The following is a 110,127-nucleotide window of genomic DNA, read 5'->3' as shown; positions in this document are numbered from 1 at the left end:
CTCGGCAGACCACCAGCTCAATCCCTGCCGGCGAATTGACGGTCGAGGTTTGACGCCGCGTCGGCGCTTCTGAGCCGTTTCATCAGCTCATCCCGCTCCTTGCCGTCGGGCAACGCCTCGGCCTTTTCACGGATGGTCCTGGTGAACTCCGCAAGCCGTTCTTGCAGAGTGGTGGTTTGCTGAACGCGACGCCGCCTGAGCACGATCGGGTCTCCATCTCATGGCACCATGCGGTGCCTTTCCGGATTGCCGATGATAAGTGCGAGCGCAGCCATGTCTGTATCAAATGATATAGTTCACGCCATTTGGTGCCGACACCCTTTGTTCACATGTGAACAGTGGGAGCCACCTTCACCTGCCGCTCCGGAACGAAAATGGCGGCTGTTACATTGACGCGGCGAGACAGCACGGACGCGCCATGGGCAAGATATTGATCAGCACCGCCGTCGTAAGCCTGGCGCTCATCATTGCCTTCGCGGTCTATGTCATCACTCTCTGAATTGCCAAGTAGAAGCGAATGATGGTGCGGCTCGGACATCAACCGCGCGCGCAGCAATCGACCAACAGGTCCCAGATCCGCTGCGCCTCGCGCGATGCGCTGCTTTCCGGCCCCTTCTCCGGGTTGGACTGCGAATAGTCCGCCACCGGACGTTCCTCGCGAGGCACGATCCATCGCTGGGAGATCGGGTCGTACCATTTTCCGATCATCATTTCAGTCACGCCGATCGACTCACCGATTTGATCCTGGGCGAGCTACGGCTCACGGGCTTCGTCAATCCCATTCACCGCGCCTCGCCCATTTTACAAATCGGCTTCTGACACAATCGTTCCTGCCGCGGCTCAGCCAGGCCGTGCCGGATGAAGCGTACGGGGATGCCGCTCGTGCAGCAGCCGCGCGAGCTCTTCCCGCTCCGCAGGACGCCCCTTCATGGCGGTCTCGAACAGCGCTTCCTGGATGTCGCGGGGCATGTCACCCCACACGTCCATCGCCGCTCGTCCGAGCAGGCCCGCAAGATGATCCGCACCATCGCTCATTCGGCTCTCCTGATCTGATCACGGGAATGGAACAGCTAGGGCTGTGCAGCGTTCCAGTTCCATCATTGTCAAAGGAGACGTCGTTTATGGGATTCTTCACCAAGGACATCAAATCGATGGAAGACCTGCTGCTGCACGGCCTGCAGGATATCTATTACGCGGAACAGCAGATCCTCAAGGCTCTGCCGAAGATGATCGAGAAGGCGACAAACAGGGACCTTGCCGCCGGCTTGAAAGCCCATCTGGAGGAGACCAACAAGCAGGTCGACAGGCTCGGCAAGGCATTCGCGAAGCTCGGCAAGGAGCCCAGCGGGACACACTGTCCCGCCATCGACGGCCTCATCAAGGAGGCCGATGAGACCGCGGGCGAAATCGAGGACAAGGCCGTGCTCGATGCCGCGATCGTGGCCAACGCATAGGCCGTCGAGCATTATGAGATGTGCCGCTACGGCACGCTGATCGCATGGGCGGAGGAACTCGGGCACGACGACATCGTGCGCTTCCTCACGACGAACCTGAACGAAGAGAAGGCCGCCAACACCAAGCTGAACACCGTGGCGCTTCGCAAGGGCGTCAATGCCAAGGCGTCCAGCGCGGCTTGATCGAGACGTACTGAACGTGGCGGCCCCACCCGCGGGGCTGCCACGTTCTCGTTGCAGGTTCGGTCAGATGAACGGCTTGCCGCCGGTGACCGCCAGGGTCGCTCCCGACGTGTAGCTCGAGAGTGTATCGGCGAGCATGACATAGGCGGTCGCAAGTTCGGCCGGTTGGCCGGCCCGTTGCATCGGCACTTGCTTGCCGAAGTTCTTGACTTTGTCCTCCGGCATCGTCGACGGGATCAGCGGCGTCCAGATCGGACCCGGAGCGACCGCATTGACCCGAATGCCCTTTGCCGCCAGCATCTGCGCAAGGCCGCCGGTAAAGTTCTGAATGGCGCCCTTGGTCGTGGCATAGGCCAGCAGGGTTGGATTCGGCATGTCGGAGTTCACCGACGCGGTGTTGATGATCGCCGCTCCCGGGCACATGTGGGGGACCGCAGCCTTGGTGAGATAGAACATGGCGTGAATGTTGGTCTCGAACGTCCGCTGCCATTCCTCGTCGCTGATCTCAGCGATCTCCTTGAACGTGTCCTGATGCGCCGCGTTGTTGACGAGGATGTCTATTGCGCCGAACGCCTCGACGGTGCGCTGGATGATCGCGCGACAATGATCGGGATTGCGGATGTCGCCGGGGATCAGGACGACCTTGCGTCCCTCGCGCTCCACCAGCGTCTTGACCTCAGCGGCATCCTCGTCCTCGTTCAAATAGGCGATGACGATGTCGGCACCTTCCCGGGCATAGGCGATCGCGACCGCGCGGCCGATGCCACTGTCGCCACCGGTGATGATTGCCTTCTTTCCGGACAGTCGCCCGGAGCCCTTGTAACTCTCTTCGCCGTGATCCGGTCGTGGATTCATCGCGCGGGTCGAACCGGGCATCGATTGCTGCTGGGACGGATAAGGCGGCTTTGGATATTCGGTCATGGAGTGGCTCCAGGGATTTACTCCGCTAACGGAAAGCTTTCGGAAGCGTTCCTCGCGGTTCCATCACGCCTCGTGGCCAAGCCGCACGATGATGTCGCTCGGCAACAGCGCTGGCGCGTCGGCGGCGCCCAATCGCCATAGGCTCTCGCCCGCGACCAGCGCCGGCATGGGCAGTTCGTGGTCGGCGAAATTGGCAACAATCTGCAAGATGTCTCCCTTCTGCGTCCGCCAACGGGCATCCAGGCCGCCCTTACGCTGGTTCTCCCCCAGCAACCTGCAATGAGCCGAAACGAAACCCCGTTTGATCAGCGGAACGATCTTCTCGCGCCGTATCTTCAGCAATCGGGCTGTGAGGCCGCGAAACCTGGCGCTGGCGGGAGAGCGGTCGATGCCGGCCCAGTCGAGCTTCGATGCCCCGAAGGTTTTTTCATCGCACGGATCCGGAATCCTGGCGCGCATGCCGGGCGTCGAGAACGCCTTGAAGTGCGCGAACTCCTTGCGCCGCCCTTCCCGCGTCAGCTCGGCAGCTTCGCCGGACCAGTCTGCGAAAAACAGGAATGGCGTCTCGGCCGCGGCTTCCTCACCCATGAACAACAGGGGAATATGCGGGTTCAAGAGAACCAGTGCCATGGCCTGGTCCAGCTTCTCCGGACCGACCAGCGCGGAAAGCCGCTCCCCGAGCGCGCGGTTGCCGATCTGGTCGTGGTTCTGGGCGAAGAAGATGGTGGCATCAGGCGGCAGATGCGCGCTCGGCTCGCCGCGCGGTTCGTCATGCAGCGGAAAGATTTCGCCCTGGTAGGCAAAGCCCTCGGTGAGCGCTCGCGCGAGATGTTCAAGCGGCCTGTCTGCGAACGCGCGATAATAGCCTTCGTCCTCGCCCGTCAACAGGACGTGGAGCGCGTTGTGAAAATCATCGCCCCATTGCGCGTCATAGAGCCGGGTTCGCCCCTGAGCACGGTCGAGCAGGCGGGCCTGATTGGCCTCGTTCTCCAGCATCAGATGCACGCGCCGGTCCGGCAGCTGACTGCGAACCGTCTCGGCAAGCTCGATCAGGAAATGGCGGTCGGAATCGTCCTTCAGGGCGTGAACGGCGTCGAGCCGCAAGCCGTCGAACCCGTAGTCGCGCAGCCACATCAACGCGTTCTCGATCAGGAACTCGCGCACGAACGCGCCGTCGTGTCCCTCGAGGTTGACGGCAGGGCCCCAGCCGGTGCTGTGGCGCGCGGTAAAGAAACTTTCCGCATAGAGGTGCAGATAGTTCAGCTGCGGTCCGAAATGGTTATAGACAACATCGAGATAGACCATGATGTCGAGGGCATGCGCCGCGCGTAACAGCCGCTTGAGGTCTTCCGGCCTGCCGTAGCGCGCATTCGGCGCATTCAGCAGCACGCCGTCATAGCCCCAATTGTGCCGGCCGGGGACATCATTGAGCGGCATCAGCTCGATTGCGGTAATGCCGAGATCGCGCAGATAGGGCAACTTCTTCTCGACGCCGGCATAGGTGCCCTCCTCACTGAAGGTGCCGACGTGCAACTCGTAGATCACGGCCTCCGCCCAAGGGCGGCCGGGATAGAGCACCGAGTCTCGGAACGCCGCAGTGTCCACCACCTCGCTCGGGGCCCCGACGTCGTCCGGCTGGAAGAACGAGGCGGGATCGGGAACGACCAGGTCTTCGTTGATCCTGAACTGATAGCGCGTGCCGACATGCGCGGTGGGACTCAACGCCTGGTACCAGCCATCGTGGTCGCGCATCATCCGGAGTGGCGGCCGGCCGGCTTCGAGCAATTCGACCGATTGCGCCGTCGGCGCCCACAGATTGAAGCAGACCCCGTGGTCGAGGCATCGAGGGCCGTAGTGTCGCGCTGGCCCAGCCATTCCCAAACTGTGACTCAAACCTGGCCGCCTTTGCGTGCATGGCTGGAAGTTACGGCACGCTTCGCGAGGCTCGATTTTACGATCGCTTGAGCATGCTCAACGGGAGAAGCCGAGATGTGGGCATTCGTTCCTCAGGCCGGCGCCACACCGATGCGCCATGTGCGTTGTGTGCACTTTTGGGCCGAGGTGCGGCGACGATGGGTTGGGGAAGATCACTGTTGCAAACAGGGAACGGAATCGCCGGGGCGACGGTTGCAACTCCACACGGGAGTTTTCGTCATGCGCCGCTCGAAGCCACAGCCGATCCGCAACAAGCTCGACCTCGCCGACCGTACTCAGGTGCGCCTCGTCAGAAAGCGTCTCGGACTATCCGACGCAGAGCTGACCAGCATCGTCGAGCGGATTGGCAACTCGATTGCGGCTATCAGCAAGGAGGCGGCGCTGCAAAGGGCAACCACGCTGCCGAAGCCGGACGATGTGCCTCCTGTCGCGGTGATTACTTCTGCGACCGTCGGCGAGCAGGCGACGCGGAAGTGACGGCAACCTCACCAAATTCTTCAGGGGCTATTCGGGGGCAGCGATGGATCAAACGGTACATTCAGACGACACCCTGACGCGGGCGGCCTCGAGCCTGCGCCGCTCCCGCATCAGCGAGGGCAAGCCGTTTCCGCTCGGCGCCACCTGGGACGGGCTCGGCGTCAATTTCGCGCTGTTTTCAGCCCATGCCACCAAGGTCGAACTCTGCCTGTTCGACGACAGCGGCGAAGCCGAACTGGAGCGGATCGAACTCCCCGAATATACCGACGAAGTCTGGCACGGCTATTTGCCCTCGGCCCGCCCCGGCACCGTCTACGGCTACCGCGTCCATGGCCCCTACGAACCCGACGCTGGACACCGCTTCAATCCCAACAAGCTCGTGCTCGATCCCTACGCCAAGCAGCTGGTCGGCCGGTTGCGCTGGGGACCGGAGCTGTTCGGCTACCAGCTCGACCATGCCGACAAGGATCTCTCCTACGACGAACGCGACAGCGCGCCCTTGATGCAGAAATGCCGTGTCATCGACCCGGCCTTCACCTGGGGCGCCGCGCGCAAGCCGGAAGTGCCGTGGGAGCGGACGATCGTCTACGAGATGCACGTCAAGGGGTTTACCCAGTTGCATCCGCTGGTGCCCGACGCAGACCGCGGCACGTTCTCCGGTCTCGCGCACTCGGAAGTTCCGGCCTACCTGCGCTCGCTTGGCATTACCAGTGCAGAATTGTTGCCGATCCATGCCTTCGTTGACGACAGCTATCTGGTCGAGAAAGGCTTGCGCAATTACTGGGGCTACAACTCCCTTGCCTTCTTCGCGCCGGAGCCGCGTTACCTCAGAACGCCGTTCGCGAACGAATTCAAGGCCATGGTCAACCAGTTCCACGCCCATGGCGTCGAGGTCATCCTCGACGTCGTCTACAATCACACCGCTGAAGGAAACGAGCTCGGCCCAACCCTCTCGTTCAAGGGCATCGACAACGCCAGCTATTACCGCCTGCTGCCGGACCAGCAGCGCTACTACATCAACGACACCGGTACCGGGAACACGGTGAACCTGTCGCATCCACGCGTGCTGCAACTGGTCGCGGATTCCCTGCGCTACTGGGCGACCGAGATGCGGGTCGACGGTTTCCGCTTCGATCTCGCCACCATCCTGGCGCGCGAACCTTACGGGTTCGATGAAGGCGGCGGCTTCCTCGATGCCTGCCGGCAGGACCCCGTGCTTTCCAGCGTCAAGCTGATCGCCGAGCCCTGGGACATCGGTCCGGGCGGCTATCAGGTCGGTCAGTTTCCGCCGGGATGGGCGGAGTGGAACGACAAGTTCAGGGACACCGTGCGCGCCTTCTGGAAGGGCGATGAGGGATCGATCGCGGACTTCGCCAAGCGCGTGTCCGGATCCGGCGATCTCTTCAACAAGCGCGGCCGCCGGCCATGGGCCAGCGTCAACTTCGTCACAGCCCATGACGGCTTCAATCTCAATGACCTCGTCTCGTACAACGACAAGCACAACGAAGCCAATGGTGAGGATAATCGCGACGGCCACAGCAACAATCATTCCTGGAATTGCGGCGCCGAGGGACCGACGGACGATCCGGACATCACGGCGCTGCGCGAGCGCCAAGAGCGCAATCTGCTGGCGACCATGCTGTTGTCGCACGGCACGCCTATGCTGCTTGCAGGCGACGAATTCGGACACACCCAACACGGCAACAACAACGCGTACGCCCAAGACAACGAGATCACATGGCTCGACTGGCTCCGCATCACCGCAAATGGCCGCAGCCTTCGCGAATTCACGCGCAAGCTGATCGCCACGCGTAAGGCATTTCCGATTCTTTACCGCAGCCGCTTCCTGGTCGGCTCCCACAATGAAGAGCTGGACGTGAAGGACGTGACGTGGCTCGCGCCGTCCGGGGAGGAAATGACGACGGACCAGTGGCAGGACGGTAACGCCAAATGTTTCGGCCTGCTGCTCGACGGCCGCGCCCAGGAGACCGGGATCAAGCGCCGCGGCTCGGACGCAACCATGCTGCTGATCTACAACGCCCATTACGACGTCGTGAATTTCACCTTGCCCGCAGTCGCCGAGGGACGCAGCTGGATCGGGTTGATCGACACCAATCAACCGGAGGGGCAAATGCCCGCATTCGAGTTCGGGCACGTTTATGCGATGACGGGGCGATCCCTCGTGGTGTTCGGTCTCGCCACCGAAACCATCGCCACGCGCCGCCTGCGCCAGGGCCTCGGCGCGCTGCTGGACGTCGTGGAGGCGCCGCTGCCGGGGTAATTGGTCGTGACACGGTGAGCCGACGCTTTCGAGTTGATGACGACAGGGAACGCACGCAGGTTATCGGCGTTCGAGTAGATGGGGCATCAGTCGGAGAACACCGAGATGAAGTTCACAGGTGCCGTTATCCTCGCCGCTCTCGCGCTGCCTGGAGCAGCCTGGGCGCAGGCCAGCAAGCCTGACGTTTCGTCCGCGCCGAGCGCGCAGAATTCGGGTGCCGGCATTGCCGGGCAGCCCGGCAACAAGAACGGGCCGGCCGCAAAGCCTGGTGAGACCGTTGGATCGAGTTCGACGAGCTCCACTGGCAACACCGCCGTGCAGTCGCAGGACCCGTCGAATATTCAGGGCGCGCCAGGCAACAAGAATGGGCCGCCCGCCAAGCGTCCGGACCAGCGCTAAGCGAATACGCCCACGATCCTGCCGATCGACTTCGAACGACCTGCGCCCGATATCATCGGCGCAGGTCGTTTCGCGAGGAACGAACGCTAAAGCCGCCCGTTCGGAAGACATCCTCTTTCCTGTCCTCCCAATACGAGAGTCCCCACCATGTATCACCACGTCAAGAAGCTGATGTTCACCGTTCGCGTCGACGAGCCGGATCCCCGCTTCGGCAACATGCTGCTGGAGCAGTTCGGCGGCGCCAATGGCGAGCTCGCCGCCGCGATGCAGTACTCGATCCAGGGGTTGAACTGCGAGGATCCCGATCGCAAGGACCTGCTGATGGACATCGGCACCGAAGAGCTCAGCCATCTGGAAGTGGTCGGCACGCTGGCGCGGATGCATCTCAAGCCGTCGAAGTTCGACCGCCAGGCGGCCGAAGCCGATCCCCTCATCGCCATCGCCGGCGGCGGCGGCGTCAATCTCTTCAACTCCCAGGGCAATGCCTGGACCGCCGACTATCTGAAGATCACCGGCGAGCTTGACGTCGATCTGCGCAGCAACATCGCCGCGGAGGCGCGGGCCAAGATCGTCTACGAGCGGCTGATCAATTTCTGCGACGACGCCGGCAGCAAGGACGCGCTGCAGTTCCTGATGACCCGCGAGATCACGCACATGAAGGCGTTCGCGCTCGCGCTCGAGAGCATGGGCAAGCCAGCGTTCAGCATCGGCCGCATCGCGCCGACGCCCGGCCTCGTGGACCAGTTCTTCAACGATTCCACCGGCGCCGGCGACCATGGCGAGATCGACACGCGCGGCCCGTGGAACGAGGGCGGCGACTGGGTGTTCACGGAGTCGCCGGCGATCCAGGCGGGCGAACCGGGTCCGGCCTCGGCCATCGTCACCGAGAGCTCGCCGCCCGCGGACGAAGCGGGTCTCGGCGATCTGCTCATCAACGAGCTGCGCGATATCCTGCATGCCGAGAAGCAATTGACCAAGGCGCTTCCCAAGATGGCGGAGGCCGCCCGCTTCGATCAGTTGCGCGAGCTGTTCGAGCAGCACCTCGCCGAGACCGAAGCGCAGGTCGAGCGCATCAACGAATGCTTCGAAATGCTCGGCAAATCCGCCCGCGCCAAGCCCTGCAAGGGCATGATGGGCCTCGTCGAGGAAGGCCAGGAGATCATGGCCGAGGGCGAGGACAAGGAGGACGCGGCGGCCGACCTCGCCCTGATCGGCGCAGCGCAGCGCGTCGAGCATTACGAGATCGCGGGCTACACCACGGCGCGCAACCTCGCCCAGCAGCTTCGCCACAGTGCCATTGTCGCCCTGCTGTCGAAATCGCTCGCCGAGGAGGAGAACGCCGATCAGCTTCTCAACCAGGTGGCTCGCTCGCTGATGTCGGTGGCGAAAATGCCGGCGGCAGTCGAGCAGACCGAATGATCCCTAGCCGTCCAGCAGGTCGAGAAACTCCTCGACCCGGCTGAACGGATCCTGGTCGCGGCGGCCGGCGTGAACAACGCGGTCGCCGTCGCGCTGCAGCGCCCCCGTCTGCGACTTCGCCCTCGATTTCCGTAGTCGCCCCGGCAGGAACGTCGCGGCGACGGCCTCGGGCCCGACATCGAGCCTGACGATACCGCGCCGCTTGCAATCGATCCGCAGCCTGGCGGAGGCGAAGAAGTCGCGGGCCTCCGGCGGCAGCCTGCCGAAACGACGCGAGATCTCCTCTTCCAGATCTTCCAGATCGTCGTCGCTCCGGCACCTGGCAGCGCGCCCATAGATCTCGAGCCGGACCGCCTCGGATTGCACGTAGCCTTCAGGCAGCATGTCGGCGAGCGGCATATTGAGATCGGGCACCCACAGATCGGCCCCGGTATCGCTGCCTCGCTCGGACGCGCGCTTCAGCAGATGACTGTAGAGCACCGGTCCGAACACCTGGACATGCCCGGACTGCTGTTCCGAGAACAGATCGCCGGCGCCCCTGAGGTCGAGGTCGCGCTCGCTGATCGCAAAGCCGGCCCCGGGCTTGCTGAACTCCTCCAGTACCGCCAGGCGCTTCTCGGACTGCTCCGAGGTCGATTCCGTCAGCAGATGAGCAAAAGCGCGCGTGCCGCCGCGTCCCACCCGTCCCCTGAGCTGATGCAGCTGCGCAAGCCCAAACTTTTCGGGCCAGCACACCACGATGGTGTTCGCGCGCGGAATATCGAGACCGCTTTCCACGATATTGGTCGCCAGCAGCACATCCGCCTCGCCATCGACGAAACTCATCATGCGATCGTCGATCTCGTCCACGGGCAGTCTGCCGTGAAGACAGACGATGCGCAGCTCCGGCGCCACCGATTGCACCCGCGCCAGCATCGGCTCCAGATCCTGGATGCGTGGGCAGATCAGGAAGCTCTGACCGTGCCGCCTGCGCTCACGGAGCAGCGCTGCGGCAATGGCAGCATCGGACAGCGGCGCGATCCTGGTCACGATGGGAAGGCGATGAACCGGCGGCGAGGCGATCACGCTGAGGTCCCTGAAGCCGGCAAGACCCGCCGCGAGCGTGCGCGGGATCGGCGTGGCGCTCATCCACAGCGAATGGGCCCCCTTGGCGAGGCCTGAAAGCTTCGCCTTCTCGGCCGCCCCGAAATGCTGCTCTTCGTCGATGATGACGAGGCCGAGTTCGGCGAACTTCACGTCCTTTGCCGCAAGCGCCTGCGTGCCGACCACGACTTTCAGCGTGCCGCGCCGCAACCCCTCCTTGGTCTCTCGCGTCTCCGGGCCTGAACTGGCCCGCGACAGGCTTCCCACCTCGATGCCGAGAGGGCCGAATCGCTTGCGGAAGGTTTCGACATGCTGCCGCGCCAGCACGGTCGTCGGCGCCGCGATCGCCACCTGCTTGCCGGACAGCGCCACTGCGGCCGCCGCCCGCAGCGCGACCTCGGTCTTGCCGAAGCCGACGTCACCGCAGATCACCCTGTCCATGGGATGGCCCGCCGCAAGATCGTCGAGGACGTCTTGAATCGCCTGGGCCTGGTCCACTGTCGTGAAATAGGGGAACCGCGCGACGAATTTTTCGTAAGCCGGCCCCGGCGGCACCAGTTTCGGTGCACGACGGCGGAGGCGCTGGCTGATGTGTTTGGCGAGCGCCTTGGCGGCGACCTGGATTTCCGCTTCCGCCTCGGTGCGCCGCGCCCACCAGCTGCTACCGTCCGCCTTGTCCAGCGTCAGCTTGCCGGGCTCGCCGGCATAAGGCCAGATCACGGCAAGATCGGAGGGCGGTACGAGCACGGCATTGTCGCCCGCGAATTTGAGCCTGATCATCTCGCGTCGCGATCCCTTGCCCATATCCAGGGTCTGCAAGCCATCGAGCACGGCGAGCCCGCGTTGCAGATGGACGATAGCGGCGCCCTTTTCCGGCACGTCGGGATGATCGAAAGCCGGATTCCAGGCGCGCGCCATCGGCTGCGGATGATGGGCTCGGCTGCCGAGCACGTCGGACGCGGTCACGACGACGAGCGGCTTGCGGCCGGCGCCAATGAACCCCGCGTCGAAATCGGCCAGCAGCGCGCCTTCGCGGCTCCGTGCCTTCGTCACCTCGCTCCAATCGGCCAGGCGCTCCGCCTTGATGCCGCTCATGCGCTCCATCGCGCGAAGGTCGTCCTCGACGGCCGCGACGAACAGCAGCCGCGATCCGCCGCGCTGCATGTCGGCGACGAAGGCGCGAAGCGCCTTGCGAGGCGAGGCCAGCTTCGAGAACTCCGGCGTCGAGATGAAGGCCGTCTTGCGCGGCAGCACGCTGATGCGCTTCTTCAGCTGCTTCCAGTCCGCCTGCCCCAGATATTCGCGTTCCGCATCCCTGCGGCCGGCAGCGTCCTCGATCGTGCCCAGCCAGCTCTCGGCGTGAGCCGATACCCCGGCATCCGCGATCCATCGCGCGCGGCTGCAATAATCAGGCAGTGTCGCCCGCTGTCCGCGCGTAGCTCCCAGAGCGATCCGCTCGGACATGGGATCTATGATCAATTCCGGGGTCTCGTAGACGACCTCGTGCTCGATAGGATCAACCGCGACGATCTTGCGGATCGTGTCGCCGGAATGCTCGATCCGGAAGGGAGCGAGTGCGCCGGCGGGAAACACTTCGAACGTCTTGCCATGGAACAGGACACCGCCCGGATACTCCGCCTCTTCGTCGAGATCGTAGCCGAGAGCTTCCAGCCGCGTCTCCAGCTCGGTCTCGGAATAGGGCGCGCCCACCTTCAGCGTGAGGCTCGATCGCGACCAGCTCGCCGGCAGCGGCAGCCGTTCCATGATGGCTTCCGCGGTGGACACCAGGAAGACGGGCTTCTTTGTCTTGGCGAGACGCCGCAGCACCGAGCTGCGCCGGCCCGCGATCTCGCGGGAGGGCTCGAGGCCGTCGAAGGGCAGCGTGTTCAGGCGCGGAAACACCAGCACGTCGACCGAGGGATCGAGGGCGTGGATCACGCCGCCCAGCCGCTCCGCCCTACTCTCGTCGTCGCAGAGGAAGACGAGGCCGTCGCGGCCGGACTTCTCCCACTGCTCGAGCAGATGCAGCGCCAGCATGCCGAGCGGCGATGAGGAGGCGACCGCGGAACGCGAGGCGCTCTTGTCCGGGCGCTTGCTTGTCGAGCTGGTACTTTTCGACCTCTTGCTTTTCGAACTCGTGCTCTTCGCGCTCTTGCTTATCGAGCCTACGCTTGTCGAGCTCTTGCTTTTTGTCTTTATCGCGCCGGTCGTGGCCCGGGCTTTGCTGGTGGGCGCCAATGTGTATCCAACTTTGTTTCGCAAATAGAGGCGAGCGACGACGAGCCCTCCCGTCGAGCTCCGTCGATAACGCGCCTCGGGCTTGAGCGCCCACTGACGTCATTACAATTTTGCAATTGCGTTGAAAAGCAGAGACAGGGGGCAAAGGCAAGCGGCCTGAACGGGCAAAAGGCTAACGGGCAGGCGGCTATTGCAGAACCTTCGGCAGCACGACGACCACGTCCACGCTCTGCGCGAGGATGTGCGTGGCGACCACAGCGAGCTGGTGCGAGAACTCGTCCTCGATCTCGGCCGCGCAGTCTTCGTCGCTGGCAATGGCAAACAGCAGATTGCCGTCGATTTCGTCGAACCGGATGCCGGCGAAGAGGCGATCGAAAATCTCGGCGCCCGCGATGTACGCGATTCGCGCTTGGATGGCCTGGTCCTCGACGAGCGACAACTTCCTCATGGACGCAACATATGGCCGCACCACCCGAATGCAAGAGCAGGAGAGCGCTGGCGCGGCGTGCCTTGCGAACTATATTGGTGGCATCGTCCCGCCTGATCGCCGTTTGCCCTTGAGGAAATCCTTGATTCTGTTCCTGCTGCTGATCTTCCTGCCGATCGGCGTGTCGGCCGGCCGCTATTATTTGCGCGGCGACGGCCGCGGCAATTGGCAGACGGCGGATCGCTCCAGCGCCGGCCTGCTGCCGCCCGCATCGGCCAATCCGGATGCGCTGATCCGAGTGTTCGCCGCGCGCACCGTGCGCTGGCGCAGTATTTTTGCCGTCCACACCTGGATCGTCGTCAAGGAGAAGGGCGCCACAACCTATAGCCGATACGACTACACGGCCTGGGGCGACCCTGTTCGCAGCAACGGCTTTCCGCCCGACGGCCGCTGGTTCGGAGCCCTCCCGGAAACGGTGGTCGCCGTCGATGGCGCGCGGGCCGAAGCGCTGATTCCGAAGATCCGTGCCGTCATCGAGAATTACAAGTTCCGCGCCTATGGCGACTACAGCGCCTGGCCGGGACCGAATTCCAACACCTTCGTGCAGGCGGCGCTGGATGCTGTTCCCGAGCTGCGTGCCGTGCTGCCGCCGACCGCTATCGGCAAGGACTTTCCCTACAGCGGACGCTGGGCCGGCATCACGGCGTCCGGCACCGGGCTCTACGCCTCGCTGTCGGGCTATCTCGGCATGACCATCGGCTGGGTCGAAGGGGTCGAGATCAATTTCCTCGGCGCGGTGCTCGGCCTCGACATCCGCCGCCCCGCGCTGAAGCTTCCAGGCATAGGCCGCCTCGGTGTCGCGGCCGGCGCATAGGCCAATGACGGGGCCGTCCCATCAAAGTCGGTGCCCTCCCAGGCTTCCCGACACATCGTCCTTCCAATGTGTGCTTCAGGTCACAGCAGAATCGAGCGCCGTCGCGTAGATTGATCCTGCATGGCCGCAAACAAGGTAACGGCGGTACGCATGAGGCTGGAGAGGCGACCAACAGCTACGAACTTTTGAAGCCGCCAGGGTGAAGAGCTCGGCGGCTTTTTCTCTGTCCAGGAACGCGCGGCCGAGCTTGTTCGCTGCCGATGTGGCTACCGGCAGCGCCAGCTACTATCGTTTGTCTGAGGAGTCCGAAAGCTTCCGCTGATCGCGCTCTTCTTCGATCTGCCGTTCCGCTTCGACCCAGAACTCCACATCGCGATCGGCCGGGCGACCGGCCTGCTCCCAGAGCTCGTACGCGCGCGCTCGTACCTTGCCGCGCCGCATCATGCGAAGGAGCTTTTGCTTCAGCTCCTCGGCGAAACTCCTGAATCGCTGGACGGTGGTTTCGTCTTTAACGAGCGCAGCCGCTCGCGTTGCGAGTTCGATCTGGTGCTCTATCTTTTGCTGCTCATCCACCGCAAACCCCGCCGTAGCCACCGGCCTGCGTCGCAGCCCGTGCTGCTCACAACCTCAATTCCTGCTGGAAGGCTTCTGTTCCGCCTTCAATGCCAGGTCGTGTCAGCTTCGACGATCACCACTCTTGTTTCGGGATCTTCCGTCGTGTTGCAGGTGCAGGGCATGCCCTCACCACAGCGGCAGCCGCCCAATTCCTCGCTCCAGGCGCGGAGCGGATGGTTTACGCAGACCCATCCCAGACCGTGGCAGAATGGGCAGCCCTTGTTGGTCACAGCGTATCCGGCGTCCGCATCGGGTTCGACTTGTCCTCGTTGCGCAACTCCTGCTCGGCCGCGTGCCAGAACTCGTCCTCGCGGCCTTCCGGCTTGCCCGCCTGTTCCCACAAGCGGTGCGCGCGTTCTCTGATGTCGTGATCGGTCGGCTCCGGCATTGCATCTCCTGCGAAGAGACACGGCCCCACCCTGGGGGGTATGGGGGCTTGGAGGCGGGGCCGTGCAGGCCAGCAAATCGGCGGCGACGCTGGCCCGCTGAGTCAAGCCTCGATGGTGCGCAAGAGTTCCTAGCCCGGAGCGGCGAACACGCGAGCTCGAACGAAGCCCGCTCTCGCCGCCTTTACAGGCCTCGGGATGGAGCGGTGCACTCCTGACGCGGAGCGTTCCTCAGGTATCGGGATGCCACGTCAGCCAGCAATCCAGACGAATCTGACGTCGGGCAGCAGGCGGCGCAAGCTCGAGCAAGTCACCGCGGCGAGCGAGAACGTTGTCATCAGCCGAAATCTGCGATACGGGCCTCGAGCGCAAACATGCTTTGATAAACTTCCGGCTCGCTCGCCCCGGCCATGACGTCGGGGGCAATTTCCGCGGCTTTCCGCAAGGCGCCCTGCAACGACGCGACGTCGAGCGCCTCGATCAGCAAAAGCCCGGCAAAAAAGCCCTCGTTCTTCCGCATGCCCTTCTCGGTCGTCCGCACCGATGTCCGCGCCTCGTCGGTCGCGCCGATCTGCACCGCGGCAACCCCGTCGCACGCAACGAGCGCCTGAGCCAGACCCTGGGGATCCTTCGGCAACGTCTCGATCCGCAGCGGCACGATCGATGCGCCCTCGCCCCGCCCTCCCCGCGCAATCATGACGCCGCCGCCCCGCATGAAATTGCCAAGCTTCGGCATGATGCGCCGGGACCACGGCGTCGGTGCGTTGAGGCGCGCCAGATAAGCCTCGCCGTCGAGGACCTCCGGCGTCCCCAGCTCGTACAGAATGAAGAAGCGGTTGATGTCGTCCCTTGCCGCGCGGAAGACACGCGATGCCAGGAAGCCCTTCGTCGTCACGCGCTCGGTCGTGTGCTCACGCGTCAGCCAGTGCCGGTAGTCGGTCAGGTCGTGAGCCTCGACGTCGCTCCAGATGGCGAGAAATCCCGTGCCGCGCATCCCGCCCTCCATGCCTACGCCTTGCCGCCGGCCGCAAGCCGGTGCAGAGCTGGCGCGATGGTCGCAGGCAATTGCCCTAGCCGTTGGACCGCCGCGAGCATCGCGGCGAGATAACCATAGGGACCCAGGCCGCAAATGACTGCCGTGGAGGCGCTCGACGTGATCGAGTGGCGGTGCAGCTCGTCCCGCGCGTGGATGTTCGAGATATGCACCTCGATCTTTACACCCTCGAAAATCTTCAGCGCATCGATCAGCGCGATCGAGGTGAATGAATAGGCCGCGGGGTTCATGATGATGGCGTCCGCGTTGCCATGGGCGGACTGGATCAGGCTGACGAGTTCGCCCTCCATGTTCGATTGATGGAACGACATCGAAACCCCGAGCTGGTCGGCCAGCGCCTTGCAGCTCGCCTCGATCTCCCCGAGCGTCGTCGAGCCGTAGATGTGGGGCTCGCGGATGCCGAGGAAATTGAGATTGGGTCCGTTGAGGATCATGATCCTTGCGGCCATTTTGGCTTGTCCTTCTTTTGTTGCCGACGCGTCTAGCCGCTGAACCACTTGGCCGGGATCGTCACCAGCCCCGGGAATAGCACCATCGCGAACAGGACGATCAGTTGCGCAATCAAGAAGGGCCAGACGCCCTTGATGATGTCCTCCATGCTGATCCTGGAGACGCCGCAAACCACGTTCAGCACGATACCGACCGGTGGCGTGATGAGGCCGATCGCATTATTGATGATGAAGAGGACACCAAAGTAGACGGGATCGATGCCCGCCGCCTTGACGATCGGCATCAGGATCGGCGTGAGGATGAGGATGGTCGGCGTCATGTCGAGAGCCGTCCCCACGATCACCACCACGACCATGATCGCCAGCATCAGGAGCGTGTTGTTGCCCATGAAAGGCTTGAGCAGGGTGACGATCTGTGCCGAAATCTCGGACACGGTGATGAGCCAGGACGACACCAGCGCGGCTGCCACGAGAAACATGACGATGCTCGTCGTCAAGGCCGAGGAGACGAACACCTCGTAAAGCTGCGACAGCTTCAATTCCCGATAGATGCAGGTCGCAACGAACAGCGAATAGACGGCGACGACCACTGCGGCTTCCGTCGGCGTGAAGATGCCGAAACGCAGGCCGACCACGATGATGACCGGCAGCATCAACGCCCAGAAGCCGTCGACCACCGCTTTCACCATTTCCGAGAGCGATGCTCTTGGCGGGGGCGTCAGGTTCTCCTGGCGGACCACCCACCACCAGGCCAGGCAGAGCCCCGCCCCGAGCAACAGCCCGGGGACGATCCCGGCCAGAAACAGTTTCGAGATCGACACGCCCGCGGCGACACCGAAAATGACGAATCCGATGCTGGGCGGAATCACGGGCGCGATGATGCCGCCGGCCGCGACCAGACCCGCCGCATAGGATTTCTTGTGGCCCGCCGCCACCATCATCGGCACCAGCAGGGCAGCCAGTGCCGCGGCATCGGCTGCCGCGGAGCCCGAGAGCGACGCAAGGATGCAGGACGCGAGGATCGTGACGTAACCAAGGCCGCCGCGAAAATGGCCGACCGCGACGAGCGCAACGTTGACGATTCGCTTGGCCAAACCACCCTTGTTCATGACCTCGCCGGCGAGCATGAAGAAGGGAATGGCCATGAGCGGAAAGCTGTCCGCGCCGTTGATGACGTTCTGCGCCACGATCTGCGCGTCGAACATGTCGATCGTGCTCATCAGGGCCACGCCGCAGACGATCAGCGCAAAGGCGATCGGCATGCCCAGCGCCATGGCGCCGAGCAGCGAGAGGGTGAAGACGGCAATCGTCATGGCATGATCCCGGTGATTTTCAGGATGTGAGCGCCGGGCGGCACGATACGAGGAGACAGCATCAGTGCTCCTCCGATTCCCTGACGGCTACCATGTCGGCTTCGCTGGCCTGTCCGGAAATGACGCGGAACAGGTCGTAGAGAAGGATCACTCCGGCCGAAACGCCGAAGATCACGCCGACGCCATAGAAGATGCCGAGCGAGAGGCCGGTCGCCGGCGCGCGGTCGTCGATATTGATGATCGTCTGCCGCCAACTTCCCGAGAGCAGAAGCCAGTCGGCGAACAGCATCAGGACGTAGCTGACGATGAAGCAGATGCGTTTGCCGTAAGCCGGCAGCATCCGCACAAGGCTATCGACGCCGAGATGGGCGTGCTCACGCATTGCCACGACCGCACCGAGGAAAGTCAGCCAGACCAGGAGCCAGCGCGACAGCTCCTCGGAAATCGCAATACCGGAGTTGAAGCCGTAGCGCAGGACAACGTTGCCGAAAACCAGCACCACCATCACCGCAAGAAATGCGGCGATGATGCCCTTCAGCAGGGTGCAATAGAGGTCGAGAATTCGCGCCATGCGTGCCGTCCGGGCAAAGTCGGGTTCAGAGCCGGCCCACTGGCCGGCTCTGCCTCTTGCATGCTGACGAGGTCGACTATTTCACGTCCTTGCGGATGCGATCGAGCTCGTCGTTGAACAGCTTGACCGCCTCCGGCTTGAGATTGGCGGCAATCTTGTCGACGACCGGCTGCGCCGTCTTGCGCATCCGATCGAGCTCTTCCGGCGCGACGGTGTTGTACTGCATGCCCTTCGCCTGCAATTCAGAGAGGGCTTTTTCAGTCTGAAGGCGGGTCTGCTCCTTTTGATAGCCTCGGCTTTCCTCGTACGCCTCGCGCATCAGGCGCTGCTCGGTCGGCGAGAGCTTGTCCCAAAACGCCTTGCTCACGAGGATGATGTTCAGGGTGAAGGTGTGATTGGTGGCGGAAACGTATTTTTGCACTTCGTAGAACTTGTTGGAGAGAATGACCGTGAAGGGGTTCTCCTCGCCGTCGACTGTGCGGGTCTCCAGCGCCGAATAGAGTTCGCCGAAGGCCATCGGAACGGGATTGGCCTTGAAGGATCCGAAGGTCTCGAGATAGACCGGGTTCGGAATGACGCGGAGCTTGAGGCCGTTGAAATCCTCGACCTTGGTGATCGGCCGCGTGCTGTTGGTGACGTTGCGGAAGCCGAGGCCCCAATAGCCCAGACCGATCAATCCCTTCGACGGCAACGTATCGAGCATCGACGTGCCGAATTTTCCGGTGCCGAGAGCATCCGCCTGCTCGATGGTCTTCACGATGAATGGAAAGTCGATGAGGCCGAACTCCGGCACGACGGTTGCGAGCGACGTCGTCGAGGCCGACAGCATTTCCTGCGTGCCGCCGCGTAGCGCGGATTGCTGCTGCAGCTCGTTGCCGAGCTGCGAGGCCGCGAACTCACGAATCTTCATCTTGCCCCCGCTCTTCGCCAGCAGGATCTCCGCAAATTTCTGCACCCCCGCGCTGACGGGGTGATCGGTGTTGTTCAGGTGTCCCCACCTGATCGTGCGCTCCTGAATGTCCTCAGCGGATGCACCGACCGTCAGCGCCACGCAGATCGCCGTCGCAGACAGCGCCCGTACCAACAAGCTCATTTTGACCTCCCTGTTCGATCGGGGCACGACGGCGGCTTCAGCCATTCTTTTCTGCACCCTCAGGTCAATCAAAAAACATAACTACATTTTTTGGTCAAATGATAAATCGCAATTCATCTGATATTTTTGATTACGTCTGTTGGTAGGCGTCTGCTATATTGCTGGTAACAGTGATGGTTCGGCCGCCCACCACGGGCGTTGCGCGCATATTGCGGGATCGGAGAGCATGACGTCACTCGAGGGGCGCCCTTTGTCGGCGGGCGACAGCGGTTATCAGCGGATTCGATCCGACATCATTTTCGGCGTGCTGACGCCGTCCGGACGTCTCAAGCTCGACGCCATGAAGGAGGACTACGGCGTCAGCATCTCCACGCTGCGCGAGATCCTCAATCGGCTGACCTCGGAGGGATTCGTGGTCGCGGAGGGCCAGCGCGGCTTCGAGGTGGCGCCGATATCCATCCAGAACCTGCGTGAACTCGCCGGCCTGCGCATCCTGCTGGAGCAGCATGCAATGGCCGAGTCGTTTCGTGCCGGCGACGTCGAGTGGGAGGGCCGCGTGGTGTCCGCGCATCACAAGCTGGCGGCCACCGAACGCACCGTCCTCAAGGAGGGGGACGATCCCGAGCTGCGCAAACGCTACGACGGCGAATTCCACCAGGCTCTCATCTCGAGTTGCGGCTCGCGCGAGCTGATGCAGACCCACGCGATCGTGTTCGACAAATATTTCCGCTATGCGCTGCGCTACCGCGGCGCGGAGACGATCAACCAGCACAAGGCGCTGCTCGAATGCGCCCTCAAGCGCGACATCAAAGGCGCCAAAACCGTGCTTACCGACCACATCAACGGGTGCGTCGCGCACGCCCTCGCCTCCTGGAACGAGGATTGATCGTCCGCGGCCTGACGTCGTTCGGAGAGAGCGCTCGTCGCTGCAATCGGATTTCGGGATGACTCCTGACATGATTCCCGCGCATCGGGTCGAGACCGCGGTCGCCACAGGCGACATCCTCGGCGAAACGCCATTGTGGTGCGACAGCTCCCGCAAGCTGTGGTGGGTCGACATCGACCGGCGGCTGCATCAATCCTTCGATCCGGCGACAGGCGCGCATCAGGTTATTCCGTACGCATGCAACTTCCTCGGCAGTCAGGCCTTGACGGCGGATGGCTCCCACCTGCTCGCGCAGGATCTGAGGCTTTATCGCCGCGCGTTCGATGACGATCCTCCAGGTCAGCTCTGCGAGGTCGAAAGCGGCCTCGACAATCGCCTGAACGACGGGCGCGTCGACGCGCGGGGCCGGCTGTGGATCGGCACCATGGACAACCAGCTGCATCGGCCGAACGGAGCGCTGTATCGGGTGGACGCGGACGGCCGGACAACGCGCATGTTCGGCGATGTCATCGTGACGAACGGCATCGCGTTCTCGCCCGACAATCGCACGCTCTACTTCACGGACACGAGGCGTTACCGCACCTGGCAGTTCGACTTCGATCTCGATGACGGCGCGATTAGCAACAGACGGCTGTTCGCGGATTACAGCGCCTCCGGCGAGAGGCCCGACGGCGCGTGCATCGACGCTGCGGGCGGACTGTGGACCGCATTCTTCTCCGGCGGCCGGGTGGTGCGCTATCGGCCGGACGGCCGGATCGATACCGTCATTCCGGTGCCGGCGACCAATCCGACCTGCGTATGCTTCGGCGGAGCCGATCTGAAGACCCTGTTCGTGACGACGGCGAGAAAGTTTCTTGATCGCGAGCAACTGGGCCGCGAACCCCAGGCGGGTCATGTTCTGGCCATTGATGGCATTGCACAGGGACTTCCAGAGCATCGCTTCGGCAATTCATCCTGAGCGCCTGCCACCGAGACGTCGCGGCACATGACGCGACCAGGCATTCAAACAGCGGACATGATTTCTCGTTCTCGCGGCGCGTTTCGCCCGAGCTTTGCTTCGTCACTCCGCCCTCATATCCAAGAGGGCGCAGGGAAGGCCGGGTGCCGGCTGGCACCCGCGGTCCGCTGCGCGAAAAGCACACGCAGGAAAACCGCACAGCAGCATACAGGTGTAGCCAATCACTCGGCCTTCCCTGCGCGACGGTTGGACGGCTTATGCCGTGCTCTCCCGGGAGCCGAGTTCTCTTTGGCCTCCCTCGCCTCGCGAATTTGGATGATGCTGTCTGCCCGGTTGGGCTCGCACACACCTCCGCGAAAGCTTGACGTAGCAACGACGGCCAGGACCACACGGTTTTGCCGTACGCACGGCCCGCCATTTCGCCGCAGTTTTTCCAGCCCTGTCGACGAAGCCGAAAACTTACAGGCGAGACGAAGCCTAGCAGCGCCGCTCGTCCGCACGCGGTTGCGGGCTCACAGGGTCTACCCGCCCTGCCCGCACCATCTCGTACCGACGCTGCCGCGTCCATCGCAAGCCCGGCTCGCAATCAAGACGACAACGAGATCGCCCCTCAAGGATGAGCGACACATACGCCGTTTCCGAATTTCGGTAAAGTGGAATATTTTTGCGGAGAGGGATTGACGGGAGAAGGGTGTGTTGCCCGACGGGCTGGGTTGCCGCTTCCCTAGAGCAAGGGATTGGCCGTTTTCCACAGAGGTCTAATCACCGCGGAGTGCCAGGGATTGCGTCACCGATACACGTTCTTATTTTGTTCGTTGGGTTAAGACTGCCCGCCATCTATTCCGGGCGCTTGACCGGGATCTAGCATCAATTTGCGGTGGACACCTGCGGGCGGTGTCGGAACTGTGTCGCGCCGTTCGTCTTGAGTCCAAGTCCCCTTATGGAGTTTTGCGTACCATGGCCCCCCGCGCGAACTGGAAAGGCTTTTTGCGTCTCTCGTTGGTCACCTGTCCCGTGGCGCTCTACCCAGCTACGTCGGAGAGCGAGAAGATCTCCTTCAACCAGCTCAACCGTCAGACCGGTCATCGGATCAAGTACCTGAAAGTCGACGCCGACACCGGCGACGAGGTGCCCAACGAGGACATCGTTAAGGGCTACCAGCTCGAGAAGGACCAGTTCATCGAGGTGACCAAGGAGGAGCTTGAGGAGATCGCGCTGGAATCCACGCGGACCATCGAGATCGATGAGTTCGTAGACAAGGCCGAGATCGATCCGCGCTACCTAATTCGCCCCTACTACATCCGTCCGGACGGAAAAGTCGGCCACGACGCCTTCGCGGTCATCCGCGAGACCATCCGCGAGATGAACAAGGTTGCGATCGGGCGCGTGGCGCTCACCAACCGAGAGCACATCATTGCGCTCGAGCCGATGGACAAGGGTCTGGTCGGCACCTTGCTGCGGTATCCCTACGAGGTTCGTAGCGAGCAGGAATACTTCGACGAGATCCAGGACGTCAAAGTGACGAAGGACATGCTCGATCTGGCCAGGCACATCGTGAACCAGAAGGCGGGATCATTCGAGCCGGAGAAGTTCGAGGACCATTATGAAAGCGCGCTGATCGAGCTCATCAACCAGAAGCGCACCGGCAAGCCGATCGTGCCGAAGGATCGGCCGAAAGGCGAGAACGTCGTCGATCTGATGGACGCGCTACGCAAGAGCGTCGGCGGGGCAGCAGCAAAGACCGAGGCTCCGAAAAAGCCTGCCAAGAAGACGAAGAAGGCTGCCGCGGCTCAGAAGGAGATGCTGATGCCGATCGCCGGTAAGAAGCTGGCTAAGGAAGCGGCGGCGAAGAAGCCGACAGCAGGGACGCGGCGGAAGTCGGCGTGAGATTGTGAAACATCCGGTGATACCCGATGGCAGTTTCGGACTGACATGGAAGAGGCCGCGCATGTCAAGGCTGAGCTGCGGCTCGGCACAGCGGGATGGAATGTTCCGCGAGTCTGCAAGGAAAGAGTTGGCGGGGTAGGTAGCCAGCTTGAACGCTACGCGCGGGTGTTGAACGCCACCGAGATCAACTCATCATTTCATAAGCCGCACCGGCGTTCGACCTATGAGAAATGGGCGAACGCGACGCCAGATGATTTCCGCTTTTCGGTAAAGGTGCCGAAGTCTGTTACTCACTCGTCACAGCTTGCGCAGGGTGAACTCGATCGGTTCATCGAAGAGAGCGCCGGACTTGGTGCGAAGCTCGGGGTTTTGCTCGTTCAGTTTGCGCCTCGCAAAATGTTCGTTGAGTCCGATGCGGAGTTCCTGTTCCGCGCGCTGCAGGAAAAGACCTCAGCCGCTCTCGCGTGCGAGCCGCGTCACGTCAGCTGGTTTACGCCCGAGGTCGGCGCCTGGCTCGGGGAACGTCGGATTGCCCGTGTCGCCGCGGATCCGGCGCGGGGGACCGATGCCGACCTGCCGGGCGGGTGGCCTAGTCTGCGCTATTTTCGATTGCATGGAGCGCCGCGCATTTACTACTCCGCGTACGACGGGGCGTTCCTGCGATCGCTGAAGCTGCGGCTCGGTGCTGCGTCGTCATCTAGTGAGACCTGGTGCATCTTCGACAACACCGCAGCCGGCGCAGCGATCGAGAACGCACTAGACTTGCTCGCTTGAAGGGCCTTTTGGCAATAGTCCGCTGATATCCGTTACGTCGTCCAAGTTTGCCAAAGGCGTTTGAGGCTCGCACGCCATTCGAGCGGCGCGACAGCGCAGGGGACCTAATCGGGACGTGGCGGGCACTCCGGGCACGTATCGCCGATCGAATGCAAAACCTCGCGCACTTGCCCGACGGCCTGATCCGCAGATAAGCCCTCGGGTGGCTCCTGCCTGGCTATATCCAATGCGTGCTCGCGTGCATGCGGGTCGGCCCGGTCCTTCGCCCAGCCATGCTCCTCGCATTCGTAGATGGCGCCCGCCTCCTGCAGCACGCTGAGCGCCCATCCGCGCAGCGTTCGGGTCGCCGGCCGTCTTTCCTTCGTCATCAGCATCGAGCTTGCTCCTGCCCGGACGAATCGTTGGCCCGTCTTCTCGTTCCGAGGCTAGCACGCAGCAGGGATTCGCAATCGGCAGAGCTGAGGTTTGTCCCCGTGTTCCGCGGCTCTGGCACAATCGCGTCGGCTGCAGCACGGCTCAGCCGTAGGGTTCTGCCCGCTGAGAAGCGGCCACGCTTCGACTCCGGGCGCTAAACCGCTAAATGTACCCCGCCGTCTTCCCCTCCGCAGCGCGTAGCTTCATGCTCGCCAGCTTGCGAATTGGTGGGACTAATGTGGTACCAAGAGAGTCCGAGGATCGCAGGTTAGCAGGAAGTGCCTGATTTTTTGGTAGCGGGAGAGGGACTCGAACCCCCGACCCCAGGATTATGATTCCCGTGCTCTAACCAGCTGAGCTACCCCGCCACAGGGTCGCGAGGGCCGAAACAAGCCGATCTCGCGAACGCGCGGCATATAAGGAAGGGGGCGGCGGGCTGTCAATCCGAGTTTGCTTCCGCTTTGGCTAAAGCTTCCGCCTTCGCCAAGGCGACGGCGCGACAAGTCCGCGGACAGGAATGGATGGGTGTGTTTTGGGGCCGAATCTCGGGCCAGATTCGTCATGGCCGGGCTTGTCCCGGCCGTCCACGACCTTTTCCCGGCCATCCACGACCTTTGCGGGCGGCCACAAAAACGTGGATGCCCGGGACGAGCCCGGGCATGACGACGAGATTGGGATGCGGAACAGGCTCCGCCTACGCCAAGGCTTCGGCGCGACGAGCTATTTCGGCCGCACCGTCGGGTCGCCGCCGGGGCTGCCGGGGGGCGGGATGACGGGCATGGCGCCGTTCGTGCTGGGCGCCGGGGCGTGCATCTCGGGATCTACGCCGGAGGGCGGGCAGAGCACGCCGTCCGATTTTGCCAATTTGTCGCCGAGCGGTTCCCGGGACTGGCCGGTGGTGGTGCCGTCGGCCGAGCGGTTCGGGCGATCCTGCGGCGTGCAATTGGTCGCGTGCTGCGGGGATGGCGGCGCGGTCGCTTGCGGCGGCGTCGCCGGGGCGGGCGGAGCCTGCGCGATCGCGCTGCCGGAGGCGGCGATCAGGAGGCTGGCCAGAATGATGTTTGATGTCGTGCGCATGGGAGGGAAACGCGCGGGTCAGCCCGCGTGTTCCGCACCCCCGATCACGATTTGAGGTAGCGGATCAGCGAAAAGTGGCCCATCGGCGGCATCGGGCGGCGCTCGGCAAGCGTAACGCCGCCGTGTTTTGCGGCCCAGTCGACCAAGCGCTGCCACGGAAATTCCGGGCGCCAGCCAAGGCGGCGAGCAAGCGGCGCAAACGCCAGCTCGGAGAGTTTGCGCAAACCCTTTTCGGCGCCGATGTGGTTGACGAGGATCAGCTCGCCGCCGGGTTTCAAGACGCGCACGAACTCGTCGAGCGTGCCTTCGGGATCGGGCACCGCGGTGATGACGTATTGCGCCACCACCGCGTCGAAGAAGTTTTCGGGGAAGGCGAGGTTCTTCGCATCCATCACCGAGAGCACCTCGACATTGCTCAAGCGCATCGCGCGCACGCGCGATTGCGCCTTGCGCAGCATCGGCTCGGAGATGTCGACCCCGCAAATCTTCGTGGTGCGCGCATAGTCGGAGAGCGACAGCCCGGTGCCGACGCCGACGTCGAGGATGCGGCCGCCGATGCGATCGGCCTCGGCGATGGTCGACTGCCGGCCGGCGTCGAACACCTTGCCGAACACGAGATCATAGACCGGCGCCCAGCGGCCATAGGCCTTCTCGACCCCGGCCCGCGAGATGTCTGCTGCCATGCCCCCTGCCCTGCCTAGATTCTTATTTTGCGCATGATCTGTTCGGAAAACCGCTGCACACTTTTCCGGATCATGCGCTTAGCCGCGGACCGCTTCTGCGAGCGGCCTCGTCGTGCTGCTTGCGGCCTTCGCGGCGGCGCTTTGAATGAAGCCGCCGCCGAGCACGCGGGCCTGGCCGCCAGGTGCGTCGTAGAACACGCAGGCCTGTCCCGGCGAAACGCCCTCTTCGCCGGCGACGAGCTCGACCTCGTAATGGCCGTTCGCGCCGCGCAGCCACGCCGGCTGGGGCGCGCGGGTCGAGCGCACGCGCACGAACATTTCGAGGCCATTGCCGATGGCGCGGTCGATGTCGCCATCGCCGATCCAGTTGACGTCGCGCAACACGATGCGGTGCATCTTCAGCGCCTCGCGCGGGCCGACGACGACGCGGCGGTTGGCGGCCTCCAGCCGCACCACGAACAGCGGCGCGGCGGCTGCGATGCCGAGGCCGCGGCGCTGGCCGATGGTGAAATTGGCGATGCCGTTGTGCCGGCCGAGCACGCGGCCGTCGAGATCGACGATGTCGCCGGGGTCCATCGCGTTCGGCCGCAGGCGGGTGATGATGTCGGTGTAGCGCCCGGTCGGCACGAAGCAGATGTCCTGGCTGTCGTGCTTGTCGGCGACGGCAAGACCGAAGCGCCGCGCCAGCTCGCGCGTCTCGGGCTTGGTCATGTCGCCGAGCGGAAAGCGCAGATAATCGAGCTGCTCCTGCGTGGTCGCGAACAGGAAGTAGCTCTGGTCGCGATCGGCGTCGGCGGCACACACCAGCGCGCGCGAGCCGTCGTCGCGGCGGCGCGAGGCAACGTAATGGCCGGTGGCAAGCGCGGTGGCGCCGAGCTCGCGCGCGGTCTTCAAGAGGTCGCGGAACTTGACCGAGCGGTTGCACTCGATGCACGGCACCGGCGTCTCGCCGAGCGCGTAGCTGTCGGCGAAATTGTCGATGACGGATTCGCGAAAGCGATCCTCGTAGTCGAGCACGTAATGGGGAATGCCGAGCTTGGCGGCGACGTCGCGGGCGTCATGGATGTCCTGGCCGGCGCAGCAGGCGCCCTTGCGATGGGTCGCCGCACCATGGTCATAGAGCTGCAGCGTGATGCCGACAACGTCGTAGCCTTCCGCCTTCAAAAGCGCAGCCGTCGTCGATGAATCGACGCCGCCTGACATGGCAACGACGACCCTGGTATCCTCAGGACGGCCTTCGAGATCCAGACTGTTGAGCATGGGCCTTAAAGCGTTGTGGACGGCGGCGCTGGGCGATCCGCTGGGTGCTTCCGGCGGGACAAAGGCAATCCCCGGGAACCGAGAGTTCCCGAAGGGCGCGGCCTGCCCGGTCGAAAGCGGTTGAGAGCTCTCTCTTTAATATAGGCGGCCTTCCGGTGAAGCAATCACGGACCCCGCAAGGTTTACGGCAATTCTTGCCGGGGAGGCAGAAATGGCGGGGCTTTGGGAGGCTCCGCGGCGGGGCGCGAATTCGTCAACGCATTGATTTGATTGGGTAAAATTCCTACCCACAAGGGTGGCCCGCTCCTTGCTACCTCTCATGGCGAAGATGTTTCCAAGGGGTTGCCTGTGGTCGGTCGAACGTCAGATGTCGTGGCAAGCGTGCAAGTCCCAAGCGCGCAGCAAAAGCCTGCCCGGTCGCAAGCGCCGAAAGACAGGTCCAACGACTCCTTTGGCTCGCTGGTGGACAGCAACACCCAGGCGATCAGCGACAGCGCGGCGTCCTCCGTGCAGGACTCCCCGCGCCGCACCGATTCCTCGTCCTCCGCCTCCGACAAGAGCCCGCGCGATCGCTCAGCGAGCGACCAGTCCTCGCAGAGCAAGGCCAGCGACGACGCCAACAATTCCGCGCCCGCCAAAAACGACATCAAGAACGACGCCAAGAGCGACGCCAAGAACGACTCGACGGCTGATGCGGCCAAGGCTGATAGCAAGACCAAGGACAAGCCGGAGGCGTCCGACGCCAAATCGGCCGACAAATCTGCGGACAAATCCGACGAGACCAATGCGGACAAGGCCGGCGGCATCGATGGCCTCGCCGCCGCCGTCGATACCGCCGCCGCCGCGCAAGTCGACGCGACGCAGGCCGCCGTACCCGATCCGAATGCACTCGTGGTCGCCGTGCCGGTCGATTCCAACGCGGCTGCAAACCAAGTGGCCGGCGCCGCCGCCTCGCCGCTGACGATTGCCGCCGCCGGCATCGCCGCCAGCGCATCTATCGCAGCGCAGATCGCCGGCACCAAGACCGATACCGCGACGCCGGGCGACAAGACCGCCAAGACCGCAAGCGCCAAGGTCGATGCCGACACCTCGGCAGTGCTGGCCGATGCCGCGACCGGGACCACCGATTCGACCGCGGCCGATGCCAAGACCAATGGCGGCCTGATCGCCGCCGTCGACCAGGGCACGCCAAAAACCTCGTTCAAGGCCGCAGTCACTGCGCAAGGCGCGAGCGACGTTTCCAATATCGGCCAGGACACCGGCAAGGCCAACGCCGCGCAGACCTCGGCGACGGCAGCGTCCGCCACCGCGGCGCATCCGCACGCCGACAAGCCGCCGATCGACGCGAACGCGGGCGACACCAAAGCTGGGACTTCCGACCGCACCGCCGATGCGGCACCGGCGACTGCGACACCGCATCCCCATGCGGGCACGCAGGCCGCTGTCCCCACCACCGACACCGGCGCGCAGGCGGCCTCGGCCGTGCAGGCGTCACTGACCAATACGACTTCGGCCGCGACCGCATCGACCGCGACGCTCACGGCGACCGCAGCCACCAATACGGCCATTCCGATCACCGGCGTGCCGATCGAAATTGCCGCCGCCGCACGCGCGGGCAAGACCCGGTTCGACATCAGCCTCGATCCGCTCGACCTCGGCCGCATCGACGTCCGCATCAATGTCGACCGCAACGGACAGGTCACCTCGCATCTCACCGTCGAGAAGCCGGAGACGCTGCAGATGCTGCGGCAAGACGCTCCCCAATTGCAGCGCGCGCTCGACGATGCCGGCCTGAAGACCGGCAGCAACGGGCTGTCCTTCAGTCTGCGCGACCAGAATTCATCGGGCCAGAACTCCGGCCAGAACAACGACAATGGCGGCAATGCCCGCCGGCTGATCGTCAGCGACGAGGACGCAGTTCCCGCGGCCCCGGTCGGGCGCAGCTACGGCCGCATGCTCGGATCGAGCAGCGGCGTCGACATCAGAGTGTGAGGAGTATTCGATCATGACCACCACGAATGCCGCCACCGCCCCGTCCGTCGTCTCGGGCACGACCGACCTGCCGAAATCCTCGTCGAACCCAAGCCTGGGCTCGACCACCGGCGCGACGCTCGCCGGCAACTTCCAGACCTTCCTGACGCTGCTGACGACGCAGCTACAGAACCAGAACCCGCTCGATCCGCTCGACACCAACCAGTTCACCCAGCAGCTGGTGCAGTTCGCCGGGGTCGAGCAGCAGCTCAAGACCAACGACTCGCTGTCCCAGCTCGTCACCCTGCAGCAGACCACGCAGGCGACCCAGGCGCTGGGCTTCGTCGGCAAGACCGCCCTGGTCGACGGCACCACCGGGACCATGACGAATTCGTCGGCGACCTGGCATCTCAACGTGCCGAGCGACGCCACCGTCGACATCACCATCGCCAATGCCAGCGGCCAGACCGTGTTCACCGGCAAATACACCGCCGGCGCCGGCACCGACGTTCCGTTCACCTGGAACGGCCAGGGCAATGACGGCACGCAATGGCCCGACGGCAAGTACACGATCTCGGCCACGGGCAAGGATGTCGCCAACAACAATGTCGGCATCGCTGCGCAGGTGCAGGGCACGGTGTCATCCGTCGACCTGACCCAGTCGCCGCCGCTGCTGACCATCGACGGCGCCAGCTACACGCTGAGCCAGGTCAAGAGCATCATCGCGACGACGAGTAATTAAAGGCGGAATGCCGCTGGATATTCGGTGTCGTCCTGGCGAAACCACCGAAGTCGTTTGGTTCGACGAAGTAACCCCGAGTCGTTGTAGCGACTCCTCCCTGGGGTAATGGGTCCTGGCGTTCGCCAGGACGACAATTGAGGCTCTGCGACACCCCGCGCAGGCCTCGTTTGTTAGTAAAGTATTTACGAACACCCCCTCGGCCCGCCTGGACGTACCGTCCCGCCGGCCGAGTCGGCTGCGTTCCAGCCATTTTCAACGAGAATTGTATTGAAGCCTTAGGCTTAGCGGATTTTTAAGCCGGCGCGCGTAGGGTTCCTGAGTGAGTTCAGTGGTTGAGAGTTTGTGAGTACGCCATGACAGAACCCCATCGCCCGAGGGTAAAATACGTCATCGGGCCGGACGGTAGTCCGTTGACGATTGCGGATCTGCCTGCACCCGGCACCAAACGCTGGGTCATCCGCCGCAAGGCCGAGGTCGTCGCCGCAGTCCGTGGTGGTCTTCTCTCCCTCGAGGAGGCCTGCAGCCGTTATACGCTGACGGTTGACGAATTCCTCTCCTGGCAGTTTTCGATCGACCAGCATGGTCTGGCGGGACTTCGCACCACCCGTATCCAACAATATCGCCAGTAGGCAATCCGGAAATCTGCGGCTTTTGACTAAAATCGGCCTCGCCTTGCGAGGCCGATTTTTTTCATGCTCCGTTTTGGCGCGACTTTTGTCGCAGCTCTTAACCTTCGTTAACCATATCGAAACCATCACCTAGGCAATAATTGCCCAGTCGGCCTTTCCTGTGAAAGCAGCCGAATCTGTCGGGGCGGTTGCTTGCAAGGTCTTGCGGACTTTCTGAAGGGTATCGGAGCCGCCCGGTTCGGGGCGATGATCGCGGTCACCGCCGCGCTCGTCGGCTTTTTCGCGTTCGTCATCATGCGCGTCACCACGCCGCAGATGACGACGCTGTTCACCGACCTGAGCGTCGAGGACTCCTCGGGCATCATCAAGGACCTGGAGCGCCAGGGCATCCAGTTCGAGCTGCGCAACGAGGGCACCATCATCATGGTGCCCAAGGACAAGGTCACCCGGCTGCGGATGAAGCTCGCCGAGGGCGGCCTGCCCAAGGGCGGCGGCGTCGGCTACGAGGTGTTCGACAAGTCGGATGCGCTCGGCACCACCTCTTTCGTCCAGAACATCAACCATCTCCGCGCGCTGGAAGGCGAGCTCGCCCGCACCATCCGCGCCATCGACCGCATCCAGGCCGCCCGCGTCCATTTGGTGCTGCCCGAGCGCCCGCTGTTCTCGCGCGAGGCGCCGGAGCCGTCGGCCTCGATCGTGGTGCGGGTCCGCGGCGCGCTGGAAGCCCAGCAGATCCGCGCCATCCGCCACCTCGTCGCCTCGGCCGTGAACGGGCTGAAGCCGCAGCGGGTCTCGATCGTCGACGAGACCGGGCAGCTGCTCGCCGACGGCGCCCAGACCGATCCGGACCAGCAGATCGGCGACGAGCGCCGCACCGCCTTCGAGAAGCGGATGCGCAAGCAGGTCGAGGACATCGTCTCCTCCGTGGTGGGCACGGGACGCGCCCGGGTCCAGCTCTCCGCCGATTTCGACTTCAACAAGGTCACCCAGACCTCGGACAAGTACGATCCCGAAGGCCGCGTGCTGCGCTCGAGCCAGACCCGCGAAGAGCAGAGCATGACCGCCGACAACAACGGCCAGGTCACCGTCAACAACGAGTTGCCGGGCAACCAGCAGAACGGCGGCGTCGCGGCCAAGGACCAGAGCAAGAAGAGCGAAGAGACCAACAATTACGAGATCTCCCGCACCACCAAGACCGAAGTGACCGAGGCCGGCCGGGTTAACCGCATCTCGGTCGCGGTGCTGGTCGACGGCATCTACTCCAAGAACGAGAAGGGCGATCTGGCCTACCAGGACCGCACCAAGGAGCAGCTCGACCGCATCGCCACGCTGGTGCGCTCGGCGATCGGCTTCGACCAGAAGCGCGGCGACCAGGTCGAGGTGGTCAATCTGCGCTTTGCCGATGCCCCCTCCACCCCCCCGATCGCCGAGCCGAGCGGCTTACTCGGCATGCTCCAGTTCACCAAGGACGACGTCATGTACTTCGTCGAGCTCGGCGTGATGATGCTGCTCGGCCTGGTCGTGCTGTTCCTGGTGGTCCGGCCGCTGGTCAAGCGCATCCTGGCATCCGACGAAGTCGCAGCCGCCATCTCCGGCGCCCTCACCGGTCCGGCGAGCGACGAGGCCGCGCCTGCCAGCCAGGCGCTCTTGCCGAGCGGCGCCGCGAGCGCGATCGACGTCGCCACGGTCCAGGGCCAGGTCCATGCCCAATCCGTCCATCGCGTCGGCGAACTCGCCGAGCGCAATCCCAACGAGACCGTCGCCATCATCCGCCAATGGCTGACCGAACCCACGAAATAATCGAGAAGTGATCTGATATGGCCGCCGCCCTGCAAAACGCCAATTCCAACGACATCACCAGCGTGATCTCCACGCTCGGTCAGCGTGCGGGCAGCCGCGGAGGCGCGAAGACCGAAGCGGTGGCGGGGCCGAAGCGCGCCGCGATCCTGATGCTGGCGCTCGGCGAGCAATATGGCGGCAAGATCTGGTCGCTGCTCGACGACGACGAGGTGCGCCAGCTCTCCCTGGAAATGTCGACGCTCGGCACTGTCGAGGTCGACACCGTGGAGGACATGCTGCTCGAATTCGTCTCGCGGATGTCGGCCTCCGGCGCGCTGATGGGCAATTTCGACGCCACCGAACGGCTGCTCCAGCAATACCTGGCACCCGAGCGCGTCAACGGCATCATGGACGAAATCCGCGGCCCCGCCGGCCGCAACATGTGGGAGAAGCTCTCCAACGTGCAGGAAGAGGTGCTCGCCAACTATCTCAAGAACGAATATCCGCAGACTATCGCGGTGGTGCTGTCGAAGCTGAAGCCGGAACACGCCGCGCGCGTGCTCGGCATCTTCCCGGAGGACCTGGCGCTCGACGTCGTCAACCGCATGCTGAAGATGGAGGCGGTGCAGAAGGAGGTGATCGAGAGCGTGGAGAAGACGCTGCGCACCGAATTCATGTCCAATTTGTCACAGACCCGCCGACGCGACGCCCACGAGGTGATGGCGGAAATCTTCAACAATTTCGACCGCCAGACCGAAACCCGCTTCATCACCTCGCTGGAAGAGGACAATCGCGAATCGGCCGAGCGCATCAAGGCGCTGATGTTCACCTTCGACGACCTCGTGAAGCTCGACTCCGGCTCCGCCCAGACCCTGATGCGCAATGTCGACAAGGACAAGCTCGGCGTCGCGCTCAAGAGCGCCAACGAGGACGTCCGCAACTTCTTCTTCGGCAACATGTCCTCGCGTGCGGCAAAAATGCTCCAGGACGACATGGCGGCGATGGGCCCGGTCCGCCTGCGCGACGTCGACGAGGCTCAGGCGCTGCTGGTCAACCTCGCCAAGGATCTCGCCGCCAAGGGCGAGATCATGCTGACCAAGAACCGCGCCGACGACGAGCTGGTGTATTGATGGCCGCTCCGGCAAAATTCCTGTTCGACAACGACTTCGCCGCGCCCGACCGGACGCGCGAGAAGGCCGCAACCGCGGCCGAGATCGCCCAGAAGGTCGCGGAAGCCGAGGCGCGCGCCTATCAGGACGGCTTCGCCGCCGGCCAGCGCGAGGCCAAGGCCGAGAGCGACCGCCGTGTCGCGCTCGCCATGGAAGAGATCAACATCGCCATCCGCGGCATCGCTTCGGGCATCGGCAACATCGAATCCAAGATGGAAACCGAGGCGGTCGACGTCGCGGTCGCGGTGGCGCGCAAGCTGTGCGCCGATCTGGTCGCCGCCGAGCCGCTCGGCGAGATCGTCGCGCTGGTCAAGGACTGCTTCTCGCATCTGGTCGCGACGCCGCATCTCGTCGTCCGCATCAACGACGCGCTCTACGATTCCGCGCGCGAGAACATCGAGCGCCTGGCCAGGCAGAACGGCTTCGAAGGCCGGCTGGTGATTCTGGCCGAACCCGAGATTGCCACCGGCGACTGCCGGATCGAATGGGCCGATGGCGGCGTCGTGCTGGAGCGCGCCGCCATCACGGCCAAGATCGACGAAATGGTGGGACGCTATGTTGCGTCCCGCAGGGGGAGTTAAGCCATGAGCGACACTGACGGACAGGTCCCGCTGCCCGATCTCAACGGCCCGATGCCGCCTACCGGCACCGACGTCGGCTACAACGAGGACGAATACGCGACGCGCGCCGCCGCCGACCTCGAGGCCGTGTTCGACGTTCCGGTGCAGGTCTCGGCCGTGCTCGGCCGCTCCAAGATGGACGTCAGCGAGCTGTTGAAGCTCGGACCCGGGACCGTGCTCGAGCTCGACCGGCGCGTCGGCGAGGCCATCGACATCTATGTCAACAACAAGCTGGTCGCCCGCGGCGAAGTGGTCCTGGTCGAGGACAAGCTCGGCGTGACCATGACCGAAATCATCAAGACTGAACGCGCCTAAAGCGGCGACGCGCGGCAGCGCGACCAGACGGACAGGAGACTGATATGCGGCTTCTCATCGTTGGCACATTGAAGGGCCAGCTCACCACCGCCACCAAGATCGCGATGGCGAACGGCGCCACCGTGACCCACGCCGAGGATAACGAACAGGCAATGCGCGTGCTGCGCGGCGGCAAGGGTGCCGACCTGCTGCTGGTCGACGTCGCCCTCGACATCCGCGATCTCGTGATGCGGCTCGAGGCCGAGCACATCCACGCGCCGATCGTCGCCTGCGGCATCACCAACGACGCCCGCGCCGCGGTCGCCGCGATCCACGCCGGCGCCAAGGAATACATCCCGCTGCCGCCGGACCCGGAACTGATCGCGGCGGTGCTGGCTGCCGTCGCCAACGATTCCCGCGAGCTGGTCTATCGCGACGAGGCGATGGCCAAGGTGATCAAGCTCGCCCAGCAGATCGCAGGCTCGGACGCTTCGGTGATGATCACCGGCGAATCCGGGACAGGCAAGGAAGTGCTGGCTCGCTACGTCCACACCCGCTCGGCCCGTGCCAAGCGCCCGTTTATCTCGATCAACTGCGCCGCGATCCCCGAGCATCTGCTGGAGTCCGAGCTGTTCGGCCACGAGAAGGGCGCCTTCACCGGCGCAATCGCCCGCCGCATCGGCAAGTTCGAGGAGGCAACCGGCGGCACGCTGCTGCTCGACGAAATCTCGGAGATGGACGTCCGCCTGCAATCCAAACTGCTCCGCGCCATCCAGGAGCGCGTGATCGACCGTGTCGGCGGCACCAAGCCCGTCCCGGTGGACATCCGCATCATCGCGACCTCGAACCGCAACCTGGTCGACGCGGTGCGCGAAGGCACGTTCCGCGAGGACCTCTTGTTCCGGCTCAACGTCGTGAACCTGAAGATTCCGCCCCTGCGCGAGCGTCCCGCCGACATTCTCGAGCTCGCCCAGCACTTCGTGAAGAAATACGCCGAAGCCAACGGCGTGCCGATGCGCCCGATCTCGGCGGAAGCGCGCCGGGTGCTCTCCACCAACCGCTGGCAGGGCAACGTCCGCGAACTCGAAAACACCATGCACCGGTCGGTCCTGATGGCGCAGGGCGACGAGATCGGCGCCGATGCGATCCTCACGCCCGACGGCGACCGCCTCGACCTCGCCAAAACCGTGCCGGCCGTGGCCCATGCCACCATGGCCGCCGAGCAGGTGACGCGGGCCCTGGTTGGCCGCACCGTCGCCGACGTCGAGCGTGACCTGATCCTGGAGACGCTGAAGCACTGCCTCGGCAACCGGACCCATGCCGCCAATATCCTGGGCATCTCGATCCGTACGCTGCGCAACAAGCTCAACGAATATTCCGACGGCGGCATTCCGATCACGCCAGCGGGAACGCCGGGTGAATATCCACGCATGCCGATGGTGGGGGCGTAGGCGCTCTTCGCTGACTGAGAGAAACGAATGCCCGGGCTGGTCCCGGGCATTTTTCTTTGAGAAGAACGCAAAGCAGTCACCACAATCCGTGGCTTCCGGCGAAAGTCAGGATCCATTACTCAGTGCGAACGGTAAGCCACGCCGACCCATTCGGAGCTACTCTTCCGCCGCGTGAAGCAGTTCACAATCAAACCACAACAAGATGGTTAAAGTCCTCGAGCCGCGCGACGTGATGTCGGGCAGAGCCGCATTGGTCTCGCGAAACGTCCTTTACATCGAAAGGGCATCCCATGAAGAACTCGTCGTGGACCATCTTCCGCCTCTCATTGATTGTAACGCTGCTCGCAGCGTCGGCGCCGCTTGCGCGCGCCGACGTGATCATGGATTGGAATGCAAAGGCCGACGCGATCGCCACTGAAAAGCAAATCCTTCCAGCGCCCCACAGCCGTGCCTTGTCTATGATGCACGTCGCGACGTTCGAGGCGGTCAACGCGATCGATCGCCGGTACGCGCCTTACAAGCTTGCCCTATCCGCGGATCGTTCGACGTCGCGGGAAGCTGCGGCCGCAGTTGCGGCTCACGACGTGCTGCTGTCGCTCTATCCGGACCTCAAGCCGGAGCTGGATGCGGCGCTGACGAGTTCTCTGGTGCCGATCGCCGACGGCGAGTCCAAGATCGCGGGCATCGGCCTCGGCAAGGAGGCCGCGATGCAGATCATCGCGCTTCGTGAGAACGATGGCAGCGCCGCCCTTGAAACTTACCGGCCCCTGACAACGGCGGGTGCCTACGTTCCGACGACCGTCCCGCTGTTCTCGATCGCGGGCGCGACGACGCCCTGGGTCATGACGTCCGGATCTCAGTATCGCCCCGGCCCGCCGCCGGCGCTCGGTTCAGAGCTGTGGACCCGGGACGTCAACGAAATCCGCGAGGTCGGCAGCCGAACAAGTGTGATCCGGACGCCCGAGCAAACCACGGTCGGTCGATTTTGGTTCTTTGTCGGTGCCCGCACCTACAATCCGATCGTGAGGCAGGCGGCAACGGCCAAGGGCATGGATCTCGTCGACTGCGCCCGGCTGTACGCGCTGACGTCAATTGCCGGCAACGACGCCTTCGTTGCCGTTTTCGACGCGAAGTACCACTACAATTTCTGGCGGCCGATCACGGCCATACGCAACGCCGACCTGACATCGAACGCAGCGACGCCTCGCGACGCATCCTGGCTGCCGCTGGGGGACACGCCGATGCATCCGGAATATCCCTGTGCTCACTGCATTACGTCGGCAGCGATTTCGACCGTGCTCCAGACCATCGTTGGAGATTTCGGCGAGTTCTCGGTGACCAGCCCCACGGCACCAGGCGTCACCCGCAAATGGACGCGGCTCCAGGACTATAGCGACGAAGTCTCCAACGCCCGTATCTGGGCCGGCTTTCACTATCGGTTCTCGACCGAGATCGGCAAGGAGATGGGCCGGAAGATCGGCGCGCTGACCGTCGCCACGCAGCTTCGCGGCGTGGAAGCGATGGCGGAGCCGAGGCGTTAGCCGGTTGCCACACGCTCAACTTCGTTCTGGCGAAAGCCGGGACGACGTGGAAGGCACGGTGCGTCCAATTCCGTGGACCGGCGACATGGCCGCACCGCGTTCTCCGACTAGGTCACACCGGCGCCAGGCCCTATAAGCCCGCGTGAGAACCACGCGAGGGTCAACATGTCTCAAGCTCAAATCACGGACTGGCTGGCGACGCAGCGGCAGGCGATGATCGACCTGCTGCGCGATGTCGTGAACATCGATTCCGGGTCGTATGACAAGGAAGGCGTCGATGCGGTCGGGGCGCGGTTCGAGCGGCATTTCGCCGAGCATGGCATTCCGTTCCGGCGCGAAAGCCATGCCACATTCGGCGATGCCATCCATGCCGAAGTCGCAAAGCCCGGCAGCAACGAGAAGCCGGTGCTGTTGATGGGACATCGCGACACCGTGTTCGGCAAGGGCGAGGCCGCGCGGCGTCCGTTCACGATTCAAGACAAGCGCGCCTATGGTCCTGGTGTTGCCGACATGAAGTCCGGCGTCGTCATGAACATATTCGTCGCAACCGCGTTCCACAAATTCGGCGGCAACCCGCACCCGATCAAGCTGCTGATCACCTCGGACGAGGAGATCGGCTCGCCCTCCTCGCGGCCGGTGATCGAGCGCGAAGGGCGCGCCGCGCGCGCCGTGTTCAATTCCGAGCCGGGCCGCCCGACCGGCAATATCGTCACGGGGCGCAAGGGCGGCATCTTCATGCATGTCGCGATCACCGGCAAAGCCGCGCATTCCGGCGCCAATTTCGCCGCCGGCGTCAGCGCGATCGGCGAGCTCGCGCACAAGATCGTCCATATCCACGCGCTGACTGATCTCGACAAGGGCATCACGCTCAATGTCGGCCTCGTCTCGGGCGGGCAGTCCGTCAACACGACGGCGCCTTACGCCGAAGGACAGATCGACCTGCGCTACGTCGATCCGGCGGACCGCGCGAGGGTGATGGCCGCGATCGAGACCATCATCGCGACGTCCTACGTTCCTGGCACCAGCGCGACGCTGACGGTCAAAGGCGAGTTCGTGCCGGTGGTACAGAGCGCCGATTCAAGGGCGCTGTTCGAGAACTATCAGGCCGCCGCAAGGCAGGCCGGCCTCACCACGCTCCAGGGCGAGTTCTCCGGCGGCTGCGCCGATTCCGGCTTCACCGCCGCGGTCGGGACACCGACCATCTGCGGGCTCGGCCCGGTCGGCGGGCTCGCGCACTCGCCGGAGGAATATCTCGAGCTCGACAGCATCGTGCCGCGCGCACAGGCGCTGGCGCTGGCGATCTTGCGGGGGTAAAAACAGGTGCCGCGCCCGCCCGCGAAAACCTCACGAATAGCTCGGCGCATCCGGCCTGCGGAAGATCTGGATGGGGTCGCCCGGCACGATCGGATGGCCGCTGAACATCGCATAGGCATAGAGCGCGAGATAGGCGATCGCGAGCGCGCCGACCGCATAGAAGGCCCAGGTCGCGACGCGTTTCATCATTGCGCTCCATTGCTGTCCCGGCGGGAGGCTCAGGCAGCGCTTCTAGAGCGATGAGGAGGAAAACGCCAGCCTGCACGGCCTGTCGCCGGCGGCGATCAAATGCCGCGCCGGACCTGGGTGGGAACGCTGACGTCCGCAAGCCGGAGTGCGTCTTCGTCCTGATCCACCGCCACGTACTGGCCGTGCCAATAGGCCAGCGCAGCGTTGCGGGTCGAATTCCTGACGTCTCTGACACGCCCGATGATGATCCCGTGCGAATGGCGCTCGAAGATCTCCTCGACCTCGCAATCGACGGCGGACAATGCGCCAACCAGCAGCGGAACACCCGAGACCGCCGTCACCCATCTGGCGCCCGCGAAACGATCGGCACCCTTGAGCCCGCCCTTGCCGGCAAAGCGCTCGGCGATGTCGAGCTGATCGGCCGCGAGGATGTTCACGCCGAAGGCGCCGTGGCGCCGGATCAGCGGGAAGGAGGAGGCGTCGCGGTTGATGCTGACGATCAGCGTCGGCGGATCGACCGAGAACGAGCTGACCGAGGTGACGGTCATGCCGGTGATGTCCTTGCCCCGTCCGGCGGTGATGACGCTGACGCCGCCGGTAAGGTGGCGCATGGCGCCGCGGAAATCGGCGGAGGAGACGGCATTTTCGGTCATGAGATCGCGGGGCACTACATTCATGGCTTCGTCCCCAAGCGGGGTCCCTGTCTATCTAGGTACGATCGTCCGCCGACAAAAGGTGGCTCAGGATCGAGCCTTCGAGACCCGCGAGCTCGGCCGAGCCGCGTTCGCGCGGTCGGGCCGTGTTAACCACAACGTCGTGGGCGATCCGCCCTTCCTCGATCACCAGCACCCGGTCGGCCAGCGCGACCGCCTCGGCGACATCGTGGGTCACCAGGATCGCGGTAAAGCCCTGGTCGCGCCAGACGCGCTCCAACAACCGCTGCATCGAGATGCGGGTCAACGCGTCCAGCGCGCCAAGCGGCTCGTCGAAGGCGAGCACACGGGGACGCGAGACCAACGCGCGGGCAAGAGCTACGCGCTGCTTCTGGCCGCCCGACAGTACCGAGGGCCACTGGTCGCGCTTGTCGGTCAGTCCGACTTCGGTCAACGCCTTATCGGCGCGTGTATGCGCATCACTGGATGAACGATCGCGACCGAGGCCGACCTCGACATTGGAGAGAACGCGGGCCCAAGGCAACAGCCGCGGCTCCTGGAACATCACGCGAATATCCTCGGGCTTCACGGCGTCGCCGAGCGAGATACTGCCGGCGTCGAACTTCTCCAGGCCCGCGATGAGGCGCAGCAGCGTGCTCTTGCCGCAGCCGCTTTTTCCGACGATGGCGACGAACTGGCCGGCGGGGATGTGCAGGTCGATGCCGCGCAGCACCTCGTTGTCGCCGTAGGATTTGCGCAGGCCACGGATGCTGAGCGGCAGGCCGCTCGTTTGCACTGGGCGCTCCTCGCGCACGACGCGGGCGTGAGGCGCGAAATGGGAACGGCTGGCGAGTTCGGTGTCCGGAAGGGAGGTACGAAGGGCTGTCTGCATGTGATTCCCAGTATGTCTGCTCAGCGTTTCCAATAAGCGGGGTGCCAGGAGAGCGTCAGGCGCTCCAGCACGCGGGAGGCGCTGTCGGCGAGCTTGCCGAGCAGCGCGTAGATCAGGATCGAGAGCACCACGACGTCGATCAGCATGAACTCGCGCGCCTGCATCGCCATGTAGCCGAGGCCCGAGGACGCCGCGATGGTCTCGGCGACGATCAGGGTCAGCCACATGATGCCGAGCGCGAAGCGGATGCCGACGAAGATCGAGGGCAGCGCGCCCGGGAAGATCACCCGGCGAAACAGCTCGCCGTCGCTCATGCCGTAGATGCGGCCCATCTCGATCAGCTGGGGATCGACGGTGCGGATGCCGTGCAGCGTATTGAGGTAGATCGGGAAGAACACGCCGAGCGCGACCAAAAACAGCTTCGCGCTCTCGTCGATGCCGAACCACAGGATGACCAGCGGGATCAGCGCCAGATGCGGCACGTTGCGCACCATCTGCAGCGTGGTGTCGGTGAGCTTTGACGACAGCTGCGACAGGCCATTGGCGAGGCCGAAGGCAAAGCCGATGCTGCCGCCGATCAGGAAGCCGATCGAGGCGCGCCAGAACGAGACCCAGATGTTGCGAACGAGCTCGCCGGAGAGCAGCAGCTTCCAGCCCGCAAGCAACACGTCGCTCGGCGCCGGCAGCACCCGCGTCGGCACGAAGCCGGTGACGCCGGCGACCTGCCAGATCGCGATGATGGCGAGCGGCACGATCCACTGGATCAGGCCGTCCACGCGCGGCAGCCGCAAACCGCGCGGGAGCGAAACGTTGTCGATCAGGCTCATGATTGCGATACCTGCTGCTGCGGACGATAATCGCTGCCGACCGTTTCACCAAAAGGACCACCGTTGAAGTGAAGCCTGGTCACGTTGCTGGGCTGCTCCAGCGAGAGCAGCGGGAACACCAGCTCGGCGAAACGATAGGCTTCCTCCAGATGCGGGTAGCCCGACATGATGAAGGTATCGATGCCAATGTCCTGATACTCCTTGATACGGGCCGCGACCGTCTGGGCGTCGCCGACCAGCGCCGTGCCGGCGCCACCGCGCACGAGGCCGACACCGGCCCATAGGTTCGGAGCGATCTCGAGCTTGTCGCGCTTGCCGCCGTGAAGCTGCGCCATGCGCTGCTGGCCAACCGAATCCATCCGCTCAAAGTTCTTCTGCGCGGTCGCGATGGTCTCGTCGCTGACATGTTTGATCAGCTCATTGGCCGCTCGCCAAGCCGCGTCATTGGTCTCGCGGACAATCACGTGGAGCCGGATGCCGAAGGATAGTTTTCGACCGCGAGCTGCTGCGACCTCCCTCACCCTCGCGATCTTCTCGGCTACCAAGGCCGGCGGTTCGCCCCAGGTCAGATATTTGTCGACGGTGTCGACGGCGACGTCGATGCCGGCATCCGACGAGCCGCCGAAATAGAGCGGCGGACGCGGCGACTGCACCGGAGGAAACAGCAGCTTTCCGCCTTCGACATGGATGTGCTTGCCCTCGACATTGACGGTCCTGCCGGCGAGCAGCTCGCTATAGACGCTGAGGAACTCGCGGGTAACCTCGTAGCGCTCGTCATGGGCGAGGAAGATGCCGTCGCCCTTGTTCTCGACGGGATCGCCGCCGGTGACGACGTTGACCAGAAGCCGGCCGTTGGTGATGCGGTCGAGCGTCGCGGTCATGCGCGCGGCCACGCTCGGCGATTGCAGGCCGGGCCTGACCGCCACGAGATAGCGCAGCCGCTCGGTGAACGGCGCGACCGAGGACGCCACGATCCAGGAATCCTCGCAAGACCGCCCGGTCGGCAGCAGCACGCCGAAATAGCCGAGCTGGTCGGCGGCCTGCGCGATCTGGCGTAGATAGTTGAAATTGACCTCGCGGCCGCCGATGCCGGTGCCGAGATAGCGGCCGTCGCCGTGGGTCGGCAGGAACCAGAGGATGTTGGCGTTCGTTTGCTTGCTCATTTGCTTGCTCATGATCCTGGCTTCCGCGCCACGTCGGAAATCTTGATGGATTTGGGGATCAGGTTGAGCGCGAAGAACGCGTCCGCGACCTGCTGCTGATCGGCGATGACGGCATCGGTCAGCGGCTTGATGCCGTAGGATTGCCGCTTCAGCGCGACCTCGACCACCGGGACTGACAGGCCGATCGAGGGCGCCAGCTGCTCGGCAACCGCGTGGATATCGCCCTTGGCCCAATCGTCGACCGCGCTCAGCTCGGCCAGCACGGCGTCGACAATCCTCGGATTGGCTTCGAGGAATTTCTTCGAGGAAAAATAGAACTGGTAGTTGGCGACGATGCCGGTGCCGTCGGTAAGCGTGCGGGCGCTGGTGGCGGCTTCCGCGGCGGCCTGGAACGGATCCCAGATCACCCATGCATCGACTGCGCCGCGCTCGAAGGCGGCGCGCGCATCGGCCGGCGCCAGAAACACAGGCTCGATCTCGGAATATTTGACGCCGGCTTTCTCCAGCGCCTTGACCAGGAGGTAGTGGACATTGGAGCCCTTGTTGAGCGCGACCTTCTTGCCCTTGAGATCGGCGATGGATTTCAGCGGGCTGTCTTTTGGCACCAGGATCGCCTCGCCCTTCGGCGCCGGCGGCTCGTAGGCGACATACTGGATCGGCGCGCCGGCGGCTTGCGCGAAGATCGGCGGGGCTTCGCCGGTGTTGCCGAAATCGATCGCGCCGATATTGAGCGCCTCGAGAAGCGGCGGGCCGGAGGGGAATTCGGTCCACACCACCTTGTAGCCGTCGGCAGCTAACTTCGGCTCCAGCGTGCCCTTGCTCTTGAGCAGCACCAGCTTGCCGTATTTCTGGTAGCCGATGCGGACGACCTTGTCCTGTCCGTAGGAGGTGCCGACCGCGGCGGCGACGATGCCGATCGACAGCACGATGGCCGCGATCAGACGCTGGATGATACGCCTCATGTTCAAACCCTTTGAGATGGGGAGATTGGTTGGCACGATCAGGCTGCCGGGTTGCGCCAGACGATGTCGCGGATCACGATCGGCTTCGGGATCAGGCCGAGCTTGTGGAAGCGGTCGGCGACGCCCTGCTGGGTCGTGACGATGTCGTCGGTGACCGGGCCGACCACGAAATTCGCGCGATTGGCGGCGAGGGTCTGGATGTCCAGCGGGACGCCGGTGATCGCGGCGAGCGATTTGGCGACCTCGTCGCGGTGCTGTTCGGCCCATTGACCAGCCGCGGTCGTCACATCGATGATCTGCTGCAGGATGGCGCCGTGATTCCTGGCGAAATCGCGGTTGGCGATGAAGAAGGAATTGGTCTTGGTGACTTCGCGCGCATTGATCAGGATGCGGCCGCCCTGCTTGGTCTCGCCGATCGCGAAATACGGATCCCAGATCGCCCACGCCTCGATGCTGCCATTGGCAAAGGCAGGCCCGGCATCCGGCGGCGTCAGATAGACCGGCGTGATATCGGCATAGGTCAGGCCGGCTTTCTCGAGCGTCTGCACCACGATGTTGTGGGCGCTGGAGCCCTTGGTGAAGCCGACGCGCTTGCCTTTCAAGTCGGCGATGCCGCGGATCGGCGAATCCTTCGGCACCAGGATGCCCTGCCCGTTGGTGATGGGCTGGCCGGCGGCATAGACGATCGCCGCGCCCGCGGCCTGGGCGAACACCGGCGGGGAGTCGCCGACCGCGCCGAAATCGATGCTACCGACATTCATTGCCTCCATCATCGGAGGCCCCGACGAGAACTCGACCCATTTCACGTCGATGCCCAGGGGCGCGAAATGCTTTTCCAGGGCGGCCTGCTGACGCGTGATAACCAGCACGCCGGTCTTCTGGTAGCCGACACGAATGTCCTTCACCGCGCCTTGTGCTTTGGCGCTTGAACCCAATGCCGCCGCTGCCGCAGTTCCAACGGATAGTTTGAGAAAGTCCCGACGTTGCATCCGACACTCCCGGCCGCGTGCGGCCGTCCTTCATTCGTGCTCGGGAATGATGGGGCGGCTTATCGGAGGTGTCGAGACGCGCGGAAAAATAGCGATGCATGCACTGCGCACGTGGCGGAGCGCATGATTAATCTTTCGATCCACGGAGCGAACGCAGGGGATATTTTTCCGCACGCGAATGTGAAAAACGCACGCAACCGAGCCGAGAAATTAAAAATCGCGAAAACAACCCCATGCACAGTAGCCGGGGCGCGCGAAAACAATGACTTACGCTTATCCGAAATTGACCTTGACTCGTCGGGCAAAACAGGAGCAGGATGGCATCGTGGCGGCGTTGCGGATGGACCGGTCCCTGCCGGCCTAATGCAGCCATCTCACCGGTAGATTCTGCAGCCCGCGAAAGGCCCATCCGCCGATCCGTACCGGCTCGTCGTCGGCGATCTCGAGCCGGCCGGCACGGGCGAACAAGGTCGGCAGTGCGACGTCGGCAATCATGGCGCGGGAGGCCCAGGCGCCGGCACAGAAATGCGGACCGGCGCCGAACGCGACGCTCTTGGCCGTATCACGCCGCACGTCGAACTGGTCGGCGCGTTCAAAGTGCTTCTCGTCGCGGTTGGCGGAGCCGAACATGAGGAATACGCGTTCATCGGTTTCGAAGGCGACGTCGCGGATCGACCACGGCTTTGCGATGCGCCGCGGCGACATGCCGATCGGCGAGATCCAGCGGGCATATTCCTCGAAGGCCTGGAGCCACGTCACCTCGCCCTTGCGCACGAGATCGAGCTGGTCGGGATGGCTCAGCAGCGCCCACACCGTGCCGGCGATCGCCTTGCGCGGCTCGTTCTGGCCGCCGGAGATCGCGAGCTTGACGTTGGCGCGCACGCTCTCCATCGCCATGCCGGACGCGAGGAGCACGCCGAGGATACTCTGGTCGGGATGCTTGCGCATCACCGGCAGGATGTCGTCGATCGCGGCATCGATGCCCGACGTCGCCGCATGGCAACGCGCCTCGACGGCCGCGTCGCCGCTGTAATTGGCGATGCCCTCGATCATGCCCTGTGACCAGGCGTCCATGTCGGCAAAGCCGATATTGGTGAGGCCGGTGATCGACTTCAGGCATTCGCCTGAGAACGGCAACGCGAAGTCGCGCATGAAATCGATCCGCCCGGGCGCGATCGCGTCGATGATGCGATCGGCATGGACCTGGAACAGCGCGGTCCAGTGCGCCTTGACCGTCTTCGGCGACACCGTTGGAAACATCGCGCGGCGCTCGACCTGGTGCGCCTCGCCGTCCTTGCGCATCATGTTGTGGCCCATCAGCCGGTTCATCAGGCCCGCGGGCTGGTGCGAGGAGAACACGTCGATCTGCTTCTCGGAGATCGAGATGTCGTCGCGGCTGGTCAGCAGCGTCGAGCCCAGCTGCGGCACGAAGGCGATCGGCGCCTCCTTGCGCATCTTGGCGAGCATCGGATAGGGATCGGCCCAGAATGCGGCCGGGTCGATGTCGATGCGCGGCGCGGTGCTCAAGCTTCGCTCCATTGCTGGTTAGCCGCCAAGGCTAGCGGCTTCACGAGGCGCCGTCTGTCCCCAGCGATTGGGACAGCTTCAGTTCAGGCTGCGCGGGCCGGCGAGCAGGCGCAGCACGATCGCAAACAGCTCGCTTTGTGACGAGATGCCGAGCCGCTCATAGGCGCGCTTGCGATAGGTTAGCGTCGAATGCAGGCTGATGCCGAGCGTCTGCGAGATCGCCTCGGAGCTGAAGCCGGAGAGGATGCGCCGGCAAACGTCCTGCTCGCGCGGGGTGAGGCTGGCGAGCGGCGCGCGCGTCGCGAAGAGCGCGGCGAGAGACTGCTCGGTCGTCGCAGCCGAGCCGTGCTGGAAATGGCGTGCCACGCTCGCACTGATGGCCGGTGCGATGGCCTGAAGCCGCGCACGCTGGGGGGCGCTGAAGCGGCCCTGGACAGCGATGCGATAGAAATTGACGTAGAAGCAGGTGTCGTCGACCCAGATCGCGGTCGCGCATTTGTCGACGATGCCGGAATCCACAAAGAACATTTTTCGGTAGCGGGCGCCGTACATGCGCGGCGCGAAGGCGGGCAGCACGAGCGTGGCGCGGCCCTCGCCTTCGAACAGCGCATCGCGGTTGGGATCGGATTGGTGGAACTGGCCGGCATAGGCAGCGCCGAGATCGCCGCCGATCGGGATGTTGCCGGCATCGAGCAGGCAGTGTGCGGCGCCCGCGCGGCTCAGCGCGAACACCATGCAATGCCCGACCCCGGCCTGCCGACGCAACGTCTCGATCAGGACATCAGGGAAATCCGGGCGACCGATGGCAAGCACCGCGGGCGTGACATCCCCAGCTGCCGGATTTGCGGGCGTCCCGCGAGGGCGCATCGTTTTCTCCCCATCGCCTTTTGACGAAATTTATCAGCAATGGCCGCGCAGCGGAAGGCGGGTGTCGCCCGATATCTCCTGCGACGTCGCCGGGGGCTCAGGAAGCACTTTTGCGCAGAATCTTGTCCATTGCTTTTCCCTTCGCCAGCTCATCGATCAGCTTGTCCAGGTAGCGGATCTCTCGCAACGTGGGTTCTTTGACGTCCTCGACCCGGACGCCGCAAACCACGCCTGTGATCAGGGTTCGCGAAGGATTGATCTTGGGGGCCTTCGCAAAGAAGGTTTCAAAGTCCGTCCCCTGCTCCAGTTGAGCTTCCAGCTCGTTCTGACCATAGCCTGTCAACCAGGAGATGACCTGATCAACCTCCGTTTTGGTGCGCCCTTTCTTCTCCGCCTTCGCAACGTAAAGCGGGTAAACGCTTGCGAAGCTGGTGGTATAGATCCTGTGTTTCGCCATGACCACTCCATGGATCACTCGCTACGGCCGAAGGCCGATACGATATCATCGATGGAGTTGCCTGTAGAGGTTCTGACTGAGATGCCCCGCGAAGCAATATACGGCGGCAAATGCGCTCCCAAACGCCGATCAAAGCGCCCGTGATATCGGTCACTGAGCGTTCAAGGCAGTTGCGGCACTCTGCATCGTGCCAGCGCAACCACCTTCCGGGCGGCCGCTGAGGTGACTGTCTCGACAGTGTTTTGCCGGCACCCCCTGCTAGGTTAGCAGAATTCGCACCCAGCAGGGTATGCTCGGATGTGAAGCTTACTCCAAGGCAAAGGCGCAGCTATGTTCAAGGTCGAACCCACGCTTGAAAATCTCGCATCGCATATCCAGCGGCAGGACCGGTCGCTGAAGGCTATGAGTTGGAGCGTTTTGGGGGCTACGATCCTGGCGGCTGCGGCGATCATTTCATCGCAATGGCATGCGACCGCTAATGCCGATACAGTCAAGGCCAAGACCCTGTCTGTGGAAACAATTGCCTTGCGAAATGGCACCGGCAAAATCGTCGCCTTGATCTCATCCACTTCCGACGGAACGCCGCACATCTCGCTCTTGGATAGCCGCGAGAAGGTGCGTCTCAGCATCGGGCTTCGCCAGGATGGCGTACCTTCGGTGTCGCTCCTCGATACGGAGCAGGGTCAGCGGGCAGTGCTGTCCCTGAACGATCATCAGGATGCGTCCTTGACGATGTACAATGCTGCAAAACTTCCCCGTGCGACGCTCGCTGTGGACTCCGTCAGCTCGGGTCACATGGTTCTCTTCGGGACCGGCGGTGGTCTAAACTTCTCCGCTTTGGATGGCCGCGTGCAGTGGACTCCGGTGGGCGGAGCCGTTCAGAACATCCAGACGAAAACCGAATCCAAATAAACTCAGCCGGCCGCAGCGGCGAAAGACCCTACCCCGCCGCCGCCTTCGCCGGCGGAACGTTGATCGCGAGCTTGCCATAGCGGTCGGTGAACGCCTGCGTGTCGATCTCCTCGAGCTTGATCTCGCCGCTCATGACGCCCTGCTTCCAGGCCGCCTGCGCGGGATCGTTCTGGAATTCCGGCATCACCTCGCGGCCGAACAGCTCCAGCGATTCGCAGATGTGCTCGTGGCTGTTCTTGCCCGCCTGGTTCAGCAGGATGACCTGGTCGATATGCGAGCCCTGGAAGCGCTTCAGCTTCCTGCGGATCGTCTCGGGCGAGCCGATCAGTCCGCCGCGCAGCGCAGCCTCCTGCGCCTCGGGATTGTCGCGTTTCCACTTGTTGTACTCGTCCCACATGTTGACGGTATAGGGCGCCGGACGCTGGCGATTCTGCGACGCGCCGTAGAAGCGTAGCGCGAACTGGAAGAAGGTGGCGCCGTCGGCGCGCGCACGCGCCTCCTCGTCCGTCTTTGCGCACATGAAGAACGACACCAGCGCCATGTTCGGGTTGATCTCGTAGTCGGCGAGCTTGGCGAGACGCTTGGTCATGGCGTTGTAATAGGCGTGAACCCAGGCGTGCGCGGCGTCTGCGCTGACGAACTGGAAGCCGAGCGCACCAAAGCCATGGCGGCCGGCGCGCTCGATGGTCGGCAGCTGCGAGCAGGCCATCCACAATGGCGGATGCGGCTTCTGCACCGGTTTTGGCACGACGTTGCGCAACGGGATGTCGAAATATTTGCCGTGGTGCTCGCTTCCTGCGTCCTTGAACATCGGGAAGATCGCGGCGACGGCCTCCTCGAACACCTCTTTCTTGGTCTCCATGTCACGGCCGAACGGCGTGAGCTCGGTGATGGAGGCGCTCTCGCCCATGCCGAATTCGCAGCGGCCGTTGGAGAGCAGATCGAGCACCGCGACGCGCTCGGCGACACGTGCGGGGTGGTTGGTCGTGAGCTGGAGGATGCCGTGGCCGAGCCGGATGTTCCTGGTGCGCTGGCTCGCGGCTGCGAGAAACGATTCCGGCGAGGGCGAATGCGAGTATTCTTCGAGGAAGTGATGCTCGACAACCCAGGCGTGGTCGTAGCCGAGGCTGTCTGCGAGTTCCATCTGCGAGAGCGCGTTCTGATAGAGGCTGAGCTCGTCGCCGGCCACCCACGGCCGCGGCAGTTGCAGCTCATAGAAGATGCCGAACTTCATGACGCCGTCTCTCCCAGGTTTTTTTGCAGGTTTTCTTGCAAGTTTTCTTGCCGTTTATGTTTTTGTTGCGGGCATCTTAATGGGCGGGGCGGCGCTGTCTACGCAGTCGCAATTCCGCCTTGCGGGAGAAGGTGCTTTTCGGCACGGCGGCCATTCAGGACCACGCCGATGAAGGTGAAGCGCACCAGCAGATGATAGCTCGCCAGCATCGGAGGAAGCGCGACGACGAGAAGAACACCGAACTTGATCAGACCGGGCCAGTCGAGCTGCGACAGCGCGACCTGCAGCGCCATCACGATCGGCAGATGGATCAGATAGAGCCAGTAGGATGCATCGGCGAGATAGCGCCAGGTCGGGCTGAAGCCGGACATGAAGCGGAGCGCGAGGCCGATGACCGCAAAGGTCGAAATCCATATCGCCGGCGCATACAGGATCACGGAGACAAGCCGGAGCGTGGCGAAGCCGAAAGGCAGTTTCGGTGCACCCGGCGCGGACGTCATCGCCCCAACCAGCACGAAACTGATCAGGATCAGAGTGATTGCGAGCAGAAGATGCGGGAGCCAGCGCCGCTCAATCAGTCGCAGCAGATCGATCTGCCGATGCAGCAGCCAGCCGATCGCGAAGGCGGTGCCGAAGCCAATCCAGGCCTGCGCGTTGGTGACGAGCGATTGATCCGGCGTCCTCACGCCCGTCACGTTGATCCAGCGTTGGTCGAGGCAGAAGGCGGCGCCGATCGGGATTGCCAGAACAAGGGGGCCAGCGGACTTTTCATGATCCCGGCGAAGACGCGGTCAATCACCGCTCGCCACCTGCCTGACGCATTTAGCCAGACAAATGCGCCGCGCAGCAGCAGCACGACGACATAAAGCTCCAGCAGCACATAGATGAACCAGAGATGGGTCAGGGGGAAATTCGGCAGCACCGGTGGCCAGCTGCGGGACCAGCCGCCGTTCGGGAAATGAGACGCCCAGATCGCGATGAAGTACATGGGCGTGAACAGGATCGGCCAACCCGTGCGCAACTATCCGGAGCAGCCGCCGGTGATCCCGCACACGATCGACGGCTATCAGATCGACCTCAACGGCAACAAGTGCCTGTCCTGCCATGCGCGGGCGCGCATCGCGGAATCGCAGGCGCCGATGGTCTCGATCACCCACTTCATGGACCGCGACGGCCAGTTTCTGGCTTCGATCTCGCCGCGCCGCTTCTTCTGCACGGAATGCCACGTGCCGCAGAACACCGCCAATCCGCCCGTCAGCAACGACTTCACCGACATCGACACGCTGCTGTCGCGCGCAAGCCCCGGTGGCCGCCGATGACGACGACCGCTGATGAACCCGGCGAGGGACTGAAGGCCAGACGCGGCTTCGTCGCGCGAAGCTGGGACTTCGCGCGCGAGCTCTGGCAGGTGCTGATCCGTCCGAGCTCGGTGTTCGGGCTCGGCGTGCTGGTGCTGGCGGGCTTCATGGCCGGCGTGATCTTCTGGGGCGGCTTCAACACCGCGCTGGAATTGACCAACACCGAAAAATTTTGCACCGGCTGTCACGAGATGAAGGACAACGTCTACGCCGAGCTGAAGTCGACCATCCATTTCGCCAACCGCTCCGGCGTGCGCGCGACCTGTCCGGATTGCCACGTGCCGCACAACTGGACCGACAAGATCGCCCGCAAGATGCAGGCCTCCAAGGAGGTCTTGGGCAAGATCTTCGGCACGATCGACACCCGCGAGAAATTCCAGGATCACCGGCTCGAACTGGCGGCGCATGAATGGGCGCGCTTCAAGTCCAACGATTCGCTGGAATGCCGGAACTGCCACAGCGCCGATTCCATGGACATCACCAAGCAGTCGCCGCGCGCCTCGGTCGCGCACCAGCGCTTCCTGTTCACCAAGGAAAAGACCTGCATCGACTGCCACAAGGGCATCGCCCACCATCTGCCCGACATGCGCGGCGTTCCCGGCTGGCAATAGGGCGCCCCGCCCGGCTTGAACCAGCGGTGCGAATGGTTAGTTTTGGGGCTGGCGAATCGCTCCGTTTTCGCCCCCTCCTCAAGACAGACATGGCCACATTCACCCCGCATCAGGATGCCGCGCTCAAGGCCGTTGGCGACTGGCTCAAGGCCAAACCCGGCCGCAACGGCACGCCGCCGGTGTTCCGCCTGTTCGGCTATGCCGGCACCGGCAAGACCACGCTGGCGCGGCACATCGCCGACGGCGTCGACGGCGAGGTGAAGTTCGCCGCCTTCACCGGCAAGGCGGCGCTGGTCATGCGCAACAAGGGGTGCGACGAAGCCTCCACCATCCATTCGCTGATCTACCGCACCCGCGAATCCGGTGAGGAGCAGCCCAGCTTCGAGCTGTGGGACGACGCCCCGGCCTCCAAGGCCAAGCTGATCGTGATCGACGAATGCTCGATGGTCGATGCCGAACTGGGCCGCGACCTGATGTCGTTCGACTGCCCGCTGCTGGTGCTGGGCGATCCCGCGCAGCTGCCGCCGATCCAGGGCGGCGGCTTCTTCACCAATACCGAGCCCGACGCGATGCTGACCGAGGTGCACCGCCAGGCCCAGGACGATCCGATCGTGCGGATGTCGATGGACGTCCGCGAGGGCCGCGAGCTCGACATCGGCCGCTACGGCGAGAGCGAGGTGGTGTCGCGCAAGGAGCTCGACCCTGATCGCGTCATGGCCGCGGACCAGGTGCTGGTCGGCCGCAACAACACGCGACGCGCGTACAACATGCGGGTGCGCCAGCGCCAGAACATCGAGGACGTCTTCCCCGTCGCCGGCGACAAGCTGGTCTGCCTGCGCAACAACCGCAAGAAGGGCCTGTTCAACGGCGGGCTGTGGCGCGTGAAGTCGCGCAACACCTCGCGCTCGAAATCCCGCATTCTCAGCATGCGACTGTCGCCGGACGAGGATCTCGGCCACAAGGTGACCAAGGTCTCGGTGCGCGCCGATTGCTTCGAGGGCGGCGTCGAGGCGATCGCCTGGGAGCAGCGCAAGCCCTATGACGAGTTCGACTACGGCTACGTGCTGACCGTGCACAAGTCGCAGGGCTCGCAATGGGACGACGTCGTGCTGTTCGACGAGAGTTTTGCGTTTCAGGAGAGCCGCGCGCGGTGGCTGTACACGGGAATCACGCGGGCGGCGAAGCGGCTGAGCATTGTGGTGTAAAGCCGCGCTGCTGTAGGGTGGGCAAAGGCGCAAAGCGCCGTGCCGACCATCTCTCCACAGACGCAATAAAAACGGTGGGCACGCTTCGCTTTGCCCACCCTCCGGCACCGGCATCGCGGTTCACTTCCCCGCGACGAAATAAAAATCCTCGCGCCCCGGCGGCGAGCCGTAGGAAAACGGCTGCTGCTCGTGCTTGGTCACAAGCCAGACATCGTCGCGAACGATGTCGAACAGTTTTCGGATCTCGACGCGCGGCATCTTGATCTCGCGAGCGAGCGCGGTGGCGAACGGGCTGTCGGCGCCGCCGTCGCCATCCATCGCGGTCTCGCCGTGCTTGGCGGCGTAGACCACCATGAAGCCGGCGCCCGGCTCGATGTTGGAAAAACCCTTGTCCACGAGCTTGAGCGACAGCGTGCGCTGCATGGTCGGCGCGAACGGATTGTCGCGACAGGCATCCAGCATCACCAGACGCACTTTTCGCGCAGCGCCCACCGCCGCGATCACCTGCTCCAGCGCGACCGCCTGGGTCTCGGCGTCCCTGTCGGCGGCGAGCTTGGCGTCGACGGGAACGAGATAATTCACGCCGCCGATCTCGAAACCATGGCCGGCATAATAGACCACCGCCCAATCCGCCTTCTCCGCCTCGGCGGCAAACGTCTGCAACGCTTCGAAGAACTTGTCGCGGGTGAGGTCGCTGACGGATATCACGGTCTGGAAGCCGACATCGCGCAGCGCGGCTGCGATCATTTTCGAGTCGCGTGGCGGATTGGGCAAGGCGTGGACGTTCTTGTAGGCACCGTTGCCGATCACCAGCGCCACACGGCGCCCGGTGGATCCGGCCGACGGCTGCGGGGTCAGCGCGGCCAATCGCTCCTGCGCGATCGCGCGGGCGCGCGCGACGTCAAGTTCGTCGAACTTCGTCAGCGAATAGGCCGCCGCACGATAGTCGGCACGGGCCTGGGCGAGATCCTTCTTGCGCTCGTAGATCTGGCCGCGACCTGAATGTGCCCGGACGTTGTTCGGGTTGATCTGGATGGCCGTGTTGTAGTCCTTCAGCGCGGCGTCGAAATCGCCCTTCAACATGTTGACGTCGGCGCGATTGTTGATCGCGTACGTGTTCTTCGGCTGCTTCTCGATTAGGCCGTTGCAGTCGGCGAAGGCCTGGTCGAACTTGCCCATCATGCCGTAGGTGATGCAGCGGTTGCCGGTGATCTGCTGCGCGGCCGGTTCGATCTTCTCGGCCTCCGCGAAATCGGCAATCGCGCCGTCAAAATCCTGCATCAGCGTGCGCACGCGGGCGCGGTTGGTGTAGCCGAGCAGGAACCTGGGCGCGTATTTGATCGACAGGTTGAAATCGTCGAGCGCGCTTTGCAGCGCACCCCGGCGCAACTGGATGACGCCGCGGTTGTTGTAGGGGACACCGTAGGTCGGGCGCTTCTGGAGCGCGAGGTTGTAGTCCGTCATCGCATGGTCGTCCTGGCCCGTCCGCTCATAGGCGAGGCCGCGCAAATTGAGCGTGACGACGTTGTCGGGATCGAGGTCGACGGCCATGGACAAGGTCTCGATGGCGTGGACGTAGTCGCGCTTGTTGATCAGCGTATTGCCGCGCACGGAGAGCGCGATGGCCTTGTCCTTGCCGGTGAGCCGGTCGGCGTTGAGCAGCTTGTCGCAGGCCTGCGCCCTCGCCTGTGCATCCGCCTGGCGGTCGCGGCAAATGGCGAGGTCGTCGCCGGGTTGCGGTTCGGCCGCCGCGAGCGAGCTCCAGCCGGCCAGGATGGCGAGCACGACGACGAGGGTCAGGGATGCCACGCGCAGCATGTTGTCAGGTCAGCTCCAGCCACGATTCTCTTAAGTCGATCACCGATCGCGCCGGTTCATCTAGCGCGGAGTTCCGGTCGTCGCCAAGCCGGGCCGCTGGAGGCGGCGCGTTTCACGGACTCGTGTCCCTCCGGCCGTAACAATCGCCCGGTCCGCCCGTATCTCGAATGTCCGAAAATGCCGGGCAGGCTGTTCGCCCGGCCCCAACCGCCCTAGACTGTCAGACCTTCCGAAAGAGGATCGCCATGCGCCGACCTGCCGTCCTGTCCCTGCTCGCCGCAACCACCGCCCTGACGCTGGCCTTTGCCGCGCCGACCCGGGCCGCAGAGGATGCGGTCGTGATCCCCGCTCCTGCCGTTGATGTGGCCCCCGCAAGCGGGATCCAGACCGCCGTGATCGCCGGCGGCTGCTTCTGGGGCGTGCAGGGCGTGTTCCAGCACACCGCGGGCGTCGTCAACGCGGTCTCCGGCTACGCCGGCGGCACCAAGGCGACGGCCGACTACCAGACCGTCTCGAGCGGCCGGACCGGCCACGCGGAATCCGTCGAGATCAAATACGACCCCAAGAAGATCTCCTACGGCAAGATCCTGCAGATCTACTTCTCGGTGGCGCACGACCCGACCCAGCTCAACCGGCAGGGCCCCGACACCGGTCCGCAATATCGCTCGGCGATCTTCATCACGTCCGACGAACAGAAGAAGGTGGCCGAGGCCTATATCGCCCAGCTCAACGGCGCCAAGGTCTTCAGCAAGCCGATCGCGACCAAGGTCGGCGCGCTGGAGGCATTCTATCCGGCGGAGGCCTATCACCAGGATTATCTGACCCTGCACCCGAACCAGCCCTATATCGCCTACAACGACCTTCCGAAGGTCGAGAACCTGAAAAAGCTGTTCGCGGATAACTATATCGAGAAGCCGACGCTGGTGAGCGCCAGCAAGGCCACCAACTGAAAAAACGGGAGACCCATGCCCGACACCAAGACGAAAACCACGGACGACAAGGTCATCAAGAGCGAAGAGCAATGGCGCAGCGAGTTGTCGCCGATGCAATTCGCGGTGCTGCGCGAGAAGGCGACCGAGCGTCCCTTCTCCGGCGAATATGAGCACGACCACCGCGCCGGCACCTACACCTGCGCCGGGTGCGGCAACGTGCTGTTCGAGTCCGACGCGAAGTTCGATTCCGGCTGCGGCTGGCCGAGCTTCACCCAACCCGCCGTCGAGGGCCATATCGAAGAGGAGCGGGACGTCAGCCACGGCATGATCCGTACCGAGGTGCTGTGCGCCAAGTGCAGCGGTCATCTCGGCCATGTCTTCCCCGACGGCCCGGGACCGACGGGCTTGCGTTACTGCATCAATTCCGCCGCGCTGAAGCTCGAACCCAAATAAACCTTGCGCGGCGCCGAGTTCCGTCATGGAACCCGGCGCCGCGATGTGCTTTTCTTCCCTGGTGGTGCGGCTGGCCATGGCGTGGCGGCGGCCGCCAGGGAGGATGCCATGACGCTTGGGACCATCCTGATCATCCTGGTGATCATTTATCTCGTCGGCGGCCTGTCGGGCCGCTTCGGCGGCTACGGCTACGGAATGGGTCATTCCGGCATGGGGATCGGCGGCCTCGTCCTGGTGGTGCTGCTCGTGCTGCTGCTCCTTGGCAAGCTGTAGACCATTCAAGTCGCTGATATTCCTGCAATTTCCCGGGCTGCGGAGCTGCCATGCGCAGATTCATCATCTCGCATCGCGGGGGTCGCAATTTTGTCAAAACGGGCTATATTAGAGGACGAAAATGACATGTGCGGCGCCCACTCAATCGTGGCCTCTGCCCGTCCCAACCCCACGCGCTTAAAGCCCCAGAGAGATCACGAGGTCTTTGACCATGCGTCCACTGCGTCCGTTCAACTTCAACACTTCCGCCGAACTCTTCCCCGCTGCGATCCGCAAGAAGAAGCGTGCAGGCTTCACCTATCGCCGGTTCGGCACCGCGGCCGAAGCCGTCCAGTTCGCGATGGAGCAGTTGCCGACGGATTCGCTGAACGGCGCCTATCTCCAGGTCGAGGAAGCGCGCTTCGACCAGAACGGAATCCGGTCGCTCTATGAGAGCGAAGCCTTCCCGCTGCCCCGCCACCGCAAGCCGGTCGAAGCCAGCACCGACGCTGCCGACGCGGCGTAAGTTTTCGTCACGCGCTCCGATGTGCGCTGAAAGCGCGATGGCCCGAAAGGCCGTCGCGCTTTTTGCGTTTTGGGGCGTGTCAGATGCGAGGCTGCTTGTCGAGCCAGCGGCGGAGCAGGCGCACGTTGCGCATGTTGGCACGGAACATGACGTCGAATGCGTCGCCCGCGAACGGGACGATGCCGACGACGCCGTCGAGGGCGACATTTCCGAGCATGCGCGCGGTGATGTACCAGGGCGCCCCGAGCGCCCTCGCCTCTTGCACCAGCCAGAGCGAGATCGCGGTGGTGATGATGTCGCCGACGACGGGGATCAACCCGATCAACCCATCGATGCCATAGCGGATGTTGGTTCCGGGCAGCACGAAGGCGACGTCGAGCAGCTTTGCGATCGCCTCGATCCGCGCGATCCGCTGCTCGCGCGTTAGATTGCCAAACGAGTTGCCGGCGAAGGGACTGTCCTTCCCGAACTCGAAGCGAAATTCGCGAAAGCCCTGCCCCAGCGTTTCGGGCCGGATCTCGTGACCGTCCTGATCGATGATCGGCCCACGCCCGTCGGTGCCCGAAGAGGCCGCACCCGAGCGGCTTCCCGAACGGGATCGACGCGGAGCAAGAATATCGTCATCGGACATGGTCATGGCCTGTAGGGAACGCGCCAGCGCGGCGGAGGTTGCTGCGGCGTGATCGAAGGTCGCGCCCTCAAGTCTGTGCCGCCGCCGGCTGCGGCTCCGCGACATATTTATGCACGAGCCAGGATGAAATCACCGCCGGCACGAACCCGACGAGGCCGTACAGGATGAACTGCACCGCGCCCGAGTCCGGCCCGCGCGAGCTGTAGGTCAGCGAGGCCAGGATGAAGGCGAACACGCCGACCAGCAGCATCCGCAGCACCGGGCCGATCCGGCGGACGTGGACCAGGATATCGTCGACCGCACCGATCATCAGCGAGGGCAGGAAGCCGAACAGATAACTGTATTGCAAGGATTTGAAGAACACCGCGAACAGCTTGCCGACCTCAGCGAGACTGGTCTGGGTCCAATAGCCGGACTGATAGGTCGTCGTCAGCAGCAGCAGGAACCCGCCCACGAACGGGCCGACCAGCGCAAACACGAGATAGCGTTTCATCAGGCACCCTCATCCTTCACCTTACTATAGCAGCGCCGCAGGAACCTTGAATAGCGGGGCGTGCGGGCTCTGCGCTGGGAACAAGCGGCATAGCGACGGACTTGAAATTCACCTGTCAGATTTGGAGCCGCCGATGTCCCGCAAACTGTTCTTCCTGGCGACGATCGCACTGACGGCCGTGAGCGGCCTGTCGAACGCGCCCGCTCTCGCACAAGGCCATATGGGTTCGCCGCAGGAGCAGCAGGCCTGTTCGCGGGACGCCTCGCGCTTCTGCCGCAAGGACCTCGGCAATGACGGTGCGGTGCAGGCCTGCCTGCAAGCCAACCGGGCCAAACTGTCGCGGTCTTGCAGCAAGGTCTTTCAGAGCCACGGCATGTGAGGACCGGAACCATCCCCGGCGAACGGAGAGTGAAGCCATGTTGCGCGACGAACAGCTCTCGATCCTCAGGGACATCAGCCAATCCATCGCCTTTGCCGACGACCGGCACGGCAAGATAGGCGAGCTGATCGCCGACGGTTACGTGATGAAGGACGGAGATCTGTTCGAGCTCACGGCAAAGGGCGTTACGGCGGTCGAAGAGCATGCAGCGCTTGGCGCAAGCGATGTGGAACAAGCGAGCGTATCCTCCGATCGGTTGATCTGATCGCACGCGAGTCGCGTTGTGCGTGACGTGCGCGCAACAATTGCGAATTCCTTTTTGCCTGCCATTGCGGTCGCGCAACAATGGCGCATACTTGGCTCGGGCGGCGCAGCACTTTTCGATTCGAACATCACCAGAGATCGAGCAACCACATGCGGGATTGAGGTCCCGGCGTGATGGCTGAGACATGCGGCAGGTCAAGCCGCGTGCGGCGCCCCAAAACCAAGTGGCTCAAGCCCACGGAACTCGGGGACGCATTCTACATGACACGCAATCAGACGATCGCAACTCTCTTCGCCCTGGCCACCACCGCCATCGCAATCCCAACATCGCCAAGCTTCGCGTTCTCGTCCGAAGCGCAGCAGATGTGCTCGGGCGATGCGATGCGGCTGTGCTCCAGTGAGATCCCCGACATCCCCAGGATCAGGGCCTGCATGGTGCAGAAGAAGGCTCAGGTCAGCCCGGGCTGTCGCGCCGTGATGGACCGCGAGCACTCCGCCGCGACAGGATCGCGCAAGCGGGAAGCAGCCGCGCAATAGAGAGAGCGTATCTGCGGCCATCCTGAGGGCCCGCCCAAGGGGCGGGCCCTCAGGATGAGGTCTCGTTTCGCGGCGAGATATCAAACCCTCATGGTGAGGAGCCCGCCAAGGCTGGCGTCTCGAACCATGCAGGCCGAGGTCTCACGGAGTAGAGATCTAGTCGCCCCACTGCGCGAAGGCGTCGTTGAAGGCGCGCTCGCCGGGAGCGCCCTTCTCGATGGCGATGATGGCGCGGCGCTGGTTGGCGTAGACCAAGGGCACGTCGAACCAGGAGCGCTCCTTCAGCAGCTGGACGTTGCGGCTGCGGTCGGCATCGACGTTGGAGAGGCCGACCAGGAAGAAGCCGTCGGTGACCTTGACCGCGAGGCCTGCGAGCGGCGTGCCGCGTGCCTGCTCGTTCGACTTCATCAGGATGCCCGGCACGTTGGAAACGCCGCCGCCCGGAAAGTCCGGCGGCAGGACGAAGGTCAGCTCCGCGGTGTGGCTCGCCGGCAGCGAGGAGTCGGTGTTGCGGCGGAACGACATCGTCATCTTGAACTTGCGGTCGGGAATCTCGATGTCGGCGCGCACGGCGACGTCGGCCTTCTGATTGCCCGACGCCTTGATCGGCTCGAGCCGCCACACCACCGAGCCGACATATTGCTTGCCCTTCGGATCGGATGGATCCTCGTCGTAGAGCACGACTTTCTGCGCCACCGGCGCGACCGGCTGGTCGCTGGCCGAGGGCTGGCCGACGCGATCCGGAATCTTGGGCTTGCTCTGCGGCTGAGACGAATCCTTGGGCGCCTCCACCACCTGCGTCGGCGAAGACTTCAACAGGTTGGTCGCGGTCTGGACCAGCTGCTTGCCCCACAGGATGCCGGCACCGACCAGGATCAGCACGATGCCGACGGCGATCGCGCTCTTGAACGGAAAGGCGCGGCCGGTGCGGGCGCGCTTCTTCTTGGGTTCGCGGTCGAGAACGGGGATGTGCGGACGTTGCGACGGCGGCTGCGACGGCGGCGCGTAGCGCTCAGCTTCCTCGATCGATTCGTCGTAGGAATACGGCGCGTCGGCTCCGGCGCCGCGATTCTCCAGGCTCGGCTCGAGCCGGTCGAATTCCGGCGAGGGCGAGGGCACGTTGGCGTAGGTGCGGCGCGCCGCGCGGTTGGCCTGCGCGGCGGCGCCGCCGAGCTCGTTGGCGTCCGCCGTGATGTCGCGGAAGCCGCGCACGCCCGGTGCGGGCGGCAGCGGCGGTGGCGGTCCCATGTCCGGCGGACGGCGCCCACCAGCGCGATCACGTCCGACCGGCGGAGGCTCCGGCATCGACGACGGGGCCGGCGGACCCGGCTGCCGCGGCGCGTCGAAACGCGGGGCCCGCGGCGCACGCGGGGCGTCGCCCTGGTCATCGACATTGAAGGAGGGCCGGTCAGCCCGCGGCGGCGGCGGAGCCGGACGGGTGCGCGGCGGGGCAGCCGTTTGCGGCGCGGGCGAGTTGCCCTCGGTGGCGCGGGTGCTGGCGCGGCGGAAGGCGTCGCCGCTGCCGCTGCTGCGGGCGCCGCCAGCGGGGCGCGAGGCCTCGCGGGCACGCTGGGCCGCCTCTGATTCGACCTTGCGGACGGCCTCTTCCAGCGAGAGGCGCTCGCGGGTGATCTCGGATTCCGAGAGCGGCGGCTGCACGCTGCGGAGCTGCGCGATCAGCGCCGTGCGCGCCCGCTCATAGAGCGCGCGACGGCTCTCGCCGGGAGCGTTGGGGTCCAGGGCGGCAATAGCGCGGGCGATCAGCGGGTAGTAATCAGCCATTTCTACTCAATTATACGCGCGTCCCGGTAAGAGATCGTTAAGCCTCAAACGGATTTTGTACCAGGATAGTATCCTCGCGTTCGGGGCTGGTGGAAAGCAGCGCCACCGGGCACCCCACCAATTCCTCGATCCGGCGGACATATTTGATCGCCTGGGCCGGCAGCTGGGCCCAGGACCGCGCATTGGCGGTCGGCTCCTTCCAGCCCTCGATGGTCTCGTAGATCGGCTCGACCCGGGCCTGGGCGCCTTCGCCCGCCGGGAAATGATCGATCTCCTTGCCGTCCAGCCTGTAGCCGGTGCAGACCTCGATCGAATCGAAGCCGTCGAGGATGTCGAGCTTGGTCAGCGCCAGACCGTTGATGCCGCAGGTCCGGACCGCCTGGCGAACCAGAACCGCATCGAACCAGCCGCAACGGCGGGGCCGCCCGGTATTGGTGCCGAACTCGCGGCCGCGCTCGCCGATCTTGCGGCCGGTCTCGTTGTCCTGCTCGGTCGGGAACGGGCCCTGGCCGACGCGGGTCGTATAGGCCTTGCAGAGGCCGAGCACATAGCCGACCGCGGCGGGGCCGAGGCCCGAGCCGGTCGCCGCCTGCGCCGCCACCGTGTTGGACGAGGTGACGTAAGGGTAGGTGCCGTGATCGACGTCGAGCAGGGCGCCTTGCGCGCCTTCGAACAACATGCGCTTGCCCTCGCGCCGCTTGATGTCGAGCAGCCGCCACACCGTCTCGGCATAGGGCAGGAGCTGCGGCGCGAGCGCGGTCAATTCCTTCACGATCTCCTTGCCGTCGAACTCCGGCAGGCCGAGGCCGCGGCGCAATGCGTTGTGATGCGCCAGCAGCCGGTCGATCTTGTGCGGCAGGGTGTCGAGATCGGCGAGGTCCATCAGGCGGATGGCGCGGCGGCCGACCTTATCCTCGTAGGCCGGGCCAATGCCACGGCGGGTGGTGCCGATCGCGGTCGCCGCATTGGCGGATTCGCGATGCGCGTCGAGTTCGCGGTGCAGCGGCAGGATCAGGGTGACGTTCTCGGCGACCCGCAGATTGTCCGGGCCGACCGCGACGCCCTGCGACCGCAGCTTGGTGACCTCGTCGAGGAAGGCGGCGGGATCGAACACGACGCCGTTGCCGATCACCGACAGCTTCTGCTCGCGCAGCACGCCCGAGGGCAGCAGCGCCAGCTTGTAGGTCTTGCCGTTGATCACCAGCGTGTGGCCGGCGTTGTGGCCGCCCTGGAAACGGACGACGATGTCCGCCTGCTCCGACAACCAGTCGACGATCTTGCCCTTTCCTTCGTCGCCCCACTGGGCGCCGACGACGACAACATTGGCCATTCGCGGGTAATCCCTATGCAATCTGTCAGATGCGCCCAGCCCAATCACGGCCGGGGCCGCTCGAACGCGAGGCAGCCAACCGGATAAAGGATGCAGCCCCTCTAGGCAAGCAAGAACGGGACTTTTTCGAGGCCGCGAGCGCACTCCAAGCCTTTGATATCCCCTGAAAATCCAGAAACCTTCGCGGCGGGTGCAATGCTTCGACCAAAGCGTGAGAGGCTGCTTCCGCCGCTGCATGGTCGCGATGCATCCGGCCCCCGTTGATGCAACCTCGATTTCCGTGTCTTTGAACGGGGCCGGGTTTGAACCGGCCCGGGTGCCACCGGGCTGGAGGCTTGGCGCATGACGCGGGGCCACAACAATCCAATGTCCGCCACCGACGAGACCACCGGCGCCGCCACGTCCGGCCACAACTGGATCGCCAACCAGCCTTATCTGCTGCTCAGCATCACCGCGCTGTGCTGGGCCGGCAATGCCATCGTCGGCCGGCTCGCCGCCGGTCACATCCCGCCGGTGACGCTGTCGTTCCTGCGCTGGTTCTTCGCCTTCCTGCTGGTGCTGCCGTTCGCCTGGAAACACCTTGCGCAGGACTGGCCCGCGATCCGCGGCAGGCTCGGCCTGATGGTCACGCTCTCGATCACCGGCATCGGCGCCTTCAACACGCTGCAATATTGGGCGCTGGAGCATACGCAGGCGCTCAACACTCTCCTCTTGCAATCCGCCGCGCCGCTGGTCGTGGCGCTGTGGTCGCTCGCCATCCTCGGCGTCCGCCTCACCGTAGCGCAGGCCTTCGGCGTGCTGCTGTCGATGTGCGGCGTGCTGATCATCCTGCTGCATGGCGACTTCACCACGCTGTCGAACATCGACTTCAACAAGGGCGACCTCATCTTTGTCGTCGCGCTGATCATCTTCGCGCTCTATTCGGTGCTGACCTTGAAGCGGCCGCCGATGCACGGCCTGTCGTTCCTCGCCTTCACGTTCGGCTGCGGTGCTGCCTGTCTCCTTCCGCTGGAGATCTGGGAGTTGTCCGCGCGTCCCGTGATGAAGCTCGACGGGCCGAACCTCCTGACCCTGTTCTATGTCGCGGTATTCCCCTCGACGCTCGCCTATCTCTGCTTCAATCGCGGTGTCCGCCTGATCGGCGCCAACCGCGCCGCGCCGTTCTTCCATGTCGTGCCGGTGTTCGGCTCGATCATGGCAATGGCGTTTCTGGGCGAGCACCCGCAGGCGTTCCACTTCATCGGCTTCGCGCTGGTGCTGGCCGGCGTGTTCGTGGCGTCACGGAAGCAGGCGAGCTAGGCTTGGGGCCCGGTTCGATCGGCTGCGATCAAGCGTTTGCCGACGGGTTCATCCACACCATCTCCCAAACATAGCCATCGGGGTCTTCAATGTGTCGGTTGTACATGAAGCCGAGATCCTGCGCCGGATTGGGATCGGCGCGACCGCCCGCAGCCACCGCGCGAGCCAGCGTTGCATCGACGGCATCGCGGTCGTCGACCGTGAGAGCGAACATAGCCTGGCTGTGGCGCCGCGCGTCGCCAATCTCGCGGCTGGTGAATTCACGATACCGGTCGTGGGTCAGCAGCATCACGCCGATCGCGTCCGTGAACATGAGCGACGTCGAATTTGCTCCGGAGAATTGAGGATTCACCGCGCCACCCAGGGCTACGTAGAACGCTGTCGATGCGGCGAGATCGCGTACCGGCAGGTCGACCAGAATCATCTTGGACATTGCTTTTCCTTCGAAAGCGGCTGGAAGCCGCGCTATGGTCTGACATTGGGAACAGAGAGCTCTCAACACTCCTCCCTGGACTGCATTCAAATGTAGCGCGCGGCGCCCATGCAGAGCGCGGCGATGCCCAGCAGGCCCGCCGCCGCACGTTGGGCGGCGGCGATACGTGCACGGAGGTCCTCCGGCTTGCCGGTGCCACGACGCAGGGCCACGAGCGCACGGGGACCGATGACAGCCTGAACGCCCGCCGCAATCAGTGCGCAGACAGCACCGACGGCGAGCACCTGTTCGGTCGTGCCGAAGCTGTGGGAATGAACGAGATGGCCGAGATAGCCGCCGGTCAGGATGGCAATCGTCGCCGCGCCGAGTTGTGGAAAGACCAGCTGCTCACCGGCAACTCCGCCGATGCGGGCCAGCGCAAAGCTTGATCCCGCCCAGAACACGGACGACAACACATGAAGTGACAAGGCGATCACGAGGGCAGTTTGCATGGCAAGCTCCGAACCGGCTTCTAAATTAGATATACTACATGTATAGTCAATACGTCAACAGAATGGCAAGGCGATGCCGAAGCGCAATTATGTGAGCTCCGCGCGGGCTTCCGCGGCGGCGGCGACGCGCGAGCGCATCATCGCGGCCGGCGCGCGACTCCTACGCGAGGACGCGAGCATTGCGAACTTCTCCCTCGACGTGGTCGCCAAGGCGGCCGGCGTCACGCGATTGACCGTCTACAACCAGTTCGGATCGCGGCGGGGATTGCTGGAGGCCGTGTTCGACGACATCGCGCACCAGGGCGGACTGTTCGAACTGGCCGAGGTGATGACGATGGCGGATCCGCGCGCCGCGCTCGACCGCGTCATCGAAATCTTCTGTACGTTCTGGGGGCGCGATCCCGCCATCGGTGGGCTCAACCAGGCCATCGCGACCGATCCGGAATTCGGCGAGGCGCTGATCGAGCGTAACGAGCGACGGCGCGAATTGCTGACCGCGCTGCTGTCGCGGATCGTGGGCAAGCACGCGGCAAAGCGCGCCATGCGGGACACGGTTGATTTGATCTTCGTGCTGACGAGTTATCCGACGTTTGCAGCGTTGAGCCGGCAGCGGTCGACGGAGGAGGTCTGTCGCTTGCTGCAGACGGCGTGCCACGCGGCTGTGGACGGGCTGAAGTAAGCCGGCAGCAGGCGGCGCTACTTCATCTTGAACTTGCTGTACGCTTCGCTGGTCGCAATGATGACGTGCTCGGCGCAGGCGTTGACGCGGTGCGGATCAGCCTCCGTGTCGTAGGCCTTCGAGGTCATCATGTCGATGAAAGCCGTGACGGCGGGATAATAGACCAGCGCCGCGAAATCCCAGTCGTTGCCCTGCTGCGTGCCGAGCGCGACGGCCCTGGCCTCGCCGGTCCAGAGCAGCGTGCCGCCGCGTGCCTTGATCATCGGCACTGTGACCGCACTGTAGCGCAGATAGGCGTCCCAGCCGGAACTGTCGCCGTCGCCGGAGTGCGCGTGGAAGCGCATCAGGTTCAACATCACCACCGGTGCATGCCGATCGAGCCGATCAAGGCCATCGATGTTCAACATATTAACCGCCAATGCCGCCTCCTCTGGTCATGCCTGCATTGTAGCATTGCGGTCGCATGACTTGTGTCACGACGCAAATCCGGCGCAAGCTCGTATGCAACGCCAATGACGATCGCTTCGCCCGCGCCACCGGCCTCCAATCCGGCCAGTTGGCTCAACAACCAGCCTTATCTGCTGCTTAGCCTGAGCTCGCTGTTCTGGGCCGGCAACATCGTGCTCGCGCGCCACGTCGGCGCGCATGTGCCGCCGCTGACGGTGACCACGATCCGCTGGTTCGGCGTATTCCTGATCCTCCTGCCCTTCGCGTGGCCGCATCTGAAGCGGGACTGGCCGAATCTGCGCAAGAGCCTGCCGCTGATGCTGTTCCTGTCGCTGGTGGGCTTTGCCTTCAACAACGCGATCTCGTACTGGGCGATGCAGTACACGGAAGCGCTGAACGCGCTACTGATCCAGTCGGCCGGACCGCTGTTCGTGGCGCTGTGGTCGCTGGTGCTGTTCGGCGTGCGGCTGACCGGTGCGCAGCTCGCCGGCATCGGGATCTCGCTTCTCGGCGTGCTGATCATCATCCTGCGCGGCGATCTCGCCGCGCTCGCGAGCATCAGCTTCAACAGGGGCGACATCATGTTCGCCTCCTCGCTGGTGGCGTTCGGGATCTACTCCGCCTTCATCCCGCGGCGACCGAAGATCCACCAACTCTCCTTTCTCTCCTTCACCACCTGCTGCGGCGCGACGATGCTGCTGCCGACCGCGATCTGGGAGGCCTGGAGTGGTCGCGTCCTGCAACTCGACGGGGTGACGCTGGCGACGCTGGGCTACATCCTGATCTTTCCCTCGACGCTGGCCTATCTCTTCTTCAACCGGGGCGTGGCGCTGATCGGCCCGAACCGCGCCGCGCCGTTCTTCCATCTGGTGCCGGTGTTCGGCTCGGCGATGGCGATCCTGCTGCTCGGCGAAAAGATTCAGCCCTTCCACCTGATCGGCTACCTGCTGGTGCTCGCCGGCGTCGTGATCGCCTCGCGCCAGGGTTCTGCGGTGAAGTAATTCCGCGACGCGAGACGAGGCGACAAACTCGCGCCTTCCGATTTCGACGAGGAGACGCTAGGTTCCCCGCCAACCAAAAAAGAGGGAACGACCAGACATGCTTTCAGCGTTGATCCGAAACCTGCGTGCCATCGGCACGGGCGCCCTTTGTCTCGCCGCCGCGTCCGCTGCGCAGGCCGACAATTATCCGAGCCGCAACATCACGCTGGTGCTGCCGTTCGCCGCCGGCAGCGGCACCGACACCACGACGCGGCTGATCTCGCAGCATTTGTCGCAGGCCCTCGGCGTCGGCATCGTCATCGAGAACAAGGCGGGCGCCAACGGCATGATCGCCGCCACCTATGTCGCGCGCGCCGCGCCCGACGGCTACACGCTGCTGGTGACCACCAACACCACGCATTCGGCCAATCCCTATCTGCTCAAAAGCCTGACCTACGATCCGGTCAAGGACTTCACCCCGATCGCGCGCACCGGCGACCTGCCCTTCATGCTGGTGATCCACCCGGAGGTGCCGGCCAAGACCGTCGGCGAGCTCATCGCCTACGGCAAGGCCAATCCGGGCAAGCTGAGCTACGCCTCGGGCTCGTCCTCGGCGATCGTGTCGGGGGCGACCTTTGCACACAATGCCGGGCTCGACCTCCTGCACGTGCCCTACAAGAGCTCGCCGCCGGCGCTCAACGACGTCATGGGCGGCCGCGTCTCGATGATGTTCGTGGACATCCTGACCGGCCTGCCGCATGTCCAGGGCAACGCGCTACGCGCGCTCGCCGTCACGACGAAGGACCGCTCGTCGCTGGTGCCGAACCTGCCCTCGATGCAGGAGGCCGGCGTGCCGGACTTCGACATCTCGTCGTGGCAGGGCTATTTTGGCCCCGCCGGCATGCCCAAGGAGATCGTGACGCGACTCAACGCCGAGATCCGGAAGATCGTCGAGAAGCCGGAGATCAAGGCCCAGCTCGCCACCCTCGGCATGGACGCGTTTTCGGGCACGCCCGAGCAGCTCGGCACGTTCGTGAACGAACAGCTGGTGTTGTGGGAGAAGCTGATCCGCGAGGCAGGGATCGAGAAGCAGTAGGGGCTCGCGAAAGCCGCGCGCTCGGCATTCTCCGTCATGGCCGGGCTTGTCCCGGCCATCCACGTCGATCAAAGCGTCCGGTGTCCAAGAACGTGGATGCCCGGGACAAGCCCGGGCATGACGATAGAGGAGATGGCGTCGCTTTGGTGTGGCGACCTACGCCGCGCGCACCTTGGCGAGGAAGCCGTCGACTGCGCTGCGCAGCGCGCCGGACTGGCTGTCGAGCTCGCGAGCGTTGGTGAGCACGTCGCTTGCCGCCGTGCCGGTCGCTTCCGCGGCCGAGGTGACGCTGCCGATATTGGCGTTGATCTCGTTCGATCCGGCCGCGACCGACTGAATGTTGCGGGCGATCTCGCGGGTCGCCTCGCCCTGCTGCTCGATCGATGCTGAAATGCCCGCGGTGATCTCGCTCATCTCGGCGATGGTCTGAGTGATGCCGCCGATGGCGGCGACCGCATCGCTGGTCGATGTCTGCATCGCCGCGACCTGGGCGGAGATTTCCTCGGTCGCCTTGGCGGTCTGGTTGGCGAGCGCCTTGACTTCGGAAGCGACGACGGCGAAGCCGCGGCCGGATTCACCGGCGCGCGCCGCTTCGATGGTGGCGTTGAGGGCGAGCAGATTGGTCTGTGCCGCGATCGAGTGGATCAGCTTGACCACCTCGCCGATCTTCTCGGCGCCGGTGGAGAGTTCCTGCACCGTGGCATTGGTACGCTCGGCGTCGTTGACAGCGCGGCTCGCCACTTCGGTCGAGCGGGTGACCTGGCGCGAGATCTCCGCAACCGAGCTCGACAGCTCTTCGGCAGCCGCGGCAACCGTGCCGACATTGCCCGACGCTCTCTGCGAGGCCGCGCCGACCGTCGCCGCACGCGACGAGGCGTCGCCGGCGGTCGCGGTCATCGATTGCGCAGTGGCTTGCATGCCCGTCGCAGCCGAGGAGACCGAGCGGACGATACCATTGACGCTGCGTTCGAAGTCGCTGGCGATGCCCTCCATCACGCTGCGACGTTCCGCCGCTGCGCGATCCTTGGCATCGGCTTCGCTCTTCTCGATGTCGCGGATGCGGACAGCGTTGTCCTTGAAGATCTGGACGGTCGACGCCATTGCGCCGACCTCGTCACCACGGCCGACGCCGGGAATGTCGCCGTCGAGCTTGCCCTCGGCGAGATCCTTCATGCGGGCTCCGAGCAGGGCGAGCGGGCGGCTGATGCTGCGACCGATCAGCCAGGCAACGCTGCCGGCGACGATGACGATACCGAGCATGGCCAAGCCGAGCAGCCAGTAGACCGGACCCATCTTGGCGTCGATATCATCGAGATAGGCGCCGGTGCCGAGATACATGTCGAAGCCGGGGACCGCGACCGCGTAGCCGAGCTTGCGGATCGGCTTCTCCTGGCCGGGCTTCACATATTCATAATACAGCAGGATCGAACCATTGGCCTTGACCCCGTCCATCAACTCGGCAGACAGCTTGCGGCCGTTGGTCACGACATCCATGCGGTTGCTGCCGATCTGCTTCGGATCGGGCGCGAGCTGGGTGATGCCGTCATAGGACGTGCCGAACAAATAGCCCGCACCGTTGTCATACGTCATTGCATTGCCGTAGCGACGAATCTCGGCCATCGCCGCATCCTTCGTCAGCTCGCCGGCGTCGACCCGCTTCTTGAGGGCAGCGGCGTAGTTGCGCCCCATCTCCACGATCGCCTTGGCCTGATCGATGCGCGCGTTCACCATCTCCTGCTTCATCAGGTATCCGGCGAGGATCCCGGAAATGCACAGTCCGAACAAGGTGACGCCGACGAGGATGCCGAGCTTGGGGGCGATCTTCATATTGCTTAATTTCACGGGATGCTCCGGCAACACAGGGATAAGGACGCGCGAGTGAATCGATCGAAATCAAATTAACCTTTAGGGGGTGACCCCTTAGCAAGCTGTTACGGGGCGCCCCGTAGAAGCCCGGAGAAGACGTCGAACCAGTCGTATAAATCGCCTCAATGACAACCGGGAATTGTACGCGACCTCCTCGATTTCGCGTAAAAGACGCAAAGGCCCGCGCAAAGCATGGGTCACAACAAGAAACCAAATCGGGAGCAGGACATGCCGAAATACAGGGTGGTGACGCCGAAGGGCGCGAGCTTCACGGTCGCGAGCAGCGATTATTCCTACGAGCGCGAGGCGCTCGATCCGATCGACGCCGAGATCGTCGAGGCGCCGGCCGACGAGGCCGGGTTCATCGCCGCCGCGAAGACAGCGGACGCCATCTACGCCAAGGGCATCCCGATCACCAAGACCATCATCGACGCGCTGGAGAGCTGCAAGGTCATCACGCTGGGCTCGGTCGGCGTCGACAGCGTCGACATCAAGGCCGCGACCGCGCGCGGCATTCCCGTCACCAACATCCCCGACACCTTCATCGAGGAGGTCGCCGACCATGCCATGATGCTGCTGCTCGCTGGCTTCCGCCGGCTGGTCGAGCAGGACCGGATGGTGCGTAGCGGCCGCTGGGCCGAGGGCCGGCCGGCGTTGTCGAAGATACCGCGGCTGATGGGCCAGACGCTCGGCTTCATCTCGTTCGGCCGCGTGGCGCGTGCGGTTGCGAAACGCGCAGCTCCCTTCGGCCTGCGGATGATGGCCTACGATCCCTTCATCCAGGAAACGCTGATGTCCGACCACGGCGTGATTCCGGCGACGCTGAACGAGGTGTTGTCGCAATCCGACTTCGTCTCGATGCACGCCCCCGCCCGGCCCGAGGTGCATCACATGCTCACCGAGAAGCACTTCCGGCAGATGAAGAAGGGGTCCGTCTTCATCAACACGGGTCGCGGCGCCACCGTGGACGAGGAAAGCCTGATCAAGGCGCTTCAGGAGGGCTGGATCGCCCATGCCGCCCTCGACGTGCTGGAGAAGGAGCCGCCCTCGCACAACAATCCGCTGCTCGGCATGGACAATGTCACCCTGACCGCCCACGTCGCCTCCGCCTCGGCACGGTTTGACGAGGCGCGCAAGCGCCGGGTGGGCTACGAATTGTCACTGGTGCTTCAGGGCATGTGGCCGGTAAGCTGCGTCAATCCGTCGGTGCTGCAAGACACCGCGCTCCGCCGCTGGCAGCCTGTCAGCATGGACCGCGGCCCGAACAGCTAGACGGGACGGCCGCGAAGGCGCGCCGGCAACCGGAAAGACCCTTCACCGGCGATCAACGCCGGGAAGGGAAACATATAGGGAGGAACCGATGAGGAACGACATCACGCGTCGTGATGCCTTGGCGCTGGGCCTGTCCGCTGCGGCAATCGCGGCAACCGGTGCTCCGGCAAATGCGCAATCCGCGATCAAGGCCGCGGACGTCCCCACACCGAAACTGCCGATCGAGAAAGGCGCATCCCTGCGCATGCTGCGACCGGTACGTTTCGTCCAGGCCGACGAGGACGTGTTCCGCGCCAATGCGGCCAAATTCACCAAGGAGACCGGGGTCGAGGTCAAGGTCGACTTCGTCGGCTGGGAGGACATCAACCAGCAGACCGCGGTGACCGCGAATTCCGGTGCCGGCCCCGATATTATCATCGGCTTCTCCGATGCGCCGCACATCTATATCGACAAGCTGATCGAGCTGACCGACGTCGCCGACTATGTCGGCAAGCGGTACGGCGGCTGGCTGCCGCTGGCGCAGCGCTACGGCAAGAAGAACAAGAGCGACGCCTGGATCGGACTGCCGTTCGGCGCGACCGCGGGTCCGCTGATCTACCGCAAGTCGATCCTGCGATCGGTCGGCTTCGACAAGGTGCCGGAAGACCATGCCGGAATCCTCGATCTCTGCCAGAAGCTTCAGAAGGCCGGCAAGCCGGCCGGCTTGGCGCTCGGCAACGCCAAGGGCGACGGCAACGGTTTTGCGAACTGGGCGCTGTGGTCGCACAACGCGGCGCTGCTCGACGAAGAGGGGAACGTCGTCATCAACAGCAAGGAGACGATCGCCGCACTGAACTGGGTCAAACAGCTCTATCCGACCTTCATCGCCGGCACGACGTCATGGAACGACGTCAGCAACAACCGCGCCTACGCCGCGCAGGAGATCTCGCTGACCGCCAACGGCGTCTCGCTGTATTTTTCACTGAAGAACGATCCGGCGACCAAGGCGATCGCCGACGACAGCGAACATCAACTGCTGCCGAAGGGTGTCGCCAAGGTCTCGCCGATGGCGGGCCTGACGCTGAACGCCATGCTGTTCAAGCACAGCCAGTACCCCAACGCCGCAAAGGCCTTCCTGCAATACATGCTGGAAAAGGACCAGTACGAGCCGTGGCTCAACGCCAATTCCGGCTACTGGGCCCAGCCGCTCGCGGCTTACGCGGAGGCCAAGGTCTGGAGCGAAGATCCCAAGATCAAGATCTTCAAGGACACCATGAACACCATCTACTATGACGGCTATGCTGGCCCGATCTCGACCGCGACCGGTGCCGTCAGCGCCGACTACGTGCTGATTCAGATGTTCGCATCCGTCGCGACCGGCGCTGCCACGCCGGAAGCCGCAGCCGCGGAAGCCGAGCAGCGCTGCAAGCGGTACTTCCGGCGGCAGAAGTAGCGCTGGCCAAAAGCGCGTCATCGCGAGCGAAGCGAAGCAATCCAGCCTGTCTTCCCAGTTACAGCCTGGATTGCTTCGTCGCCCCAGTGCAAAATTGCTTCGCAATTTTGTCACGGGCTCCTCGCAGTGACGGGCCTGGTGACTTTCAGAGACGGGACAACAAACCGATGTCCGTGACCACACTCTCTTCTCCTGCCCTCGTGCACTGGCAACCCTCCTGGCTGGTGCGCCTGTTCGACTACAAGCCGTTCCTGATCGTGATGTGCCTCGCACCTGCGATCGGGCTGCTCACGGTGTTCCTGACCTATCCGCTCGGCCTCGGCATCTGGCTCGCCTTCACCGACACGACGATCGGCAGAAAAGGCGTCTTCGTCGGCTTCGAGAATTTCCAGTATCTGCTCACCGATTCCCTGTGGTGGAACGCGGTGTTCTACAGCGTGGTCTACACGGGGATCGCGACCTTTGGAAAGTTCGCGCTCGGCTTCTGGCTCGCACTGCTGCTCAACAACCATTTTCCGTTCAAGAGCCTGTTGCGTGCGATCATCCTGATGCCCTGGATCGTGCCGACGGTGCTCTCGGCGCTGGCGTTCTGGTGGATCTACGATCCGCAGTTCTCGATCATCTCCTACCTTCTGGTCGACGTGCTGCACTGGCGCACCACCAATATCGACTTCCTCGGCTCGCCCTGGCCGGCGCGCTTCTCGCTGATCGCCGCCAATATCTGGCGCGGCATTCCCTTCGTCGCGATCTCGCTGCTGGCGGGCCTGCAGACCATTTCGCCCTCGCTCTACGAAGCCGCGATGCTCGATGGCGCCAGCGCCTGGCAGCGGTTCCGCTACATCACCTTCCCGATGATGATGCCGATCCTCGCGATCGTCATGACCTTCTCGATCATCTTCACCTTCACCGATTTCCAGCTGGTCTACGCCATCACCCGGGGCGGCCCCGGCAACTCAACCCATTTGCTGGCAACGCTGGCCTTCCAGCGCGGCATTGCGGGCGGCGAGCTCGGCGAGGGCGCGGCGATTGCGGTGTCGATGATCCCGTTCCTCGTGTTCGCAACGCTGTTCTCTTATTTCGGCCTGGCGCGCCGCAAATGGCAGCAGGGAGAGAGCAATGACTGATACCGCCGCCGAGCCGGCCGCCGTCGCCACCACGCCGCCGGACACCATGGCCTGGGATTCCGGGCTGCGGCGGCTGATGATGATCTATCTGCCGCTCGGCTGCTTCGTGCTGATCCTCCTATTTCCGTTCTACTGGATGACGATCACGTCGTTCAAGCCGAACGCAGAGCTGATGAACTACAAGGAGCACAACCCTTTCTGGATCTCCTCGCCGACGCTGGCCCACATCAAGCACCTGTTGTTCGACACCGCCTATCCGCGCTGGCTGTGGACGACGATGCTGGTCGCGGTCGGGGCGACTACGCTGTCGCTGATCGCGAGCACGCTGGCCGCCTATGCGATCGAGCGCCTGCGCTTCCGCGGCAGTCCCTATGTCGGCCTCGGCATTTACATGGCCTATCTCGTGCCGCCGTCGATCCTGTTCATTCCGCTCGCGACCGTGGTCGTGCAGTTCGGCCTGTTCGACAGCCCGCTTGCGTTGATCCTGGTCTACCCGACCTTCCTGGTGCCGTTCTGCACCTGGCTCCTGATCGGCTATTTCAAGTCGATCCCCTACGAGCTCGAGGAATGCGCGCTGGTGGACGGCGCCACCAGGCTCCAGATCCTGCGGCGGATCACGCTGCCGCTGGCGGTGCCCGGCCTGATCTCGGCCGGCATCTTCTCCTTCACGCTGTCCTGGAACGAGTTCATCTACGCGCTCGCCTTTATCCAGAGCGGCGCCAACAAGACGGTGCCGGTCGCGATCCTGACCGAGCTCGTCACCGGCGACGTCTATCAGTGGGGCGCGCTGATGGCGGGCTCGCTGCTCGGCTCGCTGCCGGTTGCGATCTTCTACTCGCTGTTCGTCGATTACTACGTGTCGTCGCTGACGGGCGCGGTCAAGGAGTAGCTGTCGGCTGCGGCGTTTGGCCCGGTTTCACAAAACTGCAATGCGCGGTCCGCATAAGACGGCCTCCGTTAACAGGAGACGCACATGCGCGCGACTTTGCTTAGTACCGTCGCAACGATCATTCTGACCGCGAGCTCCGCGCTGGCGCAGAGCGAAGGCGAATTCCCCGCCAAGCTCGCCGGCCACGTCGTGATGCCGGCCGCCACGTTCATCGACGCGCCGGCTGATGCTCCCGCCGATCTCAAGACATCCGGTAAATACACCACCGGGAAGCGGGTCGACGCGCTCGGCACGGTGATGGGCAAGTCCTATGAGCGGGCCACCGGCGTGTCGCTGCCGTTCAAGGGCCAGCCGCTGCAGGGCCATTCCGGTATCAAGTCGATGGGGGACGGCACTTTCTGGGTCATCACCGACAACGGCATGGGCGCGCGCGCCAATTCGCCAGATTCGATGCTGTACCTCAACCGCTACAGGATGGATTGGGCCGGCGGCAAGATCGAGCGGCTGGAGACCGTGTTCCTGCACGATCCCGACAGACGCGTGCCGTTCCGCATCGTGCATGAAGACACCGAGAGGCGTTACCTCACCGGCTCCGACTTCGACACCGAAGGTTTCCAGATTATCGGCGACACCTTCTGGATCGGCGACGAGTTCGGCCCCTACATCCTGAAGGCCGACAAGACCGGCAAGATTCTGGCCGTATTCGAGACGGTCGCCGACGGTAAGCCCGTGCGATCGCCGGATCATTGGGCGGTGGCGACCCCGGGCGCGCCGGGTGCGACCTACACCAACGTCAACCTCCGACGCTCCAAGGGTTACGAGGGCTTCGCCGCCTCGAAAGACGGCAAGTTTCTCTACGGCCTGCTCGAGGGGCCGCTCTGGGATGCCGAGAAAAAGGACTGGGAGAAGGTCGACGGCAAGGAAGCCTCGCGCATCCTCGAATTCGACGTCGCCGCGGAAAAATTCACCGGCCGCTACTGGCAGTATGTGTTCGAGCAGAACGGCAATGCCATCGGCGACTTCAACATGATCGACCCGAGCGCCGGCCTGATCATCGAGCGCGACAACGGCGAAGGCACGCCCGAAAAGGCCTGCCCGCAAGGCACCCGCGGCGAGAACTGCTTCCCCGACGTGGCCAAGTTCAAGCGCGTCTACAAGATCGAGCTCACCGACGCCAATGTCGGCAAGCCCGTGCGCAAGATCGGCTACATCGACCTCCTGAAGATCAGGGATCCCGACAAGAAGGCGAAGAAGCCGCTCAATGACGGCGTCTACACGTTCCCGTTCTTCACCATCGAGAACGTCGATCGTGTCGACGAAACCCACATCATCGTCGGCAATGACAACAATCTGCCGTTCTCGTCCAGCCGCGATCCCAACAAGGCCGACGACGACGAGTTCATGCTGCTCGATGTCGCGGACTTCCTGAAGGCGAAGTAAGCCAGCGCTCTCTCAACGCGGGTCATCGCCCGGCTCGACCGGGCGATCCAGTACGCCGCGGCGCCAGCGATCAAATCGTGAGGCCGCGGCGTACTAGATGCCCCGCCCTCGTGCGTAACTGCGCACTAGGCGGGACATGACGGACAGTGAGCGAGCACGAGGTAAAGACAACTCGCACCTCGGCGCCGCACATCAACCCGCCGGCACGATCACCATGCTCTTGTCCTTCGGCCAGCGAATGCGCCAGACGAAGTTGATGTCCTTGACCTCGCCGGGCTTGGCGTCGAACGACCATTCCAGCACGCCGCGCCGGTCGCGAATGTTGCTTGCGGTCGGCGGCGTGGTCGCAGGCAGCATCTCGACGAGGATGTCCTCGTTCTCGCTGACCGGCAATTGATCCTCAATCGCGACCTTGATCGGGAAGTCGTGACCATTGCGGATCGTCGTCTTGAACGATCGCTCGTCGGTCTTCGACGTCGTGACCAGGAGACCGGCCGAACCTTCGTTGCGCTTGAGCACCGCGCGCTCGATCCTGACCTTGTCGTCGGCGCCGAAGCCGAGCCGCACGATATCGTCCTTGGCCGAAGCCGAGAGTTTGCCGCGGCCGACGAAAGTCCCGTCGCGATAGATTGCGACCTTGCCCGGCAACAGGCTCGTGTCGTCGGTCTGCTTGAAGCTCGCTTCGAGGAAGGCGGTGGGGTCCATCACCGGTGCCGCGCGCACCATGAGATCGGCGGGCACTGTCATCGAGGCGATGCGCAGGCTCTTGGCGCCCTCGGCAGCACCGAGGCTGACGCGGCCGGGAATTTTGTAGGAGGCCTGGAAGTCGCCGATCTCGGCGACCGCCTGCTGTTCTTCGGCGCGCTCGCGGATATCGTCGGCCGCCTTGGCCGCGGACGTTTCCATCTTTCGCTGCTGCATGGGCGCCGCCGCAGGCACTGCCGAATCCGAAAGCGAACCCAGCGCCCGCGGCTTCGGCACTTGCGGATACTGCGCGACCAGCGAGTTCAGCTCCGGCGCGCTGCCGCCGCGGCCGATGCGGACCGTGGAGACGCCGAGCGTGACGTTGGACCAGTCCTCGCCGGTCGATTGCGTGACTTCGGCACGGCGGACCAGCTCGAGCTGCGGCTTGCGATCCTTCGCACCGGTGTCGAGGCGGGCGTCGTAGAGCGGCAGCCAGCGCGCATTGCGCACATTGTAGGTGACCCTCAACGTCGCCTTGGTAGCCGCCGGCGCGGCGATGTCCATGCGGACTTCGAGCTTGCTCGGCGGCTTGGCCTTCCGCTCGACTTCGAGCTGGGCGATCTGCCGATCGATCTCGCGCATCTTGCGCGTGGCGTCGCGAACGGCGGTATCGGCGCTTGCAATTTCCTCGCCGACGGTGGCAAAGGCCGTGCGCCATTCGGCAATCGGCCGCGCCTCGCCCTTGTCGCCGATGCCCGCAGGCGACGCTTCCGCAAAGTGCTCCGCGAATTTGCGCCGCGCATTGGCCGAGTCGATCGCGCCTTGCAGGTCGGCGCGTTGGTCGTTCAGCGCCTCGATGCGCTTGTCCAGCTCCGGCAGATTGACCGGCGCCGCACGCGGCGTTCGCGCATCGATCGTGCCGATGGTGAGCTTCGCTCCCCCCTCACCCTCCACCCGGATCGAGGAGGTGTCGAGACCAAGCGGGAAGTCCTTGGCAATGAGCGTCGAGTCACCAGACGGCAGGTCCACCGCGATGACGCGGGTGACGGTCGCGCCATCGGGGTAAACCGTGACGGTATCGATCGCCGATGTGGCGTCCAATTCGGCGGCCCATGACGACGACGCGAATGCCGTAGTCACCAGAACCAGGCTCGTCGTTGCCAAACATTTTGCGGTGATGCGCATCAAGTCCCTCCTCCAAGTCATCGCCGCCACCAGCCGGACGCGCGATCCAATGCCTCGCCAACATGGTTGGACGCGGCAGGGAAGGAACTGGTTCGATTGGGGTTTCCGTGGGGCGCCGCCGCGGCGGCAGCAAGGCCCGGAACGTGTCGTCAGCCCGCGACGGAGCGCTTAATCCTGAGCGGACGAACCCTGCCCGAAGATGCGGCGGAGCAGATCGGTGACGTTCTTGGCGCCCGCCTTCCTCAGGATGCCGGCGCGATAGCCCTCGACCGTGCGTGCGCTCAGATGCATGCGCCGGGCGACCTCCTTGTTGGTCAGGCCGGCGGCGAGATGCTCGAGCACGTCGCCCTCTCGCGTGGTCAGGGGTTCGCAGCCGGGCAGCCAGCGCTGCCGGCTGGAGCCGGGCTGTGCGAACTCGTCGATGGCGGCATCGATCCGGTCGATGATGTCGCGGGTGCGGAACGGCTTCTCGATGAAGTCGGCCGCACCGCTCCTGATGGCATCCACCGCCATGGCGATGCTGCCGTTTGTCGCGGTCACCAGCACCGGCGCCATGCAGTTTTCCTCGCGCAGGCGCTTGAGCACGTCGAGACCGGAGCGATCGGCCGGCATCTCCAGCAGCACGCAGGCCGGCATCCGCGCCTTGGCCTCCGAGAGCAGAGACGCGCCGTCGGCGAAGCAGATCACGTTGTATGCGCTTTGTTGAAGCGCGGTGGAAAGTTGTTCGCGGGAGGCGGCATCGGTGTCGATGACGAATACCTCACCCTTGGAAAGCATGTCCCCCGGCATAATTCCGATCCAGCAATGTCTTGGGTCAAATGGTCCGAGACGGCAGCGGGGCCTCGTCGCGCCGCGCCGTCATTTGCACAGCACTCACGCCCGTGCTTCGGTTTCACTTATGTATGTTCCACCCTGTTCCCGGATTTGACCGATCGGGACAGAAACTTTACATTTCGGGACATCGGCGGGACGGCTGGCAGGAACGGGGCGCATGACCGACCTCATTCGTAGCGCGGGCTTGAGCTATTACCTGGAGGTCGCCCGGTCGGTCGGGCTCGACCCCAAACACATGATGCGCAAGGTCAGGCTGCCGCTGGCCTGCCTCGACAAGCCCGATACACCCATTGCCGTCACAAGCCTGCGACGTCTGCTCGAATTGTCGGCCGAGGCGTCCGGAGCCGAAGATTTCGGGTTGCGGCTTGCTGAACGCGGCGGGCTGACCAATTTCGGCGCGGTCGGCCTGATCGTGCGCGAACAGGCGACCGTTGGTGAAGCCATCGAAGCCTTCTCGCGCTTCATCCCGATCCATCACGACGGCATGAAGCTGGACGTCACCCGCGACAAGCAGACCGTCAGCGTCACGCTGCACCTGCGCGGCCGGCAGCCGGCCGCGCCGCGCCAGTCGATCGACATGGCGCTCGGCAGCGTCCACCGCATCATCCAGTCGCTGTTCGGCAGCGATTGGCGGCCGCAGGAAGTGCACCTGCATTACCCGCCGCCGCACGACCGCAAGCGCTACCGCGAGTTCTACGGCTGCCGTGTGACCTTCAATGCGGAGGCCGATTCGATCCTGTTGTCGGCACACGACATGGAGCGCCGGATCCCGAGCGCGCATCCGCTGATCGCGAGCTATCTGCGCAAGCGGATCGAGGCGATCGAGACGCGGCCGGCAAGCTGGGAGGAGAAGGTCGACGAGGTCGTGCGTCTCCTGCTCGCCGGCGGCGGCTGCACGGTCGAGCGCGTCGCCGAACACCTCGCCTGCACCCGGCGCACCATCCACCGCCACCTCGCCGAAGCCGGCACCAGCTTCTCGGCCATTCTCGACGCGCAGCGCGCCGATCTCGTGGTCCAGCTCATCGACGACCCCGGCCGGCCGCTGGCCGACATCGCCGTGCAGCTCGGCTTCTCCGCACAGAGCGCCATGGCCCGCTGGTTTCGCGGCCATTTCGGCTGCACCATCACCGCATGGCGCAAAGGCGCCCGGCCATTGGCGGCAACCGCGGCTTGATTTTCAAGACCGATCACATCACCCGCGCAAACATGCGAAAGCCCGGCGCACCGATGATCGCCTCGAAGGCAGGATCGCGCTTCTCCTCGGCAAGGACAAAGCCGGCCTTGGTATAAGCGCGCTCGGCGGGCTCGTTGCCGATCAGGAACGATATTGTCGCCCGTGCACATCCAGCCGCTCGCCCCTTCTCCAGCGCATGCGCGATCAGTGACTGCACCAGGCCGCGGCCGCGATAGGCGGGATCGGTCGCGACATGCTCGATCATCCAATCGCCCTCGCCGCCCTGAACCCAGCAGGCGCGGGTGTAGCCGCCGCGTTGACGGATGGCCTCCAGCTCTGCCGCGGCGAGTCCGGACGCGGCTGCGACTTCCTCGATCGCACGCCAAGCCGCTGGTCCCGTGCCGGCCGCCGGTAGCGCACACAAGGCGGCAGCAGGCTTGCCATCGATCTCGGCGACCAGAAATTGCGAGACGTGCCACATCGACACCGCGCGAGCGGCTGCGACGTGCGCGATGAAATCGCGGCACTGTGTTTCAGGCCAACCGAGCGCAACGTCGAACCAGCCACGCGGCCGGTAGCCGCGCTGCGATGAAAGGATGGTTTGTGCGATGAAATCGGCGTCTTCGGGACGCGCAGACCGTATCGTCATGCGCGCCCCCTTCGCGAAAACTTTACGTGTTCTTCAGTGCGACGCGAAATTCGGCCTCGGTCTTGGCCTTGACCTCGTCGAGCGAGACGCCGTCGGCGAGCTCGATCAGCGCCATGCCGCCGCTGCCGTGCTTGTCGATGGTGAAGACGGCCAGGTCAGTCACGACCATGTCGACCACGCGCTCGCCGGTCAGCGGCAAATTGCACTGCTTCAGGAGCTTTGGACCGTCCTTGGCCGAATGCTCCATCACCACGACCACGCGCTTGACGCCGGCGACGAGATCCATCGCGCCGCCCATGCCCTTGACCATCTTGCCGGGGATCATCCAGTTGGCGAGATCGCCGTTCTGGGCCACCTGCATGGCGCCGAGGATCGACAGATCCATGTGGCCGCCACGGATCATGCCGAAGGAATCCGCGCTCGAGAAATACGAGGTCGACGGCAGTTCGCTCACGGTCTGCTTGCCGGCGTTGATGAGATCGGCGTCCTCTTCGCCCTCGTACGGGAACGGGCCCATGCCGAGCATGCCGTTCTCGCTCTGAAGGCTGACGTCCATGCCGTCCGGGATGTAGTTCGAGACCAGCGTCGGGATGCCGATGCCGAGATTGACGTAATAGCCGTCACGCAGTTCCTTCGCGGCGCGCGCAGCCATCTGTTCACGGGTCCAGGCCATCTTAGTCTCCTGATCTCAAGCTGCCGTGCGCGGGCGGGTGTTGCGGAATTCGATGCGCTTCTTGGCCGTTCCGACCTCGACGATGCGCTTGACGAAAAGACCGGGCGTGTGGATGTGGTCGGGATTGAGTTCGCCGGCCGGAACCAGATGCTCGACCTCGGCCACCGTGACCTTGGCGGCGGTCGCCATCATCGGGTTAAAGTTGCGCGCGGTCTTGCGATAGATGAGGTTACCTGCGGTGTCGCCCTTCCAGGCGTGGACGATGGCGAGGTCGGCGAACAGGCCGCGCTCCATCAGGTATTTCTGTCCGTCGAATTCTTTCACTTCCTTGCCTTCGGCGATCAGCGTGCCGACGCCGGTCTTGGTGTAGAAGGCCGGAATGCCGGCGCCGCCCGCGCGGATGCGCTCGGCCAGCGTGCCCTGCGGATTGAATTCGAGTTCCAGCTCGCCGGCGAGGAATTGCTGGGCGAACAGCTTGTTCTCCCCGACATAGGACGAGATCATCTTCTTGATCTGGCGGGTTTCGAGCAGGCGGCTGAGGCCAATGCCGTCGACGCCGGCATTGTTTGAGACCACCGTCAGGTCCTTGACGCCGGAGTCGCGGATCGCGTCCGACAGCGTCTCGGCGATGCCGCAGAGGCCGAAGCCGCCCGACATGATCATCATGCCGTCTTTCAGAACGCCCTCGAGAGCCGACTTGGCGTCGGGATAGACCTTGTTCATGCAAATTACCTTCGAGTGAACCTTCGGCTTGCAGGCGTCGCGCCTTAGTGGCGGCGATTATTAGGCGAAATCGTCCGAAGCCGTCAATGATACGGGGTTCTCCGCTCCGCCCCTGGGTGATAGAAGCTGCCCAAGCCGTGGGCGCAACCGTTCCCGCGGCCTTGAAAGCGACAAGAAAACCCATCAAGTTGCGGCACTTAACACAATAGGTCTTGGGCGTGGGGCGCGCAGGTTTCCCGGCCCGCCTTCTGGCTCCAGCGACCAACTCGATCAGGACATGCCATTGACCATGGCCCAAGGAATGAAGCGCCTCGGGACGCCGATCGCGGCGCTGCTCGGCGTGGCGCTGATCGCCCTGATCGCGACCTCATGGCTCATCAACCGCGACGCACTGCGCAAGGCCGTGGAAACGCAGATCCGCGACGTCACCGGACTCGAGGTCAACGTCGCAGGCGCGATCGACATTTCGGTGCTGCCGGCAAGCTACATCTCCTTCCATGACGTCGGGCTGAAGGGCGGCGGCACCAGCGATCCCGCGCTCCATGTCGACGTTCTCACCGCGAACCTGCGGCTGCTGCCGCTGCTGCTGCAACGGTTCGAGATCGCCGACCTGACGCTGCTGCGGCCGCGCATCCATGTCAGCCTGAAGCCGGACGGTGAAAGCAACTGGACACCGTTCATCCAGACCATCGCGCGCACCATGAAGCCTGGCGCCGAGAATCAAGTGTCGTTCTCCGAGATCCGGATCCAGGACGGCGTGCTCAATTACGAGGACGCCGCCACGCACGGCACCGAGAAGCTCGAGGACATCGACCTGTCGCTGGCCTGGCCCTCGATCTCGCGCTCCTTCGCTGCGACCGGACAATTCGACTGGCGGGGCGAACGGGTCGACGGCTCGATCAGCTTTTCCGATTTCGTCGCCGCCCTCTCCGGCGAGCGCTCGGGGTTGAAGGCGCGGATCGCGAGCGCACCGCTCAAGCTCGCCTTCGACGGCAGCGTCGCCAATCGCACCAGCCCGATGATGGAGGGTACGCTCACCATCGACAGCCCGTCCTTGCGCAACGCGCTGCGCTGGACCGGCCAGCCGCAGCCCGCCAGCGGCGGCTTCGGCCGTTTCGCGCTGAAGGCGCGGGCCAATGTCGTCGGCGCGTCGATCGCGCTCACCAACGTCAATGTCGAGCTCGACGGCAACACCGCCGAGGGCGTGATGACCTACGCCAATAACGGCCGGCAGACGCTGCAGGCGACGCTCGCAGCCGACGCGCTCGACTTCACCCCCTATATCTCGACTTTCCGCCTGCTCGCGAGCGGCGCGCGCGACTGGAACAGGCAGCTGTTCGATCTCAACGCCTTGTCGACCACCGACCTCGACATGCGCCTGTCGGCCGCCAAGCTGACGGTCGGGACGTCGAAACTCGGCCGCACCGCGATCGGCGCGAATCTCCGCAACGGCACGCTGGCGCTCTCGGTCGGCGAGGCCCAGGTCTATGGCGGCATCGCCAAGGGCTCGTTCGGCATCGCGCGCTCCGACACCGTCGCCGACATCAAGGCGCAATTCCAGTTCACCGACGTCGACCTTCAGGCCTGCGCCTCCGAGCTGTTCGGCATCAACAAGCTGTCCGGGCGCGGCAACATCAACGTCTCGCTCCTCGCGTCCGGCTCGAGCCCGTTCGGCCTCGTGCAGTCGCTCGACGGCAGCGCCACAGTGACCGGGCATGACGGCGCGATCGCGGGCTTCAATGCCGAGCAGCTCCTGAAGCGGCTCGAGCGGCGGCCGCTGTCCGGCGGCGGCAATTTCCGCAACGGCTCTACCCCTTACGACAATCTCACCATCGCGGTGAAGTTCTCCGACGGCGTCGCCACCGCCGAGGACATCCGCGTCGAAGGACCGGCGGCGAAGATCACCATGACCGGTACCGCCTCGGTGCCGACGCGCGAATACGACATGAAGGGCGTGGCCAGCCTCAACAGCGCGTCGGGGTTCGAATTGCCCTTCGTGGTGCAGGGCCCCTGGGACGACCCCCTCGTCTTCCCCGATCCGGAAAGCCTGATCCGCCGTTCGCCGGCCTCTGCGCCCCTGCTCGACATGCTGAAAGACCGCAAGCCGGGCGACGCGGTGCGCTCCGCGATTGAGCGCATCACCGGCACCGGAAAACGTCCCGCACCGGCCGAAGCGCCGACGGCGGAGAACGCCAAGGAAGGCGCGAAGTCCAATTAAGGACGGCGATCAAGCGGCGCCAGCAGATCGGCGCGAATTGATCAGGGCGAATTGATGCGGCGATTGGATCGATGCGCACATTAAGCATCTCCTCTCGCCCGACACCCCACGACCTATGTCTGACAAGAAGCCGCTAGATCGGATAGCGGCCATGCGCTAGTGTTTTATACGACCGGTTAAAAACACCGGCCGTTTGAGGGAGAAAAACGTGAAATCCAAGGTTATTGGCGCAGTATCACTGGCGGTCGCTGCGGCCGGGCTGTTTGCAGCCGCTGCACCCGCATTTGCGCAGCAGAAGACGATTACGGTCTGGTGGGGCAAGGGCTTCTACCGCTCCGAAGACGACGCGCTGCTCGAGACAATCAAGAAGTTCGAAGCCAAGACCGGCATCAAGGTCGAATTGTCGCAGTACGCGATCCAGGACATGATTCCGAAGACGGTCGCCGCACTCGATTCAGGCACCGTGCCCGATGTTGCCTATTCCGACACCTACGACGTGCAGGTCCAGGGCAAGTGGGCCTACGAAGGCAGGCTCGAGGACCTCTCAGACATCATGGAGCCGATCAAGGATCGGTTCGTGCAGAACACGCTGGATGCGTCGATCCTCTATAACGACGTCACCAAGAAGAAGGCCTATTACGGCTTCCCGCTGAAGCAGCAGAGCATGCATGTCGAGATCTGGAACGACATGCTTGAGAAGGCCGGCTTCAAGCTCGCCGACATCCCGACCGACTGGGAAGGCTACTGGACGTTCTGGTGCGACAAGGTGCAACCGGGGATCCGCAAGGCGACCGGCCAGCGCGTCTACGGCGTCGGCCAGCCGATGGGCGTGGAATCCACCGACGCTTTCCAGTCGTTCTACACCTTCATGGATGCCTATCACGTCAAGCTGGTCGACGACGACGGCAAGCTTACGGTCGACGATCCCAAGGTCCGGGAGAACCTGATCAAGGCGATGAAGGACTACACCGACACCTACATCAAGGGCTGCACCCCGCCGTCCTCGACGACCTGGAAGGATCCCGACAACAACGTCGCGTTCCACAACAAGACCATCGTGATGACCCACAACTTCACGATCTCGATCGCGGCGAAGTGGTTCGAGGATTCCCAGAACCAGACGCTCACGCCCGAGCAGCGCGAAGCCGGCAAGAAGGCCTATGGCGAGGACATCATCACCGCGTCCTTCCCGAAGGCTCCGGACGGTTCGACGATCCGCTACCGCTCGGACGTCAAGACCGGGCTGGTCTTCTCCGTGGCCAAGAACAAGGCCGAGGCCAAGCAGTTCATCGCCTTCCTGCTCCAGGAAGAGAACGTCCGCCCCTATATCGAGGGTGCGCTCGGCCGCTGGTTCCCGGTGACGAAGGAAAGCCAAGAGAGCCCGTTCTGGCAGGCTGACCGGCATCGCAAGGCGGTCTACTCGCAGTTCAAGGGCGGCACCGCCGCGTTCGACTTCACCAAGAACTGGAAGTTCACCATCCTGAACAACGAGAACGTCTGGGCCAAGGCGATGAACCGCGTGGTCAGCGAGAAGGTGCCGGTGGACAAGGCGGTCGACGAGCTGATCGCCCGCATCAAGGCGGTCGCGGGCTGATCTCGGACTGCAATAAGGTATATGCTAATACCGGTCGCGGCTCTCCGCGACCGGTTGCTTTCGGTGGGTATGCGATATGGCGATCACACTTTCCGGCTCAGACACAATTCCGGCCCCTCCCCTGTCGGCGCGCCTGACCACGCAGCAGGTCTGGGGCATCTTGCTGCTTGTGCCCTATCTACTCGTCTTCCTGGCCTTCGTCGTCTATCCCGTCGGCTACGGCCTGTGGCTGGCGCGCAGTCCGGCGAACTATGTCGCGCTGTACAACGACCCGATCTTCGCGCGCGCCGCGGTCAACACGCTGATCTTCCTGGTCATCGGCATCAACGTGAAGATGCTGATCGCGCTGTTCCTGTCCGGCTTCTTCGCCCAGCAGCGCCCCTGGATCAAATGGCTGTCGGTGATCTTCATCCTGCCCTGGGCGGTGCCGTCGATCCCGACCATCCTGTCGGTCCGCTTCATGCTCAATCCCGAATGGGGCATGGTCAACCATTTCATCTTCTCTCTCACCGGCGATGACGGGCCGAACTGGCTGAACGATCCGACGGTCGCGCTGACCATGGCGATCGCCGTGCATATCTGGAAGTCGCTGCCGTTCTGGACGCTGATCCTGCTGACCGGGCGGCTCGCGATCCCGCAGGATCTGTACGAGGCGTCCGAGGTCGACGGCGCCAGTCCGTGGCAGAAATTCCGCTTCATCACCTGGCCGTCGATGCAGATGCTCTACGTCACCTGCACGCTGCTCTCGATGATCTGGACGCTCGGCGACTTCAACAGCGTCTATCTGCTCACTGGCGGCGGGCCGGCCGACCTCACGCACGTGCTGTCGACACTCGGCATCCGCTATCTCCGGCTCGACCAGCTCTCGCTTGCGATGGCCTCTATCGTCTGCGCGATACCGCTCGTGCTGCCGCTGATATACTTCATGATGAAACGGTTGTCGCGATGAAGCTTCCCACCCTCCGCGAAGTTGGCACCGAAGCCAAGCTCCTGCTGATCGGCATCCCGGTCTTCATCTGGACCATGATTCCGATCTACCACATGTTCCTGTTCGCGATCTCGCCCAAGGAGGACGCGTTCTCGGGCAAGCTGTGGCCGGATCATCCGACGCTGCACAACTTTCACATCGTGTTCTACCAGGAGCACTATTTCCTGCGAGACTTCTGGATCCAGTTCTGGAACTCGACGGTGATCGCGCTGGCCGCAGGCGCGCTGACCTTGTTCGTCGCGACCGCCGCCGCATTCTCGATCTCGCGGCTTAAGGCGCCGGGCGGCCGCTGGGTGATGAATCTCGCGCTGTTCACCTACTTCATCCCGGCGGCGTTCCTCGCCGTGCCGATGTACCGCACCATGGGCAACTACGGCCTGCTCAACAATCACTGGTCGCTGATCCTGGCGATGGTGACAATCGCTTCGCCTTACGCGATCTGGGTGCTGAAGCAGGCGTCCGACAAGCTGCCGGTCGAGCTCGACGAGGCCGCCGTGATGGACGGCGCGACCACGCTGCAGCTGTTCCGCCTGGTCTATGTGCCGCTGATGATGCCCTCGCTGGTCGCGATCGGCACCTATGCCGTGCTGCTGGCCTGGAACGAATATCTCTACGCGTTCCTGCTCTTGTCCAAGGACACCGATATCACGCTGCCGGTCGCGCTCGGCAACTTCCTCGCCGCCGACGACTCGCCGTGGGAGCTGTTGATGACCACCGGCTTCATCTACGCGCTGCCGCCGGCCGCGGTCTATTACGCCTTCAAGCGCTACATGGTGGGCGGGCTCACGGCCGGTGCGGTGAAGTCCTGAGATCCACGGCGCGCTTTCTTTGGTAGGCAACCAGCAGCGCGATCGTCGAGCCGATGAAATAGCCCGCGGTCGCGCCCGAAATCGCGCGGCCGACGACGAGTGCGAGTGCACGGTCGCTCGCATCGACCGTCGAGATCACGCCGACCGCATACTGCAGAGAGAATATGACGAGGTTGCGGATCAGCGCAAAGGCGCCACCCGCGCGGATGATCTCGCCTGTCTTGTGATCGACGTCGAACGGACGCGACGTTAATACGCCGATCGGCAACAACACCAATGCGGCCCCGCCCCAGGCAACCAGCGGCCACGCGCTATCCTGATGTCCGAAGCCAATCCGCGAAATGCCCCAGACGATGAATACGATCGGAACGATCAGCGCACGCCAGATCGGCGTCTTGCGCGGCTGCATCGCCTTGATGCCCTGCCAGACCAGATAGGCGAGCAAGGTCCAGACCCAGAGCGGCGTATGCACCAGGACCTGATAGGCAAACGTCATCATCGCCTCCCGTTATAGCGGCGCCGCGCTCTCGCCCTGCGAGCTCGACAGTTTCGAGGCGAGCGAGGCGATGACGATGACAACAGCAATCAAGGCGATCACCAGCGTGCAGATCGCGTTGATCTCGGGCTTCACTCCGAGCCGCACTTCCGAATAGATCCGGATCGGCAGCGTCGCCGAGCCGGGGCCGGTGGTGAAGCTCGCGATCACGAGATCGTCCAGCGACAGCGTGAAGGCGAGCATCCAGCCCGCGACGATCGCAGGCGCGATCAGCGGCAGCGTTACGGCCACGAACGCGCGCAGGGGGTCGTAGCCGAGATCCATCGCGGCCTCTTCCAAGGAGCGGTCGAGCGAGCCGAGGCGGGACTGCACGACGACGGCGACGAAGCACATCGTCAGCGTGGTATGGGCGATCGTCACCGTCCAGAAGCCGCGCTCCGCGTTTAGCGCCACGAACAGCAGCAGCAGCGACAGTCCGGTGATCACCTCCGGCATCACCAGCGGCGCATAGAGCATGCCGGAGAACAGGGTGCGGCCGCGAAACCGCTCGCCGCGCGACAGCGCCACGGCGGCGAGCGTGCCGATCAGGGTCGCAATGGTTGCCGACGAAACCGCGACGCGCAGGCTCATCCAGGCCGCCTCGATCATGGCGCGGTCATTGAAGAACTCGTGATACCAGCGCAGCGACCAGCCACCCCACACCGTCACCAGCCGCGAGGCATTGAAGGAATAGATCACGAGGATCAGGATCGGCAGATAGAGGAAGGCCAGACCCAGCGAAAGCGAGGCGACGTTGAAGCGGGACAGACGGGAGACCTTGCGCATCGCCTCACCGCCCCTGTTCCAGCTGCCGCTTCTGCAGCCGTTCGTACAGCAGCAGCGGGACCAGCAGCACCACCAACAACACGATGGCCGCGGCGGAGGCGACCGGCCAGTCCTTGTTAGTGAAGAATTCGAGCCACAAGGTCTGGCCGATCATCAGCGCATTGGAGCCGGCCAGGAGATCCGGAATGACGAACTCGCCGACGATGGGGATGAAGCACAGCAGCACGCCGGCGCCGACGCCGGGCAGCGACAGCGGGAAGGTGACGAGCCAGAACACCTGCCAGCGCGGCGCGCCGAGATCGGAGGCGGCCTCCTCCAGCACCGGCTCCATTTTGGCCAGCGTGGCGTAGAGCGGCAGGATCATGAACGGCAGGTAGGAATAGACGATGCCGATATACATCGCGCTGTCGGTGGAGAGCCACACCACGGGCTGACTAACCAGATGCAGCGCCAGCAGTATCTGGTTGAGCAGGCCGTCGTGCTGGAGGATGTTGATCCAGGCATAGATCCGGATCAGGAACGAGGTCCAGAACGGCACGATCACCAGCACCATCGCCACGGCCTGCCAGCGCGCCGGCAGCCGCGCCATGCCGTAGGCGATGGGATAGCCGATCAGGAGCAACAGCGCGGTCGCGGTGACGGCGACGGTGAGGCTACGCACATAGGCGAACACGTAGATATCGTCGGAGACGAGCAGCCTGAAATTGTCGATCGACAGCGCGGCAAAGGCGGCCTTCAGCGCCCCCCATCCCGCCATCAGGTCGAACACCGGCTCGTAAGGCGGCTGCGCGATCGCCGTCTGCGACAGGCTGATCTTCAGCACGAAGCCGAACGGCACCAGGAAGAACAGCACCATCCAGACATAGGGCGCGATCGCGGCAAAGTGAGCCGGTCGCGCAAAAATGCGGCGCCCGCTCATGACGGCAGCACCACGCAGTCGTCGGGCGTGAACCAGGCGACGACAGGCTGGCCCACGCTGTAGGCGTCGACGTCAAGGCGCGCGCTGTTGGCGACCGACGCCTGCACCGTCCCGCCGGCCTCGAGCTTCACCTTGTAAGTGGTGGTGCCGCCGAGATAGCAGATGTCGGCGATCACGCCGTCCAGCTGGTTGATCGCCGTCTCATGACCGGCCTCCCTCGCCGGCCCACGGCGCGACAGCTTGACCTTCTCGGGGCGGATCGCAACCGATAATCTGACCTCACCGAACGGCTCGCGCGGCTCCGCCACCACCAGCGGTCCCGCATCGCGCGTGCCTATGACCAGACGATGACCGTCGCGCAATTTGGACTTGGCGTCGAACAGGTTGATGTCGCCGACAAACTCCGCGATCCAGCGCGAGCGTGGCGCCTCGTAGAGTTCGCGGGGACTCGCGACCTGCGCCAGCCTGCCGTCCCTCATCACGCCGATCCGGCTCGCCATCGTCATCGCCTCTTCCTGGTCGTGGGTGACGATGATGAAGGTCATGCCGAGCCGGCGCTGAAGCTCCATCAGTTCGCCTTGGGTGCTTTCGCGCAGCTTCTTGTCCAGCGCTGCGAGCGGCTCATCGAGCAGAAGGAGCTGCGGGCGTCGCGCCAGTGCACGCGCCAACGCCACGCGCTGGCGCTGTCCCCCGGAGAGCTGGTCGGGCTTGCGCTTCTCGAGTCCGTCGAGCTTCACCAGCGCAACCATCTCCGCCACACGCGTGGCGATGTCTGCGCGCGCCATACCGGCGCGCTTCAGGCCGAAGGCGATGTTGTCGCGCACCGACAGGTGCGGAAACAGCGCGTAGTTCTGGAACATCATGTTGATCGGCCGCTCATGCGGCAGCGCCTGCGCGATGTCCTTGCCGCCGAGCAGAATGCGCCCTTGATCCGGCGCTTCGAAACCGGCGAGCATGCGCAGAAGCGTGGTCTTGCCGCAGCCGCTGGGCCCGAGCAGCGCAAAGAACTCGCCGGCCTTGATGTCGAGCGAGACGCCATCGACGGCCCGGAACGTCCCGAACGTCTTGGCGACGCCCTCGATGCGCAGCAACGGCTCGCCGGCCGCGAACTGCGTCTCTCCGACCGCAGCCGCAGCCGCGTCTGTTCTGGGCAACTCGTCAGTCATGGTTCCTGCCAACCCCAATCAAGCCGCACGCTAGCGGCCGATCGTCCCTCACTCAACCGGTTAGAGGCCGTTCGTTCACGCATTCGCCATGAACGCAGCCAGCGCATTGCATTCCCCCGCTGACATCGTCAGGCCGAGCTTGGAGCGGCGCCACAGGATGTCCTCGGGAAAACGCGCCCATTCGTGGGTCATGAGATAGCGCACCTCGGCCCCGGTCAGTTCGGGACCGAAGGCGGGGCCGAGATCGTCCCGGGTCTTCGCCTCGGCAAGCACAGCCGATAGCCGCGAGCCATAGGCCGCGACGAGGCGTTGGGCCTGCGCCTCCGAGAGAAAGCGCCAGCGGTCACGCGCAAGATCGACCTCGGTGTCGAAACGATCCCAGCTAAAATCTCCGCCCGGCAGCGCCGCGCCTGCGGTCCAGGGCGGCGACATCGGATAGAACGGCGTCAACTTCGTCACCGCGCGCTCCGCCCGCAGGCGCGAGGTGGTGACGTCACCGCCAAACATCGTGATCAGCGGCGCCTTGCGCCGTCGCGCGTCGAACAGCGTCGTGCCATCACGCCCGCGCGCGGACGCCAGCGTCAGGTTGACGCCGGAGACCGCGCGCACCACGTCGGTCGGGGCAACGCGCTCGCGGAAATAGCGACTGGCCGCTTCGCAGAGATAGCTGACGTCGGCCCCCCGCATCGCGACGATCGCAGGATCGCCGGTGAAATCGTGCGTGACTGTTCCAATCAGTGTGAAATCGCGCGCGATAGGACTCGCGAAGATCAGCCGGCCATCGCTGTTCTGGAAGACGTAGACGTTATCGGAATCGAACAATCGCGGGACGATGATCTGGCTCATCTGCATCGCCGCCACGGCGGGTTGCGGCTGCCGCAGCACGGTCTCGGCGACGATCGACGTCCAGCCGCCGGTGGCGTTGGCCAGTGCCCGGGCCGTGATCGTGCGACGATGGCCGCGGTCGACCACCGCGAGCCGCCATGTGTCGGTTTGATCGGCGCGCACACAGCGCGCTCCAGTCCGAATCACGGCGCCGCGCTCGGCCGCATCCAGTGCCGTGAGCACCACCAGTCGGGAATCGTCGACGACGCAATCCGAATATTCGAAGGCCGTGCCGAATGGTCGTTTCAGCGCGTTGCCGACCGGATGATGCGTGATGTCGAGGGTCGCCGTTGCAGGCAGGCCGCTCCGGCTGGTGAGGCTGTCGTAGAGGAGCAGGCCGACGCGCAGCAGCCATGGTGGGCGCTCGTCGGAATGCGCCGGGATCACGAAGCGCATCGGCCGAACCAGATGCGGCGCGATCCGGAGCCAGATCCGGCGCTCAGCGAGCGCCCGGCGCACCCGGCGGAAGCCGCGCCGTTCCAGAACCGACAGGGCGCCGTGGATCAGCCGCGGCGTTGCCGACGACGCCGCGCCGCCCAGATCGCCCTGCTCCAACAGGATGACCCGCAGGCCGCGGCCGGCGGCATCGCGCGCGAGGCTGACACCGTTCAGGCCGCCGCCGATGATCGCAAAATCGTAATCCGCCATGAAGCCGTCGAATGGGAGCGAAACGCTCGCCATCTCTAGAGCCATTTCCCTTCCGATGAAATCGGAACGGGGCTCTAGATTCTGGTTTGGCGCGTTCTCTTGACGCGAACCCGCATCCGCTGCGCTCGAAAAACGCTCTAGCCGGTCTTGAGCGCAAGCTCCATGACTTCGGCACGACCGACGAGGCCGGCATATTTCCCGATCGGCAGTGGCTTGCCGAGCAGATAGCCCTGCACGCCGTCACAGCCTTCCGCGGCGAGGAAGGCGAGTTGTTCCAGCGTCTCGACGCCTTCGGCGACGATCGACATTTCCAGGCCATGGCCGAGATCGATCACCGCGCGCACGATCGCCGCCGATTGCGGGTTGCGGCCGAGATTGATGATGAAGGCGCGGTCGATCTTGATCTTGTCGAACGGGAACGCCTGGAGATAGCTCAGCGAGGAATAACCGCTGCCGAAATCGTCCATGGAGATGCGCACGCCGAGCGCCTTGAGCCGGCGCAGCAGCGCCAGACCGCGATCGAAGTCCTCGATCAGCACGCCCTCGGTGATCTCGAGCTCGAGCCGACCGGGTGCGAGACCCGTCTCGAGCAGGATGGAATGCACGAGCCCGACCACGTCGCCGTGCATGAACTGCGCCGGCGACAGGTTGACCGCGATCTGAAGCGGCTTCGGCCAGGACGCGGCCTCGCGGCAGGCTTCGCGCAGGATCCACTCGCCCATCTCGACGATCAGGCCGCTTTCCTCCGCGATCGGGATGAATTCGGCCGGGGAGACTTGGCCGCGCACCGGATGCTGCCAGCGCGCCAGCGCCTCGAAGCCGATGATCTCGCTCTCGGCGACGCTGTGGCCCGCTGCTCCCTGCGGCTGGAAGGCGAGCGAGAGCTCGCCGTTCTTGATCGCCATCGAGAGATCCTGGTGCAGCACGCGGCGATCGCGGATCTGCTGGTCCATCTCCGGCTGGAACAGGCTGATCGTGCCGCGCGACTTCTGCTTGGCGCGGAACAGCGCCGCGCCGGCATTGGCGAGCAACGAGGCGGCGTCGGCGCCGTTGTGCGGGAAGATCGACATGCCGGTGGTGACGCCGGCGCGGACCGGGCGGCCGTCGATCTGGAATTCCTTAGCGACGGCATCACCGATCTGCTGCGCCAGCGCGAGACCTGCATCCGGCTGCTTACCGTCGATGATCAGGCCGAACTCGTCGCCGGACAGGCGCGCCACCACGCCGCCGCGCGCGGAGTCCTGGAGCCGCTGGGCCACCTCGACCAGGAGCTTGTCGCCGTGCGCATGACCGAAGACGTCGTTGACCTCCTTGAGACCGTCGAGATCGACGCACAGAACCGCGAACTCCTCGCCGGTGCCCTCGCAGGCCTCGATCATCTGGGTCAACGCCTGCAGGAAAGCGGCACGGTTCGGCAAATCGGTGAGGCCGTCGTGATAGGCCATGTGCGCCATGCGCGACTCGGTCTGCCGGCGATCGGTGACGTCCTCGTGGGTCTTGATCAGATATTGCGGCTCCCCGGTGTCGCCCAGCACGGTGGCGCGGCGGGTGAGGAACAGCCGCAGCCCGTCCTTGGTGGAGATCGGGTGCTCTTCGGTGATCATCCCACGCTTCTTGATCGCGGCTTCGTCGCGCGCGATGATCAGCTTGGCTTCCTTGGGATTGAAGATGTCGGACGCGGTCAGGCCTGTGGCTTCCTCGCGCCTGCGGTTGAGGATCGTCTCGGCGCTGCGGTTGGCGAGCAGGTAGCGGCCGTCCTTGACCTGCTCGACGATCAGGGCCACCGGGATGTTGTCGACCACGAGCTCGAGGAACTTCTTCGTGCTCTCCAGCTCCTTCGACAGCGAGCGGCGATCGGTGATGTCCTCGAACACGAGCATCAGGAATTCGGGCTTGTTGCTCTCGTTGCGGACAACGATCCGGATCGAGGCAACCATGCGTCGCTCACCGGCGCGGTCGACCTCGAATTCGTTGCGAAACTGGCCGTCCGGCGAATCGAGTGCCGTGCGGTCGGTCGCCTCGATGCTGTCCGCCGAGATCGGCGCAAACAGCTCGCGCGCGTTCTTGCCGACGACATGGTCGCGCGAGAAGCCCCAGAAGCGCTCATAGGCGCTGTTGGCGAAGATGTAGCGACCATCCTCGATGTTCTTTGCGGCCACGCAGGCCGGCACGTTGTCCAGCACCGTTTCCAGGAACTGCTTGGTGGAGGCGAGCTGCCGCGACAGCCTGCGCTGCTCGCTGACGTCCAGATGCGTCGTCACCGAGCCGCCGTTGGGCAGCACGAAATATTTCACGAGGATGGCCCGCCCGTCCGGCAGTTCGGTGATCAAGCCGTTGGTGCTTGCCGCCTTCTCGTAGAACTCCTCGTTGGAGGCGGCGCCGAGCACCCCGCGCTTGCGTCGCAGCTCAAGGAGTTCGTAGCCGTTCATGTTGGCCCAGAGATCCGACCGCGCCAGGCCGTAAATCTCGATATAGCGGTCGTTGCAGAAGATGACGCGCCGCTGCGCATCCGTCATCACCACGCCCTGGTTGAGATTGTTCATGGCGGAGGAGACGAAGGCATTGCGCCGCAGCTGCAGACGTCTGGTCCGGCGCAGCGAGGAATGGATCCACAGCGCGATCGCGATGAGGAACGAGCAGATCACGACGCCCGCGATCAGGGCTTCCCAGATCACGTTGGGATTGAGCTCGCCGAGATAGCTCGGCGGGGCGAAGCTGTCGGAAAGGGCAAAGGCGCGTGCAGGCGCGACCGCTGCGGCCAGGCACACGACGGCCTGCACCGCAATCGGAAGCGCGCTGCCCGCGTGCCAGTTCTTCTCAGCCATCAGCCACCCGCGATTTCAACGTCGGATTGTCTGGCCTCGCGGGTTTGGATCGGGTAAACGCCTGTACGCGCAACGGAAAAATGTGGCATCAAATACGGCAATTGCCCTGACATGATAAATGCTTCGTTAACGGAAAACGGCCCCGCGCCGCCCTCCCCAGGCGTGGGGCCATCGTCGCTTCGAGCGGACGTCCTGCACGACCATGGATAGGGTGGACTGCGTCGTCATCGGAGCCGGCGTGATCGGGCTCGCGGTGGCTCGAAAGCTGGCGCAAGCCGGGCGCGAGGTGATCGTGCTCGAGCAAGCCGAGGCCATCGGCACCATCACCTCCTCGCGCAACAGCGAGGTGATCCATGCCGGCATCTACTACCGCGCCGGAAGCTGGATGGCGCGCATGTGCGTCGACGGCAAGCACGCGCTCTATCGTTACTGTTCCGAGCGCGGCATCCCGCACAGGAATTGCGGCAAGCTGATCGTCGCGACCAATCCGAAAGAGACCGAGAAGCTGCAATCGATCAAGGCGCATGCCGAGGCCAACGGCGTGCTCGACATGCAGTTGCTCACGGGTGATGCGGCACGTGCGCTGGAGCCGGCGCTCGCCTGTGACGCCGCGCTGCTGTCGCCGTCGACCGGCATCATCGACAGCCACGCCTACATGCTCTCGCTGCGCGGCGAAGCCGAGGACGCGGGCGCGGCCTTCGCGTTTCACACCCCGCTGATCCGTGCCAAGGCGACCGCCGGCGTCATCGAGATCGAGGCGGGCGGCGAAGCGCCGATGACGCTGCAATGCAGCCTCCTCGTCAACGCCGCCGGGCTCTCGGCGACCACCGTGGCGCGCAACATCGAGGGCATGCCGCTGGAACGGATCCCGACGGCCTACCTCGCCAAGGGAAACTACTTCAGCTGCAATGCCAGGGCGCCGTTCTCGCGCCTGATCTATCCGGTGCCCGAGCCCGGTGGCCTAGGGGTGCATCTGACGCTGGACATGGCCGGGCAGGCCCGTTTCGGCCCTGACGTCGAGTGGATCGAGACGATCGACTATGAGGTCGACCCGTCACGCGCCGAGCGCTTCTACCCGGCGATCCGCAAATACTGGCCGACGTTGCCTGACGGTGCTCTCATGCCGAGCTATTCGGGCATCCGCCCGAAGATCGTGCCGCCGGCGGTGGCCACGCAGGATTTCTTGATGCAGGGCCCGCGCGATCACGGCGTCGAAGGCCTGATCAATCTGTTCGGCATCGAGTCGCCCGGATTGACGTCATCGCTCGCGATCGCGGATCACGTCGCCGAGCTCGCAAACATCTAGTGGTTTAAAGCGAATTGGATTCCGGTTGCGCGTAAAGAACTGCGTCCAGACAAGACGCTGGAGCCGCGCAAATCCTTGCACGCTGCGCGCCTTGCAGCAGGGATGAGCGCAAAGGCTCCCATCCCTGCCTGAAAGGGTGCGATCAACTCTACGCTGTTACGGGGTTACTAGTGGAGCGTGTCGCCGTGCCTGAGACGCTCGATCTGGTCCTTGACCATCAACTTCCGGCGCTTCAACTCAACAATTTGCAGGTCGTCTGTTGAAAGGTGCACGAGAGCTTCGTGCAATTCGTTTTCGAGAGTTTTGTGCTTCCGTTCCAATTCAACCAGATGTGCCTGAATTGTCATTCGAAACCTCCTCGGTAGGGGTGAACCTTGGATTCGACCGGACGAGGAAGTGTACATCACCGATTTGTTCTGTCGATGGATATCAGTCGTCGCGCTGTCATTTTTAGAAATTCATATGTAACGAAGCGTGAGTAAGGGAACCACGCGGGAAAAATCCGTGATATCAATGCGCTTGCGCAACGCCGGAGCGACCGCAGAAATATGTCGCGGGAGATCGGCGCGCGACAGCCCGAGATCGCTTGCGATCACGGCGCGCAAGGACGATAGTTTCCACAGGGCATCCACAGCCTTAATCTCACGCCTATCGGTTTTTCGGCCACCGCAGACATGACCAATGAAGATGCGCGCGAACTCGAATCCGAGCTCGCCCGGTTGCACCAGGAACACCGAGATCTCGATGTGGCGATCGATGCACTGCATCAATCGCCCGCCCCCGACCTGTTGCGGTTACAGCGGTTGAAGAAACGCAAGCTGTTGTTGCGTGACCGTATCGCGTTCATCGAAGACCAGATCACGCCCGACATCATCGCCTGATCCACGGGTAGAACTTTACGGCGGCCCCGCCGCACGTAAATCCGCTTGACTCGAAAGGAACAAAATAAGAACATTTGAGCACCCAACACCCCCGGGGAAACCGTCTAAGGAAAATGCAGATGTCGTTAACCGCCCTTCTCGACAACAGCCATTATGAACAAGCCTGCGATCAGGCGATCGCGATGTGCGACGGCAATCTGCGCAGCACCATCAAGGCGCTGATCATGGCCAATGAATATCTGGAGGCCGAGCTGGAAGAATTGCAGGCGGCGGTTTCCGCAGGCTGCATTCCGGAGACCTCGCGCAGCAAGATGCGGAGCAAGAGCAGCGCCGCCTGACTGTCAGCTATCGGAGCCGACCATGTCCGATGTCACCTATTACGTTGCATTACCTTTCCTGACCGACGAGGACGGATCGCCGGTCGCAGGTGCGGCCGAGGAATGCCAGAGCGCGGCGGCCGCGCTACGGCGCGCCGAGATTATGTCGCACGGCGCCGGCCACACCGGCGCGGTCGCGTTCAGCCGCAGCGGCGATCCCATGACCGGCGAATTCGGGGACGCAAAACTGCTCCGCAGCTTCGGCGACGTACCGAAAGACCTCGGCACGCTTTAACTAGCTGCTGACGAGCCTGATGTGCGGCTCGTGCCGCCGGTGCGCCTTGCGCACATACATCGCGGCATCGGCCTCCTCCAGGGCGCGCGTGGCGTCGGATTGCACTCCGAGCAGGGCGACGCCGGCGGAAGCGCCCGCGCTCACGTGCTGGCCGCGAAAGACAAAGGACAATTCGTCGATGGCCTGCTCGAAAGCCGCGGCCTTCGCCTTGGCGTCGGTCTCGCTGAGATTCCAGAGCAGCAGCGCGAACTCGTCGCCGCCGAGCCGGCCGACCACGTCCGAAGCGCGGATCTGCCGCGTCAGCGTGGTGGCAATCGCCTTCAGGACCTCGTCGCCGGCCGCATGGCCGAAGGAATCGTTGATCGGCTTCAACCGATCGACGTCGAGCACGATCAGCGCCCCGCTGGCGCGGTAGCGCTTCATGTAGGCGACGGCGCGGGCGAGCTCGCGTTCGAAGCCGCGCCGGTTCGGAATTTCGAGCAGGAAATCGGTGTCGGCAGCCGCCTCGAGCTCCGCGACCCGCCGCAGCGCCCCCTTGAGCTTGCTCCGGAGCTCGCGGATGGTCGCGTTGATGGCCGGCTCGATGGCCGCTTTGGCCCCGTCATCGGCAGACGCTGCCCGCTGCGACGGCCTGGTCGGACGCCGCGCCGGACCCTTGATCCGACGCTTGGCCGGACGCTTGAGAGCAACTTTGGAGCGGCCGGCACTGGCCTTCGGGCCCTTTTTGGCCTTCGCAGCGCTTGCCCTTTTTGGTTTCTTCATGGGCATCCTGCTCAATGAAGGCTTGCGGGGATTCACCAAGACAGGATAGTTCATTCCCTTCTCCTTGCCACCGCCTTGCGAGCCACCGGCCGGAACCTTTAGTCTGGCCTATCTTTCTGTTGTTCGAGAACAATTCACGTCATGACCGCGCCGATCGCCATCATCATGGGAAGCCAGTCGGACTGGGACACGATGCGGCATGCCGCCGACACGCTCGCAGGGCTCGGCGTTGCCGCCGACACCCGCATCGTTTCGGCCCACCGCACCCCCGACCGGCTGTTTACGTTCGCCAAAGGCGCCAAGACGGCTGGTTACAAGGTCATCATCGCCGGCGCGGGTGGCGCAGCCCACCTGGCCGGCATGGCGGCGGCTCTGACGGAATTGCCCGTGTTCGGCGTCCCCATCGAATCCAGGACGCTCAAGGGCATCGATTCGCTCTATTCGATCGTCCAGATGCCCGCAGGCATCCCGGTCGGCACCCTCGCCATCGGCAAGGCGGGCGCCATCAATGCGGCGTTGCTGGCGGCGGCCGTGCTGGCCTTGTCCGACCCGGCCTTGTCCGATCGCCTCGCCGCCTGGCGCAAGGCGCAGACCGAGGCCGTGGCCGAGCGCCCGGAGGACAAGGCGTGACTGACGCAAAGCAGGTGAAGCTGAAGCCCGGCGACACCATTGGCATCCTCGGCGGCGGACAATTGGGGCGGATGCTGGCCATGGCGGCGGCCCGGCTTGGCCTGCGCTGCCAGGTGTTCTCGCCCGATCCGGACTCACCGGCCTTCGACGTCGTCCTGAATGCGACCTGCGCCGAATATGCCGATGTCGAAGCACTCGAGCTGTTCGCCAACGACGTCGACGTCATCACCTACGAATTTGAGAACGTGCCGTCCGCGGCCGCGATGGTGCTGGATGCGCGCCGCCCGGTGCTGCCCAATCGCAAGATCCTCGAGACCACCCAGGACCGGCTCGCCGAGAAGGATTTCGTGACGCGGCTGGGCATCGGCACCGCAGCCTACGCCGACGTCACCTCGGTCCCGTCATTGCGCGAGGCGATCGCTAGGATCGGCCTTCCGGCGGTGCTGAAGACCCGTCGCTTCGGCTATGACGGCAAGGGCCAGGCCATCATCCGCGAGGGCGACGACGTCGCGAAAGTGTGGACCAGTCTCGCCACCAAATCGGCCATCCTGGAAGCCTTCGTGCCGTACGAGCGTGAGATTTCCGTGATCGCCGCCCGCTCGGCCACAGGCCAGGTCGAGTGTTTCGACGTCACCGAAAACGAGCACCGCGACCACATCCTGAAGATCTCCCGTGCGCCCGCCCGGATCCCGGACGTGCTCGCCGAGGAAGCGCGCAGTATCGCCGGCAAGATCGCGGGCGCGCTCGATTATGTCGGCGTGCTTGCCGTCGAGATGTTCGTGCTCGCCAACGGCACCGGACCCAAGGTGCTGGTCAACGAGATCGCTCCGCGCGTGCACAATTCCGGACATTGGACGCTCGACGGTGCGTCCGTCTCGCAGTTCGAGCAGCACATCCGCGCCATTGCCGGCTGGCCCCTCGGCAAGCCCGTGCGCCACGGCGAAGTCGTCACCATGACCAATCTGATCGGCGACGAGATCAACGAATATGACAAGTGGTTGAGCGTCGCGGGCGCAACGGTGCACATCTACGGCAAGGGCGCGCCGCGTCCGGGCCGCAAGATGGGACATGTCACCGAAGTGCGACCCACGACCGGCAAATAACGGGACCGCGGCGCATGCCGCGATCCCGCTTTGCAGTTATGCCGTCTTCGCGCCCGCGACGACGCCAGTGGGCTCTTCGCTGAGCCAACGATAGATCACCCCGCCCAGCGCGCCGCCGATCAGTGGCGCAACCCAGAACAACCAGAGCTGCGACAGCGCCCAGCCGCCGACGAACAGCGCGGGCCCCGTGCTACGCGCCGGGTTCACGGAGGTGTTGGTGACGGGGATGCTGACGAGATGGATCATCACCAGCGCGAGCCCGATCGCCAGCGGCGCAAAGCCGGCGGGCGCGCGGCCGTGAGTCGCGCCCATGATGATGAACAGGAACATCATGGTCATGACCACCTCGGTGAGGAAGCACACGATCATGCTGTACTGGCCGGGAGAATGGGCATCGTACCCGTTGGACGCGAACCCCTTGCTGACGTCGAAGCCGGGAGCTCCGCTTGCGATGACGTAGAGCAGCCACGCGGCCACGATCGCGCCGGCGACCTGCGCAATCACATAAGGCAGGATCTGTCCGGCCGGAAAACGTCCGCCGGCGGCAAGACCGACAGTGACGGCCGGATTGAGATGACAGCCTGAGATGTGGCCGATCGCATAGGCCATGGTGACCACGCTCAGTCCGAATGCGAGGGAGACACCGACCAGACCGATGCCAACCTGCGGAAAGCCGGCTGCGATCACCGCACTTCCGCAACCTGCGAATGTGAGCCAAAAGGTACCGATAGCTTCGGCCGCGTATTTCTTCATATCCATGTGTCGTCCCCTGCTTTCAAAGATTCCGGAACAAAGCTCCGGAAACGGCCCCACCCTTGGCGTCAAATCTCCCAAATCAGGGCCGCACAGAGGTATTTTGCCTCATTTAATGGCTGAACTTGGCCCGAAGACCCGCTTGGCCGGTGGACATCCCAAGTTTTGTCTGATACATCCGCGCCCTCAAGGTTAAGGGCTTGTGCGTTTCGCCATCCCCTTTGACTTACCAGAATTCAAATCCGATCCACTGAAGAGGATGCCGCGTGCAGGTTCTCGTTCGCGATAACAATGTCGATCAAGCCCTCAAGGCGCTGAAGAAGAAGATGCAGCGCGAGGGTATTTTCCGCGAGATGAAGCTCCGCGGTCACTACGAAAAGCCCTCCGAGAAGAAGGCCCGTGAAAAGGCCGAAGCCGTGCGTCGCGCACGCAAGCTGGCCCGCAAGAAGCTGCAGCGCGAAGGCCTGCTGCCGATGAAGCCGAAGCCGGTGTTCGGTGCTGGCCCCGGCGGTGATCGTGGCGGTCGCGGCGGCCCGGGTGCAGGCGCAGGTGCAAGTGCTGGTCCGCGCGGACCGCGCTGATTTACCCGACTTGAGAGATTTCAGTTTTCGATGACGCGGGCCCCTGGCCCGCGTTATTGTTTTGTGAGCGGTGCCTTGCTGGGATGGGGCACTACCGATGCGGCACTAGCGCGAGCGAACCGTAGATGGCCTCCCCTCTCCCCAAGCGCGGCTTGGCGCGGCTACGGCAGATCTTGCAGCAGCCGTTTGCGCTGGCCTTGATGGGGATTTCGCTATGCGGCTGCTCCTTCGACCTGGGGTCGCTGACGCCGGAGAAGGAGAAGCCGCAGGAGGCACCCAAGGCGGCCACGACCGCTGAGAACGTGGTCAGCGCCGTCAATGTCAGCGAAGCCCAGGCCCATACGGCAAAGGCCCAGGCTCTGGCAAAGTCCGGCGAGACGGCGGCCGCGCTCGATGAATTCAATCACGCGGTCGGACTCGATCCCTACAATGCGCAGGCGCTCTATGGCCGCGCCCTGATCTACCAGGGCAAGAACCAGCACGACTTCGCCATCGCCGATTTCAGTGCCGCGAGCGGCCTTAACCCGCAGAAGGTCGAGCCGCTGCTCGGCCGCGCCACCAGTTATCTCGCCCTCGGCAAGGTCAAGGAGGCCGCGGCCGATCTGGATGAGGCTTCCGAGGCCGATCCCCACAATGCCCAAGTCTGGACCATACGCGGGCAAGCCTATGAACGGCTGGGCGACAGGACCAAGGCGGCGGCGTCCTACACCAAGGCGGTCTCGCTTCGCCCACGCGACGACGCCGCCCGCAGCGGCCTCGCCCGCGTCGGCGGCTGACGAGTCTGGCGCCGCGCAGGCGCCGTCTTAATCCGGGGTGACGCTCTTCGGCAGAACGGAGTGGAACATGGACTTAACGCCCGACAGCATGTCGTCGGCGACATTGGTCTTCGGCCGCGGCATCGACGCGCCGGCATCGGCGCGCAGATCGAGCGGGGGCGCAATCATCGGGACCGGAATATCAGCCGGCGGCGTCAGCCGATTCGGGTTCTCGTTGCCGACCGACGCCGTGTAGGGCGGGCTCGGCTGCGACGAGCCGCCATTGCCATAGGCCTCGGCTGCGGGTGTCGAGACCGTGATCGGCGGCGGCAACGGACGCACCGATGACGTATCCACGGGAATGATACGCGGGGCCTCCGGAGTGCGGGCGGCTTCACGCACCGCAGGCTCCTGAGTCTTCTCGGGCGCCTTGGTCTCGGAAGACTTATTGTCGGAAGCCTTTGTGTCGGCAGCCTTTGTGTCGGAAGCTTTGGCCTCAGCCGCTTTGCTCTCAGGCGACTTGCGCAGGCGCTCGATCGCGGCGCGCACGAGATCGTTGGCGTCGGGGGTTGCGGCCGGCGCGGCAGCAGCGGGCGCCGAATTGGCCTCCACCACCGGGGCGGCGGGAGCGGCTGCACTGACGGCCGGCGTGGACTTGGCGACTGCCTTCTCGCGACCGGACGGCTTGCCGCGCGGGGCGGCCTCGGCCGGTGCCACGTCCGCCGTCGAGGTCTTCGACTCCGCGCCCGGATGATCGGCAGCCTTCTCGGCCGCCGGCTTGTCCGTCACGTTCTTCTCGGAGATGCCCTTGGCCTTGACGCCGGGCGCGGGGAGGTTGGCCACATCGGCGGGCTTGCCGTTCTTGCCGGCCTCGGCGGGCGCCGTCACGGCCGCGGGCGCATCCGCCGCCGGCTTGGCGTTGATGTAATGATTAACGATATACGCCCCGATGATCGTTGCGAGCACCGAGGGGAAGATGTCCATCGAGATTTTAGCGATGTATTTCAGCATTCCGGCCACTCCCCGCGCGATCTGATGCGGGAACTTTGAGGCATAGTGAGGGATCAACTGCGACGGATCAATGGCAAAGGGGTACGCCGGACTTACGACTTCAGCTCAACCTCAAGGAACACGATCTCGGTTGCGGTTTCGTTAAGCACGTCGTGCTGGACGCCGGCCTTGCGAAAATAGGATTTCCCGGCCGCAAGCTGTGCTTTGGACCGCTCGCCATCGGGCGCCACGATGGTCATTTCCCCTCCGACCACGGGAACAATGACGTAGTCCATGCCATGGGTGTGATGCCCGGTGGCGCTGTTTGGCGCGAGCCGCCACTCGGTCACCCGAACCTGCTCATTGTCGACCTGAACCTCGGACTCGGCGGCAAGCATCGGAACTCTCCTGGGGCATATCCGGAAAACCGGTTCAGGGCACGAAAACCACGAACACGTAGACGGCAAATACCACCTTATGGACCAGCCCGAACAGGACATTGGTCCTGCCCGTACCGAAGGTCAGCATGCTCAGGAAGAAGGTCAGGAGCAAAGGCAGGCGGCGCGCCGATCCTGGCCGCGACGGCATCGACCACCAGCGAGAATTTCTTGGACAGCAACACGACCGCCAGCAGCGCAATCAGCAGCAGCACGACGCTGAGCACCAAGGCCCGGCCCGACAGATGCGCCTCGCACGGCCAGCGCCGGAAAGATCCAGGCCGATCGAGGCGTCGGATTGTGCGCGCTCATCCATCGGCTCCAATTGTCTCAGCCGAGCAGTAGCAATCGCGCGGCAGATTCAATGCCAGCGCAGGATCGGAGCGAACGGCAGCAGCGTCAGCAGCACGAACAGCGGGATCAGCACCGCGCTGGCGCGCAGGAAATAACCGAAGAAGCTCGGCATCTCGATGCCGTTCTCGCTGGCGATGCTGCTCACCATGAAATTCGGCGCATTGCCGATATAGGTAAGCGCGCCCATGTAGACTGCGCCCATGGAGATGGAGGCGAGCGTGCCCGAGAGTTCGTGCATCAGCATCTGCGGGTCGCCGCCGGCGAGCTCGAAGAACAACAGATAGGTCGGCGCATTGTCGAGGAACGCCGACATCAGACCGGTGAACCAGAAATAGGCAACCTCGCGCGGCGTGCCGTCCGGAGCGGTCACGGCCGACAACAGCCAGGCGAACGCGCCGTGATGGCCGGCATCGAGCATGGCGATGACCGGGATGATCGCGATGAAAATGCCGGCGAACAGCTTTGCGACTTCGCGGATCGGCTCCCAGGTGAAGCCGTTGGCCTGCCGGTGCTCGTCCGGCGTCAACCACACCGACAGGCCCGCTATGGCCAGCAGCGCCGCGTTGCGGGCGATATCTTCCAGCTCCAGCCTGGTTCCGAGAATGTCGAAAGCGATGCCGGGCTTCCACATCGCCGAGGCCAGCAGGCTCGCGACGATGGCTGCAATCAGCACCAGGTTGACGAGGCCGCGGATGCGGACCGGCTTCGCGGCGCCGGCGGCGCCGAGCAAGGGTTCGCTGCGGAAGCGCCAGACGTCGATGACGACGAAGATCGCGAGCAGCAGTCCGGCAACGATCGCCGTCTGCAGCCAGATGGTCCGCGTGGTCCAGAAGAAGTCGACACCATGCAGGAAGCCGACGAACAGCGGGGGATCGCCGAGCGGGCTCAGCGCGCCACCGACATTGGCGACCAGGATGATGAAGAAGATGACGACATGGGCGTTGTAGCGCCGCGGTCGGTTGGCGCGGATCAGAGGGCGGATCAGGATCATGGCCGCCCCCGTGGTGCCGACGACACTCGCCATCACCGTACCGAGCGCGAGGATGCCGGCATTTGATGCCGGCGTCGCCTTGATGTCGCCCGTCACGAGAATGCCGCCAGCCACGACATAGAGCGAGAACAGCAGCACGATGAAGCCGAGATATTCGGCGAGCATGGCGTGAACGAGCGCCGCCAACGTCGCCATGCTCCCGGCCAGGATGACGAGCGAGGCGAGTGCCAGCAGCGACCAGGCCGCGGCGATCTTGCCGTAATGATGGTGCCAGACTTTTGCAAACAGCAGCGGCCCGAGAGCGATCGACAGCAGGAGGCCGGCAAAGGGCAGCGCATACGGCCAGCGCATCGCCGCGCCGTCGAGCCCGGTCGCCGCCCATGCGTGCTGTGGCAACAACACGACGAGGATCGCGGCGATGAACCCGCTCGCGCGCCGAACGACAAGCCGTCTAGAAAGCAATGAAGTGCCTCGCCGTTTCAATCGCACCGAACGCATCGAGATTGTCGTGTCCACCGCCCGCAAAGCGAACGAACTCCTTCGGTTCGTGCGCAAGCGCGAACAGACGCTCTCCGAACACGATGGAAATGGCAAGGTCATCGGTGCCATGCATCACCAATAGCGGCACAGTGACGCGCGGGATGCGCTCGTCGGAATGAAATGGATCTCGCATCAGCAGGCGGACCGGAACGTACCAGAACGATGAAGCTGCAATATCGGCCGTCGATGTATAGGGCGCTTCCAGGATGAGTTTTCCAACACGATGCTCCGAGGCGATCGCGACCGCCACGCCGGTCCCGAGCGAAAAGCCCCACGCGACGATTCGCTCCGCCGCGTAGCGCGCGGTGGTGAAGGCGTAGGCGGCCGCGGCATCGCGCAGCAGGCCCGCCTCGCTCGGCGCCCCGCTCGAGCCGGCATAGCCGCGATAGGACAGCGCGACCAGGCCGGTGCCGTCCGCCGTCATGGCCTTGAGGCGGCTGACGCGACCAGCGAGATAATCGCCATTGCCCGGAAAATACAGGATCACGGGGCGGCCTGGCTTCGCCGGCACGTGCCAGACGATGACATTCTCGCCATCGGAGGTAGTCAGGACGTGCTCTTCGGCCTCGGGGAAGCCTGCGGCGTCCGGCGTGGTGCGACCGACGGGCGGGATCGGAAACAGCATCTCGCGCTGCCTGACATACAGCACGAGGAGACCGGCGCAATAGACGGTCACGAGCAGGATGGCGATCCATTTGACGATGGTCATGATGACGCGACCCGGCCCCTGTTCAGGGTTTGCACCGGCTCGGCAGCAATTTCATGACATCGCCCGAGGCGGGCCGGAACGTCACGGCAGCCGCACGCCGCCTGGTGAGCGGTGTGCCACGCGACGCGCTGCTCGCGCGTCGCATTGGCAATGGCCCGCTTGCCTCCGCGCTACATCGCCTTGACGATGTTCTCGGTGACCTTCTTGGCGTCGCCGAGCAGCATCATGGTGTTGTCGCGATAGAACAGCGGATTGTCGATGCCGGCATAGCCGGAAGCGAGCGAGCGCTTGATGAACATCACGGTGCCGGCCTTCCAGACCTGGAGCACCGGCATGCCGTAGATCGGCGAGGTCTTGTCCTCTTCGGCCGCCGGATTGGTGACGTCGTTGGCGCCGATCACGAAGGCGATATCGGCCTGCGCGAATTCGGAGTTGATGTCCTCGAGCTCGAACACCTCGTCATAGGGCACGTTGGCCTCGGCCAGCAGCACGTTCATGTGGCCGGGCATGCGGCCGGCGACCGGGTGAATGGCGTATTTCACCTCGACGCCTTCTTTCTTCAGGATGTCGCCCATTTCACGCAGCGCATGCTGAGCCTGTGCCACCGCCATGCCATAGCCGGGCACGATGATGACCTTCTGCGCGTTCTTCATGATGAAGGCTGCGTCGTCGGCCGAGCCGAGCTTGGCCGGCTTCTGCTCGCCGCCGCCACCGCCGGCCGCCGCGGTCTCGCCGCCGAAGCCGCCGAGAATGACCGAGATGAAGGAGCGGTTCATCGCGTGGCACATGATGTAGGACAGGATCGCGCCGCTTGATCCCACCAGCGCGCCGGTGATGATCAGCGCGGAATTGCCGAGGGTGAAGCCGATGCCGGCCGCGGCCCAGCCCGAGTACGAGTTAAGCATCGAAATCACGACCGGCATGTCGGCGCCGCCGATCGGGATGATCATGAGGACGCCGAGCGCCAGCGCGATGATGACGATCAGCCAGAAGTCGAGCGCGCTGCCCGTCATGACCAGCCCGACGATGAAGACGACGAGCGCGATCGCGAGCGCAATGTTGATGATGTGGCGGAACGGCAGGATGATCGGCGCACCGCTCATGCGCGCGGACAGCTTCAGGAACGCGATCACCGAGCCGGTGAAGGTCAGCGCGCCGATGGCGACGCCGAGCGACATCTCGACCAGGCTCTGCGGATGGATGTTGCCGGGGCTGCCGATGTCGAAGGCCTCCGGCGCGTAGAACGCACCGGCCGCGACCAGCACCGCGGCCATGCCGACCAGCGAATGGAACGCGGCGACCAGTTCCGGCATTGAGGTCATCGGCACCCGGCGGGCAATCACTGCGCCGACGCTGCCGCCGATCGCGATGCCAAGGATCACGAGGATCCAGGCGAGGCCGTCCGCCGGCGGATGGCTGGCCAGCGTGGTGGCGACCGCGATCGCCATGCCGATCATGCCGAAGAAATTACCCTGCCGCGATGTGGCGGGGCTGGACAGCCCGCGCAGCGACAGGATGAACAGCACACCTGCCACGAGATACAGAACTGCAGCCAGATTGGCGTTCATCTCAGGTCCCCTTTGTCTTTGTCACCCCGAGGTGAACGCCGCTCACTTCACCTTCTTCTTGTACATCGCCAGCATGCGCTGGGTGACAAGGAAGCCGCCGAAGATATTCACGCAGGCGAAAATGAGCGCGATGAAGCCGAAGCCGCGCGCCCAGCCCGAGCCGCTCGAGATCATGCCGACCCCGACCGCGAGCAGCGCACCGACCACGATCACCGAGGAGATCGCATTGGTCACGCTCATCAGCGGCGTATGCAGCGCCGGGGTCACCGACCACACCACGAAATAGCCGACGAAGACGGCGAGAACGAAGATCGACAGCCGGAAGACGAAGGGGTCGACGACCTGTGCAACATGCTCCATGGCGGCTCTCCTTACGCTTTCGGCTGGAAGTTCGGGTGGATGACGGCGCCGTCCCTGGTCAGCGCGGTCGCTTTGACGAGCTCGTCGTCCCAGTTCACGGCCAGCGCCTTGCTGGTCTTGTCGACCATCGTTTCGATGAAGTTGAACAAATTGCGCGCGTAGAGGCTGGAGGCCGACGCCGCGACGCGGCCGGCGACGTTGGTGTAGCCGACGATCTTGATGCCACCGACATCAGCGACCTCGCCCGCCTTGACGCCTTCGACATTGCCGCCGCGCTCGACGGCGAGATCGACCAGCACTGATCCCGGCTTCATCGACTTGACCATGTCAGCCGTGACGAGCCTCGGCGCCGGCCGGCCCGGAATCAGCGCGGTGGTGATCACGATGTCCTGCTTCTTGATGTGCTCGGCGGTGAGCGCGGCCTGCTTGGCCTGGTATTCCTTGGACATTTCCTTGGCGTAGCCGCCGGCGGTCTGCGCGTTCTTGAATTCCTCGTCCTCGACGGCGAGGAATTTTGCACCGAGCGATTCGACCTGCTCCTTGGTGGCGGGCCGGACGTCGGTCGCGGTGACGACGGCGCCGAGACGGCGTGCGGTCGCGATCGCCTGGAGGCCGGCGACGCCGACGCCCATCACGAACACTTTGGCGGCGGGCACCGTGCCGGCCGCGGTCATCATCATCGGGAAGGCGCGTCCGAAGGCCTCGGCGCCCTCGATCACGGCGCGGTAGCCGGCGAGGTTGGCCTGCGAGGACAGCACGTCCATCACCTGCGCGCGCGTGATGCGCGGCATCAATTCCATCGCGAAGGCGGAGACACCGGCATCGGCGATCGTCTTCAGCGCGGCCTCGTTGCCGTAGGGGTCCATGATGGCGATGACGAGCGCGCCGCGCTTGTACTGCGCCAACTCGGAGGCTTCAGGGCGCTTCACCTTGATGATGATGTCGGCGTCCTTCAGCGCGTCGGCGCTGACGGTGGCGCCCACGGCGGTGAATTCGGAGTCCGGCAGGCCCGACTTGAGGCCGGCGCCCGGCTCGACGGCGATCTCGGCGCCCAACGCCTTGAACTTCTTCACCGTATCCGGCGAAGCGGCGACCCGCGGCTCCGACGGATCGATTTCCTTGGCAACGGCGATCTTCATAGGCCCTCCGGCGACGCGGGAAGAAGCGCGCACGCGAACTTAGCGTTACTCCCGCAACGTTGGATACCGGTTTTCAATCCGGCTTGATTGCAAATTTTATAGGCACCGACGACAGTGGCGGTGCTGCAGGGGATGGATCAGGTCAGGAAGATCGCCATCAGGATCACGATAAGCGCGACCGAGACCGTGCCGTACTTCACCAGCTTGATGAAGCCCTCGTAGGTCTGCTCGTGGGCAACGTAGTCGTTGCCGTCGGCGGTGCTGTACGCCACTTCGCTATGGTCAGCCATGAATTGTCCCCAGTCGAAAGTCGAATTTCGTGGCTGGGATACCGCAAACTTCCGGGCAGGGCAACGGCACGGAGGCGCGGTTTCCCGGCAAATCAGGTCATTTGGAATTCCAATGGGCGGGAATTCGGCTCAGACCGGTGATCCGCCCGTCAGAGGCGGTCTCCGATGCCACGAGCCGAGGCCTCTCAGCGCAGGCCGAGCGCACGGCGGACTGCGCCGATCGGCTCCACCTTGCTGTCGCAGAAGTTTCGCTTTGCGCAGCGTTCTCCCGGAACGTTGACGACGATTGCATCCGCGCCGGCATCCTCGGTGAGAAAACCGTGGCTCATGTGGAAACCCAGCGCGCGGTAGACCTCGAACTGCTCCTCCGAGAAGAACTGGTCACCGGTGGTTTCATGCGGGAAGGTGTCGTTGCGGCGTGCATAGTCGCGGATGTAGTCGTTCTCGTCTCCGGTCAGGGACGACTTGATGTACACGAGGTACCCCTTTTCCCCCGAGCCGTAGTCGATGGTGCCGACCGCCACGTGCGGTCCGCCCGCCGTGCGCCGGGCCGGGGATTTGGTTGCGTTGCACTTCATCCACTCGAGCGTGGTGTTGCGGATCGGCGTCCACGGCAGATCGATGATGATCCCGAGATCGATGCGCGCATAGCGCTGCAGCGTCACCAGGGATGAGAAATTCATGGGTGCATCGGCTTCGGCGTCAACCGCGATGATCACCTTGCAGCGTCGTCGCAACAACTCGTAGACACCGAGATTC

115 protein-coding genes, 1 tRNA gene and 4 pseudogenes (1 of these 120 only partly in view) are annotated in these 110,127 nt (G+C 64.2%); 54 read left to right on the top strand and 66 right to left on the bottom strand.

Features of this window, described 5'->3' with window-relative positions; translation table 11 throughout:
* Positions 1 to 17 precede the first annotated feature (17 nt).
* The 4 genes from BcanWU425_RS09405 to BcanWU425_RS09390 all read right to left on the bottom strand — a co-directional run bounded on the left by BcanWU425_RS09405 (position 18) and on the right by BcanWU425_RS09390 (position 1,035).
* On the bottom strand, positions 18 to 203 hold the full coding sequence (locus BcanWU425_RS09405) for a hypothetical protein (protein WP_018453934.1): 186 nt from the start codon (positions 201 to 203) through the stop codon (positions 18 to 20).
* 122 nt (positions 204 to 325) lie between these two features.
* The gene (locus tag BcanWU425_RS09400) at positions 326 to 538 is read right to left on the bottom strand and encodes a hypothetical protein (RefSeq protein ID WP_143273036.1); all 213 of its coding nucleotides are present in this window, start codon (positions 536 to 538) and stop codon (positions 326 to 328) included.
* Positions 538 to 720, bottom strand: a complete 183-nt coding sequence (locus tag BcanWU425_RS09395) for a hypothetical protein (RefSeq protein WP_143273038.1) — start codon at positions 718 to 720, stop codon at positions 538 to 540. The genes BcanWU425_RS09400 and BcanWU425_RS09395 overlap by 1 nt, the downstream gene beginning before the upstream one ends.
* 120 nt (positions 721 to 840) lie before the next feature.
* On the bottom strand, positions 841 to 1,035 hold the full coding sequence (locus BcanWU425_RS09390; protein ID WP_007614011.1) for a hypothetical protein: 195 nt from the start codon (positions 1,033 to 1,035) through the stop codon (positions 841 to 843).
* 86 nt (positions 1,036 to 1,121) lie between these two features.
* Between BcanWU425_RS09390 and BcanWU425_RS09385 the strand changes: the two are divergent.
* Positions 1,122 to 1,637: pseudogene (locus BcanWU425_RS09385) on the top strand (YciE/YciF ferroxidase family protein).
* 63 nt (positions 1,638 to 1,700) lie between these two features.
* Here the strand turns inward: BcanWU425_RS09385 and BcanWU425_RS09380 are convergent.
* Both BcanWU425_RS09380 and treZ read right to left on the bottom strand, forming a co-directional pair.
* A complete protein-coding gene (locus BcanWU425_RS09380; protein WP_204512176.1) occupies positions 1,701 to 2,558 on the bottom strand; it encodes an SDR family oxidoreductase in 858 nt (285 codons plus the stop codon).
* A gap of 63 nt (positions 2,559 to 2,621) precedes the next feature.
* Complete coding sequence (gene treZ / locus BcanWU425_RS09375) at positions 2,622 to 4,433, bottom strand: malto-oligosyltrehalose trehalohydrolase (protein WP_204512177.1); 1,812 nt, start codon at positions 4,431 to 4,433, stop codon at positions 2,622 to 2,624.
* Positions 4,434 to 4,712: 279 nt separating this feature from the next.
* Between treZ and BcanWU425_RS09370 the strand changes: the two genes are divergently transcribed.
* The 4 genes from BcanWU425_RS09370 (at position 4,713) to BcanWU425_RS09355 (ending at position 9,069) form a co-directional block, all read left to right on the top strand.
* Positions 4,713 to 4,970: a DUF3606 domain-containing protein gene (locus tag BcanWU425_RS09370; protein ID WP_018453928.1), complete on the top strand. Its 258-nt coding sequence runs from the start codon at positions 4,713 to 4,715 to the stop codon at positions 4,968 to 4,970.
* Positions 4,971 to 5,013: 43 nt separating this feature from the next.
* On the top strand, positions 5,014 to 7,251 hold the full coding sequence (gene glgX, locus BcanWU425_RS09365; RefSeq protein WP_204512178.1) for a glycogen debranching protein GlgX: 2,238 nt from the start codon (positions 5,014 to 5,016) through the stop codon (positions 7,249 to 7,251).
* 105 nt (positions 7,252 to 7,356) lie between these two features.
* Entirely contained in the window at positions 7,357 to 7,650 is a 294-nt protein-coding gene (locus tag BcanWU425_RS09360; RefSeq protein ID WP_026232628.1) for a hypothetical protein, read from the top strand.
* 147 nt (positions 7,651 to 7,797) lie between these two features.
* A complete protein-coding gene (locus BcanWU425_RS09355; RefSeq protein WP_018453925.1) occupies positions 7,798 to 9,069 on the top strand; it encodes a DUF892 family protein in 1,272 nt (423 codons plus the stop codon).
* Between the two features lie 3 nt (positions 9,070 to 9,072).
* Here BcanWU425_RS09355 and BcanWU425_RS09350 read toward each other — a convergent pair whose 3' ends face one another.
* Positions 9,073 to 12,189, bottom strand: coding sequence for a DEAD/DEAH box helicase (locus tag BcanWU425_RS09350; protein WP_204512179.1), 3,117 nt, complete (start codon positions 12,187 to 12,189; stop codon positions 9,073 to 9,075).
* Here BcanWU425_RS09350 and BcanWU425_RS09345 point away from each other — a divergent pair.
* Positions 12,188 to 12,418 (top strand): hypothetical protein, encoded by a 231-nt coding sequence (locus tag BcanWU425_RS09345; RefSeq protein WP_018453923.1) that lies wholly within the window; start codon positions 12,188 to 12,190, stop codon positions 12,416 to 12,418. The genes BcanWU425_RS09350 and BcanWU425_RS09345 overlap by 2 nt on opposite strands.
* A 159-nt stretch (positions 12,419 to 12,577) precedes the next feature.
* On the opposite strand, the gene BcanWU425_RS09340 is transcribed toward BcanWU425_RS09345, so the two are convergent.
* Complete coding sequence (locus tag BcanWU425_RS09340; RefSeq protein ID WP_007595982.1) at positions 12,578 to 12,838, bottom strand: hypothetical protein; 261 nt, start codon at positions 12,836 to 12,838, stop codon at positions 12,578 to 12,580.
* 121 nt (positions 12,839 to 12,959) lie between these two features.
* On the opposite strand from BcanWU425_RS09340, the gene BcanWU425_RS09335 reads away from it, so the two are divergent.
* Entirely contained in the window at positions 12,960 to 13,691 is a 732-nt protein-coding gene (locus BcanWU425_RS09335; RefSeq protein ID WP_018453922.1) for a DUF3750 domain-containing protein, read from the top strand.
* Positions 13,692 to 13,976: 285 nt separating this feature from the next.
* Here the strand turns inward: BcanWU425_RS09335 and BcanWU425_RS09330 are convergent, their stop codons facing one another.
* From BcanWU425_RS09330 to BcanWU425_RS09300, 7 genes are all read right to left on the bottom strand, one after another.
* Positions 13,977 to 14,264, bottom strand: a complete 288-nt coding sequence (locus BcanWU425_RS09330; protein ID WP_085394208.1) for a DUF2934 domain-containing protein — start codon at positions 14,262 to 14,264, stop codon at positions 13,977 to 13,979.
* 268 nt (positions 14,265 to 14,532) lie between these two features.
* Positions 14,533 to 14,694, bottom strand: a complete 162-nt coding sequence (locus tag BcanWU425_RS09325; protein WP_018453920.1) for a DUF2934 domain-containing protein — start codon at positions 14,692 to 14,694, stop codon at positions 14,533 to 14,535.
* Positions 14,695 to 15,029: 335 nt separating this feature from the next.
* Positions 15,030 to 15,686, bottom strand: coding sequence for a hypothetical protein (locus BcanWU425_RS09320; RefSeq protein WP_204512180.1), 657 nt, complete (start codon positions 15,684 to 15,686; stop codon positions 15,030 to 15,032).
* 14 nt (positions 15,687 to 15,700) lie between these two features.
* Entirely contained in the window at positions 15,701 to 16,195 is a 495-nt protein-coding gene (locus tag BcanWU425_RS09315) for a type II 3-dehydroquinate dehydratase (RefSeq protein ID WP_204512181.1), read from the bottom strand.
* 32 nt (positions 16,196 to 16,227) lie between these two features.
* Positions 16,228 to 17,508, bottom strand: a complete 1,281-nt coding sequence (locus BcanWU425_RS09310) for a TRAP transporter large permease subunit (RefSeq protein WP_085383158.1) — start codon at positions 17,506 to 17,508, stop codon at positions 16,228 to 16,230.
* 61 nt (positions 17,509 to 17,569) lie between these two features.
* On the bottom strand, positions 17,570 to 18,079 hold the full coding sequence (locus BcanWU425_RS09305; protein WP_085393958.1) for a TRAP transporter small permease: 510 nt from the start codon (positions 18,077 to 18,079) through the stop codon (positions 17,570 to 17,572).
* 76 nt (positions 18,080 to 18,155) lie between these two features.
* A complete protein-coding gene (locus tag BcanWU425_RS09300; RefSeq protein WP_018453915.1) occupies positions 18,156 to 19,172 on the bottom strand; it encodes a TRAP transporter substrate-binding protein in 1,017 nt (338 codons plus the stop codon).
* A gap of 226 nt (positions 19,173 to 19,398) precedes the next feature.
* Between BcanWU425_RS09300 and BcanWU425_RS09295 the strand changes: the two genes are divergently transcribed.
* The 4 genes from BcanWU425_RS09295 (at position 19,399) to BcanWU425_RS09280 (ending at position 23,677) form a co-directional block, all read left to right on the top strand.
* The gene (locus BcanWU425_RS09295; protein WP_026232625.1) at positions 19,399 to 20,058 is read left to right on the top strand and encodes a GntR family transcriptional regulator; all 660 of its coding nucleotides are present in this window, start codon (positions 19,399 to 19,401) and stop codon (positions 20,056 to 20,058) included.
* Positions 20,059 to 20,116: 58 nt separating this feature from the next.
* Positions 20,117 to 21,016, top strand: coding sequence for an SMP-30/gluconolactonase/LRE family protein (locus BcanWU425_RS09290; protein ID WP_204512182.1), 900 nt, complete (start codon positions 20,117 to 20,119; stop codon positions 21,014 to 21,016).
* Positions 21,017 to 21,973: 957 nt separating this feature from the next.
* Positions 21,974 to 22,903, top strand: a complete 930-nt coding sequence (gene ku, locus BcanWU425_RS09285) for a non-homologous end joining protein Ku (protein ID WP_204512183.1) — start codon at positions 21,974 to 21,976, stop codon at positions 22,901 to 22,903.
* Positions 22,904 to 22,948: 45 nt separating this feature from the next.
* Entirely contained in the window at positions 22,949 to 23,677 is a 729-nt protein-coding gene (locus tag BcanWU425_RS09280) for a DUF72 domain-containing protein (protein WP_018453911.1), read from the top strand.
* Between the two features lie 104 nt (positions 23,678 to 23,781).
* Here the strand turns inward: BcanWU425_RS09280 and BcanWU425_RS09275 are convergent, their stop codons facing one another.
* The 5 genes from BcanWU425_RS09275 to mnmA all read right to left on the bottom strand — a co-directional run bounded on the left by BcanWU425_RS09275 (position 23,782) and on the right by mnmA (position 27,111).
* Positions 23,782 to 24,051, bottom strand: coding sequence for a hypothetical protein (locus tag BcanWU425_RS09275; RefSeq protein WP_204512184.1), 270 nt, complete (start codon positions 24,049 to 24,051; stop codon positions 23,782 to 23,784).
* A gap of 331 nt (positions 24,052 to 24,382) precedes the next feature.
* A tRNA-Met gene (locus tag BcanWU425_RS09270) sits at positions 24,383 to 24,459 on the bottom strand.
* 352 nt (positions 24,460 to 24,811) lie between these two features.
* A complete protein-coding gene (locus tag BcanWU425_RS09265; RefSeq protein ID WP_063994841.1) occupies positions 24,812 to 25,168 on the bottom strand; it encodes a hypothetical protein in 357 nt (118 codons plus the stop codon).
* Between the two features lie 44 nt (positions 25,169 to 25,212).
* On the bottom strand, positions 25,213 to 25,851 hold the full coding sequence (locus BcanWU425_RS09260) for a class I SAM-dependent methyltransferase (protein WP_204512185.1): 639 nt from the start codon (positions 25,849 to 25,851) through the stop codon (positions 25,213 to 25,215).
* A 78-nt stretch (positions 25,852 to 25,929) separates the two neighbouring features.
* On the bottom strand, positions 25,930 to 27,111 hold the full coding sequence (gene mnmA, locus BcanWU425_RS09255; RefSeq protein WP_018453891.1) for a tRNA 2-thiouridine(34) synthase MnmA: 1,182 nt from the start codon (positions 27,109 to 27,111) through the stop codon (positions 25,930 to 25,932).
* A gap of 348 nt (positions 27,112 to 27,459) precedes the next feature.
* Between mnmA and BcanWU425_RS09250 the strand changes: the two genes are divergently transcribed.
* The 10 genes from BcanWU425_RS09250 (at position 27,460) to BcanWU425_RS09205 (ending at position 38,621) form a co-directional block, all read left to right on the top strand.
* A complete protein-coding gene (locus tag BcanWU425_RS09250; RefSeq protein ID WP_204512186.1) occupies positions 27,460 to 29,103 on the top strand; it encodes a flagellar hook-length control protein FliK in 1,644 nt (547 codons plus the stop codon).
* A gap of 13 nt (positions 29,104 to 29,116) precedes the next feature.
* Complete coding sequence (locus BcanWU425_RS09245; protein ID WP_085349195.1) at positions 29,117 to 29,824, top strand: flagellar hook assembly protein FlgD; 708 nt, start codon at positions 29,117 to 29,119, stop codon at positions 29,822 to 29,824.
* A gap of 353 nt (positions 29,825 to 30,177) precedes the next feature.
* Positions 30,178 to 30,453, top strand: a complete 276-nt coding sequence (gene sciP, locus BcanWU425_RS09240; RefSeq protein ID WP_002714638.1) for a CtrA inhibitor SciP — start codon at positions 30,178 to 30,180, stop codon at positions 30,451 to 30,453.
* Positions 30,454 to 30,645: 192 nt separating this feature from the next.
* The gene (gene fliF / locus BcanWU425_RS09235) at positions 30,646 to 32,253 is read left to right on the top strand and encodes a flagellar basal-body MS-ring/collar protein FliF (protein ID WP_085349194.1); all 1,608 of its coding nucleotides are present in this window, start codon (positions 30,646 to 30,648) and stop codon (positions 32,251 to 32,253) included.
* Positions 32,254 to 32,270: 17 nt separating this feature from the next.
* The gene (fliG, locus tag BcanWU425_RS09230; RefSeq protein WP_018453886.1) at positions 32,271 to 33,362 is read left to right on the top strand and encodes a flagellar motor switch protein FliG; all 1,092 of its coding nucleotides are present in this window, start codon (positions 32,271 to 32,273) and stop codon (positions 33,360 to 33,362) included.
* Entirely contained in the window at positions 33,362 to 33,982 is a 621-nt protein-coding gene (locus tag BcanWU425_RS09225) for a FliH/SctL family protein (RefSeq protein ID WP_018453885.1), read from the top strand. The genes fliG and BcanWU425_RS09225 overlap by 1 nt, the downstream gene beginning before the upstream one ends.
* A gap of 3 nt (positions 33,983 to 33,985) precedes the next feature.
* The gene (gene fliN, locus BcanWU425_RS09220; RefSeq protein ID WP_007596160.1) at positions 33,986 to 34,336 is read left to right on the top strand and encodes a flagellar motor switch protein FliN; all 351 of its coding nucleotides are present in this window, start codon (positions 33,986 to 33,988) and stop codon (positions 34,334 to 34,336) included.
* A gap of 44 nt (positions 34,337 to 34,380) precedes the next feature.
* Entirely contained in the window at positions 34,381 to 35,766 is a 1,386-nt protein-coding gene (gene flbD, locus BcanWU425_RS09215; RefSeq protein ID WP_026232617.1) for a sigma-54-dependent transcriptional regulator FlbD, read from the top strand.
* 290 nt (positions 35,767 to 36,056) lie between these two features.
* Entirely contained in the window at positions 36,057 to 37,307 is a 1,251-nt protein-coding gene (locus BcanWU425_RS09210; RefSeq protein WP_204512188.1) for a vanadium-dependent haloperoxidase, read from the top strand.
* Between the two features lie 165 nt (positions 37,308 to 37,472).
* Positions 37,473 to 38,621 (top strand): M20 family metallopeptidase, encoded by a 1,149-nt coding sequence (locus BcanWU425_RS09205; protein WP_085349193.1) that lies wholly within the window; start codon positions 37,473 to 37,475, stop codon positions 38,619 to 38,621.
* A gap of 30 nt (positions 38,622 to 38,651) precedes the next feature.
* Here the strand turns inward: BcanWU425_RS09205 and BcanWU425_RS09200 are convergent, their stop codons facing one another.
* The 10 genes and pseudogenes from BcanWU425_RS09200 to BcanWU425_RS09155 all read right to left on the bottom strand — a co-directional run bounded on the left by BcanWU425_RS09200 (position 38,652) and on the right by BcanWU425_RS09155 (position 47,147).
* Positions 38,652 to 38,807 carry a hypothetical protein gene (locus BcanWU425_RS09200; protein ID WP_007596165.1) on the bottom strand — a complete coding sequence of 52 codons (156 nt, stop codon included), beginning with the start codon at positions 38,805 to 38,807 and terminating at the stop codon, positions 38,652 to 38,654.
* Positions 38,808 to 38,905: 98 nt separating this feature from the next.
* The gene (locus BcanWU425_RS09195; RefSeq protein WP_026232615.1) at positions 38,906 to 39,487 is read right to left on the bottom strand and encodes a flavin reductase family protein; all 582 of its coding nucleotides are present in this window, start codon (positions 39,485 to 39,487) and stop codon (positions 38,906 to 38,908) included.
* A gap of 31 nt (positions 39,488 to 39,518) precedes the next feature.
* Positions 39,519 to 40,154 (bottom strand): annotated as a pseudogene (locus tag BcanWU425_RS09190) (ABC transporter ATP-binding protein); the annotation flags it as partial.
* 221 nt (positions 40,155 to 40,375) lie between these two features.
* Positions 40,376 to 41,182: an aliphatic sulfonate ABC transporter permease SsuC gene (gene ssuC / locus BcanWU425_RS09185; RefSeq protein WP_085359394.1), complete on the bottom strand. Its 807-nt coding sequence runs from the start codon at positions 41,180 to 41,182 to the stop codon at positions 40,376 to 40,378.
* On the bottom strand, positions 41,179 to 42,357 hold the full coding sequence (gene ssuD, locus BcanWU425_RS09180) for an FMNH2-dependent alkanesulfonate monooxygenase (protein WP_204512189.1): 1,179 nt from the start codon (positions 42,355 to 42,357) through the stop codon (positions 41,179 to 41,181). Before ssuD ends, ssuC begins: the two co-directional genes overlap by 4 nt.
* Positions 42,354 to 43,307 carry a sulfonate ABC transporter substrate-binding protein gene (locus tag BcanWU425_RS09175; RefSeq protein ID WP_085359398.1) on the bottom strand — a complete coding sequence of 318 codons (954 nt, stop codon included), beginning with the start codon at positions 43,305 to 43,307 and terminating at the stop codon, positions 42,354 to 42,356. The genes ssuD and BcanWU425_RS09175 overlap by 4 nt, the downstream gene beginning before the upstream one ends.
* Before the next feature lie 38 nt (positions 43,308 to 43,345).
* Positions 43,346 to 44,296, bottom strand: coding sequence for a sulfonate ABC transporter substrate-binding protein (locus tag BcanWU425_RS09170; protein ID WP_204512190.1), 951 nt, complete (start codon positions 44,294 to 44,296; stop codon positions 43,346 to 43,348).
* A gap of 360 nt (positions 44,297 to 44,656) precedes the next feature.
* Positions 44,657 to 45,823, bottom strand: coding sequence for a cytochrome P450 (locus BcanWU425_RS09165; protein ID WP_231190376.1), 1,167 nt, complete (start codon positions 45,821 to 45,823; stop codon positions 44,657 to 44,659).
* Between the two features lie 78 nt (positions 45,824 to 45,901).
* Entirely contained in the window at positions 45,902 to 46,690 is a 789-nt protein-coding gene (locus tag BcanWU425_RS09160; RefSeq protein WP_085359404.1) for a helix-turn-helix transcriptional regulator, read from the bottom strand.
* Between the two features lie 97 nt (positions 46,691 to 46,787).
* Positions 46,788 to 47,147: a DUF2200 domain-containing protein gene (locus tag BcanWU425_RS09155; protein ID WP_204512191.1), complete on the bottom strand. Its 360-nt coding sequence runs from the start codon at positions 47,145 to 47,147 to the stop codon at positions 46,788 to 46,790.
* 330 nt (positions 47,148 to 47,477) lie between these two features.
* On the opposite strand from BcanWU425_RS09155, the gene BcanWU425_RS09150 reads away from it, so the two are divergent.
* Positions 47,478 to 48,059: a hypothetical protein gene (locus BcanWU425_RS09150; protein WP_085359406.1), complete on the top strand. Its 582-nt coding sequence runs from the start codon at positions 47,478 to 47,480 to the stop codon at positions 48,057 to 48,059.
* Positions 48,060 to 48,087: 28 nt separating this feature from the next.
* Here the strand turns inward: BcanWU425_RS09150 and BcanWU425_RS09145 are convergent, their stop codons facing one another.
* From BcanWU425_RS09145 to BcanWU425_RS37535, 3 genes are all read right to left on the bottom strand, one after another.
* Entirely contained in the window at positions 48,088 to 49,293 is a 1,206-nt protein-coding gene (locus tag BcanWU425_RS09145; protein ID WP_085359408.1) for an LLM class flavin-dependent oxidoreductase, read from the bottom strand.
* Between the two features lie 98 nt (positions 49,294 to 49,391).
* On the bottom strand, positions 49,392 to 49,988 hold the full coding sequence (locus BcanWU425_RS09140; protein WP_311979582.1) for an acyltransferase family protein: 597 nt from the start codon (positions 49,986 to 49,988) through the stop codon (positions 49,392 to 49,394).
* A complete protein-coding gene (locus tag BcanWU425_RS37535) occupies positions 49,985 to 50,281 on the bottom strand; it encodes a hypothetical protein (protein ID WP_311979583.1) in 297 nt (98 codons plus the stop codon). The genes BcanWU425_RS09140 and BcanWU425_RS37535 overlap by 4 nt, the downstream gene beginning before the upstream one ends.
* A gap of 22 nt (positions 50,282 to 50,303) precedes the next feature.
* Between BcanWU425_RS37535 and BcanWU425_RS09135 the strand changes: the two are divergent.
* From BcanWU425_RS09135 to BcanWU425_RS09125, 3 genes and pseudogenes are all read left to right on the top strand, one after another.
* A pseudogene (locus tag BcanWU425_RS09135) lies at positions 50,304 to 50,612 on the top strand (nitrate reductase cytochrome c-type subunit); the annotation flags it as partial.
* Positions 50,609 to 51,262 (top strand): NapC/NirT family cytochrome c, encoded by a 654-nt coding sequence (locus BcanWU425_RS09130; protein WP_204512192.1) that lies wholly within the window; start codon positions 50,609 to 50,611, stop codon positions 51,260 to 51,262. The pseudogene BcanWU425_RS09135 and the gene BcanWU425_RS09130, both read left to right, overlap by 4 nt.
* Positions 51,263 to 51,351: 89 nt before the next feature.
* Complete coding sequence (locus BcanWU425_RS09125) at positions 51,352 to 52,467, top strand: ATP-dependent DNA helicase (RefSeq protein WP_007596183.1); 1,116 nt, start codon at positions 51,352 to 51,354, stop codon at positions 52,465 to 52,467.
* A 120-nt stretch (positions 52,468 to 52,587) separates the two neighbouring features.
* Here BcanWU425_RS09125 and BcanWU425_RS09120 read toward each other — a convergent pair whose 3' ends face one another.
* The gene (locus BcanWU425_RS09120) at positions 52,588 to 54,285 is read right to left on the bottom strand and encodes a tetratricopeptide repeat protein (protein ID WP_204512193.1); all 1,698 of its coding nucleotides are present in this window, start codon (positions 54,283 to 54,285) and stop codon (positions 52,588 to 52,590) included.
* A 245-nt stretch (positions 54,286 to 54,530) separates the two neighbouring features.
* Here BcanWU425_RS09120 and msrA point away from each other — a divergent pair, with 245 nt between their 5' ends.
* The 4 genes from msrA (at position 54,531) to BcanWU425_RS09100 (ending at position 56,448) form a co-directional block, all read left to right on the top strand.
* A complete protein-coding gene (gene msrA / locus BcanWU425_RS09115) occupies positions 54,531 to 55,235 on the top strand; it encodes a peptide-methionine (S)-S-oxide reductase MsrA (RefSeq protein ID WP_204512194.1) in 705 nt (234 codons plus the stop codon).
* Between the two features lie 15 nt (positions 55,236 to 55,250).
* On the top strand, positions 55,251 to 55,670 hold the full coding sequence (gene msrB / locus BcanWU425_RS09110) for a peptide-methionine (R)-S-oxide reductase MsrB (RefSeq protein ID WP_018453863.1): 420 nt from the start codon (positions 55,251 to 55,253) through the stop codon (positions 55,668 to 55,670).
* A 108-nt stretch (positions 55,671 to 55,778) separates the two neighbouring features.
* Entirely contained in the window at positions 55,779 to 55,943 is a 165-nt protein-coding gene (locus BcanWU425_RS09105) for a DUF3309 family protein (protein ID WP_083926348.1), read from the top strand.
* Positions 55,944 to 56,154: 211 nt separating this feature from the next.
* Positions 56,155 to 56,448 (top strand): hypothetical protein, encoded by a 294-nt coding sequence (locus BcanWU425_RS09100; protein WP_007596188.1) that lies wholly within the window; start codon positions 56,155 to 56,157, stop codon positions 56,446 to 56,448.
* 79 nt (positions 56,449 to 56,527) lie between these two features.
* Here the strand turns inward: BcanWU425_RS09100 and BcanWU425_RS09095 are convergent, their stop codons facing one another.
* Positions 56,528 to 57,085 (bottom strand): DUF4112 domain-containing protein, encoded by a 558-nt coding sequence (locus BcanWU425_RS09095; protein ID WP_204512195.1) that lies wholly within the window; start codon positions 57,083 to 57,085, stop codon positions 56,528 to 56,530.
* 61 nt (positions 57,086 to 57,146) lie between these two features.
* Positions 57,147 to 57,572 (bottom strand): DUF5413 family protein, encoded by a 426-nt coding sequence (locus BcanWU425_RS09090; RefSeq protein ID WP_085349175.1) that lies wholly within the window; start codon positions 57,570 to 57,572, stop codon positions 57,147 to 57,149.
* A 133-nt stretch (positions 57,573 to 57,705) separates the two neighbouring features.
* Here BcanWU425_RS09090 and BcanWU425_RS09085 point away from each other — a divergent pair, with 133 nt between their 5' ends.
* From BcanWU425_RS09085 to BcanWU425_RS09075, 3 genes are all read left to right on the top strand, one after another.
* Positions 57,706 to 57,951, top strand: coding sequence for a cysteine rich repeat-containing protein (locus BcanWU425_RS09085; protein ID WP_085384905.1), 246 nt, complete (start codon positions 57,706 to 57,708; stop codon positions 57,949 to 57,951).
* Positions 57,952 to 57,988: 37 nt separating this feature from the next.
* Positions 57,989 to 58,216 (top strand): hypothetical protein, encoded by a 228-nt coding sequence (locus BcanWU425_RS09080; protein ID WP_018453858.1) that lies wholly within the window; start codon positions 57,989 to 57,991, stop codon positions 58,214 to 58,216.
* A gap of 260 nt (positions 58,217 to 58,476) precedes the next feature.
* Positions 58,477 to 58,752: a hypothetical protein gene (locus BcanWU425_RS09075; RefSeq protein WP_231190374.1), complete on the top strand. Its 276-nt coding sequence runs from the start codon at positions 58,477 to 58,479 to the stop codon at positions 58,750 to 58,752.
* Between the two features lie 156 nt (positions 58,753 to 58,908).
* Here the strand turns inward: BcanWU425_RS09075 and BcanWU425_RS09070 are convergent, their stop codons facing one another.
* Entirely contained in the window at positions 58,909 to 60,534 is a 1,626-nt protein-coding gene (locus BcanWU425_RS09070; protein ID WP_018453856.1) for a hypothetical protein, read from the bottom strand.
* A gap of 37 nt (positions 60,535 to 60,571) precedes the next feature.
* Positions 60,572 to 61,864 carry an adenylosuccinate synthase gene (locus BcanWU425_RS09065; RefSeq protein WP_018453855.1) on the bottom strand — a complete coding sequence of 431 codons (1,293 nt, stop codon included), beginning with the start codon at positions 61,862 to 61,864 and terminating at the stop codon, positions 60,572 to 60,574.
* Between the two features lie 366 nt (positions 61,865 to 62,230).
* Between BcanWU425_RS09065 and BcanWU425_RS09060 the strand changes: the two genes are divergently transcribed.
* Complete coding sequence (locus tag BcanWU425_RS09060) at positions 62,231 to 63,163, top strand: DMT family transporter (RefSeq protein ID WP_204513993.1); 933 nt, start codon at positions 62,231 to 62,233, stop codon at positions 63,161 to 63,163.
* Between the two features lie 28 nt (positions 63,164 to 63,191).
* Here the strand turns inward: BcanWU425_RS09060 and BcanWU425_RS09055 are convergent, their stop codons facing one another.
* Positions 63,192 to 63,596 carry a VOC family protein gene (locus BcanWU425_RS09055; RefSeq protein WP_204512196.1) on the bottom strand — a complete coding sequence of 135 codons (405 nt, stop codon included), beginning with the start codon at positions 63,594 to 63,596 and terminating at the stop codon, positions 63,192 to 63,194.
* A gap of 86 nt (positions 63,597 to 63,682) precedes the next feature.
* A complete protein-coding gene (locus BcanWU425_RS09050) occupies positions 63,683 to 64,087 on the bottom strand; it encodes a hypothetical protein (protein WP_204512197.1) in 405 nt (134 codons plus the stop codon).
* A 73-nt stretch (positions 64,088 to 64,160) separates the two neighbouring features.
* Here BcanWU425_RS09050 and BcanWU425_RS09045 point away from each other — a divergent pair, with 73 nt between their 5' ends.
* On the top strand, positions 64,161 to 64,766 hold the full coding sequence (locus tag BcanWU425_RS09045) for a TetR/AcrR family transcriptional regulator (protein ID WP_018453851.1): 606 nt from the start codon (positions 64,161 to 64,163) through the stop codon (positions 64,764 to 64,766).
* A gap of 17 nt (positions 64,767 to 64,783) precedes the next feature.
* Here the strand turns inward: BcanWU425_RS09045 and BcanWU425_RS09040 are convergent, their stop codons facing one another.
* Entirely contained in the window at positions 64,784 to 65,173 is a 390-nt protein-coding gene (locus BcanWU425_RS09040; RefSeq protein ID WP_204512198.1) for a DUF1330 domain-containing protein, read from the bottom strand.
* Positions 65,174 to 65,278: 105 nt separating this feature from the next.
* On the opposite strand from BcanWU425_RS09040, the gene BcanWU425_RS09035 reads away from it, so the two are divergent.
* Together BcanWU425_RS09035 and BcanWU425_RS09030 are read left to right on the top strand one after the other, a co-directional pair.
* Complete coding sequence (locus tag BcanWU425_RS09035) at positions 65,279 to 66,214, top strand: DMT family transporter (RefSeq protein WP_007614154.1); 936 nt, start codon at positions 65,279 to 65,281, stop codon at positions 66,212 to 66,214.
* 97 nt (positions 66,215 to 66,311) lie between these two features.
* Positions 66,312 to 67,289 (top strand): Bug family tripartite tricarboxylate transporter substrate binding protein, encoded by a 978-nt coding sequence (locus BcanWU425_RS09030; protein WP_018453849.1) that lies wholly within the window; start codon positions 66,312 to 66,314, stop codon positions 67,287 to 67,289.
* 156 nt (positions 67,290 to 67,445) lie between these two features.
* On the opposite strand, the gene BcanWU425_RS09025 is transcribed toward BcanWU425_RS09030, so the two are convergent.
* Positions 67,446 to 69,131: a methyl-accepting chemotaxis protein gene (locus tag BcanWU425_RS09025; RefSeq protein WP_026232608.1), complete on the bottom strand. Its 1,686-nt coding sequence runs from the start codon at positions 69,129 to 69,131 to the stop codon at positions 67,446 to 67,448.
* A 252-nt stretch (positions 69,132 to 69,383) separates the two neighbouring features.
* Here BcanWU425_RS09025 and BcanWU425_RS09020 point away from each other — a divergent pair, with 252 nt between their 5' ends.
* From BcanWU425_RS09020 to BcanWU425_RS09000, 5 genes are all read left to right on the top strand, one after another.
* Positions 69,384 to 70,427, top strand: coding sequence for a C-terminal binding protein (locus BcanWU425_RS09020; protein WP_204512199.1), 1,044 nt, complete (start codon positions 69,384 to 69,386; stop codon positions 70,425 to 70,427).
* Between the two features lie 88 nt (positions 70,428 to 70,515).
* A complete protein-coding gene (locus BcanWU425_RS09015) occupies positions 70,516 to 71,859 on the top strand; it encodes an ABC transporter substrate-binding protein (RefSeq protein WP_018453846.1) in 1,344 nt (447 codons plus the stop codon).
* Positions 71,860 to 72,026: 167 nt separating this feature from the next.
* On the top strand, positions 72,027 to 72,983 hold the full coding sequence (locus BcanWU425_RS09010; protein WP_204512200.1) for a carbohydrate ABC transporter permease: 957 nt from the start codon (positions 72,027 to 72,029) through the stop codon (positions 72,981 to 72,983).
* Positions 72,976 to 73,872 carry a carbohydrate ABC transporter permease gene (locus tag BcanWU425_RS09005; RefSeq protein WP_018453844.1) on the top strand — a complete coding sequence of 299 codons (897 nt, stop codon included), beginning with the start codon at positions 72,976 to 72,978 and terminating at the stop codon, positions 73,870 to 73,872. Before BcanWU425_RS09010 ends, BcanWU425_RS09005 begins: the two co-directional genes overlap by 8 nt.
* Positions 73,873 to 73,956: 84 nt before the next feature.
* Entirely contained in the window at positions 73,957 to 75,312 is a 1,356-nt protein-coding gene (locus BcanWU425_RS09000) for an esterase-like activity of phytase family protein (RefSeq protein WP_204512201.1), read from the top strand.
* 192 nt (positions 75,313 to 75,504) lie between these two features.
* Here the strand turns inward: BcanWU425_RS09000 and BcanWU425_RS08995 are convergent, their stop codons facing one another.
* Both BcanWU425_RS08995 and BcanWU425_RS08990 read right to left on the bottom strand, forming a co-directional pair.
* Complete coding sequence (locus tag BcanWU425_RS08995) at positions 75,505 to 77,181, bottom strand: mucoidy inhibitor MuiA family protein (RefSeq protein WP_204512202.1); 1,677 nt, start codon at positions 77,179 to 77,181, stop codon at positions 75,505 to 75,507.
* A gap of 168 nt (positions 77,182 to 77,349) precedes the next feature.
* Positions 77,350 to 77,970, bottom strand: a complete 621-nt coding sequence (locus BcanWU425_RS08990; protein WP_204512203.1) for a response regulator transcription factor — start codon at positions 77,968 to 77,970, stop codon at positions 77,350 to 77,352.
* 202 nt (positions 77,971 to 78,172) lie between these two features.
* On the opposite strand from BcanWU425_RS08990, the gene BcanWU425_RS08985 reads away from it, so the two are divergent.
* Positions 78,173 to 79,189 (top strand): AraC family transcriptional regulator, encoded by a 1,017-nt coding sequence (locus BcanWU425_RS08985; RefSeq protein WP_204512204.1) that lies wholly within the window; start codon positions 78,173 to 78,175, stop codon positions 79,187 to 79,189.
* Between the two features lie 13 nt (positions 79,190 to 79,202).
* On the opposite strand, the gene BcanWU425_RS08980 is transcribed toward BcanWU425_RS08985, so the two are convergent.
* From BcanWU425_RS08980 to BcanWU425_RS08970, 3 genes are read right to left on the bottom strand one after another with little or no spacing between them, the layout of a single operon-like run.
* Positions 79,203 to 79,838 carry a GNAT family N-acetyltransferase gene (locus BcanWU425_RS08980; RefSeq protein WP_204512205.1) on the bottom strand — a complete coding sequence of 212 codons (636 nt, stop codon included), beginning with the start codon at positions 79,836 to 79,838 and terminating at the stop codon, positions 79,203 to 79,205.
* A gap of 22 nt (positions 79,839 to 79,860) precedes the next feature.
* A complete protein-coding gene (locus BcanWU425_RS08975) occupies positions 79,861 to 80,511 on the bottom strand; it encodes a CoA transferase subunit B (protein ID WP_007596236.1) in 651 nt (216 codons plus the stop codon).
* A gap of 15 nt (positions 80,512 to 80,526) precedes the next feature.
* Positions 80,527 to 81,234, bottom strand: coding sequence for a CoA transferase subunit A (locus BcanWU425_RS08970; protein WP_085349162.1), 708 nt, complete (start codon positions 81,232 to 81,234; stop codon positions 80,527 to 80,529).
* A gap of 289 nt (positions 81,235 to 81,523) precedes the next feature.
* Here BcanWU425_RS08970 and BcanWU425_RS08965 point away from each other — a divergent pair, with 289 nt between their 5' ends.
* The 4 genes from BcanWU425_RS08965 to BcanWU425_RS08950 all read left to right on the top strand — a co-directional run bounded on the left by BcanWU425_RS08965 (position 81,524) and on the right by BcanWU425_RS08950 (position 86,843).
* Entirely contained in the window at positions 81,524 to 83,452 is a 1,929-nt protein-coding gene (locus BcanWU425_RS08965; RefSeq protein ID WP_162496341.1) for an AsmA family protein, read from the top strand.
* Positions 83,453 to 83,660: 208 nt separating this feature from the next.
* Positions 83,661 to 85,046 (top strand): ABC transporter substrate-binding protein, encoded by a 1,386-nt coding sequence (locus BcanWU425_RS08960; protein ID WP_018453835.1) that lies wholly within the window; start codon positions 83,661 to 83,663, stop codon positions 85,044 to 85,046.
* A gap of 76 nt (positions 85,047 to 85,122) precedes the next feature.
* Positions 85,123 to 85,995, top strand: coding sequence for a carbohydrate ABC transporter permease (locus BcanWU425_RS08955; RefSeq protein WP_018453834.1), 873 nt, complete (start codon positions 85,123 to 85,125; stop codon positions 85,993 to 85,995).
* On the top strand, positions 85,992 to 86,843 hold the full coding sequence (locus BcanWU425_RS08950; protein ID WP_018453833.1) for a carbohydrate ABC transporter permease: 852 nt from the start codon (positions 85,992 to 85,994) through the stop codon (positions 86,841 to 86,843). The genes BcanWU425_RS08955 and BcanWU425_RS08950 overlap by 4 nt, the downstream gene beginning before the upstream one ends.
* On the opposite strand, the gene BcanWU425_RS08945 is transcribed toward BcanWU425_RS08950, so the two are convergent.
* From BcanWU425_RS08945 to BcanWU425_RS08920, 6 genes are all read right to left on the bottom strand, one after another.
* Positions 86,818 to 87,339 carry a DUF6622 family protein gene (locus BcanWU425_RS08945; RefSeq protein WP_204512206.1) on the bottom strand — a complete coding sequence of 174 codons (522 nt, stop codon included), beginning with the start codon at positions 87,337 to 87,339 and terminating at the stop codon, positions 86,818 to 86,820. The genes BcanWU425_RS08950 and BcanWU425_RS08945 overlap by 26 nt on opposite strands.
* A gap of 12 nt (positions 87,340 to 87,351) precedes the next feature.
* On the bottom strand, positions 87,352 to 88,164 hold the full coding sequence (locus BcanWU425_RS08940) for an ABC transporter permease (protein WP_018453831.1): 813 nt from the start codon (positions 88,162 to 88,164) through the stop codon (positions 87,352 to 87,354).
* A 4-nt stretch (positions 88,165 to 88,168) separates the two neighbouring features.
* On the bottom strand, positions 88,169 to 89,083 hold the full coding sequence (locus BcanWU425_RS08935) for an ABC transporter permease (protein WP_018453830.1): 915 nt from the start codon (positions 89,081 to 89,083) through the stop codon (positions 88,169 to 88,171).
* Positions 89,080 to 90,249 carry an ABC transporter ATP-binding protein gene (locus tag BcanWU425_RS08930; RefSeq protein ID WP_204512207.1) on the bottom strand — a complete coding sequence of 390 codons (1,170 nt, stop codon included), beginning with the start codon at positions 90,247 to 90,249 and terminating at the stop codon, positions 89,080 to 89,082. The genes BcanWU425_RS08935 and BcanWU425_RS08930 overlap by 4 nt, the downstream gene beginning before the upstream one ends.
* Before the next feature lie 75 nt (positions 90,250 to 90,324).
* Positions 90,325 to 91,782 (bottom strand): glycerol-3-phosphate dehydrogenase, encoded by a 1,458-nt coding sequence (locus tag BcanWU425_RS08925; RefSeq protein WP_204513994.1) that lies wholly within the window; start codon positions 91,780 to 91,782, stop codon positions 90,325 to 90,327.
* 137 nt (positions 91,783 to 91,919) lie between these two features.
* The gene (locus BcanWU425_RS08920; RefSeq protein ID WP_231190372.1) at positions 91,920 to 94,607 is read right to left on the bottom strand and encodes a sensor domain-containing protein; all 2,688 of its coding nucleotides are present in this window, start codon (positions 94,605 to 94,607) and stop codon (positions 91,920 to 91,922) included.
* Between the two features lie 202 nt (positions 94,608 to 94,809).
* On the opposite strand from BcanWU425_RS08920, the gene BcanWU425_RS08915 reads away from it, so the two are divergent.
* Entirely contained in the window at positions 94,810 to 95,913 is a 1,104-nt protein-coding gene (locus tag BcanWU425_RS08915; RefSeq protein WP_018453826.1) for an NAD(P)/FAD-dependent oxidoreductase, read from the top strand.
* Between the two features lie 167 nt (positions 95,914 to 96,080).
* Here the strand turns inward: BcanWU425_RS08915 and BcanWU425_RS08910 are convergent, their stop codons facing one another.
* Complete coding sequence (locus BcanWU425_RS08910) at positions 96,081 to 96,260, bottom strand: YdcH family protein (protein WP_007596254.1); 180 nt, start codon at positions 96,258 to 96,260, stop codon at positions 96,081 to 96,083.
* A gap of 327 nt (positions 96,261 to 96,587) precedes the next feature.
* On the opposite strand from BcanWU425_RS08910, the gene BcanWU425_RS08905 reads away from it, so the two are divergent.
* From BcanWU425_RS08905 to BcanWU425_RS08895, 3 genes are all read left to right on the top strand, one after another.
* Entirely contained in the window at positions 96,588 to 96,794 is a 207-nt protein-coding gene (locus BcanWU425_RS08905; protein WP_007596255.1) for a YdcH family protein, read from the top strand.
* Positions 96,795 to 96,913: 119 nt separating this feature from the next.
* On the top strand, positions 96,914 to 97,132 hold the full coding sequence (locus BcanWU425_RS08900) for a hypothetical protein (protein ID WP_231190370.1): 219 nt from the start codon (positions 96,914 to 96,916) through the stop codon (positions 97,130 to 97,132).
* A 22-nt stretch (positions 97,133 to 97,154) separates the two neighbouring features.
* Positions 97,155 to 97,406: a hypothetical protein gene (locus tag BcanWU425_RS08895; RefSeq protein WP_007614211.1), complete on the top strand. Its 252-nt coding sequence runs from the start codon at positions 97,155 to 97,157 to the stop codon at positions 97,404 to 97,406.
* On the opposite strand, the gene BcanWU425_RS08890 is transcribed toward BcanWU425_RS08895, so the two are convergent.
* On the bottom strand, positions 97,407 to 98,168 hold the full coding sequence (locus BcanWU425_RS08890; RefSeq protein WP_204512210.1) for a GGDEF domain-containing protein: 762 nt from the start codon (positions 98,166 to 98,168) through the stop codon (positions 97,407 to 97,409). It abuts the gene before it with no gap.
* Positions 98,169 to 98,309: 141 nt separating this feature from the next.
* Here BcanWU425_RS08890 and purE point away from each other — a divergent pair, with 141 nt between their 5' ends.
* Entirely contained in the window at positions 98,310 to 98,798 is a 489-nt protein-coding gene (gene purE / locus BcanWU425_RS08885) for a 5-(carboxyamino)imidazole ribonucleotide mutase (protein WP_204512211.1), read from the top strand.
* A complete protein-coding gene (locus BcanWU425_RS08880) occupies positions 98,795 to 99,901 on the top strand; it encodes a 5-(carboxyamino)imidazole ribonucleotide synthase (protein WP_018453821.1) in 1,107 nt (368 codons plus the stop codon). The genes purE and BcanWU425_RS08880 overlap by 4 nt, the downstream gene beginning before the upstream one ends.
* A gap of 36 nt (positions 99,902 to 99,937) precedes the next feature.
* Here BcanWU425_RS08880 and aqpZ read toward each other — a convergent pair whose 3' ends face one another.
* Positions 99,938 to 100,660 (bottom strand): aquaporin Z, encoded by a 723-nt coding sequence (aqpZ, locus tag BcanWU425_RS08875; RefSeq protein ID WP_018453820.1) that lies wholly within the window; start codon positions 100,658 to 100,660, stop codon positions 99,938 to 99,940.
* A gap of 260 nt (positions 100,661 to 100,920) precedes the next feature.
* Here aqpZ and rpsU point away from each other — a divergent pair, with 260 nt between their 5' ends.
* Positions 100,921 to 101,235 carry a 30S ribosomal protein S21 gene (gene rpsU, locus BcanWU425_RS08870; RefSeq protein ID WP_007614218.1) on the top strand — a complete coding sequence of 105 codons (315 nt, stop codon included), beginning with the start codon at positions 100,921 to 100,923 and terminating at the stop codon, positions 101,233 to 101,235.
* 125 nt (positions 101,236 to 101,360) lie between these two features.
* Positions 101,361 to 102,011: a tetratricopeptide repeat protein gene (locus BcanWU425_RS08865; RefSeq protein ID WP_204512212.1), complete on the top strand. Its 651-nt coding sequence runs from the start codon at positions 101,361 to 101,363 to the stop codon at positions 102,009 to 102,011.
* Positions 102,012 to 102,038: 27 nt separating this feature from the next.
* Here the strand turns inward: BcanWU425_RS08865 and BcanWU425_RS08860 are convergent, their stop codons facing one another.
* From BcanWU425_RS08860 to BcanWU425_RS08815, 10 genes and pseudogenes are all read right to left on the bottom strand, one after another.
* Complete coding sequence (locus BcanWU425_RS08860; protein WP_018453818.1) at positions 102,039 to 103,001, bottom strand: hypothetical protein; 963 nt, start codon at positions 102,999 to 103,001, stop codon at positions 102,039 to 102,041.
* A 92-nt stretch (positions 103,002 to 103,093) separates the two neighbouring features.
* A complete protein-coding gene (locus BcanWU425_RS08855) occupies positions 103,094 to 103,378 on the bottom strand; it encodes a cupin domain-containing protein (RefSeq protein WP_018453817.1) in 285 nt (94 codons plus the stop codon).
* 34 nt (positions 103,379 to 103,412) lie between these two features.
* A pseudogene (locus tag BcanWU425_RS08850) lies at positions 103,413 to 103,668 on the bottom strand (ionic transporter y4hA); the annotation flags it as partial.
* Between the two features lie 110 nt (positions 103,669 to 103,778).
* Positions 103,779 to 105,260: a sodium:proton antiporter gene (locus tag BcanWU425_RS08845; RefSeq protein ID WP_204512213.1), complete on the bottom strand. Its 1,482-nt coding sequence runs from the start codon at positions 105,258 to 105,260 to the stop codon at positions 103,779 to 103,781.
* On the bottom strand, positions 105,214 to 106,011 hold the full coding sequence (locus tag BcanWU425_RS08840) for an alpha/beta hydrolase (protein WP_018453814.1): 798 nt from the start codon (positions 106,009 to 106,011) through the stop codon (positions 105,214 to 105,216). Before BcanWU425_RS08840 ends, BcanWU425_RS08845 begins: the two co-directional genes overlap by 47 nt.
* A gap of 170 nt (positions 106,012 to 106,181) precedes the next feature.
* Positions 106,182 to 107,579: an NAD(P)(+) transhydrogenase (Re/Si-specific) subunit beta gene (locus BcanWU425_RS08835; RefSeq protein WP_018453813.1), complete on the bottom strand. Its 1,398-nt coding sequence runs from the start codon at positions 107,577 to 107,579 to the stop codon at positions 106,182 to 106,184.
* Between the two features lie 42 nt (positions 107,580 to 107,621).
* Positions 107,622 to 107,939, bottom strand: coding sequence for a proton-translocating transhydrogenase family protein (locus tag BcanWU425_RS08830; RefSeq protein ID WP_018453812.1), 318 nt, complete (start codon positions 107,937 to 107,939; stop codon positions 107,622 to 107,624).
* Between the two features lie 11 nt (positions 107,940 to 107,950).
* Entirely contained in the window at positions 107,951 to 109,078 is a 1,128-nt protein-coding gene (locus tag BcanWU425_RS08825; protein WP_018453811.1) for a Re/Si-specific NAD(P)(+) transhydrogenase subunit alpha, read from the bottom strand.
* 137 nt (positions 109,079 to 109,215) lie between these two features.
* Positions 109,216 to 109,368 carry an aa3-type cytochrome c oxidase subunit IV gene (locus tag BcanWU425_RS08820; RefSeq protein ID WP_007596280.1) on the bottom strand — a complete coding sequence of 51 codons (153 nt, stop codon included), beginning with the start codon at positions 109,366 to 109,368 and terminating at the stop codon, positions 109,216 to 109,218.
* 185 nt (positions 109,369 to 109,553) lie between these two features.
* Positions 109,554 to 110,127, bottom strand: the 3' portion of a protein-coding gene (locus tag BcanWU425_RS08815) for a cell division protein (protein WP_026232600.1). It continues 2,312 nt past the right edge of the window; the window shows 574 of its 2,886 coding nt (coding positions 2,313-2,886); its start codon lies beyond the right edge, outside the window; the stop codon is at positions 109,554 to 109,556.

The sequence above is a fragment of the Bradyrhizobium sp. WU425 genome, from assembly GCF_021052305.1.
Lineage (GTDB): Bacteria > Pseudomonadota > Alphaproteobacteria > Rhizobiales > Xanthobacteraceae > Bradyrhizobium > Bradyrhizobium canariense_D.
Note: the sequence above shows the minus strand (reverse complement) of the source record. Positions and strands in the feature narration are given on the sequence as shown.

Bases quoted from the DNA above. Each gene is read 5' to 3' on its own strand.
- BcanWU425_RS09000 (WP_204512201.1), top strand. From the start codon at position 73,957: ATGCGCGCGACTTTGCTTAGTACCGTCGCAACGATCATTCTGACCGCG.
- BcanWU425_RS09205 (WP_085349193.1), top strand. From the start codon at position 37,473: ATGTCTCAAGCTCAAATCACGGACTGGCTGGCGACGCAGCGGCAGGCG.
- BcanWU425_RS09010 (WP_204512200.1), top strand. From the start codon at position 72,027: ATGTCCGTGACCACACTCTCTTCTCCTGCCCTCGTGCACTGGCAACCC.
- BcanWU425_RS09290 (WP_204512182.1), top strand. From the start codon at position 20,117: ATGACTCCTGACATGATTCCCGCGCATCGGGTCGAGACCGCGGTCGCC.
- BcanWU425_RS09370 (WP_018453928.1), top strand. From the start codon at position 4,713: ATGCGCCGCTCGAAGCCACAGCCGATCCGCAACAAGCTCGACCTCGCC.
- BcanWU425_RS08855 (WP_018453817.1), bottom strand. From the start codon at position 103,378: ATGCTTGCCGCCGAGTCCGAGGTTCAGGTCGACAATGAGCAGGTTCGG.
- BcanWU425_RS08860 (WP_018453818.1), bottom strand. From the start codon at position 103,001: ATGCTGAAATACATCGCTAAAATCTCGATGGACATCTTCCCCTCGGTG.
- BcanWU425_RS09100 (WP_007596188.1), top strand. From the start codon at position 56,155: ATGCGTCCACTGCGTCCGTTCAACTTCAACACTTCCGCCGAACTCTTC.
- BcanWU425_RS09170 (WP_204512190.1), bottom strand. From the start codon at position 44,296: ATGCAACGTCGGGACTTTCTCAAACTATCCGTTGGAACTGCGGCAGCG.
- purE (WP_204512211.1), top strand. From the start codon at position 98,310: ATGACCGCGCCGATCGCCATCATCATGGGAAGCCAGTCGGACTGGGAC.
- BcanWU425_RS09080 (WP_018453858.1), top strand. From the start codon at position 57,989: ATGTTGCGCGACGAACAGCTCTCGATCCTCAGGGACATCAGCCAATCC.
- treZ (WP_204512177.1), bottom strand. From the start codon at position 4,433: ATGGCTGGGCCAGCGCGACACTACGGCCCTCGATGCCTCGACCACGGG.
- BcanWU425_RS09400 (WP_143273036.1), bottom strand. From the start codon at position 538: ATGTCCGAGCCGCACCATCATTCGCTTCTACTTGGCAATTCAGAGAGT.
- BcanWU425_RS09315 (WP_204512181.1), bottom strand. From the start codon at position 16,195: ATGGCCGCAAGGATCATGATCCTCAACGGACCCAATCTCAATTTCCTC.
- mnmA (WP_018453891.1), bottom strand. From the start codon at position 27,111: ATGCTCAACAGTCTGGATCTCGAAGGCCGTCCTGAGGATACCAGGGTC.
- BcanWU425_RS09200 (WP_007596165.1), bottom strand. From the start codon at position 38,807: ATGAAACGCGTCGCGACCTGGGCCTTCTATGCGGTCGGCGCGCTCGCG.
- flbD (WP_026232617.1), top strand. From the start codon at position 34,381: ATGCGGCTTCTCATCGTTGGCACATTGAAGGGCCAGCTCACCACCGCC.
- BcanWU425_RS09050 (WP_204512197.1), bottom strand. From the start codon at position 64,087: ATGCAAACTGCCCTCGTGATCGCCTTGTCACTTCATGTGTTGTCGTCC.
- BcanWU425_RS09320 (WP_204512180.1), bottom strand. From the start codon at position 15,686: ATGCGCGGCACGGGATTTCTCGCCATCTGGAGCGACGTCGAGGCTCAC.
- BcanWU425_RS09060 (WP_204513993.1), top strand. From the start codon at position 62,231: ATGTCCGCCACCGACGAGACCACCGGCGCCGCCACGTCCGGCCACAAC.
- BcanWU425_RS08835 (WP_018453813.1), bottom strand. From the start codon at position 107,579: ATGAACGCCAATCTGGCTGCAGTTCTGTATCTCGTGGCAGGTGTGCTG.
- BcanWU425_RS09020 (WP_204512199.1), top strand. From the start codon at position 69,384: ATGCCGAAATACAGGGTGGTGACGCCGAAGGGCGCGAGCTTCACGGTC.
- BcanWU425_RS09095 (WP_204512195.1), bottom strand. From the start codon at position 57,085: ATGACCATGTCCGATGACGATATTCTTGCTCCGCGTCGATCCCGTTCG.
- BcanWU425_RS08990 (WP_204512203.1), bottom strand. From the start codon at position 77,970: ATGCCGGGGGACATGCTTTCCAAGGGTGAGGTATTCGTCATCGACACC.
- BcanWU425_RS09300 (WP_018453915.1), bottom strand. From the start codon at position 19,172: ATGAGCTTGTTGGTACGGGCGCTGTCTGCGACGGCGATCTGCGTGGCG.
- BcanWU425_RS08980 (WP_204512205.1), bottom strand. From the start codon at position 79,838: ATGACGATACGGTCTGCGCGTCCCGAAGACGCCGATTTCATCGCACAA.
- BcanWU425_RS09340 (WP_007595982.1), bottom strand. From the start codon at position 12,838: ATGAGGAAGTTGTCGCTCGTCGAGGACCAGGCCATCCAAGCGCGAATC.
- BcanWU425_RS09125 (WP_007596183.1), top strand. From the start codon at position 51,352: ATGGCCACATTCACCCCGCATCAGGATGCCGCGCTCAAGGCCGTTGGC.
- BcanWU425_RS09145 (WP_085359408.1), bottom strand. From the start codon at position 49,293: ATGAAGTTCGGCATCTTCTATGAGCTGCAACTGCCGCGGCCGTGGGTG.
- fliN (WP_007596160.1), top strand. From the start codon at position 33,986: ATGAGCGACACTGACGGACAGGTCCCGCTGCCCGATCTCAACGGCCCG.
- BcanWU425_RS08900 (WP_231190370.1), top strand. From the start codon at position 96,914: ATGTCGTTAACCGCCCTTCTCGACAACAGCCATTATGAACAAGCCTGC.
- BcanWU425_RS08920 (WP_231190372.1), bottom strand. From the start codon at position 94,607: ATGGCTGAGAAGAACTGGCACGCGGGCAGCGCGCTTCCGATTGCGGTG.
- BcanWU425_RS08905 (WP_007596255.1), top strand. From the start codon at position 96,588: ATGACCAATGAAGATGCGCGCGAACTCGAATCCGAGCTCGCCCGGTTG.
- BcanWU425_RS08945 (WP_204512206.1), bottom strand. From the start codon at position 87,339: ATGACGTTTGCCTATCAGGTCCTGGTGCATACGCCGCTCTGGGTCTGG.
- BcanWU425_RS09225 (WP_018453885.1), top strand. From the start codon at position 33,362: ATGGCCGCTCCGGCAAAATTCCTGTTCGACAACGACTTCGCCGCGCCC.
- BcanWU425_RS09360 (WP_026232628.1), top strand. From the start codon at position 7,357: ATGAAGTTCACAGGTGCCGTTATCCTCGCCGCTCTCGCGCTGCCTGGA.
- BcanWU425_RS08975 (WP_007596236.1), bottom strand. From the start codon at position 80,511: ATGGCCTGGACCCGTGAACAGATGGCTGCGCGCGCCGCGAAGGAACTG.
- BcanWU425_RS08930 (WP_204512207.1), bottom strand. From the start codon at position 90,249: ATGACTGACGAGTTGCCCAGAACAGACGCGGCTGCGGCTGCGGTCGGA.
- BcanWU425_RS09265 (WP_063994841.1), bottom strand. From the start codon at position 25,168: ATGCGCACGACATCAAACATCATTCTGGCCAGCCTCCTGATCGCCGCC.
- msrA (WP_204512194.1), top strand. From the start codon at position 54,531: ATGCGCCGACCTGCCGTCCTGTCCCTGCTCGCCGCAACCACCGCCCTG.
- BcanWU425_RS09030 (WP_018453849.1), top strand. From the start codon at position 66,312: ATGCTTTCAGCGTTGATCCGAAACCTGCGTGCCATCGGCACGGGCGCC.
- BcanWU425_RS09210 (WP_204512188.1), top strand. From the start codon at position 36,057: ATGAAGAACTCGTCGTGGACCATCTTCCGCCTCTCATTGATTGTAACG.
- BcanWU425_RS09155 (WP_204512191.1), bottom strand. From the start codon at position 47,147: ATGGCGAAACACAGGATCTATACCACCAGCTTCGCAAGCGTTTACCCG.
- BcanWU425_RS08925 (WP_204513994.1), bottom strand. From the start codon at position 91,782: ATGGCGGATTACGATTTTGCGATCATCGGCGGCGGCCTGAACGGTGTC.
- BcanWU425_RS08845 (WP_204512213.1), bottom strand. From the start codon at position 105,260: ATGCGTTCGGTGCGATTGAAACGGCGAGGCACTTCATTGCTTTCTAGA.
- BcanWU425_RS09090 (WP_085349175.1), bottom strand. From the start codon at position 57,572: ATGAAACGCTATCTCGTGTTTGCGCTGGTCGGCCCGTTCGTGGGCGGG.
- BcanWU425_RS08840 (WP_018453814.1), bottom strand. From the start codon at position 106,011: ATGACCATCGTCAAATGGATCGCCATCCTGCTCGTGACCGTCTATTGC.
- BcanWU425_RS09105 (WP_083926348.1), top strand. From the start codon at position 55,779: ATGACGCTTGGGACCATCCTGATCATCCTGGTGATCATTTATCTCGTC.
- BcanWU425_RS09035 (WP_007614154.1), top strand. From the start codon at position 65,279: ATGACGATCGCTTCGCCCGCGCCACCGGCCTCCAATCCGGCCAGTTGG.
- BcanWU425_RS09150 (WP_085359406.1), top strand. From the start codon at position 47,478: ATGTTCAAGGTCGAACCCACGCTTGAAAATCTCGCATCGCATATCCAG.
- BcanWU425_RS08955 (WP_018453834.1), top strand. From the start codon at position 85,123: ATGGCGATCACACTTTCCGGCTCAGACACAATTCCGGCCCCTCCCCTG.
- BcanWU425_RS09015 (WP_018453846.1), top strand. From the start codon at position 70,516: ATGAGGAACGACATCACGCGTCGTGATGCCTTGGCGCTGGGCCTGTCC.
- BcanWU425_RS08820 (WP_007596280.1), bottom strand. From the start codon at position 109,368: ATGGCTGACCATAGCGAAGTGGCGTACAGCACCGCCGACGGCAACGAC.
- BcanWU425_RS09130 (WP_204512192.1), top strand. From the start codon at position 50,609: ATGACGACGACCGCTGATGAACCCGGCGAGGGACTGAAGGCCAGACGC.
- BcanWU425_RS08995 (WP_204512202.1), bottom strand. From the start codon at position 77,181: ATGCGCATCACCGCAAAATGTTTGGCAACGACGAGCCTGGTTCTGGTG.
- BcanWU425_RS09280 (WP_018453911.1), top strand. From the start codon at position 22,949: ATGGAAGAGGCCGCGCATGTCAAGGCTGAGCTGCGGCTCGGCACAGCG.
- BcanWU425_RS08965 (WP_162496341.1), top strand. From the start codon at position 81,524: ATGGCCCAAGGAATGAAGCGCCTCGGGACGCCGATCGCGGCGCTGCTC.
- BcanWU425_RS09345 (WP_018453923.1), top strand. From the start codon at position 12,188: ATGCCGAGCGGCGATGAGGAGGCGACCGCGGAACGCGAGGCGCTCTTG.
- BcanWU425_RS09055 (WP_204512196.1), bottom strand. From the start codon at position 63,596: ATGTCCAAGATGATTCTGGTCGACCTGCCGGTACGCGATCTCGCCGCA.
- BcanWU425_RS09120 (WP_204512193.1), bottom strand. From the start codon at position 54,285: ATGCTGCGCGTGGCATCCCTGACCCTCGTCGTCGTGCTCGCCATCCTG.
- BcanWU425_RS09175 (WP_085359398.1), bottom strand. From the start codon at position 43,307: ATGAGGCGTATCATCCAGCGTCTGATCGCGGCCATCGTGCTGTCGATC.
- fliG (WP_018453886.1), top strand. From the start codon at position 32,271: ATGGCCGCCGCCCTGCAAAACGCCAATTCCAACGACATCACCAGCGTG.
- BcanWU425_RS09160 (WP_085359404.1), bottom strand. From the start codon at position 46,690: ATGCGCCCTCGCGGGACGCCCGCAAATCCGGCAGCTGGGGATGTCACG.
- BcanWU425_RS09070 (WP_018453856.1), bottom strand. From the start codon at position 60,534: ATGGCTGATTACTACCCGCTGATCGCCCGCGCTATTGCCGCCCTGGAC.
- aqpZ (WP_018453820.1), bottom strand. From the start codon at position 100,660: ATGGATATGAAGAAATACGCGGCCGAAGCTATCGGTACCTTTTGGCTC.
- BcanWU425_RS08985 (WP_204512204.1), top strand. From the start codon at position 78,173: ATGACCGACCTCATTCGTAGCGCGGGCTTGAGCTATTACCTGGAGGTC.
- BcanWU425_RS37535 (WP_311979583.1), bottom strand. From the start codon at position 50,281: ATGTACTTCATCGCGATCTGGGCGTCTCATTTCCCGAACGGCGGCTGG.
- BcanWU425_RS08895 (WP_007614211.1), top strand. From the start codon at position 97,155: ATGTCCGATGTCACCTATTACGTTGCATTACCTTTCCTGACCGACGAG.
- BcanWU425_RS09355 (WP_018453925.1), top strand. From the start codon at position 7,798: ATGTATCACCACGTCAAGAAGCTGATGTTCACCGTTCGCGTCGACGAG.
- BcanWU425_RS09260 (WP_204512185.1), bottom strand. From the start codon at position 25,851: ATGGCAGCAGACATCTCGCGGGCCGGGGTCGAGAAGGCCTATGGCCGC.
- BcanWU425_RS09040 (WP_204512198.1), bottom strand. From the start codon at position 65,173: ATGTTGAACATCGATGGCCTTGATCGGCTCGATCGGCATGCACCGGTG.
- BcanWU425_RS08865 (WP_204512212.1), top strand. From the start codon at position 101,361: ATGGCCTCCCCTCTCCCCAAGCGCGGCTTGGCGCGGCTACGGCAGATC.
- ku (WP_204512183.1), top strand. From the start codon at position 21,974: ATGGCCCCCCGCGCGAACTGGAAAGGCTTTTTGCGTCTCTCGTTGGTC.
- BcanWU425_RS09065 (WP_018453855.1), bottom strand. From the start codon at position 61,864: ATGGCCAATGTTGTCGTCGTCGGCGCCCAGTGGGGCGACGAAGGAAAG.
- BcanWU425_RS08890 (WP_204512210.1), bottom strand. From the start codon at position 98,168: ATGAAGAAACCAAAAAGGGCAAGCGCTGCGAAGGCCAAAAAGGGCCCG.
- BcanWU425_RS09005 (WP_018453844.1), top strand. From the start codon at position 72,976: ATGACTGATACCGCCGCCGAGCCGGCCGCCGTCGCCACCACGCCGCCG.
- BcanWU425_RS09295 (WP_026232625.1), top strand. From the start codon at position 19,399: ATGACGTCACTCGAGGGGCGCCCTTTGTCGGCGGGCGACAGCGGTTAT.
- BcanWU425_RS08970 (WP_085349162.1), bottom strand. From the start codon at position 81,234: ATGAACAAGGTCTATCCCGACGCCAAGTCGGCTCTCGAGGGCGTTCTG.
- BcanWU425_RS09045 (WP_018453851.1), top strand. From the start codon at position 64,161: ATGCCGAAGCGCAATTATGTGAGCTCCGCGCGGGCTTCCGCGGCGGCG.
- BcanWU425_RS09085 (WP_085384905.1), top strand. From the start codon at position 57,706: ATGTCCCGCAAACTGTTCTTCCTGGCGACGATCGCACTGACGGCCGTG.
- ssuD (WP_204512189.1), bottom strand. From the start codon at position 42,357: ATGAGCAAGCAAATGAGCAAGCAAACGAACGCCAACATCCTCTGGTTC.
- msrB (WP_018453863.1), top strand. From the start codon at position 55,251: ATGCCCGACACCAAGACGAAAACCACGGACGACAAGGTCATCAAGAGC.
- BcanWU425_RS09195 (WP_026232615.1), bottom strand. From the start codon at position 39,487: ATGAATGTAGTGCCCCGCGATCTCATGACCGAAAATGCCGTCTCCTCC.
- sciP (WP_002714638.1), top strand. From the start codon at position 30,178: ATGACAGAACCCCATCGCCCGAGGGTAAAATACGTCATCGGGCCGGAC.
- BcanWU425_RS08940 (WP_018453831.1), bottom strand. From the start codon at position 88,164: ATGCGCAAGGTCTCCCGTCTGTCCCGCTTCAACGTCGCCTCGCTTTCG.
- BcanWU425_RS09310 (WP_085383158.1), bottom strand. From the start codon at position 17,508: ATGACGATTGCCGTCTTCACCCTCTCGCTGCTCGGCGCCATGGCGCTG.
- BcanWU425_RS09390 (WP_007614011.1), bottom strand. From the start codon at position 1,035: ATGAGCGATGGTGCGGATCATCTTGCGGGCCTGCTCGGACGAGCGGCG.
- BcanWU425_RS08825 (WP_018453811.1), bottom strand. From the start codon at position 109,078: ATGAAGATCGCCGTTGCCAAGGAAATCGATCCGTCGGAGCCGCGGGTC.
- BcanWU425_RS09305 (WP_085393958.1), bottom strand. From the start codon at position 18,079: ATGGCGCGAATTCTCGACCTCTATTGCACCCTGCTGAAGGGCATCATC.
- BcanWU425_RS09350 (WP_204512179.1), bottom strand. From the start codon at position 12,189: ATGCTGGCGCTGCATCTGCTCGAGCAGTGGGAGAAGTCCGGCCGCGAC.
- BcanWU425_RS09380 (WP_204512176.1), bottom strand. From the start codon at position 2,558: ATGACCGAATATCCAAAGCCGCCTTATCCGTCCCAGCAGCAATCGATG.
- BcanWU425_RS09275 (WP_204512184.1), bottom strand. From the start codon at position 24,051: ATGCTGATGACGAAGGAAAGACGGCCGGCGACCCGAACGCTGCGCGGA.
- BcanWU425_RS09325 (WP_018453920.1), bottom strand. From the start codon at position 14,694: ATGCCGGAGCCGACCGATCACGACATCAGAGAACGCGCGCACCGCTTG.
- BcanWU425_RS08910 (WP_007596254.1), bottom strand. From the start codon at position 96,260: ATGACAATTCAGGCACATCTGGTTGAATTGGAACGGAAGCACAAAACT.
- BcanWU425_RS08830 (WP_018453812.1), bottom strand. From the start codon at position 107,939: ATGGAGCATGTTGCACAGGTCGTCGACCCCTTCGTCTTCCGGCTGTCG.
- BcanWU425_RS09245 (WP_085349195.1), top strand. From the start codon at position 29,117: ATGACCACCACGAATGCCGCCACCGCCCCGTCCGTCGTCTCGGGCACG.
- BcanWU425_RS09075 (WP_231190374.1), top strand. From the start codon at position 58,477: ATGACACGCAATCAGACGATCGCAACTCTCTTCGCCCTGGCCACCACC.
- ssuC (WP_085359394.1), bottom strand. From the start codon at position 41,182: ATGAGCCTGATCGACAACGTTTCGCTCCCGCGCGGTTTGCGGCTGCCG.
- BcanWU425_RS08950 (WP_018453833.1), top strand. From the start codon at position 85,992: ATGAAGCTTCCCACCCTCCGCGAAGTTGGCACCGAAGCCAAGCTCCTG.
- BcanWU425_RS08935 (WP_018453830.1), bottom strand. From the start codon at position 89,083: ATGAGCGGGCGCCGCATTTTTGCGCGACCGGCTCACTTTGCCGCGATC.
- glgX (WP_204512178.1), top strand. From the start codon at position 5,014: ATGGATCAAACGGTACATTCAGACGACACCCTGACGCGGGCGGCCTCG.
- BcanWU425_RS08915 (WP_018453826.1), top strand. From the start codon at position 94,810: ATGGATAGGGTGGACTGCGTCGTCATCGGAGCCGGCGTGATCGGGCTC.